The organism is Paraburkholderia lebeckiae, from assembly GCF_050436225.1.
Taxonomy (GTDB): Bacteria; Pseudomonadota; Gammaproteobacteria; order Burkholderiales; family Burkholderiaceae; genus Paraburkholderia; species Paraburkholderia tuberum.
On record NZ_JBNDLU010000002.1, the window covers coordinates 2,527,865 to 2,643,207 of the forward strand.

At 60.6% G+C, this 115,343-nt stretch carries 98 protein-coding genes, 3 tRNA genes, 3 rRNA genes and 2 pseudogenes (2 of these 106 running past the window's edge); 37 read left to right on the forward strand and 69 right to left on the reverse strand.

What is annotated here, in order from left to right; translation table 11 throughout:
- The 8 genes from tnpB to OKW45_RS26245 form a co-directional block, all read right to left on the reverse strand.
- Window positions 1-339: the 5' portion of an IS66 family insertion sequence element accessory protein TnpB gene (gene tnpB / locus OKW45_RS26210; protein WP_026225368.1), read on the reverse strand. Its footprint begins 6 nt before the window's first position; 339 of the gene's 345 nt are visible here — the first part of the coding sequence; its start codon is at window positions 337-339; its stop codon lies beyond the left edge, outside the window.
- Window positions 336-764, reverse strand: coding sequence for an IS66-like element accessory protein TnpA (gene tnpA / locus OKW45_RS26215; RefSeq protein ID WP_429471980.1), 429 nt, complete (start codon window positions 762-764; stop codon window positions 336-338). The genes tnpB and tnpA overlap by 4 nt, the downstream gene beginning before the upstream one ends.
- A gap of 158 nt (window positions 765-922) precedes the next feature.
- Window positions 923-1,036, reverse strand: a 5S ribosomal RNA gene (gene rrf, locus OKW45_RS26220).
- A gap of 225 nt (window positions 1,037-1,261) precedes the next feature.
- Window positions 1,262-4,143 (reverse strand): 23S ribosomal RNA (locus tag OKW45_RS26225).
- A 346-nt stretch (window positions 4,144-4,489) separates the two neighbouring features.
- Window positions 4,490-4,565 (reverse strand) — tRNA-Ala (locus OKW45_RS26230).
- Between the two features lie 53 nt (window positions 4,566-4,618).
- Window positions 4,619-4,695, reverse strand: a tRNA-Ile gene (locus OKW45_RS26235).
- A 79-nt stretch (window positions 4,696-4,774) separates the two neighbouring features.
- A 16S ribosomal RNA gene (locus OKW45_RS26240) occupies window positions 4,775-6,307 on the reverse strand.
- The 16S, 23S and 5S rRNA genes sit together here with 2 tRNA genes alongside, the layout of an rRNA operon.
- A 469-nt stretch (window positions 6,308-6,776) precedes the next feature.
- The gene (locus OKW45_RS26245) at window positions 6,777-7,892 is read right to left on the reverse strand and encodes an AI-2E family transporter (protein WP_018420047.1); all 1,116 of its coding nucleotides are present in this window, start codon (window positions 7,890-7,892) and stop codon (window positions 6,777-6,779) included.
- Between the two features lie 271 nt (window positions 7,893-8,163).
- On the opposite strand from OKW45_RS26245, the gene OKW45_RS26250 reads away from it, so the two are divergent.
- The 4 genes from OKW45_RS26250 to OKW45_RS26265 all read left to right on the forward strand — a co-directional run bounded on the left by OKW45_RS26250 (window position 8,164) and on the right by OKW45_RS26265 (window position 12,061).
- Complete coding sequence (locus tag OKW45_RS26250; RefSeq protein ID WP_018420046.1) at window positions 8,164-9,378, forward strand: DUF2863 family protein; 1,215 nt, start codon at window positions 8,164-8,166, stop codon at window positions 9,376-9,378.
- 214 nt (window positions 9,379-9,592) lie between these two features.
- Window positions 9,593-10,474, forward strand: coding sequence for a response regulator transcription factor (locus tag OKW45_RS26255; RefSeq protein WP_018420045.1), 882 nt, complete (start codon window positions 9,593-9,595; stop codon window positions 10,472-10,474).
- A gap of 120 nt (window positions 10,475-10,594) precedes the next feature.
- The gene (locus OKW45_RS26260) at window positions 10,595-11,269 is read left to right on the forward strand and encodes an energy-coupling factor ABC transporter permease (RefSeq protein WP_018420044.1); all 675 of its coding nucleotides are present in this window, start codon (window positions 10,595-10,597) and stop codon (window positions 11,267-11,269) included.
- 174 nt (window positions 11,270-11,443) lie between these two features.
- Window positions 11,444-12,061, forward strand: coding sequence for a BspC domain-containing protein (locus OKW45_RS26265; protein ID WP_018420043.1), 618 nt, complete (start codon window positions 11,444-11,446; stop codon window positions 12,059-12,061).
- 111 nt (window positions 12,062-12,172) lie between these two features.
- On the opposite strand, the gene OKW45_RS26270 is transcribed toward OKW45_RS26265, so the two are convergent.
- Both OKW45_RS26270 and yaaA read right to left on the reverse strand, forming a co-directional pair.
- Entirely contained in the window at window positions 12,173-13,339 is a 1,167-nt protein-coding gene (locus tag OKW45_RS26270) for a M14 family metallopeptidase (RefSeq protein WP_429471982.1), read from the reverse strand.
- A gap of 51 nt (window positions 13,340-13,390) precedes the next feature.
- Window positions 13,391-14,173, reverse strand: coding sequence for a peroxide stress protein YaaA (gene yaaA, locus OKW45_RS26275; RefSeq protein WP_429471984.1), 783 nt, complete (start codon window positions 14,171-14,173; stop codon window positions 13,391-13,393).
- A 57-nt stretch (window positions 14,174-14,230) separates the two neighbouring features.
- On the opposite strand from yaaA, the gene OKW45_RS26280 reads away from it, so the two are divergent.
- Together OKW45_RS26280 and OKW45_RS26285 are read left to right on the forward strand one after the other, a co-directional pair.
- Window positions 14,231-14,737, forward strand: coding sequence for a putative toxin-antitoxin system toxin component, PIN family (locus tag OKW45_RS26280; protein ID WP_026225706.1), 507 nt, complete (start codon window positions 14,231-14,233; stop codon window positions 14,735-14,737).
- A gap of 186 nt (window positions 14,738-14,923) precedes the next feature.
- A complete protein-coding gene (locus tag OKW45_RS26285) occupies window positions 14,924-16,096 on the forward strand; it encodes a pyridoxal phosphate-dependent aminotransferase (protein WP_018420039.1) in 1,173 nt (390 codons plus the stop codon).
- Between the two features lie 109 nt (window positions 16,097-16,205).
- On the opposite strand, the gene OKW45_RS26290 is transcribed toward OKW45_RS26285, so the two are convergent.
- Entirely contained in the window at window positions 16,206-16,853 is a 648-nt protein-coding gene (locus OKW45_RS26290) for a glutathione S-transferase family protein (protein WP_429471986.1), read from the reverse strand.
- Window positions 16,854-16,980: 127 nt separating this feature from the next.
- On the opposite strand from OKW45_RS26290, the pseudogene OKW45_RS26295 reads away from it, so the two are divergent.
- From OKW45_RS26295 to OKW45_RS26320, 6 genes and pseudogenes are all read left to right on the forward strand, one after another.
- Window positions 16,981-18,538 (forward strand): annotated as a pseudogene (locus OKW45_RS26295) (3-hydroxyacyl-CoA dehydrogenase).
- The gene (locus OKW45_RS26300; protein WP_429471989.1) at window positions 18,535-19,323 is read left to right on the forward strand and encodes an oxepin-CoA hydrolase, alternative type; all 789 of its coding nucleotides are present in this window, start codon (window positions 18,535-18,537) and stop codon (window positions 19,321-19,323) included. Before OKW45_RS26295 ends, OKW45_RS26300 begins: the two are co-directional and overlap by 4 nt.
- A gap of 21 nt (window positions 19,324-19,344) precedes the next feature.
- Window positions 19,345-20,061: a histidine phosphatase family protein gene (locus tag OKW45_RS26305; RefSeq protein WP_018420035.1), complete on the forward strand. Its 717-nt coding sequence runs from the start codon at window positions 19,345-19,347 to the stop codon at window positions 20,059-20,061.
- A 20-nt stretch (window positions 20,062-20,081) separates the two neighbouring features.
- A complete protein-coding gene (locus OKW45_RS26310; protein WP_429471991.1) occupies window positions 20,082-21,188 on the forward strand; it encodes a phosphotransferase in 1,107 nt (368 codons plus the stop codon).
- Window positions 21,189-21,245: 57 nt separating this feature from the next.
- Entirely contained in the window at window positions 21,246-22,505 is a 1,260-nt protein-coding gene (locus tag OKW45_RS26315) for an acyl-CoA dehydrogenase family protein (RefSeq protein ID WP_018420033.1), read from the forward strand.
- A 127-nt stretch (window positions 22,506-22,632) separates the two neighbouring features.
- A complete protein-coding gene (locus OKW45_RS26320) occupies window positions 22,633-23,334 on the forward strand; it encodes a glutathione binding-like protein (RefSeq protein ID WP_429471994.1) in 702 nt (233 codons plus the stop codon).
- A gap of 98 nt (window positions 23,335-23,432) precedes the next feature.
- Here the strand turns inward: OKW45_RS26320 and OKW45_RS26325 are convergent, their stop codons facing one another.
- The 30 genes from OKW45_RS26325 to OKW45_RS26470 all read right to left on the reverse strand — a co-directional run bounded on the left by OKW45_RS26325 (window position 23,433) and on the right by OKW45_RS26470 (window position 51,851).
- Entirely contained in the window at window positions 23,433-23,909 is a 477-nt protein-coding gene (locus OKW45_RS26325; protein ID WP_429471996.1) for a MaoC family dehydratase, read from the reverse strand.
- The gene (locus OKW45_RS26330) at window positions 23,906-24,364 is read right to left on the reverse strand and encodes a MaoC family dehydratase (RefSeq protein WP_018420030.1); all 459 of its coding nucleotides are present in this window, start codon (window positions 24,362-24,364) and stop codon (window positions 23,906-23,908) included. The genes OKW45_RS26325 and OKW45_RS26330 overlap by 4 nt, the downstream gene beginning before the upstream one ends.
- A 33-nt stretch (window positions 24,365-24,397) precedes the next feature.
- A complete protein-coding gene (locus tag OKW45_RS26335; protein WP_429471998.1) occupies window positions 24,398-25,525 on the reverse strand; it encodes an acyl-CoA dehydrogenase family protein in 1,128 nt (375 codons plus the stop codon).
- A gap of 10 nt (window positions 25,526-25,535) precedes the next feature.
- Entirely contained in the window at window positions 25,536-26,732 is a 1,197-nt protein-coding gene (locus OKW45_RS26340) for an acyl-CoA dehydrogenase family protein (RefSeq protein WP_090803787.1), read from the reverse strand.
- Window positions 26,733-26,780: 48 nt separating this feature from the next.
- A complete protein-coding gene (locus OKW45_RS26345; RefSeq protein ID WP_018420027.1) occupies window positions 26,781-27,206 on the reverse strand; it encodes a DUF1178 family protein in 426 nt (141 codons plus the stop codon).
- A gap of 216 nt (window positions 27,207-27,422) precedes the next feature.
- A complete protein-coding gene (locus OKW45_RS26350) occupies window positions 27,423-27,947 on the reverse strand; it encodes a helix-turn-helix transcriptional regulator (protein WP_429472000.1) in 525 nt (174 codons plus the stop codon).
- Window positions 27,948-28,021: 74 nt separating this feature from the next.
- On the reverse strand, window positions 28,022-28,267 hold the full coding sequence (locus tag OKW45_RS26355) for a hypothetical protein (protein ID WP_429473364.1): 246 nt from the start codon (window positions 28,265-28,267) through the stop codon (window positions 28,022-28,024).
- Window positions 28,268-28,572: 305 nt separating this feature from the next.
- Window positions 28,573-29,163: an NUDIX domain-containing protein gene (locus tag OKW45_RS26360; protein ID WP_026225704.1), complete on the reverse strand. Its 591-nt coding sequence runs from the start codon at window positions 29,161-29,163 to the stop codon at window positions 28,573-28,575.
- A gap of 45 nt (window positions 29,164-29,208) precedes the next feature.
- Window positions 29,209-29,505, reverse strand: a complete 297-nt coding sequence (locus OKW45_RS26365) for a DUF2818 family protein (protein ID WP_018420024.1) — start codon at window positions 29,503-29,505, stop codon at window positions 29,209-29,211.
- Window positions 29,505-30,977, reverse strand: a complete 1,473-nt coding sequence (gene nuoN / locus OKW45_RS26370) for an NADH-quinone oxidoreductase subunit NuoN (RefSeq protein WP_035470481.1) — start codon at window positions 30,975-30,977, stop codon at window positions 29,505-29,507. The genes OKW45_RS26365 and nuoN overlap by 1 nt, the downstream gene beginning before the upstream one ends.
- Before the next feature lie 24 nt (window positions 30,978-31,001).
- Window positions 31,002-32,492 (reverse strand): NADH-quinone oxidoreductase subunit M, encoded by a 1,491-nt coding sequence (locus OKW45_RS26375; RefSeq protein ID WP_018420022.1) that lies wholly within the window; start codon window positions 32,490-32,492, stop codon window positions 31,002-31,004.
- A 14-nt stretch (window positions 32,493-32,506) separates the two neighbouring features.
- Complete coding sequence (gene nuoL / locus OKW45_RS26380) at window positions 32,507-34,552, reverse strand: NADH-quinone oxidoreductase subunit L (protein WP_429472003.1); 2,046 nt, start codon at window positions 34,550-34,552, stop codon at window positions 32,507-32,509.
- A gap of 17 nt (window positions 34,553-34,569) precedes the next feature.
- The gene (gene nuoK / locus OKW45_RS26385; RefSeq protein ID WP_006052894.1) at window positions 34,570-34,875 is read right to left on the reverse strand and encodes an NADH-quinone oxidoreductase subunit NuoK; all 306 of its coding nucleotides are present in this window, start codon (window positions 34,873-34,875) and stop codon (window positions 34,570-34,572) included.
- 20 nt (window positions 34,876-34,895) lie between these two features.
- On the reverse strand, window positions 34,896-35,588 hold the full coding sequence (locus OKW45_RS26390) for an NADH-quinone oxidoreductase subunit J (protein ID WP_018420020.1): 693 nt from the start codon (window positions 35,586-35,588) through the stop codon (window positions 34,896-34,898).
- A 190-nt stretch (window positions 35,589-35,778) separates the two neighbouring features.
- Window positions 35,779-36,267, reverse strand: a complete 489-nt coding sequence (gene nuoI / locus OKW45_RS26395; RefSeq protein WP_018420019.1) for an NADH-quinone oxidoreductase subunit NuoI — start codon at window positions 36,265-36,267, stop codon at window positions 35,779-35,781.
- Between the two features lie 15 nt (window positions 36,268-36,282).
- Window positions 36,283-37,347, reverse strand: coding sequence for an NADH-quinone oxidoreductase subunit NuoH (gene nuoH, locus OKW45_RS26400; protein WP_018420018.1), 1,065 nt, complete (start codon window positions 37,345-37,347; stop codon window positions 36,283-36,285).
- Window positions 37,348-39,681: an NADH-quinone oxidoreductase subunit NuoG gene (gene nuoG, locus OKW45_RS26405; protein ID WP_018420017.1), complete on the reverse strand. Its 2,334-nt coding sequence runs from the start codon at window positions 39,679-39,681 to the stop codon at window positions 37,348-37,350. It abuts the gene before it with no gap.
- A gap of 142 nt (window positions 39,682-39,823) precedes the next feature.
- The gene (gene nuoF / locus OKW45_RS26410) at window positions 39,824-41,149 is read right to left on the reverse strand and encodes an NADH-quinone oxidoreductase subunit NuoF (protein WP_429472006.1); all 1,326 of its coding nucleotides are present in this window, start codon (window positions 41,147-41,149) and stop codon (window positions 39,824-39,826) included.
- The gene (nuoE, locus tag OKW45_RS26415) at window positions 41,146-41,631 is read right to left on the reverse strand and encodes an NADH-quinone oxidoreductase subunit NuoE (RefSeq protein WP_018420015.1); all 486 of its coding nucleotides are present in this window, start codon (window positions 41,629-41,631) and stop codon (window positions 41,146-41,148) included. The genes nuoF and nuoE overlap by 4 nt, the downstream gene beginning before the upstream one ends.
- A 133-nt stretch (window positions 41,632-41,764) precedes the next feature.
- A complete protein-coding gene (locus OKW45_RS26420) occupies window positions 41,765-43,018 on the reverse strand; it encodes an NADH-quinone oxidoreductase subunit D (protein WP_018420014.1) in 1,254 nt (417 codons plus the stop codon).
- Window positions 43,019-43,027: 9 nt separating this feature from the next.
- A complete protein-coding gene (locus OKW45_RS26425) occupies window positions 43,028-43,630 on the reverse strand; it encodes an NADH-quinone oxidoreductase subunit C (protein ID WP_018420013.1) in 603 nt (200 codons plus the stop codon).
- A 19-nt stretch (window positions 43,631-43,649) separates the two neighbouring features.
- Window positions 43,650-44,129, reverse strand: a complete 480-nt coding sequence (locus OKW45_RS26430) for a NuoB/complex I 20 kDa subunit family protein (protein ID WP_006052903.1) — start codon at window positions 44,127-44,129, stop codon at window positions 43,650-43,652.
- Between the two features lie 62 nt (window positions 44,130-44,191).
- Window positions 44,192-44,551 carry an NADH-quinone oxidoreductase subunit A gene (locus tag OKW45_RS26435; RefSeq protein ID WP_018420012.1) on the reverse strand — a complete coding sequence of 120 codons (360 nt, stop codon included), beginning with the start codon at window positions 44,549-44,551 and terminating at the stop codon, window positions 44,192-44,194.
- Window positions 44,552-44,709: 158 nt separating this feature from the next.
- Window positions 44,710-44,794: transfer RNA gene (locus tag OKW45_RS26440), tRNA-Leu, on the reverse strand.
- Window positions 44,795-44,906: 112 nt separating this feature from the next.
- Window positions 44,907-45,275 (reverse strand): preprotein translocase subunit SecG, encoded by a 369-nt coding sequence (secG, locus tag OKW45_RS26445; RefSeq protein WP_429473365.1) that lies wholly within the window; start codon window positions 45,273-45,275, stop codon window positions 44,907-44,909.
- 82 nt (window positions 45,276-45,357) lie between these two features.
- Window positions 45,358-46,134, reverse strand: a complete 777-nt coding sequence (tpiA, locus tag OKW45_RS26450) for a triose-phosphate isomerase (RefSeq protein ID WP_429472009.1) — start codon at window positions 46,132-46,134, stop codon at window positions 45,358-45,360.
- Window positions 46,135-46,301: 167 nt separating this feature from the next.
- Window positions 46,302-47,318 carry an NAD(P)H-quinone oxidoreductase gene (locus tag OKW45_RS26455; protein ID WP_429472011.1) on the reverse strand — a complete coding sequence of 339 codons (1,017 nt, stop codon included), beginning with the start codon at window positions 47,316-47,318 and terminating at the stop codon, window positions 46,302-46,304.
- A 150-nt stretch (window positions 47,319-47,468) separates the two neighbouring features.
- On the reverse strand, window positions 47,469-49,604 hold the full coding sequence (gene pnp, locus OKW45_RS26460; RefSeq protein WP_429472012.1) for a polyribonucleotide nucleotidyltransferase: 2,136 nt from the start codon (window positions 49,602-49,604) through the stop codon (window positions 47,469-47,471).
- Window positions 49,605-49,949: 345 nt separating this feature from the next.
- Window positions 49,950-50,222, reverse strand: coding sequence for a 30S ribosomal protein S15 (gene rpsO / locus OKW45_RS26465; RefSeq protein ID WP_008920609.1), 273 nt, complete (start codon window positions 50,220-50,222; stop codon window positions 49,950-49,952).
- Window positions 50,223-50,426: 204 nt separating this feature from the next.
- Window positions 50,427-51,851: a branched-chain amino acid ABC transporter substrate-binding protein gene (locus tag OKW45_RS26470; protein WP_429472015.1), complete on the reverse strand. Its 1,425-nt coding sequence runs from the start codon at window positions 51,849-51,851 to the stop codon at window positions 50,427-50,429.
- A gap of 188 nt (window positions 51,852-52,039) precedes the next feature.
- On the opposite strand from OKW45_RS26470, the gene OKW45_RS26475 reads away from it, so the two are divergent.
- From OKW45_RS26475 to OKW45_RS26485, 3 genes are all read left to right on the forward strand, one after another.
- A complete protein-coding gene (locus tag OKW45_RS26475; protein ID WP_429472017.1) occupies window positions 52,040-52,591 on the forward strand; it encodes a hypothetical protein in 552 nt (183 codons plus the stop codon).
- Window positions 52,592-52,817: 226 nt separating this feature from the next.
- Complete coding sequence (locus tag OKW45_RS26480) at window positions 52,818-53,453, forward strand: carbonic anhydrase (RefSeq protein ID WP_018420005.1); 636 nt, start codon at window positions 52,818-52,820, stop codon at window positions 53,451-53,453.
- A gap of 43 nt (window positions 53,454-53,496) precedes the next feature.
- Window positions 53,497-55,059 (forward strand): SulP family inorganic anion transporter, encoded by a 1,563-nt coding sequence (locus OKW45_RS26485; protein WP_429472020.1) that lies wholly within the window; start codon window positions 53,497-53,499, stop codon window positions 55,057-55,059.
- Between the two features lie 126 nt (window positions 55,060-55,185).
- On the opposite strand, the gene OKW45_RS26490 is transcribed toward OKW45_RS26485, so the two are convergent.
- From OKW45_RS26490 to OKW45_RS26515, 6 genes and pseudogenes are all read right to left on the reverse strand, one after another.
- Entirely contained in the window at window positions 55,186-56,733 is a 1,548-nt protein-coding gene (locus tag OKW45_RS26490) for a 2-isopropylmalate synthase (RefSeq protein WP_018420003.1), read from the reverse strand.
- Window positions 56,734-57,101: 368 nt separating this feature from the next.
- On the reverse strand, window positions 57,102-57,974 hold the full coding sequence (gene pssA, locus OKW45_RS26495; protein ID WP_018420002.1) for a CDP-diacylglycerol--serine O-phosphatidyltransferase: 873 nt from the start codon (window positions 57,972-57,974) through the stop codon (window positions 57,102-57,104).
- A gap of 24 nt (window positions 57,975-57,998) precedes the next feature.
- Window positions 57,999-58,637, reverse strand: coding sequence for a phosphatidylserine decarboxylase (locus OKW45_RS26500; RefSeq protein ID WP_018420001.1), 639 nt, complete (start codon window positions 58,635-58,637; stop codon window positions 57,999-58,001).
- 133 nt (window positions 58,638-58,770) lie between these two features.
- On the reverse strand, window positions 58,771-59,787 hold the full coding sequence (gene ilvC / locus OKW45_RS26505) for a ketol-acid reductoisomerase (protein WP_008920617.1): 1,017 nt from the start codon (window positions 59,785-59,787) through the stop codon (window positions 58,771-58,773).
- 105 nt (window positions 59,788-59,892) lie between these two features.
- Complete coding sequence (ilvN, locus tag OKW45_RS26510) at window positions 59,893-60,384, reverse strand: acetolactate synthase small subunit (protein WP_018420000.1); 492 nt, start codon at window positions 60,382-60,384, stop codon at window positions 59,893-59,895.
- A 123-nt stretch (window positions 60,385-60,507) separates the two neighbouring features.
- Window positions 60,508-62,272 (reverse strand): annotated as a pseudogene (locus tag OKW45_RS26515) (acetolactate synthase 3 catalytic subunit).
- Window positions 62,273-62,627: 355 nt separating this feature from the next.
- Here OKW45_RS26515 and OKW45_RS26520 point away from each other — a divergent pair.
- From OKW45_RS26520 to OKW45_RS26570, 11 genes are all read left to right on the forward strand, one after another.
- Window positions 62,628-63,191, forward strand: coding sequence for an RNA polymerase sigma factor (locus OKW45_RS26520; RefSeq protein ID WP_018419998.1), 564 nt, complete (start codon window positions 62,628-62,630; stop codon window positions 63,189-63,191).
- Window positions 63,188-63,619: a DUF3619 family protein gene (locus tag OKW45_RS26525; RefSeq protein ID WP_018419997.1), complete on the forward strand. Its 432-nt coding sequence runs from the start codon at window positions 63,188-63,190 to the stop codon at window positions 63,617-63,619. Before OKW45_RS26520 ends, OKW45_RS26525 begins: the two co-directional genes overlap by 4 nt.
- A 16-nt stretch (window positions 63,620-63,635) precedes the next feature.
- Window positions 63,636-64,403, forward strand: coding sequence for a DUF3106 domain-containing protein (locus OKW45_RS26530; protein ID WP_429472021.1), 768 nt, complete (start codon window positions 63,636-63,638; stop codon window positions 64,401-64,403).
- Between the two features lie 21 nt (window positions 64,404-64,424).
- The gene (locus OKW45_RS26535; protein ID WP_018419995.1) at window positions 64,425-64,949 is read left to right on the forward strand and encodes an RDD family protein; all 525 of its coding nucleotides are present in this window, start codon (window positions 64,425-64,427) and stop codon (window positions 64,947-64,949) included.
- 770 nt (window positions 64,950-65,719) lie between these two features.
- Entirely contained in the window at window positions 65,720-66,661 is a 942-nt protein-coding gene (locus OKW45_RS26540) for a UDP-2,3-diacylglucosamine diphosphatase (RefSeq protein ID WP_018419994.1), read from the forward strand.
- Window positions 66,662-66,709: 48 nt separating this feature from the next.
- Window positions 66,710-67,741, forward strand: a complete 1,032-nt coding sequence (locus OKW45_RS26545) for a glycosyltransferase family 4 protein (RefSeq protein WP_026225699.1) — start codon at window positions 66,710-66,712, stop codon at window positions 67,739-67,741.
- A gap of 20 nt (window positions 67,742-67,761) precedes the next feature.
- Window positions 67,762-68,445, forward strand: a complete 684-nt coding sequence (locus OKW45_RS26550; RefSeq protein ID WP_429472023.1) for a diacylglycerol kinase — start codon at window positions 67,762-67,764, stop codon at window positions 68,443-68,445.
- Between the two features lie 280 nt (window positions 68,446-68,725).
- Complete coding sequence (locus tag OKW45_RS26555; protein WP_018419991.1) at window positions 68,726-69,451, forward strand: TetR/AcrR family transcriptional regulator; 726 nt, start codon at window positions 68,726-68,728, stop codon at window positions 69,449-69,451.
- A gap of 2 nt (window positions 69,452-69,453) precedes the next feature.
- Window positions 69,454-70,041, forward strand: a complete 588-nt coding sequence (locus OKW45_RS26560) for an LOG family protein (RefSeq protein WP_026225698.1) — start codon at window positions 69,454-69,456, stop codon at window positions 70,039-70,041.
- Window positions 70,042-70,106: 65 nt separating this feature from the next.
- Complete coding sequence (locus OKW45_RS26565) at window positions 70,107-70,853, forward strand: SDR family oxidoreductase (protein WP_429472025.1); 747 nt, start codon at window positions 70,107-70,109, stop codon at window positions 70,851-70,853.
- 278 nt (window positions 70,854-71,131) lie between these two features.
- A complete protein-coding gene (locus tag OKW45_RS26570; RefSeq protein ID WP_429472026.1) occupies window positions 71,132-73,183 on the forward strand; it encodes an ArnT family glycosyltransferase in 2,052 nt (683 codons plus the stop codon).
- Window positions 73,184-73,237: 54 nt separating this feature from the next.
- Here the strand turns inward: OKW45_RS26570 and OKW45_RS26575 are convergent, their stop codons facing one another.
- Complete coding sequence (locus OKW45_RS26575) at window positions 73,238-73,882, reverse strand: DUF924 family protein (protein WP_429472028.1); 645 nt, start codon at window positions 73,880-73,882, stop codon at window positions 73,238-73,240.
- Between the two features lie 1,144 nt (window positions 73,883-75,026).
- Window positions 75,027-75,293 (reverse strand): YlcI/YnfO family protein, encoded by a 267-nt coding sequence (locus OKW45_RS26580; RefSeq protein ID WP_429472029.1) that lies wholly within the window; start codon window positions 75,291-75,293, stop codon window positions 75,027-75,029.
- 399 nt (window positions 75,294-75,692) lie between these two features.
- On the opposite strand from OKW45_RS26580, the gene istA reads away from it, so the two are divergent.
- Together istA and istB are read left to right on the forward strand one after the other, a co-directional pair.
- Entirely contained in the window at window positions 75,693-76,709 is a 1,017-nt protein-coding gene (gene istA, locus OKW45_RS26585) for an IS21 family transposase (RefSeq protein ID WP_429466504.1), read from the forward strand.
- Complete coding sequence (gene istB, locus OKW45_RS26590; protein ID WP_018420540.1) at window positions 76,706-77,494, forward strand: IS21-like element helper ATPase IstB; 789 nt, start codon at window positions 76,706-76,708, stop codon at window positions 77,492-77,494. The genes istA and istB overlap by 4 nt, the downstream gene beginning before the upstream one ends.
- A gap of 56 nt (window positions 77,495-77,550) precedes the next feature.
- On the opposite strand, the gene OKW45_RS26595 is transcribed toward istB, so the two are convergent.
- From OKW45_RS26595 to OKW45_RS26625, 7 genes are all read right to left on the reverse strand, one after another.
- On the reverse strand, window positions 77,551-77,976 hold the full coding sequence (locus tag OKW45_RS26595) for a hypothetical protein (RefSeq protein WP_429472031.1): 426 nt from the start codon (window positions 77,974-77,976) through the stop codon (window positions 77,551-77,553).
- A 138-nt stretch (window positions 77,977-78,114) separates the two neighbouring features.
- On the reverse strand, window positions 78,115-79,047 hold the full coding sequence (locus OKW45_RS26600; protein ID WP_429472032.1) for a hypothetical protein: 933 nt from the start codon (window positions 79,045-79,047) through the stop codon (window positions 78,115-78,117).
- Complete coding sequence (locus OKW45_RS26605) at window positions 79,044-81,563, reverse strand: hypothetical protein (RefSeq protein WP_429472033.1); 2,520 nt, start codon at window positions 81,561-81,563, stop codon at window positions 79,044-79,046. Before OKW45_RS26605 ends, OKW45_RS26600 begins: the two co-directional genes overlap by 4 nt.
- A 380-nt stretch (window positions 81,564-81,943) precedes the next feature.
- Entirely contained in the window at window positions 81,944-83,968 is a 2,025-nt protein-coding gene (locus OKW45_RS26610; RefSeq protein WP_429472035.1) for a DUF262 domain-containing protein, read from the reverse strand.
- Between the two features lie 136 nt (window positions 83,969-84,104).
- Window positions 84,105-87,218, reverse strand: a complete 3,114-nt coding sequence (locus tag OKW45_RS26615; protein WP_429472037.1) for a type I restriction endonuclease subunit R — start codon at window positions 87,216-87,218, stop codon at window positions 84,105-84,107.
- A 69-nt stretch (window positions 87,219-87,287) separates the two neighbouring features.
- Window positions 87,288-88,631, reverse strand: a complete 1,344-nt coding sequence (locus OKW45_RS26620) for a restriction endonuclease subunit S (protein ID WP_429472040.1) — start codon at window positions 88,629-88,631, stop codon at window positions 87,288-87,290.
- Window positions 88,628-90,466, reverse strand: a complete 1,839-nt coding sequence (locus tag OKW45_RS26625; protein WP_429472043.1) for a type I restriction-modification system subunit M — start codon at window positions 90,464-90,466, stop codon at window positions 88,628-88,630. Before OKW45_RS26625 ends, OKW45_RS26620 begins: the two co-directional genes overlap by 4 nt.
- Window positions 90,467-90,983: 517 nt before the next feature.
- Between OKW45_RS26625 and OKW45_RS26630 the strand changes: the two genes are divergently transcribed.
- Genes OKW45_RS26630 through OKW45_RS26640 form a run of 3 tightly spaced genes read left to right on the forward strand, consistent with a single transcriptional unit; the run spans window position 90,984 to window position 93,836 of the window.
- The gene (locus tag OKW45_RS26630) at window positions 90,984-92,291 is read left to right on the forward strand and encodes a hypothetical protein (RefSeq protein WP_429472044.1); all 1,308 of its coding nucleotides are present in this window, start codon (window positions 90,984-90,986) and stop codon (window positions 92,289-92,291) included.
- Between the two features lie 7 nt (window positions 92,292-92,298).
- Window positions 92,299-92,991 carry an OmpA/MotB family protein gene (locus tag OKW45_RS26635; protein ID WP_429472046.1) on the forward strand — a complete coding sequence of 231 codons (693 nt, stop codon included), beginning with the start codon at window positions 92,299-92,301 and terminating at the stop codon, window positions 92,989-92,991.
- The gene (locus OKW45_RS26640; RefSeq protein WP_429472047.1) at window positions 92,988-93,836 is read left to right on the forward strand and encodes an HNH endonuclease family protein; all 849 of its coding nucleotides are present in this window, start codon (window positions 92,988-92,990) and stop codon (window positions 93,834-93,836) included. The genes OKW45_RS26635 and OKW45_RS26640 overlap by 4 nt, the downstream gene beginning before the upstream one ends.
- Before the next feature lie 270 nt (window positions 93,837-94,106).
- Here OKW45_RS26640 and OKW45_RS26645 read toward each other — a convergent pair whose 3' ends face one another.
- Entirely contained in the window at window positions 94,107-95,069 is a 963-nt protein-coding gene (locus OKW45_RS26645) for an SOS response-associated peptidase family protein (RefSeq protein WP_429473366.1), read from the reverse strand.
- Window positions 95,070-95,211: 142 nt separating this feature from the next.
- Between OKW45_RS26645 and OKW45_RS26650 the strand changes: the two genes are divergently transcribed.
- A complete protein-coding gene (locus tag OKW45_RS26650) occupies window positions 95,212-95,712 on the forward strand; it encodes a response regulator (RefSeq protein ID WP_429472049.1) in 501 nt (166 codons plus the stop codon).
- On the opposite strand, the gene OKW45_RS26655 is transcribed toward OKW45_RS26650, so the two are convergent.
- The 3 genes from OKW45_RS26655 to imuA are packed head-to-tail and all read right to left on the reverse strand — an operon-like array spanning window position 95,687 to window position 100,949.
- Window positions 95,687-98,836, reverse strand: coding sequence for an error-prone DNA polymerase (locus OKW45_RS26655; RefSeq protein WP_429472051.1), 3,150 nt, complete (start codon window positions 98,834-98,836; stop codon window positions 95,687-95,689). The genes OKW45_RS26650 and OKW45_RS26655 overlap by 26 nt on opposite strands.
- 6 nt (window positions 98,837-98,842) lie before the next feature.
- Window positions 98,843-100,312: a Y-family DNA polymerase gene (locus OKW45_RS26660; RefSeq protein WP_429472052.1), complete on the reverse strand. Its 1,470-nt coding sequence runs from the start codon at window positions 100,310-100,312 to the stop codon at window positions 98,843-98,845.
- Window positions 100,242-100,949, reverse strand: a complete 708-nt coding sequence (gene imuA / locus OKW45_RS26665; RefSeq protein WP_429472054.1) for a translesion DNA synthesis-associated protein ImuA — start codon at window positions 100,947-100,949, stop codon at window positions 100,242-100,244. Before imuA ends, OKW45_RS26660 begins: the two co-directional genes overlap by 71 nt.
- A gap of 180 nt (window positions 100,950-101,129) precedes the next feature.
- Here imuA and OKW45_RS26670 point away from each other — a divergent pair, with 180 nt between their 5' ends.
- Window positions 101,130-101,339 (forward strand): hypothetical protein, encoded by a 210-nt coding sequence (locus OKW45_RS26670; RefSeq protein WP_134138565.1) that lies wholly within the window; start codon window positions 101,130-101,132, stop codon window positions 101,337-101,339.
- Window positions 101,340-101,411: 72 nt separating this feature from the next.
- Entirely contained in the window at window positions 101,412-101,630 is a 219-nt protein-coding gene (locus OKW45_RS26675) for a hypothetical protein (protein ID WP_120290231.1), read from the forward strand.
- 90 nt (window positions 101,631-101,720) lie between these two features.
- Here OKW45_RS26675 and OKW45_RS26680 read toward each other — a convergent pair whose 3' ends face one another.
- Both OKW45_RS26680 and OKW45_RS26685 read right to left on the reverse strand, forming a co-directional pair.
- Window positions 101,721-102,224 carry a hypothetical protein gene (locus OKW45_RS26680; protein ID WP_106305224.1) on the reverse strand — a complete coding sequence of 168 codons (504 nt, stop codon included), beginning with the start codon at window positions 102,222-102,224 and terminating at the stop codon, window positions 101,721-101,723.
- Between the two features lie 690 nt (window positions 102,225-102,914).
- Window positions 102,915-103,835, reverse strand: a complete 921-nt coding sequence (locus tag OKW45_RS26685) for a LysR family transcriptional regulator (RefSeq protein WP_429472056.1) — start codon at window positions 103,833-103,835, stop codon at window positions 102,915-102,917.
- Window positions 103,836-103,928: 93 nt separating this feature from the next.
- Here OKW45_RS26685 and OKW45_RS26690 point away from each other — a divergent pair, with 93 nt between their 5' ends.
- The 3 genes from OKW45_RS26690 (at window position 103,929) to OKW45_RS26700 (ending at window position 107,395) form a co-directional block, all read left to right on the forward strand.
- On the forward strand, window positions 103,929-104,921 hold the full coding sequence (locus OKW45_RS26690) for an LLM class oxidoreductase (protein ID WP_429472058.1): 993 nt from the start codon (window positions 103,929-103,931) through the stop codon (window positions 104,919-104,921).
- Window positions 104,922-104,981: 60 nt separating this feature from the next.
- The gene (locus tag OKW45_RS26695; RefSeq protein WP_429472059.1) at window positions 104,982-106,112 is read left to right on the forward strand and encodes an alkene reductase; all 1,131 of its coding nucleotides are present in this window, start codon (window positions 104,982-104,984) and stop codon (window positions 106,110-106,112) included.
- 269 nt (window positions 106,113-106,381) lie between these two features.
- Window positions 106,382-107,395 carry an EthD domain-containing protein gene (locus OKW45_RS26700; protein ID WP_429472061.1) on the forward strand — a complete coding sequence of 338 codons (1,014 nt, stop codon included), beginning with the start codon at window positions 106,382-106,384 and terminating at the stop codon, window positions 107,393-107,395.
- 209 nt (window positions 107,396-107,604) lie between these two features.
- Here OKW45_RS26700 and OKW45_RS26705 read toward each other — a convergent pair whose 3' ends face one another.
- The 7 genes from OKW45_RS26705 to OKW45_RS26735 form a co-directional block, all read right to left on the reverse strand.
- Window positions 107,605-109,473, reverse strand: a complete 1,869-nt coding sequence (locus OKW45_RS26705; protein WP_429472063.1) for a CocE/NonD family hydrolase — start codon at window positions 109,471-109,473, stop codon at window positions 107,605-107,607.
- 150 nt (window positions 109,474-109,623) lie between these two features.
- Window positions 109,624-110,313 carry an EthD domain-containing protein gene (locus tag OKW45_RS26710; RefSeq protein WP_429472065.1) on the reverse strand — a complete coding sequence of 230 codons (690 nt, stop codon included), beginning with the start codon at window positions 110,311-110,313 and terminating at the stop codon, window positions 109,624-109,626.
- A gap of 42 nt (window positions 110,314-110,355) precedes the next feature.
- Window positions 110,356-111,066: an ABC transporter ATP-binding protein gene (locus OKW45_RS26715; RefSeq protein WP_429448909.1), complete on the reverse strand. Its 711-nt coding sequence runs from the start codon at window positions 111,064-111,066 to the stop codon at window positions 110,356-110,358.
- Window positions 111,067-111,079: 13 nt separating this feature from the next.
- On the reverse strand, window positions 111,080-112,861 hold the full coding sequence (locus OKW45_RS26720; RefSeq protein ID WP_429472067.1) for a branched-chain amino acid ABC transporter ATP-binding protein/permease: 1,782 nt from the start codon (window positions 112,859-112,861) through the stop codon (window positions 111,080-111,082).
- Window positions 112,858-113,781 (reverse strand): branched-chain amino acid ABC transporter permease, encoded by a 924-nt coding sequence (locus tag OKW45_RS26725; RefSeq protein ID WP_429473367.1) that lies wholly within the window; start codon window positions 113,779-113,781, stop codon window positions 112,858-112,860. Before OKW45_RS26725 ends, OKW45_RS26720 begins: the two co-directional genes overlap by 4 nt.
- A gap of 53 nt (window positions 113,782-113,834) precedes the next feature.
- Window positions 113,835-115,031 (reverse strand): ABC transporter substrate-binding protein, encoded by a 1,197-nt coding sequence (locus OKW45_RS26730; protein WP_429472068.1) that lies wholly within the window; start codon window positions 115,029-115,031, stop codon window positions 113,835-113,837.
- Between the two features lie 63 nt (window positions 115,032-115,094).
- Window positions 115,095-115,343, reverse strand: partial view of a porin gene (locus OKW45_RS26735; protein WP_429472070.1) — the 3' end only. Its footprint extends 963 nt past the window's final position; the window shows 249 of its 1,212 coding nt (coding positions 964-1,212); its start codon lies beyond the right edge, outside the window; it ends in the stop codon at window positions 115,095-115,097.

A 115,343-nucleotide genomic window follows, 5' to 3' on the forward strand; every position in this document is an offset into this window, starting at 1 on the left:
CATCGACAGCGCAGCCGTACGACGCGGCTGCCGCCAATCGATGCCTTCGAGCAACATCGACAGTTGCGCCGCCGTCAGATGGACCTTGCCGCCATCGGCGTGTGGCCAGACGAAGCGACCACGCTCAAGCCGCTTCGCAAGAAGCCAGAGCCCGTCTTCGGTCGCCCACATGACCTTCACGAGATCGCCGCGCCGGCCCCGGAAGATGAACACGTTGCCACCCAGCGGATTGTCCTCGAGCGCCGTCTGCACCTTCGCCGCCAGCCCCTGGAACCCGCAGCGCATGTCGGTGACGCCTGCCACCAGCCAGACGCGTGTACCCGTGGGTAGAGAGATCACGATCGCACGCTCCCCAGTACGATCCGTAGCGTGTCGGCGTCGACGACGCCGTCGACCTTGACTACCACGTCACCGAACCGAATCTCGATCGTCCCGGCTCGTCCAGTCCGGTTGCAGACGTCCCTTGCATCCGGGGGCATCGCCAGGCGCTGCGGCGGCGTCTCATGAACCACCGCCACTGGAATCAGGCACGTCGTTTCCGCCTGCAATTGCTCGCGATAGCGACGCCGCCAGGCAAACAGCATGTTTGCATTGATGCCATTGTCCCGCGCCAGCTTCGCGACCGACGCACCAGGCTCACATGCCGCGGCCGCAAGCCGGCGTCGAAACTCGCGATCATAATTCGGGCGTCCCTTGCGGCTACCCGGCCTGGCTTCCGACTCTGTCACAGTGATGTCCATCAAATCGAAAATGATGGGCACCACTTTGATGTCGGTTCTCGCCGCCGTCTACGACGGTCGTCGTGAGGTGCTTGCTCACCGGGCGCTTACCTTACAATCATCTCTGTCGATGTTGCTGTTGATTTGGGCCGCGTAAACGCAAAAACCCCACCGCGGCGGGTGGGGTTTCTGACCTGGGGGGAGCCTGACGATTACCTACTTTCACACGGGCAATCCGCACTATCATCGGCGTGGAGTCGTTTCACGGTCCTGTTCGGGATGGGAAGGGGTGGGACCGACTCGCTATGGTCATCAGGCATGACGGGTTGCTGCGTCGCAGGGGTTGGAGTCAACCGGTTGCGCCACAGCCAATCGGGAAGAAGCGTAAAGGATTCGTGTGGGGGTTGTGTTGTTTCTGGCACAACACTGAATCCCAACCGTGCGTTTCTGTTAGCTCCCGCGGGAGTTCACACCAATCCCCTTCGGGGATCGGACCCGCGCAAGTGCTGAAGCACTAACGCGGGTCGAGACACACCTGTTATAGGATCAAGCCTTACGGGCAATTAGTATCAGTTAGCTCAGTACATTACTGTACGTGCACACCTGACCTATCAACGTCCTGGTCTTGAACGACCCTTCAAGGGGCTCGAAGCCCCGGGGATATCTCATCTTAAGGCGAGTTTCCCGCTTAGATGCTTTCAGCGGTTATCTCTTCCGAACATAGCTACCCGGCGATGCCACTGGCGTGACAACCGGTACACCAGAGGTTCGTCCACTCCGGTCCTCTCGTACTAGGAGCAGCCCCCTTCAAATATCCAGCGCCCACGGCAGATAGGGACCAAACTGTCTCACGACGTTTTAAACCCAGCTCACGTACCTCTTTAAATGGCGAACAGCCATACCCTTGGGACCGGCTACAGCCCCAGGATGAGATGAGCCGACATCGAGGTGCCAAACACCGCCGTCGATATGAACTCTTGGGCGGTATCAGCCTGTTATCCCCAGAGTACCTTTTATCCGTTGAGCGATGGCCCTTCCATACAGAACCACCGGATCACTATGACCTGCTTTCGCACCTGTTCGACTTGTCAGTCTCACAGTCAAGCACGCTTATGCCATTGCACTATCAGCACGATTTCCGACCGTACCTAGCGTACCTTCGTACTCCTCCGTTACACTTTGGGAGGAGACCGCCCCAGTCAAACTGCCTACCATGCACGGTCCCCGACCCGGATCACGGGCCAAGGTTAGAACCTCAAACAGATCAGGGTGGTATTTCAAGGACGGCTCCACGCAGACTGGCGTCCACGCTTCATAGCCTCCCACCTATCCTACACAGACCGGTTCAAAGTCCAATGCAAAGCTACAGTAAAGGTTCATGGGGTCTTTCCGTCTAGCCGCGGGGAGATTGCATCATCACAAACACTTCAACTTCGCTGAGTCTCGGGAGGAGACAGTGTGGCCATCGTTACGCCATTCGTGCAGGTCGGAACTTACCCGACAAGGAATTTCGCTACCTTAGGACCGTTATAGTTACGGCCGCCGTTTACCGGGACTTCAATCAGGAGCTTGCACCCCATCATTTAATCTTCCGGCACCGGGCAGGCGTCACACCCTATACGTCCACTTTCGTGTTTGCAGAGTGCTGTGTTTTTATTAAACAGTCGCAGCCACCAGTTTATTGCAACCCCTTCACCCTTCTGGCGCAGGCCAGTCAGGCTACCAGGGCGTACCTTATCCCGAAGTTACGGTACCAATTTGCCGAGTTCCTTCTCCCGAGTTCTCTCAAGCGCCTTAGAATACTCATCTCGCCCACCTGTGTCGGTTTGCGGTACGGTCACTGTGAAACTGAAGCTTAGAGGCTTTTCCTGGAACCCCTTCCAGTTGCTTCGCCACCGAAGTGGCTCGCCTCGCACCCTTGAATTACGCGCCCGGATTTGCCAAAGCGCCTTCTCCAATGCAAGGACCGGGACTTCCAACACCCGGACAACCTTCCGCGATCCGTCCCCCCATCGCATTTCACAATGGTGCAGAAATATTAATCTGCTTCCCATCAGCTACGCATTTCTGCCTCGCCTTAGGGGCCGACTCACCCTACGCCGATGAACGTTGCGTAGGAAACCTTGGGCTTACGGCGAGGGGGCCTTTCACCCCCTTTATCGCTACTCATGTCAGCATTCGCACTTCCGATACCTCCAGCACACTTTCCAGTGCACCTTCGCAGGCTTACGGAACGCTCTCCTACCATGCACATTACTGTGCATCCGCAGCTTCGGTATATGGCTTAGCCCCGTTACATCTTCCGCGCAGGACGACTCGATCAGTGAGCTATTACGCTTTCTTTAAAGGATGGCTGCTTCTAAGCCAACCTCCTGACTGTTTTAGCCTTCCCACTTCGTTTCCCACTTAGCCATATTTGGGGACCTTAGCTGGCGGTCTGGGTTGTTTCCCTCTTGACACCGGACGTTAGCACCCGATGTCTGTCTCCCGTGATTGCACTCTTCGGTATTCGGAGTTTGCTATGGCGTAGTAATCCGCAATGGACCCCACAACCATGACAGTGCTCTACCCCCGAAGGTGATACACGAGGCACTACCTAAATAGTTTTCGGAGAGAACCAGCTATTTCCAGGTTTGTTTAGCCTTTCACCCCTATCCACAGCTCATCCCCTAACTTTTCAACGTTAGTGGGTTCGGTCCTCCAGCACGTGTTACCGTGCCTTCAACCTGGCCATGGATAGATCACCTGGTTTCGGGTCTACACCCAGCGACTGGACGCCCTGTTCGGACTCGCTTTCGCTACGCCTGCCCTAATCGGTTAAGCTCGCCACTGAATGTAAGTCGCTGACCCATTATACAAAAGGTACGCCGTCACCCCTTCGCAGAGGCTCCGACTGTTTGTATGCATGCGGTTTCAGGATCTGTTTCACTCCCCTCCCGGGGTTCTTTTCGCCTTTCCCTCACGGTACTGGTTCACTATCGGTCGATCACGAGTATTTAGCCTTGGAGGATGGTCCCCCCATCTTCAGACAGGATTTCACGTGTCCCGCCCTACTTCTCGTACACCCAGTTCTTCCATGCTGTTTTCGTCTACAGGGCTATCACCTGCTATGGCCGCACTTTCCAGAGCGTTCGACTAACAATACAGATAACGTGTACCGGCTGATCCCATTTCGCTCGCCACTACTCTGGGAATCTCGGTTGATTTCTTTTCCTGCGGTTACTTAGATGTTTCAGTTCACCGCGTTCGCCTCACGCAGCCTATGGATTCAGCTGCGGATACTCCATTAGGAGTGGGTTTCCCCATTCGGACATCTCCGGATCAATGCTCGTTTGCCAGCTCCCCGGAGCTTTTCGCAGGCTACCGCGTCCTTCATCGCCTGTGATCGCCAAGGCATCCACCACATGCACTTGTTCGCTTGACCCTATAACGGGTGTGTCTCTGGGTCGACCCACGTGAGCGCTTTAGCGCTTACGTGGGTCCCATCCCCGGAGGGGACAGACGCACTCGCTACAGGTTGAGTATTCGTGTTGCGCCGTATTCCAAAGCGATCTCTCGATCACCTTTAAAATACATCGATACAATCACAACCCTGATTCACCTACTCACACACCCATCTCCAGGCATGCTTTCGTGAATCTCTTTACTACTTCTTCCTGATTGTTAAAGAACGACAGCCGGTATGAAGCCTCTGCCTCATACCGCCCTGACTGGCTCAATCGCCAATGCGCAACGCTCTGCCTGCAGGCAGAACACTGCGCATTGAGGATTGGTGGAGGATGACGGGATCGAACCGACGACCCCCTGCTTGCAAAGCAGGTGCTCTCCCAGCTGAGCTAATCCCCCAGTCCCACAGCCATTCCAGCGGCCCCAGCCCTTCAGCTCACCCGACACGACACTGGTGGGTCTGGATGGATTCGAACCATCGACCCCCGCCTTATCAAGACGGTGCTCTAACCGGCTGAGCTACAGACCCCTGCTGTCTGTCTGCGTTGCTGCCATTAACCACAGCCGATAAGCGTGAGCACTTGAGTGCAATGAATGCATAGCTCTGGAAAGGAGGTGATCCAGCCGCACCTTCCGATACGGCTACCTTGTTACGACTTCACCCCAGTCATGAATCCTACCGTGGTGACCGTCCTCCTTGCGGTTAGACTAGCCACTTCTGGTAAAACCCACTCCCATGGTGTGACGGGCGGTGTGTACAAGACCCGGGAACGTATTCACCGCGGCATGCTGATCCGCGATTACTAGCGATTCCAGCTTCACGCACCCGAGTTGCAGAGTGCGATCCGGACTACGATCGGTTTTCTGGGATTGGCTCCACCTCGCGGCTTGGCAACCCTCTGTTCCGACCATTGTATGACGTGTGAAGCCCTACCCATAAGGGCCATGAGGACTTGACGTCATCCCCACCTTCCTCCGGTTTGTCACCGGCAGTCTCCCTGGAGTGCTCTTGCGTAGCAACTAGGGACAAGGGTTGCGCTCGTTGCGGGACTTAACCCAACATCTCACGACACGAGCTGACGACAGCCATGCAGCACCTGTGTTATGGCTCCCTTTCGGGCACTCCCGCCTCTCGGCAGGATTCCATACATGTCAAGGGTAGGTAAGGTTTTTCGCGTTGCATCGAATTAATCCACATCATCCACCGCTTGTGCGGGTCCCCGTCAATTCCTTTGAGTTTTAATCTTGCGACCGTACTCCCCAGGCGGTCAACTTCACGCGTTAGCTACGTTACCAAGCCAATGAAGGCCCGACAACCAGTTGACATCGTTTAGGGCGTGGACTACCAGGGTATCTAATCCTGTTTGCTCCCCACGCTTTCGTGCATGAGCGTCAGTATTGGCCCAGGGGGCTGCCTTCGCCATCGGTGTTCCTCCACATCTCTACGCATTTCACTGCTACACGTGGAATTCCACCCCCCTCTGCCATACTCCAGCGCTGCAGTCACCAATGCAGTTCCCAGGTTAAGCCCGGGGATTTCACATCGGTCTTACAGCACCGCCTGCGCACGCTTTACGCCCAGTAATTCCGATTAACGCTCGCACCCTACGTATTACCGCGGCTGCTGGCACGTAGTTAGCCGGTGCTTATTCTTCCGGTACCGTCATCCCTCACGGATATTAGCCACGAGGTTTTCTTTCCGGACAAAAGTGCTTTACAACCCGAAGGCCTTCTTCACACACGCGGCATTGCTGGATCAGGCTTGCGCCCATTGTCCAAAATTCCCCACTGCTGCCTCCCGTAGGAGTCTGGGCCGTGTCTCAGTCCCAGTGTGGCTGGTCGTCCTCTCAGACCAGCTACAGATCGTCGGCTTGGTAGGCCTTTACCCCACCAACTACCTAATCTGCCATCGGCCGCCCCTTGAGCGCGAGGTCCCGAAAGATCCCCCGCTTTCCTCTCCCGAGCGTATGCGGTATTAATCCGGCTTTCGCCGGGCTATCCCCCACTCCAGGACACGTTCCGATGTATTACTCACCCGTTCGCCACTCGCCACCAGACCGGAGTCCGTGCTGCCGTTCGACTTGCATGTGTAAGGCATGCCGCCAGCGTTCAATCTGAGCCAGGATCAAACTCTTCAGTTCAAACCTGTTACTGTTTTCGGGCTCTCTCGAACCCGGTCGCTCACTCAACGTACTGACGATGATCAGTCCGCCTTCCGACAGACAAACCTTCCTCTAATACTGTGTGAGGCTGCTGATACTTCTGCCTGGCAGCAGACTCCGGAGAATCCGCCGCCGCATTCCGCATCAAGCGCCCACACTTATCGGCTGTTAGTTTTTAAAGATCGGTCCGCCAAAACCCGCCGCGCCTGAACCACTCCTGCCCGGCACTGCTTCGTTTGCGTCGCTGCGTCTGCAGCAGAGAAACGGGATTATGGAGAACTTCCGCCGGATCGTCAACAGGTTTTATCACCCGCTTAACCTGCCCACCCCGCTGAAACCCTCGCCATCAAAGGCTTCCCGCTTCTCCGCACCCCGGCGTCCGGAGCACGAAAGAGCAGAATTCTAGTCGCCGCAGCCAGAACTTGCAAGCGCAATCCTAGGGTTTTCCTTAGGGGGTCTTTTCCATACGGCCCGGATCGTCTATCGCTGGTGTTTTCACTTCGGGCGCCAGCGTCTGGGCGGCGGATGCGCCGATCGTCCAATCATGCAGCACGGTATAAGCGACCGCCAGCAACGTTGGGCCGATGAAAACACCAAGAAAACCAAACGCAAACGCGCCCCCGAGGATGCCGAGCATCACCAGAATCAACGGCATGTCACTGTTCTTGCCAATCAGGATCGGCTTGATGACGTTGTCGGCCATGCCGACTACCAGCAGGCCCCATATGACCACAAAAATCGCCCATCCAGTCGACCCGCCCTGATACAGCCAGATCGCTGCCGGCAACCAGACAATGACCGGACCGCCCGGCACCACCGACAGAAAAAACGTCACGAGCCCGAGCAGCGCCGGCGCCGGTACGCCCGCCATCCAGAAACCGAATCCCGCGAGAACCGCCTGTACGAGGGCCGTACCAAGAATCCCGTAGACCACCCCCTTCACCGTGCTGCCCGCCAGCGCCAGCAGATACTCGGCGCGCTCACCGGCTACCCGACGCATGCCGGCGTTCAGCCAGGCGGCCGCCCCCTCGCCACCGGTATAAAAGAAGAACGCGAGCACGATGCTCAACGCCAGCAGCCCCAGCCCATGCGTCACCGCAAGCGCCGCCGCCAGAATCCACTTCCCAGCCGGCGCGGCGAGCGTGCGCAATTGCGCGATCAACTCGGAATTGCTGCTGGTCAAGCGCTCCCAAAAGGCCTCGATGCTCGAACCAACCAGCGGGATCCGCTGCACCCACGGCGGCAGATCGGGCAACCCCGACTCGAAAAGTCTTTGCACCAGCGCAACGATGTCGTGAACATGCGCGCCGAACGCGAAACCTGCATAGACGAACGGCCCGAGCACCACGACCAGAATAATCAGCACGATCAAGGTCGCGGCCAGCTTGCGCCGCCCGCCGACCACGCCAGTGAGTCGCCGGTAGAGTCCCCAGGAACTGTAGCTGAGGATGGCGCCCCACAGCAGCGCGGTCGTAAAGGGCGCCAGTACCAGCAACGACCCACCCACGAGCACAATCAATGCGAATACCGCAGCAAGTCGCTCGATCAGTTGGTCAGATTTCACGATGGATCTCCTGTTGCGCCAGACCGTGGCAATGACATGACGCACGCCCGTCAGGCGCCCGCTGGACGCCGTCAGTATAGAAGCGAGTCGGGCGTCCGGGGTGTCTTATACCATCCGGCCAGGCTGTTGCGAGTCGCTTGCGACTGTGCCGGTGGCGACCGCATTTTTGAGATGAAAGGGCTCAAATTGCCCGGAGATTGCTGACCAATACATATAGCTGCCTGGAAAAGACTACAATATAAGGTTCCGTGCCCCCATTTTTTCTGGATTTATGCGCTCGCGAATCGCCAAACGTCTCCCTCCCGACGCCGACAAGCTCGTCGGTCTCTCGCTCGCGCTTTTCGCGTCGGGCAGCCGTACCGAAGATCGCTTCTGGGAAGCGAAGCTCGACGCGCTGCTGACCAAGGTCGTGCGCAACGCCAACCAGACTACGCTGGACGCCGCGCTCGACCATCTGCAGCAAAACCATCCGGATGCCTACGGCGCGCTGGCCGACATGGCGGAAACGCACAGCGAATCGTTCGTGATCGAACATGAAGGCGTGTCTTATGAAGCGCTGCTGATCGCCGCGCCCGTGCTCGCCTGGACCCGCTACGTGATTCCGTCCGGTCCGCTCAAGTCCGACGCCGCCGACGCCCTGCGCGCACACTTGCAAGCGCACGTGCTCGCCGCCAACACGCGCGTGGCAATGGCTCCGTTCCTGTACAGCATCGACCAGTTGCCGCGCCATCACGTCGAAACGTGGCGCATCGCCCAGCAACTTGCGCAAGCCGCGGTCAGCGGCGGCAACGCGAAGCTCAATTTCGGCGAATTGCCGGAGACCTCGCCGATTCTGGCGGACCCGCGCTTTCTGCTCGCCGTAGTCGCCGCGCCCGTCGGCGACGCGACGTTCCGCTGGCAGGAAGAAGAGCACGGCACTCGCATCGAGCGCGGCCAATGTCTCGAGCAATGGGCCAAGCAAGGCGGCGCGAATCTGTCGGTCGTGCTGCCGGGCTGCGAATTCGAATGTCTGCTGCCGGATGCGTACTACTCGGCGTGCCGCGACGCCGATGAAAGTGTGCGTCCGCACACCGTGCGTACCGCCGTGCGTTATCTTTTCGACACTATTGGCGCGGCGCCGCAGGATCTGCGCGCGGTGGTCGCCGGCTTCGGCGAACGGCGCATCGACGAGTACCGCGTCGGCTTCACGCGCAAGGGGAGCAACGATGTGATCTACGGTGTCGTGTGGCCACTCTACGGCCGCGAAAACGGCGAGGCGGGCATCGACGAGGAGCCGGAGGAAATCACCGGCTCGGACGAACCGCTCGAGGAAATCGTCGCGCTGCTCAAGGAAACTGGCATCACGGATGTGCGCCGCCACGCGGGCCGCTTCGAGCCGGAATATTGCGACGACTGCGGCGTGCCGCTGTATGCGGACCCGCTCGGCGAAATCGTCCACGCGGAAATGCCCGAAGACGCCGAGCCCGCGCAACCCCATTTCCATTGACACCGAAGTCGAAATCACGGCCTTATCGCAAAAAAAGCCCCGTATGTACGGGGCTTTTTTGTTGATTGTCCGCATTTCTTATGCCTTTTGGACAGCCGTCAAAACGGACGGAATTTGTCATCATAGGCACGGTGACGCATCGCCGTGATCGAGTCAGCTCCACGAGTCCCACAGATGCGTCGCGCCATTTCGCCCGATACATCTGGAGACATGCATGCGCTTCGCGATTCTCAATTCAAACGCAGAACGACGTGATGGACTCAAAGCCTTGCTGCGGCAGATCGACCGGCTGGCGCGCTTCACAGAAGCCGATGAATGGCGTCTGCTCGAACGTCCGTTCAAGCGTTATCGGCCTGATCTCGTCGTGATCGACTGGGAGGACTGGATGTCGGTTGCGCAGGTGCGCGCGTTGCTCAGCCACTTTCCGGACCTGCGCATCAGCGTGCTCACCGACGGGACTTTGCCCGCGCTCGTGCGCGCGCTGATGGACGAAGGTGTGCTCGGCGTTGTTCCACGCGACACCGATCCCTGCCTGATCGTGCGCGCATTGGAAATGGTGCTGCTCGGAGGTCACTACGTGCCGCCCGGCGCGCTGGCGATCGATCCGCCGCTGCCGACCGACACCGCGATCCGTACGTTCGACGAAGAAAGTCCGCCGCCCCGCCGCAACAAACTCTCGGGCGGGCTGTCACCGCGGCAGGAGCAGATCATGCGCTGCGTGCACATGGGCAGCACCAACAAGATGATCGCGCGCACGCTCGGCATTAGCGAAGGTACGGTCAAGATCCACCTGACGAGCATATTCCAGCAACTTGGTGCGCCCAATCGCGCCGCCGCGGTCGCGCTTTACAACGGATGGCTCACGAATCATTTGCAAGTGCTGCGCAACAACGGCGAGCACAGCGCTCGGCCGGTCATACGCGGGCAGCCTGGCCCGGTTCCGCTCCGGCGCCGCACACGTGCGCACTTCCAGTATTCGTTGCCGGGCAGCGACACCAGCAGCGCGCTACCGATGGCCGCGGAGCCCGCCACGTCGTACGGTGAGGCCCCAGACGGCCGGCCCGCGCCGAAGTCGGTCGGGCCGGGTTCCACATGACGCGAGGCGCGGGGCACGCCGCGCGCATGGGTTGGAACGTCCGCATCCGCGCAGCGTCGAGGGTGGGCTGGCATGGAATCCGCTCACACCTTTTGTCGTCCAACGAGTAATATGAGACACATGGGTTTCCTCTACACACCGCTTCCGTTTTGGGTCGCTGTCGGTGGCTGGATTGCCACTGCGATGGTGATCGCGCTCGCGCTGTGGAAAAAACCTTTCAAAAGACTTCAGGACGGCACGCTCCAGCATGTCTGGCTCGCGATAATCGTCGCGGTGTCGGTGCTGTGGGCGAGCAACGCTTGGCTCGACGACGGCACCGTGATGCACCTGCTCGGCGCCACGCTCGTTGTCACGCTGTTCGACTGGGGGCTCGCCCTGATCGCGATGGCCGTGGTCGCGGGGCTGGCCGCCGTCGTCTTCGATGCGCCGTGGCAGGGCATCGCGCTGACGTTCCTCGTATACGGAGCCCTGCCCGTCGCCATCTCGACCTTGCTCCAGCGCATCTGCACCGCGTGGCTACCGCGCAATCTTTTCATGTTCATCTTCGGCCAGGGCTTCGTTTCGCCCGCCATTGCCGTGTCGTTGACGGCCGCGGCAGCGCTCGGCATCCATGTCATGGTGTCTGGCGGTTCGATGGCCGTGGTGCCGATCGGCTACCCGCTCAGCGTGCTGCTGCTCGCCACCGGCGAAGCATGGTTCACTGGCATGGCGACCGCGCTGATCGCGGTCTACCGTCCCGCATGGGTGACCACCTACGACGTGCGGCGCTATCGTCTGGGCGGCCCGCGCATCTGAGGATGCGCGCTTTGACGTCGCGTGCGGCGCATCTGTGATAATCAGCGCCTCGTCACCGGAGACTTTCCGGGCGCCTCCATCAGGACAGGGCAGAATATTTGCAGCAACATTGAACTCAACCCTTGCGCGGGGCATCTTATTTGCCTCATCTCCCATTTGCGTCTAAAGAACTAGATGGATCGCACCAATGTACCGAGCCGGTTGCTGCGGGTGATCGGCCGGTTGGCAGCCTGCGCAGCGAGTCTCTCCCTCATCTGCGCGGCTCCCGCATTCGCTGATCAGCTCGAACAGCACAATGACCTCGTCAAAAGATTTATCACCGAAATGCACGCGGATCCGCTCGTCGCGGACTGCGCCGCGCATGGCGACTTCGTCGCGAGCACGTCGACCGCTTTCGACCACGTCGAATTCCCGTCCAGTTCGTTCGACAGTGCGCACTCGTCGGTCACGCCATGGAACGACTCGTTCGACGAAGGCAAGCAGCGCGTCAAGGTGGACAGCATCGTCACCGTCGAGGGCGTCGGCGTGCGCCAGGACAACTCGGGCGAGCCGGCCGATCTGAAATTTCGCTGTGGCTACGTCGGCTCGCAGATGCTCGCGTTCAGCTGGAACGATCCAGTACCGCCAAACCGCGCGCATAGCGCGGGATCGGGCAAGCACAAAGGCGGCAAAGGCAAGCACGCGGTCGGCGGCAAGACGTCGAAGAAGTCGTCGAAGACAGGCTCCGGCCAATCGTCGCGCACGACGTCGAGCAAATCGGCAAACAAGAGCTCGAAGAAGAAGAGCCAATGACATCTGGCGCCGATCGGGCCGCGCCACCGTCCGGTCAGTCGCCCCAATAAAAAACGAGGCGCGCACTTTTGCCGTGCGTGCCTCGTTTTTTGTGTCCATCCGCCCGCTTCTTCAGGCGAATGTCTCCAGGTGTCGCAGGATCGCTTGCAACATCGCGGCGCCAAGCGATGCGCTGCGCTCGCCGTTCCAGCCGACCCGCTCGTCGGGCAGATTTGCGTTGTCCTTGAATGGCATTTCCAACGTCAACGACAGACAGCCGAATTCATTGCCGATGTACTTCGACGCGAGCTTCAACGCATCCTCGCGATACTTGCTCGCCGCATAGCCATACTTGTCCTGAAAATCCGGACTCGCGTGCGTGAACGCCTCGATGAACGCCTTCTGCTCGCGCCCCTGCCGCTCGGTGAAGCCCGGCAACATTTCGGAGCCCGCGACGAACACATACGGCAATGCCTCGTCGCCATGAATATCGAAGAACAGGTCGCAGCCTATCGCATGAATCGCGTCGCGCACCACCAGCACCTCGGGACTGCGCGCGGCGTCCGGCTCCATCCATTCGCGATTCAGGTTCGCGCCGGCCGCGTTGGTGCGCAGATTGCCGCGCACGCTGCCGTCCGGATTCATGTTCGGCACGATGTGAAACACCGCATGATCGTACAGCTTGCGCGCGACCGGGTCGCCCGCCCAATCGCCCCAACCGACGAGGCGCTTCACGAACCCCTCGATGAACCATTCGGCCATCGTCTCGCCCGGATGCTGCCGGGCAATCAGCCAGATGTTCTTTTTGGGCGCGGCGTTGGCGGCATCGTTGGCTGGCGGGGTGCCGAGCGTGAGCAGCGAAATCGGTCGCCCTTCGACTGTCTTGCCGAGCTCGGTCAGCGACGCGTGCGGCATCTGCTGCACGGCGCCGAGAAACTCGGCATGACGCTCCTCGCTGTACGGTTCGAAGTACGCGTAGTAGATGCTGTCGAAATCGGGCGTATGGTCGATCGTCAGCACGCGGCCGTCGTACGACGTCGGCACGCGAAACCAGTTCACGCGGTCATAGCTCGCGACCGCCCGATAGTCGCGCCAGCCCTCCGCGAACGCGCACGCGGCGGCGTTCTCGAAGGTCATCACGCAGCGCTCGCCCGCCGCGCCCGACAGGCGGAAATAGAACCACTGCGCGAACTCGGCGTGGCTGTCGGGCCGTACGCGCAGGCGAATATTGCCGGCGTCCTCGCAGGACAACACATCAACTGCGCCTGCGTCGAAATTGCTCGTAATAGATAACGTCATCGGAGTCTTCCCTGCCTGAATTCACGCTGCCTTTTTAGCGCAGCGGCACGCTTATTCCGCAACGCGGCGGCGAAATACGAAAGTGGAGTCGTTCGAGGCTTCGGCACTGAACGCGTAGCCTTCGGTCTCGAAGTCCTTCAACTGCTCGGGACGATCGAGGCGATTTTCCACCGCGAAGCGCGCCATCAAGCCGCGCGCGCGTTTTGCATGGAAGCTGATGATCTTGTAGCGGCCGCCCTTCCAGTCCTCGAACACCGGCGTGACGACCGGCGCGTCGAGCAGCTTCGGCTTGACCGACTTGAAGTATTCGCCCGATGCGCAATTGACCAGCACGCGCGAGGTGGCCGCATTCTTCTTCAACTGCGCGTTCAACGCGTGCGTGATCCGCTCGCCCCAGAACGCGTACAGGTCCTTGCCGCGCGGGTTGGCGAAACGCGTGCCCATTTCGAGCCGGTACGGCTGCAGCAGATCGAGCGGACGCAGCAGGCCGTAGAGGCCCGACAGCACCCGCACGTGATTCTGCGCATAGTCCAGATCGGCCGACGACAACGTCTTCGCATCGAAACCTTCGTACACGTCGCCGTTGAAAGCGAGCACCGCCTGCTTGGCGTTGTGCGTGCCGAATTGCGGCGACCAATCCGCGTAACGCTGAAAATTGAGGTGCGCGAGCTGATCGGAAATGCTCATCAGCGAAGCGATCTGTTGCGGCGACAAACGGCGCAGGCCGCTGATCAGTTCGGCGGCGTCATCGACGAAATCGGGGATCGTGTGCTTTTTGACGTGCGGCGGGGTGTCGTAGTCGAGCGATTTCGCCGGCGACAGAACGATTATCATAGAGGCTTGCAGGCACGCCGTGCCTGGCGGTCAAAGACGAAAGCCCGATTGTAACGAATGCCCGGTTCCCTCGCCTCAAGCGGCGCGTTGCGCGTCGTACTCGATTCCAATGTCTGGATCGACATACTCGTATTCGACGACCCGCACACGCGGCCGATCGCCGCCGCGCTCGAAAGCGGCGCGCTCGCCGCGCTGATCGACGCGCGCTGCCTCGCCGAACTCACCTACGTGCTCGACTATCCGCAGTTCGCGCACCGCAATGTCGACAAAGCCGCTGCGCTCGCGGTCGTCGCGCGGCTGGCGCAACTGGTCGAGCCGTGTGAGCCGACCGAGTCCGCCGCCGACGCGCGGCCGCTGCCCCAATGCAAGGATCGCGACGATCAGAAGTTTCTCGAGCTTGCGCATGCGGCGCGGGCCGACTGGCTCGTATCGAAAGACCGTGCGGTGCTGAAGCTCGCGAAACGGATCGCGCGCGACTTCGGCTTCAGGATCGCGCAACCGGCACCGTTCGTCGCGGAAATCGGCATCGCGCAGAATGCTGGGGGCGAGCCCGTCAACGCGTGAATCCGACCGTCCGTGCGGCGCGTTGAGCCGAGCGCACGTTGACGGTTGATCGTCAGGCGGCTTCTGACGATCAACGTGAAACCCGCGGCGCGCACAGCGTGTCGCGATTCCCTACAATCAGGCTTCGCCCTTCGCAACGACAGTTCGAGAATCGGCCCACCTTATCGCCCTGCTACCCACGACGCCATGAACGCACCGCACGACACGCCCACGAGCCCCACGTTTCCGTCTCGCCTGCCGAACGTCGGCACGACGATTTTCACCGTGATGAGCGCGCTCGCCGCGGAAAAAGGCGCGGTGAATCTGGGTCAGGGCTTTCCCGACTTCGCCTGCGATCCGCGCATCGTCGACGCGGTCGCGAACGCGATGCGCGATGGCCACAACCAGTATCCGCCGATGGCCGGTGTGCTGCCGCTGCGTCAGGCGATTTCGGACAAGATCGCGAATCTGTACGGCCGCCACTACGACGCCAATAGCGAAATCACCGTGACCGCGGGGGCCACTCAGGCGTTGCTGACCGCGATTCTTTGCACCGTCCATCCCGGCGACGAAGTCATCGTGATCGAACCGACCTACGACAGCTATCTGCCGTCGATCGAACTCGCGGGCGGCAAGCCGGTCTTCGTCACGCTCGACGCACCCGACTACGCGATCCGGTTCGACAAGCTCGCCGCCGCGATCACGCCGAAGACGCGGCTCATCATGATCAACACGCCGCACAATCCGACCGGCACCGTGTGGCGCGAACAGGACATGCGCAAGCTCGAGGAGATCGTGCGCGGCACCAACGTGCTGATCCTGTCCGACGAGGTGTACGAGCACATGGTCTACGACGGCGCGCCGCATGAGAGCGTCGCGCGTTATCCGGAACTCGCGCAGCGCAGCTTCGTCGTGTCGAGCTTCGGCAAGACCTACCACGTGACGGGCTGGAAAGTCGGCTATGTGGCCGCGCCCGCCGCGCTGACCGCCGAGTTCCGCAAGGTGCACCAGTTCAACGTGTTCACCGTCAACACACCGATGCAGATCGGCCTCGCCGATTACATGAAGGACCCGGCGCCGTACGTGGAGCTACCGGCGTTCTATCAGCGCAAGCGCGATTTCTTCCACGCGGGCCTCGCGAATTCGCGCTTCAGGCTCCTGCCGTGCACGGGCACGTATTTTCAGTGCGTCGACTATTCGGCGATCAGCGACCTGCCCGAAGCCGAATTCGCGCAATGGCTGACCGGCGAAATCGGCGTCGCGGCGATTCCGGTCTCGGCGTTCTACCACGAGGCGCACGAGTCGGGCGTGGTGCGCTTCTGCTTCGCCAAGCAGGAAGGCACGCTCGCTACCGCGCTCGAACGGCTCGCGCGGCTCTAGGATGCCTTGCGCGATGCCACGAACGAACCCACGTTACTTGCCATCGCGCTGCGCGGCACGGGTGTGCGCTTCGCACCCATGCGCGCTTCATGGCACTGCGCTCATTCCCTCAGGACGCACGCGACGCCGCGACACAGGCCTTGCGATCCTCCGTCACGCGCCGCGCAGCCGGCCGCGGGTCGATCGTCTTCACGTAGCGCTTCCAGTCGATCCCCGCTTCGAGCAGAAAATCGCGGCCGTAAATGGTCTGTGTCGCCATACCGACGAGCGGCAGGTTCACGTAGCCGGCGGTATCCGCCACGCTGAATTGCTCGCCGCACAGATACGGCGAGAACTTCGCGATCCGTTTGAAACCGGCGACGTGATGCGTGAGCAGCTTCTCGACGCGCCCTTTCGTCGCGTCGCTGACGGTGCCGCCGAAAAACGCTTCCTTGTACAGATTGCGCACCGTCAGTTCGAGATGTACATCGACAAGGAAGATCATTTCGCGTTCCTTGGCGGCCTGCCACGGATCGGCGGAGAAGATCCGCTTGTCGGGAAAACGCGCAGCCAGATATTCGACGATGCACTGCGACTCGCAGAGGTCGCCGTGCTCGGTTTGCAGATATGGCACCTTGCCGAGCGGCGAATGCTCGAGCAGCGCTTCTTCCTGACTCGGCTTCACGAACTGCTCCTCGAACTCGATACCATGTTCGAGCAGCACGAACTTGACCTTGTTGTAGTAGTTGGACAGCGCAAAACCGCTCAGCTTGATCATCGGGTGTCTCCTTGTGTCATGGTGCGTGACACCGCGCGTCGAGGTTGAAGCAGCGGCTTTCCATCGAATCATCCAAGGAATTGCACGATCGTGCTATTCTAAAATAACCATGGAGTCGGGCATCACAATGAACTCTCGCAATTTCAGCATAGAGACCATCGGCATCGTCGGCACCGGTGCGATGGGCCGCGGTATCGCGCAGATCGCGGCGCTCGCTGGCCTGCGCGTGCGGCTCTACGACACCAACGCGGCCGCCGTCGGCGCCGCGCGCGACTATCTCGCGGAGACTTTCGCCAAATTGACGGCCAAAGGCAAGCTGGAGCAGTCGCGCTCGCTCGCCGCGCTCGCCAACGTGAGCGGCGTGCAGGCGATCAGCGAACTGGTCGGCTGCGATCTCGTCATCGAGGCGATCGTCGAAAAGCTCGAGGTGAAGCAGGCGCTGTTTCGCGAGCTCGAAACCGTGGTCAGCGGCCGCTGCATCCTCGCGTCGAATACGTCGTCGCTGTCGATCACCGCGATTGCCGCGGGCTGCACCGATCCGTCGCGCGTGGTCGGCTATCACTTCTTCAATCCAGTGCCACTGATGAAGGTCGTCGAAGTGATCGACGGCCTGCGAAGCGACCCCGAAGCCGGCGACGCGCTGATGGATCTCGCGCGCCGCATGGGCCACACGCCGGTGCGCGCGAAGGACATGCCGGGCTTCATCGTCAATCACGCGGGCCGCGGCATGAATACCGAGGGCTTGCGCGTGGCGGGCGAAGGCGTCGCGAGCTTTGCGGACATCGACCGCATCATGCGCGAGCAGGCCGGCTTTCGCCTCGGGCCGTTCGAGCTGCTGGACCTGACCGCGCTCGACGTGTCGCATCCGGTGATGGAGTCGATCTATCACCAGTTCTACGAAGAACCGCGTTACACGCCGTCGCCGATCACGGCCACGCGGCTATCGGGCGGACTGCTCGGCCGCAAGAGCGGTGAAGGTTTCTATCGCTACGTGGATGGCAAACAGCAGGTGCCCGCCGAAGCGCCCGCGCCGACCACGCTGCCGCAAAGCGTGTGGGTCAGCCAACGCTACCGCGACGCGTATGAGGCCGTCGTGCAACTGGTCGGCAAAGCCGGCGCGAAGCTCGACGAAGGCGCGACGCCCGCCACTGGTTCGCTGATCGTCGTCACACCGTTCGGCCACGACGCGAGTACGGCCGCGGTAGACGAAGCGCTCGACGCGAGTCGCGTCGTCGCGGTCGATGCCCTGTTCCCGCTCGTCGGCGCGCAACGCCGCACGCTGATGACCACGCCGGCCACGACACGCGCCGCGCGCGATAGCGCGCATGCGCTGTTCGCTGCCGACGGCATCCCCGTCACCGTGATCCGCGATTCGACCGGCTTCGTCGCGCAGCGGGTGGTCGCGACGATCGTCAACATCGGCTGCGACATCGCGCAGAAGCAGATCGCGACGCCCGAGGACATCGACCTCGCCGTCATGCTCGGCCTCGGCTATCCGCGCGGACGCGCTCGCGCTCGGCGACGCGCTCGGCGCAAACACCATTCTCACGATCCTGCGCAACATGCACAGCGTGCTCGGCGAGCCGCGCTACCGTCCGTCGCCGTGGCTCGCAAGACGCGCGCAACTCGGCCTGTCGCTCACGCAACGCGACGCCGCCGACATCCCAACGGAGACCCAATCATGAGCGCCGCCCTGCTCGCTTCACGCCCGGCCAGCAGCGAATCCACGTTTGTCCTCACGCTGTCGAACCCCGGTGCGCGCAACGCGCTGCATCCGGACATGTACGCCGCGGGCATCGAAGCATTCGATACCGTCGAGCGCGATCCGTCGATTCGCGCCGTCGTGATCACCGGTGCCGACAACTTCTTTTGCGCGGGCGGCAATCTGAACCGCCTGCTCGAAAATCGCGCGAAAGATCCCTCCGTGCAAGCCGATAGCATCGACATGCTCGCTCAATGGATTTCGGCACTGCGGCTATCGTCGAAGCCGGTCATTGCCGCGGTGGAAGGCGCGGCGGCCGGCGCCGGATTTTCGCTCGCGCTCGCCTGCGATCTGATCGTCGCCGCGGACAGCGCCAAATTCGCGATGTCGTACGCACGCGTCGGCCTGACGCCCGACGGCGGCGGCTCGTGGTTTCTCGCCGAGGCGCTGCCGCGCCAGCTGGCCACCGAGGTACTGATCGAAGCCAAGCCGATCGGCGCCGCGCGCCTGCACGAACTCGGCGTCGTCAACCGGCTCGCCAAGGCCGGCACCGCGCTCGATAGCGCGCTCGCGTGGGCCGACGAGCTCGGCGCGATTTCGCCCAATTCGGTCGCGCGCATCAAAGGGCTGATCGCCGCGGCCGGCACGCAGCCGCTCGCGGATCATCTGGTCGCCGAGCGCGATAACTTCGTCGCGTCGCTGCATCATCGCGACGGTCTCGAAGGCATCACCGCGTTCCTCGAAAAACGCGCACCCATCTACAAATAAACGACGAGAGAGCCGCCCGACATGCCCGACTACCAACTGCCGAAACGTCGCCGCATCTTCCTGATGCGTCACGGCGACGTCACCTACTTCGACGACTCCGGCCGCGCGATCGATCCTGATACCGTGCCGCTGAACGCGAACGGCCGCGAGCAGGCGAGCGCGGCGGGCCGCGTGTTCGCCGGGCAGCAGGTACGCTTTGACCGCGTGATCGTCAGCGGCTTGCCGCGCACGATAGAAACCGCGCGGTGCGTGCTTGCCGAAACGGGTCAGCAGATCGAGCCCGAAATCGAGCCCGCGTGGCAAGAAATTCGCGGCGGACGGCTCGGCGGCATTCCGCCGAGCGATATCGAGGCGGCGTTTCTCGGCGTGTTCGACGGCATCGTGCCGGAGAGCATGCGCTTTCTCGACGGCGAAACGATCGGCGAGCTGTTCGATCGCGTGCTGCCGGCCGTCACGGCGCTGCGCGAAGACACGTCGTGGGACACCGCGTTGCTGGTGCTGCACGGCGGCGTCAATCGCGCGATCCTGTCGCACGCGCTGACGGCCGGCGGACGCACATTCTTCGGTCATCTGTCGCAGGCGACCGGCTGCATCAACGCGCTCGATGTCGGCGCCGCGCCGCGCGACTGGGTGCTGCGCATGCTCAACTATTCACCGCCGTCGCCGTTGCATCGCGACGTTCGCAACACCACCATGGAAATGCTCTACGCACAATTCATCCGATACCAGCGTAGCTGACACCGAACTGGAGGAGACACATGGCGCAAGCCACGCAGACCGGCGAACCCGCACGCAGACAGGACTACTCGGCTTTCGAGGGCACCCGCCCGGTCAACGAGCGGCAACGCTTCGACAACGACGCGCTCGCCGCGTGGCTGGCCGGACATGTCGACGGATTCGAGGGGCCGCTCACGCTCGAGCAATTCGCGGGCGGACAATCCAATCCCACGTTCAAGCTGATCACGCCGTCGCGCGCGTACGTGATGCGCGCGAAGCCCGGGCCCGCGGCGAAGCTGCTGCCGTCCGCGCATGCGATCGAACGCGAATATCGCGTGATGCACGCGCTCGCCGACACCGACGTGCCGGTCGCACACATGCTCGCGCTGTGCGAGGACGAAAGCGTGATCGGTCGCGCGTTCTACGTGATGGAGTTCGTGGAAGGTCGCGTGCTGTGGGATCAATCGCTGCCCGGCATGACGTCCACCGAGCGTGCGGCGATCTACGACGAAATGAATCGCGTGATCGCGGCGTTGCACAGTGTCGACGTCGCCGCCGCCGGCCTCGCCGACTACGGTAAGCCGGGCAATTACTTCGCGCGCCAGATCGGCCGCTGGAGCAAGCAGTATCTGGCGTCCGAGACCGAGCCGATCGACGCGATGCACCGGCTGATCGAATGGCTGCCACAGCATATGCCCGCCAAAACGAACGAGCGCGTGTCGGTCGTGCACGGCGACTACCGGCTCGACAACCTGATTTTCGATCGCAACGAGCCGCGCGTGCTTGCGGTGCTCGACTGGGAACTGTCGACGCTCGGCGATCCGCTCGCCGACTTTGCTTACCACTGCATGGCGTGGCATGTCGACCCCGCGCAGTTCCGCGGCATCGCGGGACTCGATTGGGCCGCGCTCGGCATTCCCGATGAAGCGCGGTACGTCGAGCGCTATTGCCAACGCACCGGTTTCGAGATTCGTGGCGACTGGAATTTCTATCTGGCCTACAACATGTTCCGCATCGCAGCGATCCTGCAAGGGATCATGAAGCGCGTCGTCGACGGTACCGCATCGAGCGCGCAGGCGCTCGACGCCGGCCGGCGCGCGAAGCCGATGGCCGAACTCGCCTGGCACTATGCGCAGAAGGTTCTCTAGACACAAGGGCGCGCCCTGCTCCCCATCATTCGCAGTCCGTTACCCGCGAGGTCCAAGATGAATTTCGATTACACCCCGAAGGTCCAGGCGTTGCGCGAAAAACTGCTCGCCTTTTTCGACGAGCACATTTACCCGAACGAACAGGCGTTCTATGCGGAGATCGCGCGCAACCGCCAGAACGGCAACGCATGGGTGCCGACCGAACTGGTCGAGCAACTCAAGCAGAAGGCGCGCGACGCAGGTCTGTGGAATCTGTTCCTGCCGCAATCGGAGCGCGGCGCGGGCCTGACGAATCTCGAATACGCGCCGCTGTGCGAGATCATGGGCCGCGTGCCGTGGGCGCCGGAAGTGTTCAACTGCAACGCGCCGGACACCGGCAACATGGAGACGATCGAGCGCTACGGCAGCGAAGAGAACAAGCGCGAGTGGCTCGAACCGCTGCTGCAAGGGCAGATCCGTTCGGCGTTTCTGATGACGGAGCCGGAGGTCGCGTCGTCGGATGCGACGAACATCCAGACTAGCATCGTGCGCGATGGCGACCATTACGTGATCAACGGCCACAAGTGGTGGTCGTCGGGCGCGGGCGATCCGCGCTGCAAGGTCTATATCGTGATGGGCAAGACCGATCCCGACGCACCGCGCCATCAGCAGCAGTCGATGATCCTCGTGCCCGCCGACGCCACCGGCATCACCGTGCATCGCCCGCTCACGGTGTTCGGTTACGACGACGCGCCGCACGGTCACATGGAGATCACACTCGACAACGTGCGCGTGCCCGCCACCAACATGCTGCTCGGCGAAGGCCGCGGGTTCGAGATCGCGCAAGGCCGTCTCGGCCCGGGACGCATCCACCACTGCATGCGCCTGATCGGTCTCGCCGAACGCGCGCTCGAATTGATGGCCAAGCGCTCGCTGCAACGTGTCGCGTTCGGCAAGCCAGTTGCGTCGCACGGGGTCACGCAGGAGCGTCTTGCCGAGGCGCGCTGCATGATCGAGCAGGCGCGTCTGCTCACGCTGAAGACCGCGTACATGATGGACACCGTCGGCAACAAGGGCGCGCGCGGCGAGATCGCGATGATCAAGGTGGTCGCGCCGAACATGGCGTGTCAGGTGATCGATTGGGCGATTCAGGCGCATGGCGGCGGCGGCGTCAGCGACGATTTTCCGCTCGCGTATGCCTATGCCTCGGCGCGCACGCTGCGTTTCGCCGACGGCCCCGACGAAGTGCATCGCAACGCGATCGCCAAGCTCGAACTTGCGCGTCATATGGATGCGGGCGCGGCGGCTCGCGTTGAGACGCCGGTCACACGCGTTTGAGTGCTTCGGCTCGGTGTGAGCGTGGAGCCTGAGCCCGCGGCAAGCAGCGTCGCGCGATCTATGCTCTAATTTTCGGCAACGGCGGCGCCCTCTTTGCGGCGCCGCTTCGACGAACAAAGGAGCCAGGATGATCGACGTCTATAGCTGGGCGACCCCGAACGGCCATAAGATTCATATCATGCTCGAGGAAACGGGCCTACCCTACAACGTGCATGCCGTGAACATCGGTGCCGGCGATCAGTTCAAGCCGGAATTTCTCGCCATCAGTCCCAACAACAAGATTCCCGCGATCGTCGATTCCGAAGGTCCGAAAGGCGCCGACGGCCGGCCCTTCGCGCTATTCGAATCGGGCGCGATCCTGATTTATCTGACCGAGAAAACCGGCAAGTTTCTACCGAGCGATCCGGCCGCGCGCTACGCGGCACTGCAATGGCTGATGTTCCAGATGGGCGGCCTCGGTCCGATGCTGGGGCAAACGCATCACTTCCGCGTGTATGCACCCGAGCAGATCGAATACGCGGTCAATCGCTACACCAATGAGGCGCGACGTCTGTACGGCGTGATGGACACGCAACTCGGCAAGACGCGTTACCTGGCCGGCAACGACTATACGATCGCGGACATCGCCGCGTTTCCGTGGACACGTTCGTGGAAAAATCAGGGGATCGAGCTCGATACGTTGCCGAACGTGAAGCGCTGGCATGAAGAGATCGCTGCGCGGCCGGCGGTGGTGCGCGGCGTCGACGTGCTGGCGTCGGCGCGCGCGCCGCTGATGGACGACAAGGCGAAAGAGATCCTGTTTGGCGCGACGCAGTACGCGAAACACTAGTTTCGGTCGTCTCGCTGACGCGGCTCGACACAAACAGAAAGCGCGCGCGGCATGCCTGCCGGCTCGCGCTTTTTCATTTCGTCTGCGAAGGGAAAACGCTAGAAGTAATGCCGCGTGATGAACTCCGCGACGCACACCGGTCGTTCGCTGCCCTGACGCTCCAGCGTCACGTTCCACGCGAGTTGCACGCCGCTGTTGTCGAGGTCGGTCACCGCCTCGACGGCGAACTTCCCACGCAGCGACGACCCCACGAGTACCGGCGACATGAAACGCACGCGGTTCAAGCCATAGTTGACACCCATGCGCTGCTCGATCTTCACCGTTTTGCCGAGCAAAGCCGGAATCAGCGACAGCGTCAAAAACCCATGCGCGACCGGGCCGCCAAACGGCGATTCGCGTTTGGCCCGCTCGGGATCGATGTGAATCCACTGATGATCGCCGGTTGCCTCGGCGAAACGGTTCACCCTCTCCTGATCGACGCTCAGCCATTCGCTGACGAGCGGCTCGGCGCCGATGAGCGCGCGCAAAGCACCCGCGTTGTCGAAAGCGACTAGCGTCGCCGCGCTCGCCGTCATGCCGCCGCTCCCGGATTGCGCAGGCCGAACATGCCGTTCGAGCGCACCGTGATCACCGTTTCGCCGTGCTGATTGATGCCCTCCCAGCGTGTCGACACGATGCCGCGATCCGGCTTGCTCTGCGACACGCGCTTGTCGACGATGACGTTCATCATCGTGATCGTATCGCCGACTCGTACCGGCTTGAGCCAGCGGATCTCGTCGATCCCGGGCGAACCCATCGATGTCGAATCCGCCAGTACCTTGCGCACGAGCATGCCCATCATTACCGAGCAGGTGTGCCAACCACTCGCGACGAGGCCGCGGAACGGCGATTCGGCCGCGGCGGCTTCGTCGAGATGAAACGGCTGCGGATCGAACTTCTGCGCGAACTCGACAATTTCCTCGCGCGTGAACACGTGCTTGCCGATTTCGCGGCTCGAGCCCACTTCCATGTCTTCGAAACTGATTTTCATCGTGCACCTCCTTTGTCCGGTGGAACGGCCCGATCAGTCTTCGGCGACGGCAAATCCGGGCAGCGTGGCAAACCGCGCGAGATGATGATCGACGTCGCCGAGCGTGGTCTCGATGATCGCGAGGCGCTTGAACAGATGTGCGGCCGCCACTTCGTTCGTGACACCCATGCCGCCGTGCAACTGCACCGCCTGTTGACCGACGAAACGCGCGGCCTGGCCGATCCGAACTTTTGCCGCGGAGATCGCTTGACGGCGCTCGTTCGCGTCTTCACTCGCGTAGCGCATCGCGGCCAGATACGTGATCGAACGCGCCTGCTCCGCGTGGATCAGCATCTCGACCATGCGATGCTGCAACGCCTGGAAACGCGCGATCGGCTGGCCGAACTGCTGGCGTGTTTTGGTGTACTCGACGGTGGCGTGATTGAGCGCGTCGAGCGCGCCGATCGCTTCTGCGCACAGCAGCAGCGTGCCGTAGTCGGCGACCTGCTCGAGGGTTGCCGCCCCCGCGTGTTTGCCGGCGAGCCGGCGCGCGGGCGTGCCATTGAATTCGAGCGTCGCGGCGCGTTGACCGTCGATCGTGCGGTACTCGGTGAGCGTGACGCCGGCCGCGTCACGCGCGACGACAAAGAGTGCGATTTCGCCATCGAGGCGCGCCGGCACGATCCAGTGGTCCGCCTGCGCGCCGTGCAGCACGACCGATTTGGTGCCGCTCAGCGTGTGCTGCGCACCCTGCCCGCTCGCGGTCGTCGCGACTTCGAACAGGTCGTAGCGCGCATGCGGCTCGTGAAACGCCACGGCCAGCCTGGCTTCGCCCCGGGCCGCCCGTTCGAGCAACGCGGCATCTTCGCCGTCGCCGGTGCCGGCAAGGCGCAACGCTTCGATGCCGACCGCGGTCGCCCAAAACGGCTCGACGACGAGCGCGCGGCCGAGCTCCGCCATGACTAGAAGCATGTCGATCGGACCACCGTTGAAGCCGCCCTGAGTTTCGGGCACCGGCAACGCGGTCAGCCCCAGTTCGGTGAACGCGGCCCAGTGCACAGCCGATACGCCCGCCTCCGAGCGCACGATCTGCTGGCGCGCTTCGAAGCCGTAGCTCTTGTCGAGATAGCGGCGCAGCGCATCGGCAAATTGCTGTTGTTCGTCGTTGAAAGTGAAGTCCATGCGCCGCTCCTCAAAGTCCGAGAATCATCTGCGCGATGATGTTCTTTTGAATTTCGTTCGAGCCGCCGTAAATCGACGTCTTGCGGAAGTTGAAGTAGTACGCGGCAAGCGGCGCGGCATCGTCGTCGCCGGCAAGACTGTGCTCGCGTTCGCCTTCGAGGAACGGCACGTCGAACGGCGCGGCCAGCGGGCCGATTGCTTCGAACATCAGCTCGGTGAGCCCCTGTTGCACTTCCGTGCCCTTGATCTTCAGCATCGACGCTTCCGGGCCCGGGCCGCGACCGCCCGCCTCGTTGGCTACCACCCGTTGCACGGTGACTTCGAGCGCCATCAACTCGATTTCGAGACTCGCTACCTTCGCCGCGAACACCGGATCGTGCAGCAACGGCTTGCCGTTCTTTTTCTGATTCAGCGCGACACGCTTCAGAAACGCCAGCTCACGCTTCGACGCTCCGACTCGCGCAATGCCGGTACGCTCGTGGCCGAGCAGATATTTCGCATACGTCCAGCCGCGATTTTCTTCGCCGACGAGATTGTCGACCGGCACTTTGACGTCCTCGAAGAACACCTCGTTGACTTCGTGATCTTCGTCGAGCGTGATGATGGGCCGCACCGTGATGCCCGGGGTTTTCATATCGATCAGCAAGAACGAGATGCCCTCCTGCTTTTTGGCGCCGCTGTCGGTGCGCACGAGGCAGAACATCATGTCGGCGTGCTGGCCGAGCGTGGTCCAGGTCTTCTGGCCGTTGACCACGTAATGATCACCGACGCGCTCCGCGCGGGTGCGCAGCGACGCAAGGTCGGAACCCGATCCCGGTTCCGAGTAGCCCTGACACCACCAGTCCGTGCCGTCGAGAATACGCGGCAGATAGTGGCGCTTCTGCGCCTCGTTACCGTACTTCATCAGCACCGGCGCAACCATCGACACACCGAAAGGCAGCACGGAAGGTGCGCCGATACGCGCGCACTCTTCTTCCCAGATATGTCGTTGCGTCGCGTCCCAGCCGGGGCCGCCGTATTCGCGCGGCCACGCGACCGCCGACCAGCCTCGCGTGCCGAGCAGCCTGTGCCAGCTTGCGAAGTCTTCGCGGGAAAGCCGTTTGTGATTGAGAACCTTGTCGCTCAGCTCGCGAGGCAGATTCGCTTCGAGCCAGGCGCGGATGTCGGCGCGGAACGCGTCTTCAGCGGGGGAATAGTCCAGATTCATGCGTAGTGTCTCCTGGCCGCCACCACCCGGCCGCCTGGAGCCACCGCGCTATTGCAGTGGTTCCTTCAGCGCAGCTGGGACCGGTAGCGGCATCACTTCGATGCCTTCCTCGACCAAGGCACGCGCATCCTCCGGTGTCGTGACACCGCGAATACTGCGCACAGGCGCTTCGTTGTAGTGAATGCGCCGTGCTTCCTCGGCGAAGCGGTCGCCCACGTTCTCCGTCTTCTCCAGTACCTCGCGCAGCGCGCGCATCATGTGCGCCTGCATTTGGTCCACGCCCGCCGGCGCCTTGGAGTCGGTCGCGCCCGACAGGTTCAGACGCGGTGCCGAAGGCAAACGGCTCACCTCATTCGCACCGCAGATCGGACATTCGACGAGCTTGCGGGACTGCTGCGACTCGAAGTCATCAGCCGAAGCGAACCAGCCTTCAAACCGATGGCCATGCGGACACTGTAAATCGAGGACCTTCATGTGGAATCAGGGCTTGCATGCCAGTTTAGCGCAAAATGGAAATTTGTGAACGGTCGTTCGCAAAGATTTAGGGCCGACGCGCGACCGCCAGCAGCCGCAAGGGAATATGGCGCGGGTGGGCGATTTTACCGCTTTACGGCACGTGCTGCCGAAGGCGGCCCGGCTAATAAGCGGTGCCACATTTGCTCCGTTCTACGGCCCGCTTGCGGCGCACTGCTACGCCACGAGATTGCTCAGTTGACGGCTCACACGCGGTTCAATCTGACGGGCCTCCTTCGTCAGATTGATCTGCTTCGCCAGTCTTGCGACATCCGCCGCACCGATGTCAATCTCGTACCCGCCGCGCGCGGTCAGCCATTCGAGCACGTCCGCCAGATGCCACACCGACGCACTGCCTTCGTGGACCGGCAACGGGAAGTCGATTGCGTTGTTCAGCATCAGCTTGCGCATGTTTTGCCGCGACACGCCGGCCACCTCGGCCACGTCGGTCAGCCCTACGAAGTCAGGTCCCGCCTCGACCAGCTGGGCGGACGGCACCGCACCTTTCACGTCCTTGAGCGCGCTGGTGACAGCCGCGAGTGCGCTCGTGCCTTCACGGGTGAAAAGCAGCCCGAGGCGGCCGGGTTGCCCGACGCCAATCGTGGCGTCGTCGCACCCCGCTTCGCCCAACCGCTCGCCGATTGCGTCTGCATCGCAATCTTCCGCGGCGAGGCGGTATTTCAACGTGAACACATATTCCATACGTTACTCCTGTCTTCGTTAAGCCCAGGTTGTTGCGACTCCTGCTTGATACCTGTGTGATACCTACGAACCCACTAGCGCCGTGCCGCACAGTTGCCGACGATGCGCCGCAAGTGCCTGGCGTGATTGCCGGCATTCTTCGGCGTACTCCAGACGCTCGATATACAGAACTCCCCGCAACGACATTCGGCGTCTTTGTACGGGCAATGGATTTTTCCCCACGCATGACCTCTTCCGCCGTCCTGAACGCGCCAGCCGTGCTGCTCCGCGTATGCCAATGCGGCCTCGATCTCTTTTTTCATGTGCCTTGCTCGAACCATCGAGACCTCCAATTTAATCGCTCCAGCACAGGTTGTCAATTGACAACCTGTGCTGGAGCTGAAATGAGATCACTCCGACGTTTAACGTCAGTCATCCAAAACAAAATCGACGACGAATTCGGTGATCGAGAGGTTCATATTAGCCGGCCGCCGCGCCACGACGAGCCAGCCAGATGGCATAGGAAACGGCTGATTTTTTGAGCCGGAAAGAAACCGCGAAGCCAATGAAAAAGCCCCTGCCGGTCATCGACCAACAGGGGCTCCGTTCACCTGCAACGCGGATCAGCTATCGGGCAGACGCGAACTTATACCGTTTCGGGCGCCTCGGTCGGCCACGTGCCCGACAGCACTTTCTCGAGCCAGAAGGTACCGATGATCGTCTTCACATCGGTGATCTCGCCCGTGCGCACCCACTCGGATACCTGCTCCACGGTCGCGGTGAAAAGTTCAAGAAACTCGCCTTCGTCGAGCTTGCGCTCACCCGCGGTCAAGCCCCGCGCGAGATAGATATCAATGAACTCGGTCGAGTAAGAAATGATCGGGTGAATCCGGGTAAGGTACACGTACTCGCGCGCGGTATAGCCGGTTTCCTCGCGCAGTTCCCGAACCGCGCAGGCCAGCGCGCCCTCGTTCGGGTCGAGCTTGCCGGCCGGATATTCGACCATCACCTTGCCCATCGGATAGCGATACTGACTTTCGAGCAGCACGCGACCGTCGTCGAACAAGGGGATCACCATGACGGCGCCCGGATGCTGAACGTATTCGCGCGTCGCCCGTTTGCCGTCGGGCAGTCGGACCGTATCGTACTTGACCGTCATGAACGGTCCTTGATGGACCGTCTTGCTGTCGATACAAGTCTCGGTTAGCGCGGCGTCGTGATTGGGAAGTTCAGCCATGTGCGGACCTCGGAATAGCCAGGCGCGCGCGACGGCGGGACGCCGTCAGCGGCGTTTGACGAGATATTGGAAGGTAAAGCCGGGGAAAGCGAACACGACGAACAGCGCGAACGTGATCGCGTAGAACTGCCAGCCCTGCTCGAAGCGATTTCCCGCCCGCGCTTCGAGCAAAAAACCCAGCGCGCCGACCACGAAATACAGCACGATCAATTCGGCAATCCGGAGCCAGGCGCTTTTCTTCGCCGCTTTCAACGGCACCGCGGCGAAGAGGCGCTGATTCAGGAACGGCAGGTTGGCGCCGACCAGCGCCAACAGCACGATAAACCAGCCCGCAGCGGACATCAGAGCAGCAGCGTGTGCTGGATCGCCTGCAGGCAGGCGCGCAACAGCGGATCCGGCACGATACCGAGCACCAGCACGGCGACGCCGTTCAACGCGAGCAACGCGCGCGTGCTCGTGTCCGCCACGATCGGCGACTTGTCTTGCGGCTCGTCGAAGTACATCAGCTTGACGATACGCAGGTAGTAGAACGCGCCGAACAGCGACGTGATCACGGCGAGCACGGTGAGCCAGGTCAGGCCGGCGTTCATCGTCGCTTGCAGCACGGCGAGCTTCGCATAGAAGCCGACTGCCGGCGGAATACCCGCGAGCGAGAACATCATGATCATCATCACGAACGCGAATACCGCGCTGCGCTGATTGAGGCCCTTGAAGTCCTCCAGCGTATCCGCTTCGAAGTCGCGGCGCGCGAGCAGCATGATGACGCCGAAGGTGCCGAGCGTCGTGATCAGGTAGACGATGCTGTAGAACATCGCCGAGCCGTACGCGTTCGCGGCGCCCGTGGTCTTCTGGTCGACCACGCCGGCGAGCAGGCCGAGCAGCACGAAGCCCATGTTCGAGATCGCCGAATACGCGAGCATCCGCTTGACGTTGCGCTGCACGATCCCGGTGATGTTGCCGACGATCAGCGACAGCGCCGCCAGAATCACCAGCATCTGCTGCCATTCGACCGCCAGCGGCAGCAGGCCCATCACGAGGAAACGCAGACCCCACGCGAACGCCGCGACCTTCGGGCCGCCGCCGACGATGAGCGTCATCGCCGTCGGTGCGCCCTGGTACACGTCAGGCACCCACATATGGAACGGCACCGCACCCATCTTGAACGCCACGCCCGCCACGATGAAGATGACGCCGAACAGCAGCACGGTCGGATCGTAGTGGCTCGTGCTGATTGCCTTGAACACTTCGTTCAGGTCGAGCGAGCCGGTCGCGCCATACAGCATTGAAACACCGTACAGCAGGAAGCCGGAAGCCAGCGCGCCGAGCACGTAGTACTTCATCGCCGCTTCGTTCGACGACGCCACTTCGCGACGCAGCGCGATCACCGCGTACAGCGACAGCGACATCAGTTCCAGACCGAGATACAGCGTCAGGAAGTTATTGCCCGAGATCATCACGATCTGGCCGAGCAGCGAGAACATGCCGAGCAGGAAGAAGTCGCCGCGGAACAGGCTACGGTCTTCGAGGTAGCGACGAGAATAAACGATCGTCACCGCATAGCCGAGCGACACCACTGCCTTCATCACGTTGGCGAACGGATCGACCACGTACATGTGATCGAAGAAGTAATGCACTTGCGGGTCGAACGCATTGATCGCGAACCAGATCCCGGCGACGAGCGTCGAGAAGAACGCGATGAAATACGTGGTACGGCGACCCTCCTGGCCGACGAACGTGTCGTTGAGCCACGCGATGACAATGGCGAACATCACCAGTGCGTCGGGCAACAGAGCAGTCATAGGGGCGTTTTGCATGGTCTTAAATTCCTCCGCTCGTCGTTACTGAGGCAACGGCAGCTTCGATTGGGCAACGTGGGAGAGGAGGTTTTCCACGGATACGTGCATCACATCGGTAAAGGGCTTCGGGTACAGGCCCATGAACAGCGTTAGTGCGGCGAGCACTGCCAGCATGAAAAATTCGCGACGGTCGATGTCGAGCAGGTTCTTCACGTGGTCGTTCGCGACCGCGCCGAAGTACACGCGCTTGTACATCCACAGCGTGTAGGCCGCGCCGAGAATCAGCGTGACTGCCGCGCCACTCGCGATCCAGAAGTTGTACTGGACGGAGGCCAGAATCACCATGAATTCGCCGACGAAACCGGAAGTGCCCGGCAAGCCGCAATTCGCCATCGCGAACAGCATGACGAACGCCGCGAACTTCGGCATCACGTTGACGACGCCGCCGTAATCGGCGATCTGACGCGAGTGCATGCGGTCGTACAGTACGCCGATGCACAGGAACATCGCACCCGACACGAAACCGTGCGAGATCATCTGCACGATCGCGCCTTCCGCGCCGAGCTGATTGAAGATAAAGAAGCCGAGCGTGACAAAACCCATGTGCGCGATCGACGAATACGCGACCAGTTTCTTCATGTCGGCCTGCACCATCGCGACGAGACCGATGTAGATCACCGCGATCAGCGACAGCGTGATGACGACCGGTGCGAGGAAATGGCTCGCATCAGGCGTGATCGGCAGCGAGAAGCGCAGGAAACCGTACGCACCGAGCTTCAGCATGATCGCGGCCAGCACGACCGAGCCGCCGGTCGGCGCTTCCACGTGCGCGTCCGGCAACCACGTGTGCACCGGCCACATCGGCACCTTCACCGCGAAGGCCAGGAAAAACGCGATAAACAGTAGCACCTGCGGCGTCATCGCGATCTGCGCGTGCTGCCACGTGGCGATGTCGAACGTGCCGGTCTCGTTGTACAGATAGATCAGCGCAACCAGCATCAGCAGCGAGCCCGCCAGCGTGTACAGGAAGAACTTGAATGCCGCGTACACGCGGTTCGCCCCGCCCCACACGCCGATGATGATGTACATCGGGATCAGCGTCGCTTCGAAGAATACGTAAAACAACAGGCCGTCGGCCGCGCTGAACACGCCGACCATGATGCCCGACAGGATCAGGAAGGCCGCGAGGTACTGGCCGACGTTCTTCGTGATCACTTCCCACGCTGCGATCACGACGATCACCGTGATCAACGCGGTCAACGCAACGAACCACATCGAAATGCCGTCCACGCCGAGGTGATACGTGATGTGGAAGCGCTCGATCCAGTTCGCCTGCTCGACGAACTGCAGCTCGGCGGTGCTCGAATCGAAGCTGGTGATCAGTGGCAGCGTGACGAGGAAGCTCAGAACCGAGCCGATCAGCGAAATCCAGCGCGCGGGGGCGGGGTTCTCGTCGTTGCCGATCGCGAGGACCAGCAGACCGAAGAAGATCGGCAACCAGATCGCGATGCTCAGAATCGGATAAGCGTGCATGAGTGTCCCTCGCCTTATTTGCCGCCGAGCGTTACGAACAGGGTCAGGAGCCCCAGCATGCCGATGATCATGGCGAACGCGTAATGGTAGATGTAGCCGGATTGGAGGAAGCGGATCACGCTCGCGAACCAGCCGATAAAGCGTGCGCTGCCGTTGACGATGCCGTCGATCACGACCACGTCGCCTTCCTTCCACAGACCCCGGCCAATGGCCACCGCGCCCCGCGCAAACACGACTTCGTTGATCTTGTCCATGTAGTACTTGTTATCGAGCAACGTGTAGATCGGGCCGAATGCGCGCTTGATGACAGCAGGCAGATCCGGACGGACCAGATACAGGAACCATGCGACCACCACGCCTGCGAGCGCGAGCCACACAGGCAGGCCCGACACCGAGTGCAGACCCATCGATGCCCAGCCCTGGAATTCTTCGGTCATCTCATGCAGCGCCGGATGGTTCTCGCTGATGTAGATCACCTTGTCGAACGCGACGCCGTGCTGGAAGAAGTCGCCGAACAGCATCGGACCGACGCCGATCGCTCCGATCACGATCGACGGAATCGCCAGCAGCACGAGCGGCACCCACACGACCCACGGCGTTTCATGCGGCTCGTGAGCGTGGTCGTCGTGGCCGTGCGCGTCATGCCCATGCGACTGTGCTTCTGCGCCCATTGGCGATTCCGGGTGCTTCGGATTGCGGAAGCGCTCCTCACCGTGGAACACCATGAAATACATACGGAACGAATACAAGGCGGTCACGAACACGCTTGCGACCACCGCGAAGTACGCGAAACCCGAGCCCGGCAGATGCGACAGCTTCACCGCGTCGATGATCGAGTCTTTCGAGTAGAAGCCCGAGAAGAACGGCGTGCCGATCAGCGCGAGCGAACCGATCAGCGATGTGATCCACGTAATCGGCATGTACTTGCGCAGGCCGCCCATGTTGCGCATGTCCTGATCGTGATGCATGCCGATGATCACCGAACCCGCGCCGAGGAACAGCAGCGCCTTGAAGAACGCATGCGTCATCAGGTGAAACACGGCGACCGAATATGCCGACGCGCCGAGCGCGACCGTCATGTAACCGAGCTGCGACAGCGTGGAATAAGCGACCACACGCTTGATGTCGTTCTGGACGATCCCGAGGAAACCCATGAACAGCGCGGTAATCGCACCGATGACCATGACGAACGACAGCGCCGTATCCGACAGTTCGAAGAGCGGCGACATGCGTGTGACCATGAAGATACCGGCCGTCACCATGGTCGCCGCGTGAATCAGTGCGGAGATCGGCGTCGGGCCCTCCATCGAGTCCGGCAGCCACACATGCAGCGGGAACTGAGCCGACTTACCCATCGCGCCGATGAACAGGCAGATGCAAGCCACCGTCAGCAGGCCCCAGTCGGTACCGGGGAAGTTCAGCGCCGCGAGTTCGGTACGCTTCGCGAAGACTTCGCCGTAGTTCATCGAGCCGGCGAACGCGAACAGCAAACCGATGCCGAGCAGGAAACCGAAGTCGCCGACGCGGTTCACGATGAACGCCTTCATGTTCGCGTAGATCGCGCTCTCACGCTTGAAGTAGAAACCGATCAGCAAGTACGAAACGAGACCCACCGCTTCCCAGCCGAAGAACAGCTGCAGGAAGTTGTTGCTCATCACGAGCATCAGCATCGAGAACGTGAACAGCGAGATGTACGAAAAGAAGCGCTGATAGCCGTCGTCGTCGGCCATGTAGCCGATCGTGTAGATGTGCACCATCAGCGAGACGAAGTTCACCACACAGATCATCATCGCGGTCAGCGAGTCGACCAGGAAACCGACTTCGAGCTGCGTCTTGCCGATCGACATCCATTGATAAACGGTCGCGTTGAAGCTCGCGCCATCCATCACCTGCAAAAAGACGATGACCGACAGGATGAACGAAACCGCGACGCCGAGGATCGTGACCGAATGCGCACCCGCCCGCCCTATCGCCTTGCCGAACAGCCCCGCAATCAGGGAACCGGCAAGCGGTGCCAGCGGAATTGCCAACAGCAGGTTTTCATTGAGTATCGTGGACATAACCGCTTTTCCTGAAATTAACCTTTGAGCTGATCGAGATCCTCGACATTGATCGTGTCGAGACTACGGAACAGGGTCACCAGAATTGCGAGACCGATCGCCGCTTCGGCTGCCGCAACCGTCAGCACGAAGAAGACGAAAATCTGGCCATGCACGTCGCCCAGGTAGTGCGAGAACGCGACGAAATTGGTGTTCACCGCGAGCAGCATCAGTTCGATCGCCATCAGGATGATGATGACGTTGCGGCGGTTCAGGAAAATGCCGACGATGCTGATCGCAAACAGGATCGCGCCGAGGACAAGGTAATGGGCAAGGGTCAACATGATTTCAATCTCCTGTCCGCTCAGCTGTTCTTGGCCGGCGCCGAGTCGGCCGCTGCTGCAGCCGCCGCGGCAGCCGCTTGTTCCGCCGCGAGAGTCGCCGCGGTCTTCTCTGACGGCATCTTCACAACGCGCACGCGGTCCTGTGCGCGCACCTTGACCTGTGCGCTGACGTTCTGACGCTTGCTGTCCTTCTTGTGGCTCGTGGTCAGCGCGATCGCCGCGATGATGGCAACCAGCAGGATCAGGCCGGCAATTTCGAACGCGAAGATGTAGTCGGTATAGATGACCTTGCCGATCAGGCGCGTGTTCGACCAGTCGCCCATGCCAGCGGCGGCCGCGGCCGTGTCGTGCAGCGCCGTGGTGGTCGCGCCGTAGCCGTGCCACAGGATCAGCGCGGTTTCGACCACGATGATCGCGCCCACCGCCGAGGCCATCGGCACAAAGCGTTTGAAGTCCTTGCGCAGTACGTCGAGATTGACGTCCAGCATCATCACGACGAACAGGAACAGCACCATCACCGCGCCGACGTAGACCAGCACCAGCAGGATCGCGAGGAACTCGGCCTCCAGCAACATCCAGATCGCGGCTGCGTTGAAGAACGCCAGCACCAGAAACAGTGCGGACGATACCGGGTTGCGCGAGGTGATCACCTTCAGCCCTGAAACCACCAGGAGCAGCGCGAAGATGTAGAACAGTACGGTCGTGAATTCCATGATTACCGGTTCATCGTTAGGCCATCGTCAGGCATTGTTCTTTGGCACCCGTGGCTGGCAAAAGCGGACGAAACCGCCAGAACCGCCACACCGGTGCGCCGTGCCGCGGCGTTCAGGCCGCGGCGGTCGGCCCGACAGCAGGCCGTGTTACTGCTTTTACTGCCGCAATTGTTGCAAGCGGGAAAGCGCTTCAACGATACGGTGCGTCGGCTGCCTTGTTGGCGGCGATTTCTGCTTCGAAGCGGTCGCCAACGGCCAGCAGCATGTCCTTCGTGAAGTAAAGGTCGCCGCGCTTCTCGCCGTGATACTCGAGAATGTGCGTCTCGACGATCGAATCGACCGGGCAGCTTTCTTCGCAGAAACCGCAGAAGATGCACTTGGTCAGGTCGATGTCGTAGCGCGTCGTGCGGCGCGTGTTGTCCGCGCGCGTTTCCGATTCGATTGTGATCGCGAGCGCCGGACACACTGCTTCGCACAGCTTGCACGCGATGCAGCGCTCTTCGCCGTTTTCATAGCGGCGCAGCGCATGCAGACCGCGGAAACGCGGCGAGATCGGGGTCTTCTCTTCAGGGAACTGCACGGTGACCTTGCGCTGGAACGTGTAGCGTCCGGTCAGCGCGAGGCCTTTCAGCAGTTCCGTGAGGAAGAAAGTCTTGAAGAAGTTTTGGATTGCGGTCATAGGTTCGTCCGCCCTTTATTTCCAGATGTTCAACGGCGACATGATCCAGAAGCCGACCACCACGAGCCACACCACGCAGACCGGAATGAAAACCTTCCAGCCGAGACGCATGATCTGGTCATAGCGATAGCGCGGGAACGTAGCACGCGCCCAGATGAACACCGACAACAGGAAGAAAACCTTGGCGACGAGCCAGACGATGCCCGGGATGAACGACAGGAACCCGAACGGGGCGCTCCAGCCGCCGAGGAACAGTGTTGCAGCCAATGCCGAGATCACGATCATGTTGATGTACTCGGCGAGGAAGAACAGCGCGAACGCCATACCCGAGTAATCGATCATGTGGCCCGCGACGATTTCCGATTCGCCCTCCACCACGTCGAACGGGTGGCGGTTCGTTTCGGCGATGCCCGAGATGAAGTACACGACGAACATCGGCAGCAGTGGCAGCCAGTTCCAGGAGAGGAAGTTCAGGCCGTGCGAGGCGAAGAAGCCCTGCTCCTGCGAGCCGACGATGCCAGACAGGTTCAGCGTGCCGGCCGTCATCAGCACGACCACCAGCGCGAAGCCCATCGAGATTTCGTACGAGACCATCTGCGCGGCGGCGCGCATCGCGCCGAGGAACGCGTACTTCGAGTTCGACGCCCAGCCGGCCAGAATCACGCCATACACGCCGATCGACGAGATCGCCATCGCGTATAGCAGACCCGCGTTGATATCACCGAGCACCGCGCCCGCCTGGAAAGGAATCACCGCCCAGACCGCGAAGGCCGGCACCACCACCATGATCGGCGCGATCACGTAGATCCAGCGGCTTGCCTGGGCCGGCTGGATCACTTCCTTCAGCAACAGTTTCAGCACGTCGGCGATCGGCTGCAAGAGCCCGGCGGGACCGACGCGGTTCGGACCGAGACGCACATGCATCCAGCCGATCAGCTTGCGCTCCCACAGGATCAGGTAAGCGACGCACAGCAGGATCGCGACGGCCACCACCAGGATGCGCACGAGCGCCCACACCGTAGGCCATGCCACACCGAGAAGCTGGGCGCCGCCCGAGTTGATCGTATCGAACAAGCTCATTTACGCCTTCTCCACCACCAGTTCACCGAACAGGCTGCCCAGCGCTGCACCGGCAGGCGTAGCCGCCGATACGCGGACGACCGTCTCCGCAAGATTCGCGTCGCGCACGGCCGGCAACTGCACCGCTTGCTCGCCCTGACGAACGCGCACCGCGTCGCCCTCTTTCAAACCCAGTTTGTCGAACAACGCAGCCGGCAGGCCGACCGAATTCGCCGTACGGGCCGCCACGGTCAGATGCAGCGACTCCGCGCGACGCACGAGCGCATCGGCATGATAGATCGGCACGTTCGCGAGACGCTCGAACTTGCCTTCCGCCGCCTTCGCGGCCTGGCCGCGCGTCACCGCGACGCCGGTCCGGTTCGACAGACGCGAACTCAGTTCGCCGTCGCCGAGCGCGGCCGCGCGCACTTCTTCGACCGTGTCGTATTCGAAGCCCGACGCGCCGAGCAGGCTGCCCAGCACGCGCAACACCTTCCACGCGGGACGCGTGTCGCCGAGCGGACGCACGACGCCGTTAAACGCCTGCACCGTACCTTCAGCGTTGACGAACGCGCCGCCCGTTTCCGTGAACGGCGCGATCGGCAGCAGCACGTCGGCATAGTCGGCGCCGGCCTGGAACGGCGACATCACGACGACCATCTCGGCCTGCTTCAGCGCGGCGAGCGCCTGCGCCGGATTGGCCGTGTCGAATTCCGGCTCGAGATTCAACAGCAGATAGCCCTTGCGCGGCTGCTCGAACACTTCGCGCGCGTTCAGACCGCCTTCGCCCGGCAGCGCGTTCACAAGGTGCGCGCCGACCGTATTGGCCGCTTCGGTCAGGAAACCGAGCGTTGCACCGGTTGCCTCGGCAATCCATTGCGCCGCGGCGTGGATCGCCGCGAAGTCCGGATGACGAACCGCTTCGTTACCAAGCAGCACGACGCGGCGCTCGCCGGTAGTCAGCGATTTCGCTATCTGCTTGTGCGCGTCCGTCGGCTGCGTGCCCGCGAATGCTTCCGGCAGCGCAACGCCCTTCGCTTCGCCCACCGCGCCGGCGATGCCTGCCAACACCTCGAGCCATGCCGACGGCGCCGCGACCACGCGTTGCGCCTGAGGGATCATCGCGTCGTCGTTGGTGGCCTGGAGCAGCGTAAGTGCCGAACCGCCTCGTGCGACCTGGCGCAAACGCGCGGCGAACAGCGGATGGTCACGGCGCAGATCCGAGCCGATCACGAGCGCCGCATCGACGTTCGACAGATCGGCGATCGTGCCGCCGAGCCACGGCGCGCCACTAACGGGCGCCGAGAAATCCGACTGACGCAGACGGAAGTCGACGTTCGGCGTGCCGACCGCTTGCCCGATCTGCTTCAACAGGAACAGTTCTTCCACGGTGCTGTGCGCGCTCGACAGCGCGGCAAGGGCGTTCGCACCGTGGTCACTCTTGATGCCCTTCAGACCCTTGACCACGTATTCGAGCGCGGTCTGCCAGTCGGTTTCGACCCACTGGCCGCCTTGCTTGAGCATCGGTTTGGTAAGACGCTCGGGGCTGTTCACGCCTTCGTACGAGAAGCGGTCCTTGTCCGAGATCCAGCACTCGTTGATCGCTTCGTTTTCGAACGGCAAAACGCGCATCACGCGATTGTTTTTCACCTGCACGATGAGGTTCGCGCCGACGGAATCGTGCGGGCTCACCGACTTGCGACGCGACAGCTCCCATGTACGGGCGCTGTAGCGGAACGGCTTGCTCGTAAGCGCGCCGACCGGGCACAGATCGATCATATTGCCCGACAGCTCCGAGTCGACCGTCTTGCCGACGAACGACGTGATTTCCGCATGCTCGCCGCGGCCCAGCATGCCGAGTTCCATCACGCCGGCGATTTCCTGGCCGAAGCGAACGCAACGCGTGCAGTGAATGCAGCGCGACATCTCTTCCATCGAGATCAGCGGACCCACGTTCTTGTGGAACACCACGCGCTTTTCTTCGCTATAGCGCGACGACGACTTGCCGTAACCAACGGCCAGATCTTGCAACTGGCATTCGCCGCCCTGGTCGCAGATCGGGCAGTCGAGCGGATGGTTGATCAGCAGGAATTCCATCACGGCTTGCTGGCCCTTCACCGCCTTGTCCGACTTGGTGCGCACGATCATGCCGGCCGACACTGGGGTCGCGCACGCGGGCACGGCCTTCGGCATCTTCTCGACATCGACCAGACACATCCGGCAGTTGGCCGCAATCGACAGCTTCTTGTGATAGCAGAAGTGAGGAATGTAGGTGTCGACCTTATGCGCAGCCTGAATCACCATGCTGCCTTCAGGCACCTCGACTTTCTTGCCGTCTATTTCCAGTTCAACCATGATGGTCAATCTTCCTTAACCTGTTACCGCTCAATCGTTCGCGTGTTCATCGCCCGCTTCGGGCGATGAATCCTGCGGTTGAGGTGTTCGTCTGGTAGTTATCCGTCAGCCGAACCTGTCGGGCCGGCTCAGGCAGCCACCGTCACGCAGCCACTGTTTCGGGCGCCGCCGTGCTGGCATGACCGCCGACAAGGCAATGCTTGTGGGCGACGTGATATTCGAATTCGTCCCAGTAGTGCTTGAGCATGCCCCGAACCGGCATAGCGGCCGCATCGCCTAGCGCGCAGATCGTGCGGCCCATGATGTTTTCCGCGACGGAGTTCAGCAGATCCAGATCTTCCTGGCGACCGAGACCATGCTCGATACGATGCACGACGCGATACAGCCAGCCCGTGCCTTCACGGCAAGGCGTGCATTGACCGCACGACTCTTCGTAATAGAAGTAGGACAGGCGCAGCAGCGAGCGCACCATGCAGCGCGTCTCGTCCATCACGATCACCGCGCCCGAGCCGAGCATCGAGCCGGCCTTCGCGATCGAGTCGTAGTCCATGTCGGTCTGCATCATCATCTCGCCCGGAATCACCGGCGCCGACGAACCGCCAGGAATCACAGCCTTGATCTTCTTGCCGCCGCGCATGCCGCCGGCGAGTTCCATCAGCGTCGCGAACGGCGTGCCGAGCGGAATTTCGTAATTTCCCGGACGCTCGACGTCACCCGACACCGAGAAAATCTTCGTGCCGCCGTTGTTCGGCTTGCCGATTTCAAGGTAATTCTGCGGGCCGATGGCGAGCAGGAACGGCACCGCCGCGAACGTTTCGGTGTTGTTGATCGTGGTCGGCTTGCCGTACACGCCAAAGCTCGCTGGGAATGGCGGCTTGAAGCGCGGCTGACCCTTCTTGCCCTCGATCGATTCGAGCAGCGCGGTTTCTTCGCCACAGATGTACGCGCCGTAACCGTGATGCGCATGTAGCTGAAACGAGAAGCCAGAGCCCATGATGTTGTCGCCGAGGAAGTCGGCGCGGCGAGCTTCTTCCAACGCTTCTTCGAAGCGCTTATAGACTTCCCAGATTTCGCCGTGAATATAGTTGTAGCCGACCGTGATGCCCATCGCGTACGCGCCGATCACCATACCTTCGATCAGCGAATGCGGATTGAAGCGCAGAATGTCGCGGTCCTTGAACGTACCCGGCTCGCCCTCGTCCGAATTACAGACGAGGTACTTCTGGCCCGGGAACTGACGCGGCATGAAGCTCCACTTCAGACCAGTCGGGAAGCCCGCGCCGCCGCGGCCGCGCAGACCCGACGCCTTGACGTCGGCGATCACCTGCTCGGGCGCGATCTTTTCTTCCAGGATGCGGCGCAACTGGGCGTAACCGCCGCGAGCCACATAGTCTTCGAGATGCCAGTTGTCGCCGTTCAATCCGGCGAGAATCAGCGGTTTGATGTGACGATCGTGTAAAGACGTCATTTCGAAAGTTCCTCGAGCAGCTGGTCGATCTTCTCGCGGCTCATGAAGCTGCACATGCGTTGGTTGTTCACCAGCATCACCGGCGCGTCGCCGCACGAACCCATGCACTCACCCTCTTTCAGCGTGAATTTGCCATCGGGCGTGGTTTCGCCGAAGTCGATGCCGAGCTTCTGCTTCAGGTATTCAGCGGCGCTTTCGGAACCGCCGTCCGGGCCGAGCTGGCACGGCAGGTTCGTACAGAGCGTGATCTTGAACTTGCCGACTCGCGAGGTCTCATACATCGTGTAGAAGGTCGCTACCTCCTGCACGGCGATTGCCGGCATGCCGAGATAATCCGCGACGAACTGCATGAGTTCGGGCGACAGCCAGCCATGCTCCGTTTGAGCAGTGGCCAACGCCGACATCACGGCGGACTGTTTCTGATCCGCGGGGTACTTTGCGACCGCACGATCGATTTCTTTCAGGCCTTCAGCTGAGATCATTTTCAGACACGACTCTTTCAATTCCTACCGAACGAAAACCTGTCGCTCAAGTCATACTGCGACAGACCCGGCGTTCCTTTGCTTGACCCGCGTGGCGGTGCGACGACCGCAGACGCGCGTCGATGAATACATCCTAGCGATCCACTTCGCCGAACACGATGTCCTGCGTGCCGATGATCGTCACGGCGTCGGCGATCATGTGGCCGCGCGCCATTTCGTCGAGCGCGGACAGGTGCGCATAGCCCGGGGCGCGGATCTTCAAACGATACGGCTTGTTGGCGCCGTCCGAGATCAGATAGATGCCGAACTCGCCCTTCGGATGTTCGACTGCGGCGTACGCCTCGCCTTCGGGCACATGGAAGCCTTCGGTGAACAGCTTGAAGTGGTGGATCAGATCTTCCATGTTCGACTTCATGCCGACGCGCGACGGCGGCGCAACCTTGTGATTGTCCGTCATCACCGGGCCCCGATTTTTGCGCAGCCACTCAATGCACTGTTTCGCGATACGCGTGGACTGGCGCATTTCTTCGACGCGCACCAGATAGCGGTCATAGCAGTCGCCATTCACGCCGACCGGAATGTCGAAGTCGAGCTTGTCATAAACCTCATATGGCTGCTTCTTGCGCAGATCCCACTCGATGCCCGAGCCACGCAGCATCGCGCCGGTCATGCCGAGCTGCAGCGCGCGCTCCGGGCTGACCACGCCGATACCAACCAGACGCTGCTTCCAGATCCGGTTGTCGGTGAGCAGCGTTTCGTATTCGTCGACGCACTTCGGGAAGCGCGTAAAGAAGTCGTCGATGAAGTCGAGCAGCGAACCCTGACGGTTTTCGTTCATCTTCGACAACGCCTTCGCATTGCGAATCTTCGACGCCTTGTATTGCGGCATTGCGTCAGGCAGATCGCGATAGACGCCGCCCGGACGATAGTAGGCCGCGTGCATGCGCGCGCCCGACACCGCCTCGTACACGTCCATCAGGTCTTCGCGCTCGCGGAACGCATACAGGAACACCGCCATCGCACCGACGTCGAGCGCGTGCGAGCCAATCCACATCAGGTGATTCAACACGCGCGTGACTTCGTCGAACAGCACACGAATGTATTGCGCGCGCAGCGGCACGTCGATGCCGAGCAGCTTTTCAATGGCGAGCACGTAGCCGTGCTCGTTGGCCATCATCGACACGTAGTCGAGACGGTCCATGTACGGCACCGACTGGATGAACGTCTTGCTTTCGGCGAGCTTTTCAGTCGCGCGATGCAGCAGACCGATGTGCGGATCGGCGCGTTGGATCACTTCGCCGTCGAGTTCGAGCACGAGACGCAACACACCGTGCGCTGCCGGGTGCTGCGGACCAAAGTTGAGCGTGTAGTTTTTGATCTCTGCCATGACGTTCTCTTAGTGTTTCAGACCGCCATAGTGATCCTCGCGGATCACGCGCGGCGTGATTTCCCGCGGCTCGATCGTCACCGGCTGATAAACGACGCGCTTTTCTTCCGGGTCGTAACGCATCTCGACGTAGCCGGAGACCGGGAAATCCTTGCGGAACGGATGACCGATGAAACCGTAGTCGGTCAGAATGCGGCGCAGGTCCGGGTGACCTTCGAAGACGATGCCGTACAGGTCGAACGCTTCGCGCTCGTACCAGTTGACCGAATTCCAGATATCGACGACGGACGGCAGGATCGGCATGTCGTCGTCCGGCGCGAACACGCGCAGACGCAGACGCCAGTTGTTTTGTACCGACAGCAGATGCAGCACTGCCGCAAAACGCGGGCCGTCGTAAGCCCCTTCGGCATAGGTCTGATAATCGACGCCGCACAGGTCGACACACTGCTCGAAACCGAGCGAGCGATCGTCGCGCAGACGCTTTGCCACGTTGAGGTAGTCGCCGGCCTTGACGACGATCGTCAATTCACCGACCGACTCGGTCAGGCTCAACAGGAGGCCGCCAAAGGCCGCCTCGAGGTTCGCTTTCAGGGTCTCGAGTTTGCTTGCCATATTGTGGGAGGCGTTGGCCTTATTGACGGGCGATGGTGTTGGTGCGGCGAATCTTGGCTTGCAGCTGGATCACGCCATATACCAGCGCTTCCGCGGTGGGCGGACAACCCGGCACGTACACGTCGACCGGGACGATCCGGTCGCAGCCGCGCACCACCGAGTACGAGTAGTGATAATAGCCACCGCCGTTCGCGCATGAGCCCATCGAGATCACCCACCGCGGCTCCGCCATCTGGTCGTAAACCTTGCGCAGAGCGGGCGCCATCTTGTTGCACAGCGTGCCGGCGACGATCATCACGTCCGACTGACGCGGACTCGGACGAAACACCACTCCGAAACGGTCGAGATCATAACGGGCAGCGCCCGCATGCATCATCTCGACCGCGCAGCACGCAAGACCGAACGTCATCGGCCACAGCGAGCCGGTGCGCGTCCAGTTGATCAGTTTGTCCGCCGTAGTGGTGACAAACCCTTCTTTCAAGACCCCTTCGATACTCATTTGCTTTCCACTCCAGACGGGGCGGCAAGCCTGGCCACCCACGCAAACCGGCGATTAATCCATCATTCCCAGTCGAGGCCGCCCTTCTTCCAGATGTAGGCAAAGCCAAGCAGGAATTCGAGCAGGAAAATCATCATCGCCGTGAACCCAGCCCAGCCGATGTCACGCAACGCAACGCCCCACGGGAACAGGAACGCGGTCTCAAGGTCGAAAATGATGAAGAGAATGGCGACGAGGTAGTAGCGCACGTCGAATTTCATGCGCGCATCTTCGAATGCTTCGAAGCCGCACTCGTACGGTGCGTTTTTCTCGGTGTCGGGCTTGTTGGGACCGAGGAGCTTGCCAATACTGACCAGTGCTACGCCTAAACCGGTGCCCACAATAAGGAACAGCAATACGGGGAAATAGGCTGCGAGGTTCAAGACAATCCTCAATCGGTTGGTTCTGAGTGCCGTCAGGAGCATAGCACCCCTGACGCGAAATCACTTCCTCAACGCGCATGACGCAAGCCGTACGGCCATACGCCAGAAGCGAAAATGCCAGCCGAAGCGAAGCAAACGGCTGGCATTTAGATAACATTTGGTGCCGACGGCGAGACTCGAACTCGCACAGCTTTCGCCACTACCCCCTCAAGATAGCGTGTCTACCAATTTCACCACGTCGGCACTATATGCAATCCGGGAAAACAACTTGTAAAACCCGCGAATCGCTTCAAGCTTTGAATTGTAACTTGTTTAAGCGGATTGTTCAACGCACAAGACCACGTCCGCCGAAAATTTATTTCGGCACACCCGTCGCCGGAACCGACGCAGGCGCTGCCGCCGCCGGGGCCGAGCCCGCAGCCGGCGCAGAAGCCGCGACCGGCGCAGTAGCTGCCGCGCCCAGCACGCCTGCCGACGGCTTCACGTGATACGCACCAAGGTAAGTGAGTGCCAGTGTCGTGGCAAAGAACAGCGCTGCGAGCACTGCCGTGGTACGCGACAGAAAGTTCGCCGAACCTGTCGCACCGAACAAGCTACCCGACGCGCCGCTGCCGAAAGCCGCGCCCATATCGGCACCTTTGCCGTGCTGCAGCAACACAAGTCCGATGACCCCGAACGCCGACAACAACTGAACGACGATAATCAATGTTTTCAAATACAGCATCACACCCACCTGAGTCTTTATTTAACCGCGCCGCACACTGTGTGTTGCGCGAAATGGAGCCATCCTCGCCGCGACGCCCAGCCTAACCAGCCACGCTGGTCGCGGCGGCCGCCTTGCAGATCGCAAGGAAATCCTGATCTTTCAACGACGCGCCGCCGATCAGGCCGCCGTCGATATCGAGCTGACGGAACAGTTCTTCCGCGTTGTCCGGCTTAACGCTGCCACCGTATAGCAACGGCACATCCGCCGCACCCTTGGCCGTGAGACGTGCGCGCAGGAATCCATGCACGGCCTGCGCCTGTGCCGCCGATGCGCTCTTGCCGGTGCCAATTGCCCACACCGGCTCATACGCGACGACGAGGCGAGCCGCTTCCTGAGCCGACAGCTTCGCGAGCACCTCGTCGAGCTGACCGCCGACGACCTGCTCGGTCCAACCAGCTTCGCGTTCTTCGAGCGTTTCGCCGACGCACACGATCGGCGTCAAACCCGCCTCGAGCACACGCTGCGCTTTCACCGCGACCAGTTCGGCGCTTTCGCGGTGATACGCGCGGCGCTCCGAGTGCCCGACGATCGCAAACGTGGCGCCGAAGTCCGTCACCATCGGCGCAGCCACTTCGCCGGTATAGGCGCCATGCGTGAACGCGGACACGTCCTGCACGCCCCACACGACCGGGCTGCCTTCGAGCAGCGACTGAGTCTGCCCGAGATAGAGGCTCGGCACGCACACACCGACGCGCACGTCGGGCGGCAGTTCACTGGCGCCCTGTGCCACTGCCTGCAACAACGCGGCGTTCGCGGCGAGCCGCCCATGCATCTTCCAGTTACCGACTACCAGTTTGGCTCGTTGTTGATTCGACATCGTCTCGTATTGTCCTGTCTTGCCAGTCCGGCCTACTCTGCCGGCGGACTTCGCTCGCGCCTCGCTGCAGTTTGTTCCTGCGCTCGCGGCCCGCCCGTCGGATTGATCCGGCGCGCGCAAAACGCGCAATTTTACTGCGTGGGGTGGATCGGGTCAAACCGATGATGTCAAGCCTCCTGACCCCACGTCAACACGATCTTGCCGACGTGCGTGCCGCTTTCCATCAGCGCATGCGCGTCGGCAGCCTGGGCGGCCGGAAACACGCGATGCACGACCGGCTTGATGCGCCCAGCTTCGAGATGCGGCCACACGCGCTCCTTCAGTTGCGCGGCGATCTGCGCCTTGAACTCGATCGGCCGTGGTCGCAGCGTCGAACCGGTAACCGTCAGACGGCGGCGCAACACTTCGTTCAGGTTCAGCTCCGCCTTCGCGCCGCCGAGCAGCGCAATTAGTACGATACGGCCACCGTCGGCGAGAGCCGACAATTCGCGCGGCACGTAGCTGCCTGCCACCATGTCGAGGATCACGTCCACGCCGCGATCGTTGGTCAGCGACTTGATGACTTCGACGAAATCTTCAGTCCTGTAGTTGATCGCGCGTTCGGCGCCGAGCGCTTCGCACGCGCGGCACTTTTCGTCCGAGCCCGCGGTCGCGAACACACGGAAGCCGAGCGCATGCGCAATCTGGATCGCCGTCACGCCGATGCCGCTCGAACCACCCTGCACGAGCAGCGTTTCATTCGCACCGCCCTCGCCCTGGCCGAGCTGCGCGCGATTGAAGACGTTGCTCCACACCGTGAAAAAAGTCTCAGGCAGCGAAGCCGCTTCGATATCCGACAACCCCGCCGGCACGGGCAGGCATTGCAGCAGTGGCGCAGTCGCAAATTCCGCGTAGCCGCCGCCCGCGAGCAGCGCACACACGCGATCGCCGATCTTCAGACCGAACGGGTTGTTCTTCGCGTCGATCGTGCCACCGACGATCTCGCCCGCCACCTCCAGCCCCGGCAGATCCGACGCTCCCGGCGGCGGCGCATAGCCGCCCTTGCGCTGAAACACGTCCGGACGATTGATGCCGGATGCCGCCACCTTGATCAGCACCTCGCCAGTCTTGAGCTGCGGCGTCGGACGCTCCGCCAGCTTGAGGACTTCCGGCGCACCGAATTCAGTGATTTCGATCGCTTTCATCTGCGTCAACTCCAAGATTGGATTGCGTTACCTACCCGTTGCTGCCGTCTGCCGTAGCGCCGCGCTGCGATTCGAATGCGCAACGCAATCCATCCTGCATGAAAAACGGCCGGCGCGCATGACACGGCCGGCCGTTTGTCCGCTACCGCCTTACTGCGGCGTCGGCTCGCCTTGCTCCGCGTCGTTCAGCAATGCCTTCGCCGACAGACGCACACGACCCTTCTCGTCCGTCTGGATGACCTTGACCTTCACCTGCTGGCCATCCTTCAGATAGTCGTTGATGTCCTTGATGCGCTCGTTCGCGATCTCGGAGATATGCAGCAGACCATCCTTACCCGGCAGGATGTTCACGATCGCGCCGAAGTCGAGCAGCTTGAGCACGGTGCCTTCGTACACCTGGCCCACTTCGACTTCCATCGTGATCGCTTCGATACGACGCTTCGCTTCGGCCATGCCTTCGCTGTTCGTGCTCGCGATCGTGACGACGCCGTCGTCGGAAATGTCGATCGTCGTGCCGGTTTCTTCGGTGAGCGCGCGGATCACCGAGCCGCCCTTGCCGATCACGTCGCGAATTTTTTCCGGGTTGATCTTGATCGTGATCATGCGCGGTGCGAACTCCGACAGTTGGGTGTTCGCGCCAGCCACGGCCGAGGTCATCTTGCCGAGGATGTGCATGCGGCCTTCCTTCGCCTGCGCGAGCGCGACCTGCATGATTTCCTTCGTGATGCCCTGAATCTTGATGTCCATCTGCAGCGCGGTCACGCCTTGTTCCGTACCCGCGACCTTGAAGTCCATGTCGCCGAGATGATCTTCGTCGCCGAGAATGTCGGTCAAGACCGCGAAGCGATTACCTTCGAGGATCAGGCCCATCGCGATACCGGCGACGTGCGCCTTCATCGGCACGCCGGCGTCCATCAGCGCGAGGCAGCCGCCGCACACCGAAGCCATCGACGACGAACCGTTCGACTCGGTGATTTCCGACACGACGCGGATCGAGTAGCCGAATTCGTCGGCGCTCGGCAGGCACGCGACGAGCGCGCGCTTGGCGAGACGGCCGTGACCGATTTCACGGCGCTTCGGCGAACCGACGCGACCTGTTTCGCCGGTCGCGAACGGAGGCATGTTGTAGTGGAGCATGAAGCGTTCGCGATACTCGCCTTCGAGCGCGTCGATGTTTTGCTCGTCGCCCTTCGTGCCGAGCGTCGCGACCACCATCGCCTGCGTCTCGCCGCGCGTGAACAGCGCCGAGCCGTGGGTACGCGGCAGCACGCCGGTGCGGATTTCGATCGGACGCACGGTGCGCGTGTCGCGCCCGTCGATACGCGGCTCGCCGTTCAGGATCTGCGTACGGACGATCTTCGCTTCGATGTCGAACAGCACGTTGCCGACCGATGCCTTGTCGGCCGCCACGGTGCCCGCTGCCGCCGCTTCTTCCTCGAGCCTTGCCGAGGTCGCCGCGTAGACTTCCTTCAGCTTGGTCGAGCGAGCCTGCTTGTCGCGGATCTGGTACGCGGCGAGCAGTTCGGCTTGCGCAAATTCGGTCACGCGCGCGATCAGCGCTTCGTTCTTCGCGGCCGGCTGCCAGTCCCACTCGGGCTTGCCGCCTTCGCGGACCAGTTCGTGGATCGCGTCGATCGCGGTCTGCATCTGTTCATGACCGAACACGACGGCACCGAGCATCACTTCTTCGCTCAATTGCTGCGCTTCCGATTCGACCATCAGCACCGCGCGTTCCGTGCCGGCGACGACGAGGTCGAGCGCCGATTCCTTCATCTGCGGACGCGTCGGGTTCAGCACGTATTCGTTGTTGATGTAGGCCACGCGCGCCGCGCCGACCGGGCCGTTGAACGGCAGACCGGACACCGCGAGCGCCGCCGAGGCGCCGATCAGCGCAGGGATGTCGGCGGGGATTTCCGGATTCAGCGACAGCACGTGAATCACGACCTGCACTTCGTTGTAGAAGCCTTCCGGGAAGAGCGGACGCAGCGGACGGTCGATCAGGCGCGAGATCAGCGTCTCGCCTTCCGACGGACGGCCTTCGCGGCGGAAGAAGCCGCCCGGGATCTTGCCGGCGGCGTAGGTCTTTTCGATGTAATCGACGGTGAGCGGGAAGAAGTCCTGGCCCGGCTTCGCGGTCTTCGCGCCGACCACGGTGGCGAGCACCACGGTATCTTCGACGTCGACGATCACCGCGCCGCCCGCCTGGCGAGCGACTTCACCGGTTTCGAGGCGAACGTTGTGCTGCCCCCACTTAAACTCTTTGACGATCTTATTGAACATAGTCATTGCTTTTCCTCATCGTAATGCCGCGCGGACCGGAGCGGCGCGGCAACGCCAAGCCGGCGCCGCATGGGAAGAGTCGTGCTATGCCATTCCAGAGAGTCACGTGCTGCGACTGCGCGCGAACCGCTGGAATGACACAAAACTCCGCCCTGAAGCCCGGCCTTGTTTCCTGTTACTGCTTCTTCTACTGCTGTTCTGCTACTCCTACTGCGCTTCCCCGTAGACGCCGCGCGAACCGGCATACGCCGAGGATCACCGGCGGTGCGCGTTACACGAAGCGCGCCGCGCAAAAACAAAATGCCTGTATCAGCGAAACTGACACAGGCATCTTGCTGAACGAATGGCCGATTACTTACGCAGACCCAGCTTCTCGATCAGGCTGCGGTAACGATCCGCGTCCTTACCCTTCAGGTAGTCGAGCAACTTGCGACGGCGGCTCACCATGCGCAGCAGACCACGGCGGCTGTGGTGATCCTTCGTGTGCTCCTTGAAGTGGGAGGTCAGTTCGTTGATACGGGTCGTGAGCAGCGCGACCTGAACTTCGGGGGAGCCGGTGTCGTTGGCTGCGCGTGCGAATTGCGCGACGACTTCGGACTTCTTGCTTGCTTCAACTGCGGACATGTCAATTTCCTTGATAACTGGACAGGCGGTCACGGAAGAAAGGCCGTGCCGTGGGATACCCGTTTCACAATTTACTGAGTCCCGTTCGTGGCTGAATTAACTGAATCAGAACCCAGCCCAACAACGGGACGCGTATTGTAGCACAGCCGATTCCGGCCGCGAACCCCGTGCCAGCAAGGCGGATCGAGTGTCGCTCGCGGGCGCTCAGGGGCGCCGCATCCGGCAGACCGTCGGCAATAGTGTGCGCTCGGCTGGTAGCGCCAGCACCGTGCGAAAGCCATAGCCCGACCCTTCGTTATCGAAATGCACGCCGGGTGTGCCGGCTTTGTCCATCTGCATCACGTAGAGGGGTTGGATCAGCTGATGGTCATCGGCGCGCATCCACGATGCGTGAAGAGCGTTGTCGAAGCGGATGCCCTCGAGCGCTTTCGCGACCGCCGTCGGATCGGCGCTGCCGGCGCGGCTCATCGCGACGGCGAGCGTTTCGATCATCAGTGGCATGCGCAGCACCGGATAGTCGTCCTGGGCGGCCGGAAAGCGCGCGCGGAATGCCGCATACCACGCGTCGGAGGCCGCGCCACCGACATTCGGATGCCACTCGGCCACCGCGATCACGCGACCCACGCCTGCTTCGCCAAGCGCGGCCGGCGCGCCGAGGCTGTTGCCGTAGAACGTGTAGAACTTCGTGTCGAGGCCCTGCTCGCGCGCCGCCTTCACGAGCAGCGTCAGGTCGTTGCCCCAGTTGCCGGTGATCACGGCGTCCGCGCCGCTCGCGCGGATCTTCGCGATGTACGGCGCGAAATCCTTCACGCGGCCGATCGGGTGAAATTCGTCGCCGACCACCGCGATGTCGGGACGCTTCGCCGCGAGCGTCGAACGCGCGTGGCTGCTCACGTCGTGTCCGAAGCTGTAATCCTGGTTCAGCAGGTACACCTTTTTCACCGCCTTGTCGCGCTCGATCACCTCGGCGAGCGCGGCCATCCGCATGCCGGCGTGCGCGTCGAAGCGGAAGTGCCAGAAGCTGCAGTCCGCGTTGGTGAGCGCGGGGTCGTCGGCGGAGTAGTTGAGGAACAGTTCGCGGTTGTCCGGCTCGCGACTGTTCTGCTTCTCGATCGCGCCGATCAGCGCCGCGGCGACCGCCGAGCTATTGCCCTGCAGGATGTAGCCGATATGGCGATCCGCGGCCGCGCGCAATTGCGTCAGCGCTTCCTCCGTGCTGCCCTTGCTGTCGAGCACGACGAGTTCGAACGGATGCGCGCCGTCCGCGAGCTCCACGCCGCCGTGAGCGTTGACCTGCTCGATACCAAAACGCAGATTGCGCTCGACCGCCGCGCCCGCGTTCGCGAACGGGCCGGACATGCCTTCGATCAGCGCGAGCTGGATTGGCTTGCCGGTGAGTTTGCCGGCCGGCAGGCTCGCGGACTTGCTTGCGTGATTACCGGCCGGGCTTGTCGCCAGCGTGGCCGCGCGGCTCCCCGGCTTGCCGGTGGCCGGAACGGTCCCCTGCGCGGACGCCTGACTCGCGCCCGTCGACGCCGGATTCGCCGCCTCAGCCACGCCAACTCCCGCCGCCGCCATCGAAATCGCCGTCAGCGCAACCGCCGCCGCCCCTCGCCACATCGCCGTCATGGTCGTCCCGCCTGAATCTTCGAAGCGCGGATCATAGGATGACGCGCACGGAATAGGCAAGCCGGCGCATCCGTTACCGTTTGGTGGCGACGCATGTTCAGGCAACGCCGTTCTTTCGCCACAGCGCGTGTCAAAATAGTGCGTTTTCGATGATAAGAACCGCTATTCAAACGCCATCGGAGGAATACATGCCGAACCGCCACAACCCCACGGCGGCTGCTATCACAGCCCCGGCCGGCGCCAGTCTGCGCCGCGCCGCGCTCGTTTGCCTGAGCGTGCTCGCGCTCGCCGGCTGCGCCCAGCCGTGGCAGCAGTATCAACCGGGAGCGGACGCATCGACGGTTATCACGCGCCTCGGCCCGCCGCGCGAAACCTATGATCTGCCCGACGGCGGCAAGCGTCTGATGTGGCCGACCCAACCAATGGGCGAAACCACCACCGCCGCCGACATCGACGCGGCCGGCAAGATCATCAACATGCGCCAGGTGCTGCAGCCCAACGAGTTCTACCGCGCCGAGATCGGCAAATGGACGCGCGGCGACGTGCTGGTGAACTTCGGCCGCCCGGTCGAAACGTCGTACTTCCCGTTGATGAGGCGCGAGGTCTGGACCTATCGCTATCTCGAAGACAACGTCTGGTACATGTTGTACAACTTCTACTTCGATGACCAGGGCATCTTGCGCCTCACGCAGAAGACCCCCGACCCGCTGCACGACCCTGACCGCCGCAATCTGTTCTGAGCACTGAGCGCCCTCTTCGGAAGAAGCACCAAATCTCAAAAAAGCCGCCTTCCATAGGCGGCTTTTTTATTGCTTAAGCATAAAACAGAATTTTATCCTGCTTACGTCAATAATTTTGCGAAAGAAAGGTTATTGTAAACACCGTTCGGGCACCGGCTCGCAATCACGTGCAGACACGCTTTCGGTCCGGTGCCAGCTCAATTGCCTCTCATACGGAGTTGCTACGATGAACCGACCCAAACACCTGCTGGTCGCCAACGTCGCGTGGGCCCATGAAACCGCGACGCGTAATCCGGCATTTTTTCGCGACCTGATGCGCGGACAGAATCCGCACATTCTGTGGATCGGCTGCGCGGACAGCCGCGTGCCCGCCGAAACGATCACGCATTGCGAGCCCGGCGATCTGTTCGTCCATCGCAACATCGCCAACCTGTTTCATCCCGGCGACGACAACGTCGCGAGCGTCCTTGAATACGCAGTGCGGGTGCTCAAGGTCGGCCATGTGATCGTCTGCGGCCACTATGGCTGCGGCGGCGTGCGCGCCGCGCTGCTGCCGCCGGACCCCGCGCTTCCCCATGTGAACCGCCGTATCGCGCCGCTCTGCGCACTCGCCAAAACGCATCACTCGGAGCTGGACGGCGCGGCGACCGAGCCGGATCGCGTCAATCGCCTCGCCGAGCTGAACGTGCTCGAACAGGTGCGGCAGCTACGGGCGAGCCCGATCGTGCACGAGGCTGAGCCGGCGCCGCTCGTGCACGGCTGGATCTTTGCGCTCGACGACGGGCGCATCAAGGTTCTCACCTCCGGCTATACCGCCGACGACGCGATGACCTGCACGACCGCCGCGCACAGCGCGGCCTAGCGAAGCGCGTCGCCCATCGTCCCACCTCTCGCTCTTCGACACCATGGATAATCAAACCTCTTTTTCCGCGCTCCAGAGCGACGTGCTCGCCGGAACGGCCGTTTTTCTGGTGGCCTTGCCGCTATGCCTCGGCATTGCTCACGCATCGGGCGTCGACCCGTTTGCCGGACTGGTGTCCGGCATCATTGGCGGGCTCGTGGTTGCCGCGCTGAGCGGCTCGCGTCTGAGCGTGAGCGGGCCGGCCGCGGGCCTCGTCGTGATCGTCGTCGACGGCATCGCACGGCTTGGCGGCTTTTCCGCTTTCCTGCTGGCCGTACTGCTGTCGGGCGTCATCCAGTTCGCCTTCGGCATGCTCAAGGCCGGCCGGTTCGCCGCCTACGTGCCGTCGCCGGTAATCAAGGGGATGCTCGCCGCCATCGGCGTGCTGTTGATCCTCAAGCAGTTTCCCGTTGCGCTGGGGCTATCCGGCGCCGCCGACTCCGTCCAGTCGGCGGCGGCGGTCGCAACGCCGCTCGGCCCAATCTCACTGACCGCCGCGCTGATCACACTGCTGTCGCTCGCGATCCTCGCCGGCTGGGAAACACGCGCGCTGCGCCGCTTCGCTGTCGTGCGCATCATGCCCGCGCCGCTCGCGGTGGTGCTGCTCGGCATCGGCGCGACGCTCACCCTCAATCTCGTCGCGCCATCGTTGGCACCGCCCGCCGAAGGGCGGGTCGCGTTGCCGTCGCTGGAATCGTTCGCGGCACTGCAGGCCGTGCTCGGGTCGGCCGACTTCGGCCCACGGTTCGCTCAGCTCATCAATCCCGACATATGGCGCGTTGCGATCACGATCGCCATCCTCGCAAGTCTCGAAACGCTACTGAGCCTCGAAGCGGTCGAACAAATCGATCCGGAGCGCCGCCGCGCGCCTCCCGATCGCGAGCTGAAGGCGCAGGGCGTGGGCAATCTGATCGCGGGTGCGATCGGCGGCCTGCCGATCACCGCGGTGATCGTGCGTAGCTCCGCGAACGTCCATGCCGGCGCAAAAAGCCGACTCTCGGCGATCGTTCACGGCGTGTTGCTTCTCGTTAGCGTGTTCGCGCTCACGAGCGTGATCAACCTGATCCCGCTCGCCTGCCTTGCCGCGATCCTGATCTTCACCGGGTTCAAACTCGCCAAGCCGTCGTTGTTCGCCGGGCTCGCGCGGCAGGGATTCGCGCCGTTCGCACCATTTATCGTCACAGTCGTCGGTGTGCTCGTCACCGATCTGCTGATCGGTATCGTGCTCGGCATCCTGTGCAGCATGCTGTTCGCGCTGTACGCAAACCTGCGCGGCCCGATCGTGCTCGCGCAGCATGGCGATCACTACCTGCTGTCGTTTCGCAAGGACGTGTCGTTTCTCGGCAAGGTGCCGCTCAAGCACTATCTGCAGCAGATTCCGGATGGCGCCACCGTCATCGTCGATGCGACACGCGCCGATTTCGTCGATCACGACGTGCGCGAACTGCTGGACGCGTTCGTCGCCGATGCGCCTCGCCGTGGGATTACCGTCGACGTCAGATTTCAGGTCCGCGAGCAGGCCCGCGCAACGCGCGGCTGGTCGCTGCGGCGCACGACGGCGGAGTAGTTTCGTCATATCGCGCCGCCGCAACTGCGCGATGACGGCAGAAAAAAGACCCGTGTGCCGCGCACCACGGGGCTTCTCCTCCGATCCACACAAGCGATCGCGCGCTACCGGCGCGCCATGCTCGCGTTACTCCGAGCGCTGCGGATTCACCTTGTCCGCATTCGAATACAGCTTGTTGAGCGCCGAAAAATATGCCTTCGCGGATGCCGCGACGATATCCGGATCAGTGCCCGTGCCGTTGACGATGCGCCCGCTCTTCGACAACCGCACGGTCACTTCGCCCTGCGCCTGCGTGCCTGTCGTGATCGCGTTGACCGAGTACAGCAGCAGTTCGGAGCCGCTGCCCACTTCCGTTTCGATCGCGTTGAGGGTGGCGTCGACCGGTCCGTTGCCGCGCGCTTCGCCGGTGATCTCTTTACCCTCTACCGAGAACACGACCTTCGCGTGCGGCTGCTCGCCGGTTTCGGAATGCTGCGACATCGACAGAAACTTGTAGTGCTCCTTCTCGTGCGCTTCCGCCGATTCCTCGTTGACGATGGCGATGATGTCTTCGTCGAAGATCTCCGCCTTGCGATCGGCGAGTTCCTTGAAGCGCGCGAACGCGGTGTTCAGTTCGGCTTCGCTGTCGAGCGCGATGCCAAGCTCCTGCAGACGCTGTTTGAACGCATTGCGGCCCGACAGCTTGCCGAGCACGATCTTGTTCGCGGCCCAACCCACGTCTTCCGCGCGCATGATTTCGTAGGTATCGCGCGCCTTCAGGACGCCATCCTGATGGATGCCCGACGCGTGCGCGAAAGCGTTCGCGCCGACCACGGCCTTGTTCGGCTGCACGACGAAGCCAGTGATCTGCGACACGAGCTTCGAGGCCGGCACGATCTGAGTCGTGTCGAGGCCGACGTCGAGTCCGAAGTAATCCTTGCGGGTCTTCACTGCCATCACGATTTCTTCGAGCGACGTATTGCCCGCGCGCTCGCCGAGACCGTTGATCGTGCATTCGACCTGGCGCGCGCCGCCAATCTGCACGCCGGCGAGCGAATTCGCGACCGCCATGCCGAGGTCATTGTGGCAATGCACGGAGAACACCGCCTTGTGCGAGTTGGGAATGCGCTCGCGCAGCGTCTTCACGAGTTGGCCATAGAGTTCCGGCACGCCGTAGCCGACGGTGTCCGCGATGTTGATCGTGGTAGCGCCCTCGGCGATCACCGCTTCCAGCACGCGGCACAGGAAGTCCAAATCCGAGCGGCTGCCGTCTTCCGGCGAGAATTCGACGTCGTCGGTGAACTTGCGCGCAAAACGCACCGCAAGCCTGGCTTGCTCGAATACCTGTTCGGGCGTCATCCGCAGCTTCTTCTCCATGTGCAGTGGCGACGTCGCGATGAACGTGTGGATGCGGAAATGATCGGCCGGCTTCAGTGCGTCGGCGGCCTTCTGTATGTCCTTGTCGTTCGCACGCGCAAGCGAGCAGATCGTGCTGTCCTTCACGAGGCCGGCGATCGTATGGATCGCGTCGAAGTCGCCGTTCGAGCTGGCCGCGAAGCCCGCTTCGATCACGTCGACTTTCATCCGTTCGAGTTGCCTGGCGATGCGGATCTTCTCTTCCTTCGTCATCGACGCGCCGGGCGATTGCTCGCCGTCACGCAGCGTGGTGTCGAAAATGATCAGTTTGTCGGACATGTCGGGCCTCCTCGGGAGTCGTTCAGATGTGGGACTTGGTTTTGGAATGGGACGATGGGCGCCGCCGCTGGCAAGGTAGGGCGATCACGATGATCGCGGCCAGTGCGGACGGAACGCAAAATCGCATAAGGGCGTGAACGAAGCATGATGGCGCGGCGCAGCGAACGGCCTCGCCGACCCGGCAAAATCGGCCACGCCCACGCACTGATCCGACGACTATAGCGGCATTCCAGCCACCGCGCAATGCACGCCGGAGCGGCCTGCGGCGCTGTCCGAAGCGACCTCGTAACGGGACTAACCAACGAAAAACGGCAGCCTGTAGGCTGCCGTTTTTCGTACATCGCTGCGATGCAGCGCGCTTCAAATCCTCAGCGGTCGTGCGACATCGAACGCGCCGGATTGGCCCGGCCGCGCACCGCCTGATATGCCCAGAACACGTAGCCGGACAGACCGTACAGCACGAACAGACCGAACAGCATCAGCGGCGGATCGGACGACACGAGCACGAAGGCGACCACCACCAGCAGGATCACGCCGAACGGCACGCGATGCCGTACGTCGAGCGCCTTGCCGCTATAGAACGGCGCGTTCGACACCATCGTTACGCCCGCGTAGATGGTCAGCACGAAGGCGACCCACGGCAGCCAGACGAGCTTCAGCGGCACGCGGTTGTCGGTGGCGAGCCACACGAAACCGGCGATCAGTGCCGCCGCGGCCGGGCTCGGCATGCCCTGGAAGAAACGCTTGTCGACCACGCCGATATTCGTGTTGAAACGCGCGAGCCGTAGCGCCGCGCCGGAACAATAGACGAACGCCGCGAGCCAGCCCCAACGGCCGAGATCCTTCAGGATCCACTCGTACATCACGAGCGCGGGCGCAACACCGAACGACACCATGTCCGACAGGCTATCGAACTGCTCGCCGAACGCGCTTTGCGTATGCGTCATGCGCGCGACGCGGCCGTCCATGCCATCGAGCACCATCGCGACGAAGATCGCGATCGCTGCGATCTCGAAGCGCACGTTCATCGCCTGCACGACGGCGAAGAAGCCGCAGAACAGCGCGGCCGTGGTGAACGCGTTCGGCAGCAGGTAGATGCCGCGTTTTCTGAGGAACTGCTGACGCTGCGCGCGCCGGCTGTCGGCGACCGGCGACTCCGTGACCACCGGCGGCTTGTTGCGACGAAACGGCCGCGGCAGCGGTCCACTGCTGCGGGGTCGACGCGGTTTGAATGCGGCCATTCGGACAACCTCCTGTATGCCGCTTTACAGCTCGGCGAGGATCGTGGACGACGCCGACACCTTCTCGCCGATCGACACGCGCGGACGGCTGCCCACCGGCAAATACACGTCGACGCGCGAACCGAAGCGGATGAATCCGTAACGCTGGCCGCGGGTCAGCGGCTCGCCTGCACGGACGTAGCAAAGAATCCGCCGCGCGATCAGCCCGGCAATCTGCACCGACGTGACCGTCTGGCCGCCGGCCATTTCGATCACGACCGCGTTGCGCTCGTTTTCGAGCGAGGCTTTATCGACCGCCGCGTTCAGATACGCGCCTGGAAAGTATTCGACCTTCGAGATTGCGCCGTCGACCGGCGAGCGCTGCGAGTGCACGTTGAATACGTTCATGAACACGCTGATCTTCAGCGCTTCGCGATTCGCATAAGGATCATGCGCGGTTTCTACCGCGACGATACGGCCGTCGGCAGGACACAGCACCGCGTTGGCCTGCGTCGGAATCGGACGCGCCGGGTCGCGGAAAAACTGCACGATGAAGATCAGGATCAGCCAGAAGAGCCACGCAAAGCCGAACCCCGCGAAGGCGTGAACCAGTAATGCAACGACGGCCGCGATGGCGATGAACGGCCAGCCTTCTCGCGCGATGATCGGATGAGGATAATTCATGGATGGCTTCTGTGTTTTTGTAAAACCGTAGGATAGCAAAAGCCGCCCAGGGTTCAGCACCCTTGGACGGCTTTTTGACTGGTCCGGGCCACCGCGCCGAAGCGCCGCGCCGGGCCTCGTTACGTCGAAACGCCTAGTTCTTCGACTGGTCGACGAGCTTGTTCTTCGCGATCCAAGGCATCATCGCGCGCAGCTTCGAGCCAACCTGCTCGATCTGGTGCTCGGCCGTCAGACGGCGACGCGATTGCAGCGTCGGTGCGCCAGCCTTGTTCTCAATGATGAAGCTCTTCGCGTATTCGCCGGTCTGGATGTCGGTCAGCACGGCCTTCATCGCCTTCTTCGTTTCAGCGGTTACGATGCGCGGACCCGTCACGTACTCGCCGTACTCGGCGTTGTTCGAGATCGAGTAGTTCATGTTCGCGATGCCGCCTTCGTAGATCAGGTCGACGATCAGCTTCAGTTCATGCAGGCACTCGAAGTACGCCATTTCCGGCGCGTAACCCGCCTCGACCAGCGTTTCGAAGCCGGCCTTGATCAGGTCGACGGTACCGCCGCACAGCACAGCCTGCTCGCCGAACAGGTCGGTTTCGGTTTCTTCACGGAAGTTCGTTTCGATGATGCCGGCACGGCCGCCGCCGTTAGCCGCTGCGTACGACAGCGCGATGTCGCGCGCCGCACCCGACTTGTCCTGCGCAACCGCGATCAGATGCGGCACGCCGCCACCTTGCGAGTAGGTGCCGCGAACCGTGTGGCCCGGCGCCTTCGGCGCGATCATGATGACGTCGAGGTCGGCACGCGGGATCACCTGGCCGTAGTGAACGTTGAAGCCGTGCGCGAACGCGAGCGCTGCGCCCTGCTTGATGTTTGCGTGGACTTCCTTCGCGTACACGTCGGCGATCTGCTCGTCCGGCAGCAGCATCATGACGACGTCCGCGCCCTTCACCGCTTCCGCGACTTCCTTGACTTGCAGGCCGGCGTTTTCAGCCTTGCTCCACGATGCGCCGCCCTTGCGCAGACCGACCGTGATGTTCACGCCGCTTTCCTTCAGGTTCAGCGCGTGCGCATGGCCTTGCGAGCCATAGCCGATGATGGTGACCTGCTTGCCCTTGATGAGGGAAAGATCGGCGTCCTTGTCGTAGAAAACTTTCATGTCGGTTCCTTGGCTAGATTCGATGATTCAGAGAAATTCAGGTACTGCGAATGTTGGTGTTGGCAGCTGGGCGATACTGCGTTGCCCGGCCTTGCGATCGCGACGTCAGACCTTCAGAATGCGCTCGCCGCGACCGATGCCCGAACTGCCCGTGCGGACTGTTTCGAGAATCGCCGTGGAGTCGAGCCCCTCGATGAAGGCGTCGAGCTTGTCGCTCGCCCCCGTCAGTTCGATCGTGTAGGTCTTTTCAGTGACGTCGATGATGCGGCCGCGGAAAATGTCCGCCATCCGCTTCATCTCCTCACGTTCCTTGCCGACCGCCCTCACCTTGATCAGCATCAGCTCGCGTTCGATGTGGGCGCCCTCGGTAAGGTCGACCACTTTCACCACCTCGATCAGGCGGTTCAGATGCTTCGTGATCTGTTCGATCACGTCGTCCGAGCCAACGGAGACGATGGTCATGCGCGACAACGAACGGTCTTCGGTCGGAGCCACCGTCAAGGTTTCAATGTTGTAGCCGCGTGCTGAGAACAGCCCCACCACGCGCGACAGCGCGCCCGGTTCGTTTTCCAGCAGGACGGAAATGATGTGTCTCATGTTTCGCTTCTTCCAGATGTTGTGTCGATGTCTGCGAGCGGAGCGGCGCCGCTTCGTCTGCCCTCGCCTTTTGTGAAGGCGCGCATACGAAGCCGGCGCTGGATTTATCCAGACGCCCCGTCGTTAAAGATCTTCCGAACCCATGAGCATCTCGGTGATGCCCTTGCCGGCCTGAACCATCGGCCAGACGTTTTCGGTCGGATCGGTCTGGAAGTCGAGAAACACCGTGCGATCCTTCAGGCGCAGCGCTTCCTTCAGCGCCGGTTCCACATCGGCCGTGCGCTCGATGCGCATGCCCACGTGTCCGTACGCTTCGGCGAGCTTCACGAAGTCCGGCAGCGCATCCATGTACGAATGCGAATAGCGTTTGCTGTATTCGATCTGCTGCCACTGGCGCACCATGCCCAGATAGCGGTTATTCAGCGAAATAATCTTGATCGGCAGCTCGTACTGCTTGCAGGTCGACAGCTCCTGGATGCACATCTGGATTGAGCCTTCGCCCGTGATGCACAGCACGTCGTCGTCCGGATGTGCCATCTTCACGCCCATCGCCGCCGGTAAGCCGAAGCCCATCGTGCCGAGGCCACCGGAGTTGATCCAGCGACGCGGCTTGTTGAACTTGTAGAACTGCGCGGCCCACATCTGGTGCTGGCCAACGTCGGAGCACACGAACGCGTTGCCGTCGGTCAGCTCCCACGCCTTTTCGACCACGTACTGCGGCTTGATGATGTCGCTCTTGCGGTCGAACTTCAGGCAATCTTTCGCGCGCCAGCCTTCGATGTCCTTCCACCAGTCGGCGAGCGCCGCGGCGTCGGGGCCATGCTCGGCCGTCTGCAACTGCTCGATCAGTTCCTTCAGCACTTCCTTCACGTCGCCGACGATCGGAATGTCGACCTTGACGCGCTTGGAAATGGAAGAGGGATCGATGTCGATGTGGATGATCTTGCGCGGCCGCGACGCGAAGTGATTCGGATCGCCGATCACGCGGTCGTCGAAGCGCGCGCCGATCGCGATCAGCACGTCGCAGTGCTGCATCGCCATATTGGCTTCGTACGTGCCGTGCATGCCGAGCATGCCGAGGAATTTCTTGTCGCTCGAGCGGTAGCCGCCCAGACCCATTAGCGTATTGGTGACCGGATAGCCGAGCAGATCGGCGAACTGGTTCAATTCACGCGACGCATCCGCGAGCACGATGCCGCCGCCGGTGTAGATATACGGACGCTTCGCCGACAGCAGCAGCGACACCGCCTTGCGGATCTGACCGGAGTGGCCCTTCGTTACCGGGTTGTATGAGCGCAGCGAAACGCTCTTGATCGGCTCGTATTGGCACGGGGTCTTCGACACGTCCTTCGGAATGTCGATCAGCACCGGGCCGGGACGGCCGGTACGGGCGATGTAGAAAGCTTTCTTGACCGTGGCGGCGAGATCGCGCACGTCCTTCACGAGGAAGTTGTGTTTCACGCAGGGACGGGTGATTGCCGACCGTGTCGCATTCCTGGAATGCATCCTGACCGATCGCGGCAGTCGGCACCTGGCCGCTGATCACGACCAACGGGATCGAATCCATATAGGCGGTCGCGATGCCGGTCACCGCGTTGGTGACGCCGGGGCCGGAGGTCACGAGACACACGCCGACCTTGCCGGTGGAGCGCGCGTAGGCGTCCGCGGCATGCACGGCGGCCTGCTCGTGGCGCACGAGCACATGCTGGAACTTGTCCTGTTTGTACAGCTCGTCGTAAATGTAGAGTACCGAGCCGCCGGGATAGCCCCAGATGAACTCGACGTCTTCGTCGGCCAGTGCCTTCATGAGCACGGTGGCGCCGATAGAGTCTGCTTCGTGATGGGGGGTCGTATCCGACGTGGAGAATTCCGCGCTGGGCATATTCATTGATTCACCTTTCGAATTTTCGGCAAAAAATTGATCGGGTGCTCTCTGCCGGGCTTGTGGCTCGGGTTCAAGCGGCGCGTCCAGTTGACAGGCAGGCTTCTTGGGCCACACCTCAATTGAGACAACTCACTTATGTTGCGAACCAGCGACGATAGCTTCAGACGCGTTCGCGGTCAAGAAAATATTGCCATTGGCTCGCGCATAGGAGCGCGCGATCGGACGGAATGTCAGCTGTCATGCAAATGCAAGCTTGAGCAGGTTTCACCCCTATCGGAGCGAAAGTTTGTTAGCATCCGCGAGTTTTACGACATTTTTCGACGATTACGCGCACGCTTGCTGCGCCGACCCCAACCGGATGGCATCAGACAAGGAACTCGCCGATTTTCTGGCGGGCGTCGAAAGGCGCGCATTCAAGCAGACGGTCTACGCCGTGCGGGACGACGATGCGTCCCTCGACATCGTGCAAGACGCGATGATCAAGCTCGCCGAGAAATACGGCGACCGCCCGGCGGCCGAGCTACCACTGCTGTTTCAGCGTATTCTGCAGAATGCGACTCACGACTATTTCCGCCGTGCCAAAGTACGCAACACCTGGGTTAGTCTATTCTCGTCGCTCGGCAATGCCGACGACGACGAGTTCGATCCGCTGGAAACCCTGGAGGCCGAGGCGGGTTCGGCTGGCGCCGAGAGCAACGAACAGAAGCTCGAACGAGAGCAGGTCCTTCAGTCGATCGACGACGAGATCCAGAAATTACCGGCACGTCAACGGGAGGCGTTTCTCATGCGTTATTGGGAGGATATGGATGTCGCCGAGACTGCCGCCGCAATGGGCTGCTCCGAAGGCAGCGTGAAAACGCACTGCTCCCGGGCCACTCACACGCTGGCGCAAGCGCTCAAGGCGAAAGGAATCACGCTATGAGCTCCCTTGAAAACACAGAACTCGAGTTTGCGCGTCAACTGCGCCGCGCTCTCGACGAAAACACCGCCAGCCTCCCTCCCGCCACCGTCGACCGGCTCGCTGCCGCGCGTCGTGCCGCGTTGGCGCGCAAAAAGCCCGAAGCCGTCAGCGCGCCGGTGTTCGTGCCTGCGTTCGCCGGCATGCCGGCCGGGATGGCGGAGCTACCGCAGGGAGGCTTCGAGCCGCGCCGCCGCTGGCCGCTGCGCCGCTTCGCGCTCGCGTGGCCGCTGGCCGCGCTGGTCGTGAGCCTGATCGGCATCGCGTACTGGGAAGATCAGCAGCGCACCGCCGAACTTGCCGATATCGATGCCGCCATGCTAAGCGACGACCTGCCGCTCAATGCCTATCTCGACCACGGCTTCAACGCGTATCTTTCACGCGCCCACTGAGCGGGAGATTCCTCGGGTGAGTTACAAGCGCGGCCTGGCCGTTGTTTTCGGATGCACGATCGCCGCCCTGGTGTCGTTTGTCGCGACCTATCCGCGCTTTCACCCGAGCCCATCGTCGGCGGGCAATCCGTCGCCCGGCGTCAACGTCGCCGCGCCCGCGCCCGCCCCCGCACTTTCCGTCGAATTGCCCGGCCTGCCGGGCAGCAACAGCCCCCTCGCGTGGTCACGCCTGAGCGCCGCCGACCACGCCGCGCTGGCCCCATTCGCATCGCAGTGGGATTCGTTTAGCGACGAACGCAAGCGAAAGTGGATCAAGATTGCGTCGCGATACGCAAAGATGTCGCCGGATGCCCAAAAGCGTCTGCATGAGCGCATGAGTGAATGGGTGCGCATGACGCCCGATCAGCGCCGCGTCGCGCGCGAAAACTACCAGGTTTCGAAGGAGTTGCCGCGTGAAGCGCGCCAGAACGCGTGGAAAGCGTACCAACAACTGCCCGAAGAAACGAAGGAGCGGCTCGCCGCGAGCGAACGCAAGCGTCGCCCCAGCGTCGTCAGCGCGCCGCCATCGGCTCGCAACGAGATCAAGGGCATCGACCGGTTCGTGAATGCGCGCGAGCACGGCGCCAGCGCTGCCGCGGCGGCGAGCGCCGCGCCGGCTGCCTCCGCGCCGGCTGCGGCCTGGCTGCCGGCGCAGCCTGCGATTCCGGCAGCGGGCAGCTTCGTACCGGCGACGCCGGTGCCCGTGTCGCCTGCCGAAGCGCCGGCAATCTTCCACGGCTCCTGATTCCGATCCCCCACCCATTACGTGTCCCAGCCGCTCGCCACCCCCACCCTGCCTGCCGCCGCACCCGCCGGCACGGCGCCCACCGTCCGGCGACGGCTCGCGGCACTGCTCTACGAAACGGTCATTCTGTTCGGCGTCGTGTTTCTCGCCGGCTATCTGTTCAGCACGCTGACGCAGCAGCGTAACGGGCTCGCGCATCACAACCTGCTCGCCGGCTGGATCGGCCTCGTGGTTGGCGTGTACTTCGTCTGGTTCTGGACGCACGGCGGCCAGACGCTGCCGATGAAAACCTGGCGATTACGGGTTGTTGGCGCTGATGGCGCGCCGGTTTCGGTTGGGCGGGCGATTGCGCGGTATGTGCTCGCCTGGTTGTGGTTTTTGCCGCCGCTGGCGTTGCATCCACTTCTTGGGTTGCGGGTGCCGCAGACGCTTGTTATTGCGGGCGTCTGGTTCGTGGTGTGGGCCGCGAGTGGGCGTTTTGATCCGCAGCGGCAGTTTTTGCATGATCGGCTCGCGGGGACGCGGGTCGTAGCGGTTGGGCGCTAGCGCGCTTGGGCGATTAGCAGAATGCGTTGTTCCCCTTGGGCGGGGTGAGGCCTTTTTTTGTCTTTTTTCTTTGCGGTGTTGGCCTTTCCTTGCTTTGTTGTCGGTCTATTGGCGTTGCCCCTGTGCGGGGCGGCACCTACTTTCTTTGCTGCTGCAAAGAAAGTAGGCAAAGAAGACAGCTCAAACCGCCAACTCTTAAGCGGGTCCCTCGGTCAGCAGAAAGTAGTGGTGCATCTGGAATCCGTGCCCTCGCACATTCCGCGCCAGTGACAAGGCAGTCATTCTTCCGGCGGCGCTACGCGCGCCGAAACCCCGTTCAAAATCCACCGGTTGTTTCGGCGCATCGCCGAGGCGCAGCCGATGGTCCCCGCTGCGCGGGGCAAAATCATTGGTTTCCCAGGCAGACCCGTCCGCGACGCACGTAGTGCGGAGTGGGAGGGATGACGGCTTTGTCACGAGCGGGGAATGTGCGGGGGCCCGGATTCCAGATGCACCACTACCGCTTCCAAGCTAGGGGACCCGCTTATGAGTTGGCGGTTTGAGCTGTCTTCTTTGCCTACTTTCTTTGCAGCAGCAAAGAAAGTAGGTGCCGCCCCGCACAGGGGCAACGCTAATAGACCGACAAGACAACAAGGAAAGGCCAACAAAGCCAGAACAACGAAAAAACAGGCCCCGACAAGGCCCCTCCGTAATAAGAACTTCTCATGACTGTCACGCCAAAGTCACGCGAACCCGGCCCAATACGGGCACCGCCACTCGACGCGTGAGCCATGGACCCAAATCCGTCCGCGACTTCCCTGTTTCGTCAAACCGGACCGAGCGTCGACCCCGTCGCGTTCCGGCCCGATCCGGGTTCTACTCAACACGGCCTGCCGCTGCCCCCGACGCCATCACTCGATGCCCGCGCCGATCATCCCGATGACGGCCACGACGATCCGCATCGCTATCGCACGATCTGGCTCTCGGATATCCATCTCGGCTCGAGCGGCTGCCAGGCGGGATATCTGCTCGACTTCCTGCGCCACAACGAATCGGAGTACCTGTACCTCGTCGGCGACATCATCGACGGCTGGCAGTTGAAGAAAGGCTGGTACTGGCCACAGGCGCACAACGACGTCGTGCAGAAAGTGCTGCGCAAAGCGCGCAAAGGCACTCAGGTCATCTACGTGCCCGGCAATCACGACGAAGCCGCGCGCCAGTTCTGCGACCTCGCGTTCGGCGACATCCACGTACGCGGCGAAGCGTTCCACACGACGCTCGCCGGCAAGCGGCTTTGGATCGTGCACGGCGATCTGTTCGACGGCGTGATCCAGCACGCGAAATGGCTCGCCTATCTCGGCGACACGCTGTACACGATGATCCTCGTACTCAACCGCTGGTTCAACCGGATTCGCAGCAAGCTCGGATTTCCGTACTGGTCGCTGTCGCAATACCTGAAGCATCAGGTCAAGAACGCGGTCAACTTCATCTCGTCGTTCGAACGCGTAATGACAGACGAAGCGCGTCGCCGCGGCTGCGACGGCGTCGTCTGCGGGCACATCCACAAGGCCGAGATGCGCGAGATCGATGGCGTGCTCTATTGCAACGATGGCGATTGGGTCGAGAGTCTGTCGGCGCTCGTCGAGACTTATGAAGGCGAGCTCAAGGTGATCTTCTGGACTGCGCTGCGCGCGCCCCAGGCGGGCACGCAAAAAGCCCGCGCCACTGCCTGAGCACTTCCACTCTCCACTTCCACAGGGCCCGCAGCGATGAACAACGCGATGAAGATCATGATCGTCACCGACGCATGGGAGCCGCAGGTCAACGGTGTCGTACGCACGCTGAAGAACACCCAGCGCGAACTCACCGCGCTCGGCCATCAGGTCGACCTGCTGACGCCGCTCGAATTCCGCACCATCCCGTGCCCGACTTACCCGGAGATACGCCTGTCGTTGCTGCCGCGCCGCCGGCTGCGCGAGCGCATCGACCGTTTCGCGCCCGACGCGTTGCACATCGCGACCGAAGGTCCGCTGGGAATGGCCGCGCGCGCGTATGCGCTCGAACACAAGCTGCCGTTCACGACCGCGTATCACACGCGCTTTCCCGAGTACGTGCAGGCGCGCTTTCGCATTCCGCTCGCGGCGACCTACAGGTTTCTGCACTGGTTCCACAAGCCGTCGCTCGCGGTAATGGCGCCGACCCCCGTCGTCAAGCAGGACCTCGAGAAGTTCGGCTTCACGAACGTCGTGCTGTGGACGCGCGGCGTCGATCTCGAAATCTTCCATCCGATGGACTCGAAGGTGCTCAACACCGCACGGCCGATCTTCCTGTACGTGGGACGCGTGGCGGTCGAGAAGAACGTCGAGGCATTCCTGCAGCTCGATCTGCCCGGCTCGAAGTGGGTCGCGGGCGAAGGTCCGGCGCTCGCAGAGCTGAAGTCGCGCTATCCGCAGGTCAACTATCTGGGCGTGCTGTCGCAGGCTGAACTCGCGAAGGTCTACGCGGCCGCCGACGTCTTCGTGTTTCCGAGCCGCACCGACACGTTCGGACTCGTGCTGCTCGAAGCGCTCGCATGCGGCACGCCGGTGGCCGCATATCCGGTCACCGGGCCGATCGACGTGCTCGGCGACGGCGGCGCCGGTGCAATGCACGAGGATCTGCGCGAAGCCTGTCTGCAGGCACTGAAGATCGATCGGTCGCATGCGCGCGCATGGGCCGAGCGCTTCTCGTGGGCAGCGGCGTCCGCACAATTCGCCGCGCATCTGAAGCCGCTGCGCGGCACGGCGTATCGTGAGGAAAGCGCCGCTGCGTGATGCGGCGCGCGGAGCCATTCATGCGAAGCAGTCGATCCAGCGCCGAAGGCGCGTCGAACGGCGCACTGCGCGCCGTCGAGTCCACCCGCGACACCACCAGCATCGAACCGTTCGACGACGTACGCGAGCCGGGTGTGACCGGGCATGCGGATACCGTGCAACGGGTGAACGGCGGGAGGACCACGACCGGCGGCGCCAGCGTCGCGGGTGGCGTGCAACCTGACGCCACCCACGGCACGACTCGCGACTCGAGCCACGACGCCCCCAACGAACCGCTCAGCCCCGACGACCCGCTCGCCCCGCTGCCTTTCAACCCCTACAAAGGCAACCGCGGCCTCACGCGCGCATGGCACGCGATGAAAAACTCGCTGGCCGGTTTTCGCGTTGCAATTCGCGAGGAAAGCGCGTTTCGTCAGGAACTCACGTTGGCCGCGATCCTGATTCCGTGCGGCCTCGTGGTGCCCGTCGATCCCGTGTCGCGCGTGTTGCTGCTCGGCTCGGTGCTGCTGGTGCTGATCGTCGAGCTGCTCAATTCGAGCGTCGAAGCGGCAATCGACCGGATCTCGCTCGAACGTCACGAATTGTCGCGCCGCGCGAAGGATCTCGGCAGTGCGGCCGTGATGGTGGCGCTCGGCATGTGTGTGATGACGTGGGGAGTCATCGTCGGGCCGCTGGTCGTCGGCTGGGTTCGCGCGTGGCTTTGAGGTTCGATGCGGGTTGAAGCGCACGCTTCGCCACGCCCCCCAGGATGAAAATCCGCGCAGGCGGTTGGGTATTAGAACGCTCGGTTTATAATCGTTTGACGGTCTCACAGGAAAGCGCTCGCGCAAACGTATTCGCGCCTCGCCTCATCCTGCCCTTTCGGGGGGCCCGCCGCGTGTCGGCGGGTTCGGGAGAGCTCAATATACCAACCGCATCCGGGTGGAATACGCAGCAGCGGCACGCCGCCACGCGCCCAGCCCGGCATAACCAGGGCCGGACGACATGGAAGCCAAACCTCCCCGCCGCACGCGCGAACGGATTCTCGAACTGTCGTTGAAGCTGTTCAACGAAATCGGCGAGCCGAACGTCACGACGACGACGATCGCCGAGGAAATGGAAATCAGCCCAGGCAACCTGTACTACCACTTCCGCAACAAAGACGACATCATCAACAGCATCTTCAGCCAGTTCGAGCAGGAGATCGAGAAGCGTCTGCGTTTCCCCGACGACCATCGCGCGACCATCGACGAGATGTGGTCGTATCTGCAGTACATGGTCGATTTCACGTGGCGCTACCGCTTCCTGTACCGCGACCTGAACGACCTGCTCGCGCGCAACCGCACGCTCGAGACGCACTTCAAGCAGATCATCAGCCATAAGGTGCGCTTCGCGAGCCAGTTCTGCGAACAGCTCGTCGCCGACGGCGAAATGGTCGCGACGCCGCAGGAAATGCAGGTGATCGCCACCAACGTCGGCGTGATCGGCACGTACTGGCTGTCATATCAGTTCGTGATGAATCCGCGCAAATACAACGAGCAGGAAGCGATCCGCGAAGAGCTGCATCAGGTCAGCGTGCAGATCGTCTCGCTGATGGCGCCCTACCTGCGCGGCCGTTCGCGGCAGCTATTCGACGACCTCGTTTCGGGCACGCTGCCCAAGCGCGAGTTCTACGACTACCTGCCGCCGCGTGAAGGCGCCGCGCCTCGCAACGAATCGAAGGACAGTTGAGCATGAAGTCGGTGTGTGTCTATTGCGGCTCCTCGATGGGAGCCAAACCGTTGTATGCGCAGGCGGCGCGCGCCTTCGGCCGTGCGCTGGTCGAGGCCGATCTCGCACTCGTCTATGGCGGCGGCAAGGTGGGGCTGATGGGCGTAATCGCCGATACCGTGATGGCCGAAGGCGGCCGCGCGATCGGCGTGATTCCCGAGCTGCTCGTCAGCAAGGAAGTGGGGCATAACGGCCTGACCGAACTGCACGTGGTGCCCGACATGCATCATCGCAAGAAGATGATGGCCGAGCTGTCCGATGCGTTCGTCGCGATGCCCGGCGGCGCGGGCACGCTCGAGGAGCTGTTCGAGGTATTCACGTGGGCGCAGCTCGGCTACCACGGCAAACCGGTTGCACTCCTGAACACCGACGGCTTCTACGCGCCGCTGATCGACCTGCTTCAGCACACGGTCGACGAAGGCTTCATGCGCAAGACCTATCTCGACATGCTGCAGATCGACGCCGATCCGCTCGCGTTGATCGGCAAGCTGCAACGCTACGCGCCGCCCGCGCGCGACAAATGGGCGGCAGTCCAAAGCGACGCGATCTGAATCCCGGGTCCACCGAACCCGAGCGAAGCTCGCCGCGCACACTCCACCCCAACGACGAGGTTGCGATGACGAAAGCTGTTCTGATCACCGGCGGCAGTCGCGGCATTGGCCGCGCCACCGCGCGTCTGCTTGGCGCGCGCGGCTGGTGCATCGGCGTGAACTACGTGCGTGACCTCGCCGCCGCGCAGCAGACAGTCGCAGAGGTCGAACACGCGGGCGGCCGCGCGGTGCCGATTGCCGGCGATGTCGCGAACGAAGCCGACGTGAGCGGCATGTTCGATACGCTGCAGCAATCCTTCGGCCGCATCGATGCGCTCGTCAACAACGCCGGCATCGTCGCGCCGTCGAGCCAGCTCGCCGATATGGACTTCGCGCGTCTGAAACGCATGTTCGACGTCAACGTGCTCGGCGCCTATCTGTGCGCACGGGAAGCGGCACGGCGCATGTCGACCCAGCGCGGCGGCGCGGGCGGCGCGATTGTCAATGTTTCGTCGGCGGCGGCGCGGCTCGGTTCGCCGAACGAATACGTCGACTATGCGGGGTCGAAAGGCGCAATCGACACGATGACGCTCGGCCTCGCGAAAGAACTCGGCCCGCAGGGCGTGCTCGTGAACGCGGTGCGTCCGGGCCTGATCGACACCGAGATCCATGCGAGCGGCGGCAAGCCCGAGCGCGCCGCGCAACTGGGCGCGACCACGCCGCTCGGCCGCCCCGGCCGCGCCGACGAAGTCGCCGAGGCCATCGTGTGGCTGCTCAGCGACGCGTCGTCGTACGTGACGGGCGCACTGTTTGACGTCGCCGGCGGCCGCTGAGCGAACGCCTCACGCAACGGGGCGCAAGCCTTAAACACTTGGCGCGGCCCACTACGGCCGCGCCGTTCCAGCCCGCTCCCCTCTCCTCTTTCTCCGCGAACCCCCGTCGATTTCTCGTGAAACCGGCACAGCCGCGCATCGAATGCGCGCGTCCGTTCGTCTGTAATCTTCAGTAATAATGCGGCGCTACAATCGACAGATCGTATGCATTCGCAGGCGACGTAAGGAAAACATAAGTACGAAGCCAACGCCGCCGCGTACGCTGACCAGAGACTTCCATGCAAGACAAGCAGTCCACGCGCTGGCGCGCGCACAGTGCCAACGCGACGACCCCGACCTCGGCCGCTCCAGCAGGTGGCGCGCACGAGGCCCCGCTTTCCGCCAGCACCGCGCACCCGTTTGCCGGCGCACAGACCCACCCGGCGGCCGGGGACCCCGCGGCTTCGGCCGCAGCGGTATACAGCGCCGACACCGCCCATGCATCGGGCTCCGCCGTTTCTGCCGACCGCGCAACGCGCGGCCTGCAGCGTTGGCGCGCGCTCGCGGCGATCCGCCCGCTGCTGTGGATCGTCGCGCTGGCGATCCTGTGCGCGTGGCTCGCCCCCGGCATTCTCGGCCACGAACCGTGGAAGCAGGACGAAACCTACACGTTCGGCATCGTCCAGCACATGCTCGATACCGGCGACCTCGTCGTGCCGACCAATGCCGGCCAGCCCTTCGTCGAAAAGCCGCCGATCTACGATTGGGTCGCCACGGGCCTCGCGTGGATGTTCGGCCGCTATCTGCCGCTGCACGATGCGGCACGGCTCGCGAGTGCGCTTTTCGCGGGCCTGACGGTGTATTACACCGCACGGGTCGCGCGTCGCGCGGTCGCTGCGTCGAGCTGGTTCGACCTGCGCGTGATCGGCACGCTCGCGCTGTTCGGCGGCACGCTCGTCGTCGTCAAGCACGTGCACGACATGATGACCGACGTCGCGCTGATGGCCGGCGCCGCGCTCGGTTTTTGCGGACTGTTCGAACTCGTACTCGTGCATCTGCGTGACGACCCGCGCGCCGCGTCGTATTTGCCGATGCACGCGCAAGCCGCCCGGCAGACCAAACCGCCCGATGCCCGCGAGCGGCGTCACGCGATCATCAGCGGCGCGACGATGTTCGGCGCGGGCGTCGGCGTGTCGCTGCTCGCCAAGGGGCTGTTCGTACCGCTCGTGTTCGGCGCCACCACCTGCGCGGCGCTGCTGTTCTATCCCGCATGCCGCAGCCGCGGCTTCGCCGGCGCGCTCGGCCTCGCCGCGCTCGTCTGCGCGCCGTTCGCGCTGATCTGGCCGATCTGCTTCTACCTGCGGTCAGAGGCGCTCTTCAAGGTATGGCTGTGGGATAACAACGTCGGGCGTTTCTTCGGTTTTTCGGTCGCCGGGCTCGGCTCCGAAAACGAGAGCCACCTGTTCGTGCTGCGCACCGTGCTGAGCGTCGGCTTTCCGGTCGTACCGCTCGCGCTGGCCGCGCTCGCCGGTGGCGCATGGCGGCGCTGGCGCGATCCGCGCGTCGCGTTGCCGGTGCTGTTCGCGGGTATCGGTTTCGCGGTGCTGCAAAGCTCGGCGACGGTTCGCGAGCTGTACATCCTGCCGTTCATCGCGCCGCTCGCGCTGGTCGCGATGCAGGGCGTCGAACGTTTGCCGGCGCGCCTGCATACCGGCTGGGATATGACTAGCCGAGTGCTGTTCGGCAGCGCGGCCACGCTCGTGTGGATCGTCTGGTCGACCATGACGACCCCCGCGAGCACGCATGCGTCGCTGCATCTGCTCGGCCGCTGGCTGCCGCTCGACTGGGTGCTGCCGATTTCGCCCGCGCTGATCGTCGGCGCGCTGCTGCTGACGATCGGCTGGCTGTGGCTGCTGCCGTCGTTCAAGTACGCGGGCAAGTGGCGCGGCGCGCTCAGCTGGTGCGCGGGCGCGATGCTCGTCTGGGGGCTCGTCAGCACGCTGTTGCTGCCGTGGCTCGACTATGCGAAAAGCTACCGTTCGGTGTTCCGGGACCTCGGCGCGAAGATGGATATCGAATGGAACGACGGCGACTGCATGGCAAGCGCCGGACTCGGCGAATCCGAAGCGCCGATGCTCTTCTACTACACGGGCATCGTGCATCAGCCGAGCGAAGATCCGCGCACGACCGCCTGCACCTGGCTGATCGAGGAAACCCACCGCGACAACGCGCGGCCGCCGGCCGGCGAATGGCGGCTGTTCTGGTCCGGTGCGCGACCGGGCGATTCGGATGAGCTGTTGCGCGTCTTCGTGCGCACGCCGATGGCGGGCAAGCCGCACGGCGACGAGTAGAGCCGCGCAACGCGTCGCGCCGGCCGAGTGTCTCGCGCGCGCGTCCGCGTCGATTCAGAACGACGAACCGGGCGCGCGCAGGAACGCGATCTCCTCGTCGCTCGATTCACGTCCGAGCAACCCGTTGCGATGCGGAAAGCGGCCGAATCGTTCGATCACTTTCGCGTGGCGCAGCGCGTACTGATAATAGCCGTCACCGCCCGGCTCCGCGGCAAGCTGTTTGAAGAGACGCAGCGACTCCTGCTGGCTCGCGAGCGTTTCATCGTGCTCGAACGGCAGATACGCGAACGCGCGATGCTGCACGTCCGGCAACAGCCGATCGGCGCCGCTCGCGATGATCCGTTGCGCGGTTTGCAGCGCCTTGGCGTCGGTCGCGAAGGCGCGCGGCGTATTGCGATGGCAGTTGCGGGAAAACTGATCCAGCACGATGACGAGCGCCAACGCACCCAATGGCGTGCTCTGCCATGCGTCGAGTTCACCCGCGTTCGCCGCATCGATCAGGTTATCGAAACGTTCGCGCAGCATCGTATCGACGGCGTCATCGCGCTTGAACCAGAACTTGCGCTCCGTGCCGCGCTCCGGCGTGCCCGGCGCACCGAACCAGCAGTCGAGAACCTCGCGCGCCCGCGGCGCGAGCGCCGCATAGTCGGCTTCGACCAAGTACGGTGCCGAGGTGGCGTGCGGCGGCGTGTCAGCCATTGCGGTTGCGCATCCACTCGGTCTGAATACTACTAACTGTTAGCAAGGTGTAGTCCATTGATTTCCACAGATATTTTTCACATTTACACCAAGAATGGCATAAGTCCTTGCGTGTTATTCCGCTGTACGCGCTCCGGACACGAACCAACGAAAGCGAATTGTCCGAATTAGCAGCGCCCTATCAACACCGGGTTGCAATTAAATCGGCAAATCTGCCAAACGGGCCGCAGCAGTGAACAATGAGTCTGCGGGGTTGTGCCTGGACCAACCTTGAAACAAGTCTAAAGCCTTCGACCGCGAACCGTGAAGCGCGCAGCCACGGTGTTAAGCAATCGGCTTGGAAATTAGAACGCTGTGGTGAATGGCCCAACTGTCCGTTAAGTGAACTCGCGGTGACAAGTGTTGCTTTTGTCAGGCCTCCACTGCGACGAATTCTTCGCCGCAGTAAACCGGCGCCGTACCTCCAAAAGGAAGTCAGCCGCAACGCTGCGCGTGCATGCCCCGCTCGCGCTGCCATAACGCACCGGCGGCTGCCCATTCTCGTTCACATCGTTAACTGAGATTTGAGCCAATTCGTATGGCCTGCCTTGTCAAACGCCGATTCCGAATGTCTCACATCGTAGACACTATTTCTGGTCCGTGACCTGCGGTCCACTCGGCCATCTCGATAACTTTCATGGTTCTCCCCTGTGAAGGAATCAAATAGTCCACGAGACGACTGGTTAAGTCTTCGTGGTGGCTAGGCTGCAACAGTTGGCAGGCGACGGGCTGCCTGCTCGTGCCGCGCGGTGACTAGTTCGAAGCTGCTTTCGTCCTGACCGCACTTGGCCCCCCGGTCTGCTTGAACATCTCGTCCGAACCACACCGTCGGCATTCGGAAACTGATGTAACACGGAATTCTTCCAGTGCCCGGATGCAATGAGACCGCCGCTTGACGCCTTATAGAAGCAAATGTCCATTGCGCGCAGGTACATGACGATGTCCCAGTACCAACTGTCGGTGTAGGTGCCGCACGACCGGCGCATCTGCTCGCACGGCTGCCTGAGTTCAGACGCTAGTGCGCCGATTGGTCGGCATGTAAGGTCTTCTCGCGTCGTAGCGAAAGCGAGGAGGCGCGAGCGAAGAAGCTCCTTTCGTCAGGCCGCTATAACGAAGAATCTCTTGCAGCAGTCAGCCGGCGTTCGAGCTCCGAAAGAACGTCGCTCGCACTGAAATATTCGTTGTCGCGACCTGCCTGCTTCTCTGAAGCGAGGCCTCTCGAGATAAATCCATTTTGGACACAGCGGCGCGCAATGCCCTCGCGCAGCGCCGATTCCATGAATTCAGGGAGCGATTCGTTTTTGCGGAGCACACCTTCGGCTGCCATCCGAAGTTCCGGGTCGACACGAAGCGTCAGGATGGTAGTCGTCATGGGTCGCCGCCTCACAAATTACGTCGAAGACATTTCGGCCGCAACACTAAGCACTTGCAACGCTCCCGCTCCCGCGGGGCGGGCTCCGCCACTTCGAACCAGATGCTGGCAATCACGTGTGTCTCGGCGTTGTTAGCCGGGGCTCCGCTGGCCGTCTGTCCGCTTCACAGATGAGTTCGCGGCCCGGGGAAAGCGCGAAAATTTGGCATCAACGTCGTCATGGAACGGTTCTCGACCGTGCGTCCTCCAATTGGGTTTATCGCAAAAAAAGCCACTCCACCGCCCCCGTCCGGATAATCCTCCGGCCACTCTCTGTTAGCGCCGATGTAAAAATGACCCACCTCGCCGAAGTAAACCTGACCCACCTCGGGGGAGCAAGATGGCGGCTTTTTGCCGTCGATGCTAAGTCAGGAGCAAACAGTGGAAATCAAGGTGTTGGCAAGACGGGGAATGGGCGTGCGAGAGATAGCCAGGCAGATGGGCATCTCGCGCAATACGGCGCGTCGCTATCTGCGCGACGAACAGGCCGGGCACTATAAGCCGCGCGAGCCACGTGCGACGAAGCTCGAGCCGTTTAAGAGCTATGTGCTCGAACGCGTGGCGGCAGCGCGGCCGCACTGGATTCCAGCGACGGTGTTGCTTCGCGAGTTGCGCGAGGCCGGCTATGAAGGTGGCATCAGTCAGCTGAAGGCATTTCTCGCGCCGCACAAGCGAGCCGAAGCCGAGCCGGTGGTTCGCTTCGAGACGGCGCCTGGCAAGCAGATGCAAGCGGACTTCACGGTCATTCGCCGGGGCCGCGCACCGCTGTTGGCGTTGGTGGCCACGCTCGGCTACAGCCGTGCGAGCTTCGTGCGCTTCACTGCTGGCGAGGATGCGACGACGCTGTGCGAGTGCCTGCGCGAAGCGTTCTTCCACTTCGGTGGCACGCCTGAGCAAGTGCTGTTCGATAACGCAAAGTCGGTGATTATCGAGCGCGATGCTTTCGGCGAAGGCCAGCATCGATGGAATACGCAGTTGCTCGCGCTGGCGGACACGTACGGCTTTACGCCGAAGGTATGTCGCCCCTATCGAGCCAAGACCAAGGGCAAGGTCGAACGTTTTAACCGCTATTTGAAGGAGAGTTTCGTGGTACCGCTGGCCGCTACCCTCAAGCAATCGGGCCTTACGTTGGATGTCGACGCCGCGAATGCGCACATCGGACGTTGGCTTACGGAAGTCGCCAACGTGCGCGTTCATGCGACGACACGCGAGCGTCCGGCAGCGAGGCTGATGGTTGAACAAGCGGCGTTGCTGCCGCTACCGGCCACAAAGACGGCCCCCTTCCCGGCGACGCCTCGGCCGCGTCGCGTATTACCGCGCGAGAGCTTGCAACATCCGCTGGCGGTCTACGACGCGTTGCTGGAGGTCGCCGCATGAATCTGCAATACGAACGCATTGCCGGCCTATGCACGCAGCTCAAGCTCGACTGTGTTGGCCGCGACTGGGGCTCGCTCGCGCAGCACGCTGCAACGCGCGATGCGAGCCTGGCCGACTTCCTCGAGCAACTGCTGACGGCGGAGTTCGACGCGCGCGAAGAACGTAAGCGGCAGACGCTCACGAAGCTCGCGTCGCTGCCGAGCGTTAAGACGTTGGAGCAATACGACTTCGGCTTCGCCAGCGGCGCACCGCGCGCGCAAATTCAGGAGTTGGCGAGCTTGGCGTTCATCGAGCGCGCCGAGAACGTCGTACTGCTGGGGCCGTCCGGCGTCGGCAAGACGCACATCGCGAGTGCGCTGGCCTATCGTGCGACCCAGGCGGGCATCAAGACGCGGTTCATCACGGCCGCTGACTTGATGATGCAACTGGCAACGGCGCGGCAGCAGAACCGGCTGAAGGAGTTCTTCAATCGAGCGGTTGTCGGGCCCAGACTGCTCGTGATTGATGAAATTGGCTATTTGCCCTTCGGGCGCGAGGAAGCGGACCTGTTCTTCAACGTTGTCGCCAAGCGCTACGAGCGCGGCGCCATCGTGTTGACGAGCAATTTGCCGTTCACGCAATGGGCCTCGGCGTTCGCCGACGACCAGACGCTGACGGCCGCAATGCTCGACAGGCTGCTGCATCACGCGCACATCGTGCAAATCAGCGGCGAGAGCTACCGCTTGAAGGACAAGCGGAAAGCGGGACAAACGAGCACGCGGGCGAGCGCGAAGGCAGCCGCGTGATAGGGGCCCGGGTGGGTCAGTTTTACTTCGGCGATTCGTCGAAAAGTGGGTCAAATTTAAATCGGCGTTGACAACTCTCTTGCCAGCAACTCCATCGCATCCCGCATGACCGCTTCCCGAATCTGCAATTGCCTCGGCATCACCGTCTCGCCGTCGTACGCCTCCTCGGTCTCCACCCTCATTGATTCCAGCACCGATTGCGCGCAAGCAACCCAGTCCATCGCCCGGCGCAGGCGCACGAAGCTGGCATCAGAAATCCCCGCGTCTCGTGCCGCAACCTCCTTTCGGTCATCGTCATCAATCGGCCAGCCATTCCATTTCGCTGTTTCGCCGGTTGCCCCGGGACGCGCGGTCTTGTCGAAATACGAGACGGTAAGTGGCTGCCCAGTCGTTTCGGGATGAAGCGCCCGCGCGAGGAGTTCTGGGACGTCCGCGGTTGCGACGTACCCTGTGCCCGAAGGCAGGACTATCTCATTTGCCATTTGCGCCCTTCATGCGTACACCTTCATTGGGGCAGCCCCTGCCAAGCCGGAGAAGCACCATCTTCAGAATCACCGATTCTGAGGGATATAGGCGTCGCAGAGGATGATGTTCGTAGTTGCATCGTCGGGCCGCGTGACTTAGCTATCGTATCTGGTGTCCAGAAAATCTTTGAAGCTTAGTTCGCCGGTAATTAGCTCGTCCTTCATCTGCTGCGCGTCCTCCGCAGAAGGAAGGCCCTCTACCGAGATGGTGCAATCTATCTCCAAGCGCGCGAGCAGCGTATTTATCTGCAAGATGATGTGACTTCGAAAGACGCGTTTAGCTTTTTCTGCAGCTGCGCTCCGATACAAATCGTAGAACTCCGTCGTTCGCTCGGTTGACCAGTCACGGCAATTCCATCCCCATGCGTGCGCGGCTTTGTAGCGGAAGATATTGTTGGACCGCGCATATTCCTTGATATCAAAGTTGCGCGGATTTTTTCCGTTCCGGACATCGAACGACAAGAAAGGCGGTCCCAAGTTGCCAAATTTTCTCAGATTTGATAGCAAGCGTCGGTAGCCGCGTCTGCCGCCCAAGTCGGGGGGGACATCGATGTGCCACAACGCCGAAAGCGGAACCCAGCGCAACGCGGCGCTTTGCCAAAATTTCCGGTCCTCTGTAGCGAGATATTGGACTGCGAAACCAACTAGCCGGAAGAGCCTCTTTGTCGTAACCGCGTGAAAGAATGTTGTCTCGTCATCTCGCGGGATGAGTTCGAACTGTGCGCGCCCCTCCCATGCGATTTTCTTGGCGAGGGTATCTACGGCATTACCCAGCTTTTCTTCAGGAGAGTAGCCTGCATGGTCGGAGAGGTCATCCAGCACCTGCAGCGCTTTTCGCTGTTCTGTCTCCGTTCCATTTAGTTGGACCGAAAAGCCCTTTCTTCGACCAAGTCGGAACGGCATCGGGTGTGAAATATCCTCCACGAACATGAAGACGTTCTGAATGATGGCTTCTTCAGACTGACGCAAACTTGGAAGGAATCTGGCGAGGCGCGGAGTCCATTTGGGTTGTGGTTTTCCTGATGTCATTTCTCTTCGCCCTCGTGTGAAGGAATATCAGAATTGTACTGTTCGTCGTCAAGCTTATCTGAGAGTCCACTTCGTTTCCAATGCTCCCGCAAGTTCTCCGAACCCGCTTTGCCGCCCAAATAAAGTGCGACAAAGATGTCGATTCCGTCATAGTCGAGCGAATTAATACGTGATGCCATGGCTTGGACCAAGCGGCTCGGATGTACCACCTCCGTCTCGTTTGCCAGGTACCACGCATCACCGGCCACCGGCTTGTGGGGGAGTTGCGCGAGTTTCTTTTCGACGCGTCGCTGCCACCCCGTCCTCAAGATGTCACGAGGTTTGGCGCCAAGACTGGATTCAACGAAGTTCACCAGCGCTACGATAGCCGCAGTCTTCCCGCTGTCGGCGAGATATCTGTCCCATGCTGAGCGCACGATGGTCCATAAGGTCTTGTTCTCGTAAAGTTCTGACAGCAGCAGTGCATAACCGCTAACGTCCATCAGGTCCAATACTGCTGCGGACGCGATTCTTAGATTCTGTGTTACCAGCCAGCCTGGCCCATCGTTTGATTGCATTTTGGCGAACTGCGTGAGGCACCCCACAAAATAGCGCGTAAAGATGTCCTGCAGCAGGTCGGCGTCTTCACCAATCAATGCTTCGAGCACAGCCTCGCCAGAGAAATGCAAAAATTGCCCGGCATAATCTGGATAGGTCGGCGGCCGCTCCAGTGCACTGAGCCGCGTCTGTAGACCCGACATAGCCTTGAGGAGCGTAATCTTCATTGGGCCCAGCGCAGTCCGCGTCGACTCAGCATCGAACTTCGCCCAAGGGAGTTCCTTCATCTTGCGGTCATCGCTCATCTCTGACCATGCGCTTTCCCAAACAGTGACCTGCTCGCTGAGCTTGTGCCAGTACTCCCACTGCCGACTGAGCGTTGCCGCTGTCATCCAGCGTAGCTCTGCCGCCGAGAACGTCTCTCTCAGCTTCGCGTATGCGTGAGGAAGTTTGTCGGTCAGGACAGCAATGTTTTCGACAAACTGTTTGGCCTCGGGTTGCGTTGCGAGTTCGGCCAGATACCAAGTGGGCGAAACTTCTTTCCCCTCTACGGCCCGCTCGAACGCTAGCCTTGGTGCCAGATATTCAATTTGGCTCAACACATAGTCTTCGAAGCCCGCTCGATAGTAGGTGCTCGGATTTGACCAGTCGATGGTGCCTATGCGAGCAACGATGTCTGCGCGTCGGAACGACGCATATCGCTGCCGCAATGCAATACTTAAGGCGATGGGTATCGCGGCCAAGCTTTCGGCGACCGCGACCTTTTGAACCGTTTCGGCTTGCGCCAGCTCTGAAGATTGCTTGATTGCAGCGGTAGTCCGAGAGCAGGCTTGGTCGAAGAGAGCGAATGCGGAGTCAGCTCGTCCGTGCGCCGCTAAGGTCGTAGCGTAGCTTTCGATGTATTGGAGCGCAGCGAGGGCGTTTTCCCATTGCGCGTTACGAACGTTGACGGCAAGGCAGTCGAGCAGAACGGACACTAAGCGCTCTTCAATCCAGTCACGATTGACCTCGGTCTGCGGCTCAATGGTCGTGCCAGTCTCGGTGGCGATGGAGAGCCTCATATCATCGGTTCGATACCATTCCGCGTGGCGATAGATTTGTGGATACCACCGGCTTCCGGTCGGGACGAGTGCCTTTTTTGTCCTATAAAGAATGAGAAACCGCGTGGTGCGCTTCGATACTTCGAGCAGTGGTGTTCCTGTGAGGTGCTGTTCCTGGAGCAACAGGTCTCGCAGGGTCTCCAAAACCGTTACCGCCTTTTCAGCTTGCTTGTACGCGTGATGCTGAAATGACTCGTCTCGCCACCTGAGCTTCGCCACAGTCACTGCAGCCATCCGACGCTCCAGCTGCTCGAAGATGTGCGAGGAGAACTCCGTCGGGTCAAAGAGATGGAAGACACGTTGACCAAGTTTCACGAATGCGAAGACGCCGACCCCGGCAGCGAGGGTAATGAGAGGAGGCGCAATGTAAATGCGGTCAAGATGCGACAGCCTCAAACAGATGAGAACGAGGCACAGGTAGGTCAAGAAAGACAGGAAGCGCATGTAGACGATGCCGAATCTGTCTTGGGCTAGCAGGTCACGTAGGTTGCTCGGCACCTTCGCATACATGGCGCTTCCGACTGTCGCAATCGCCGCATAGTAAAGACCGATGAACACGCCGCCAATACTGCTGATTGCAGCGAGGAACGTCACATAGTCGGAATCGTCGGGCACCGACAACCCATGCTTCCCGAAGAACCGGCAGAGGCACGGATTGCTCAGCTGGAGAACTGCCGCAACGACGATGGCCAAAAACCACGGCTTGGCAGTCACTCGGACGATGCCGACGAGAAAGAGGCCGAATTTTCCAGCGTCTTTGAGCGATTGGTTCGCTCGGTAGAGCCGGGACGTAAGCAGAAATCCGACCTTTCCAATAGTCCGACGAGCGTTCCAGAATGCCCGGTATTGGGCGAACCGAAGAAATAGATAAGACGTCATGGCCCCTTCTATGCTGAATCCGCCCCAAGCGGACCGTCGTAGTTCTTGTACGTATCGTGCTAATTGTGGTGCACGGGGCGGACGTGTCAAACGCCGCCATCCATCAGTGCCCCGCGTTTGGCTCCGAACGCGCCTGACCTGTAAGACTTAGCGTACGACTACACTGTGCATATCAAATCGCCAACGCAAGCGTGCGAGGCTTTCACAGCGTGCTGTGCGTTTTATGTAGACACTATCATGCCAAGCAGCGACCAAACTTCGGGAAGCTTCACGCTCCCCGGCAGCAGGCGAGGACCTTTGGCAGAGCGTTCGTGAGAACGCCGAAGACTCGCTCAGCCCCGATGACTGAGCCGACGCGCAAGCGCGTCGGCCCCTTCTCGTCAGGGGGTGACTTCAGCGGGTTCGTCCGCGCGAACGGAAGCCGCGGGCCAAAGCGTCAGGGCAATTTCAAAAAGCGTGGTCCCTCGTGCGCGGATTTCTACGTCTCCCCAAGCGGTTCCATTGAAGACCTGGAAATAGTGGTTCAGGACGTACAAGCTTTTGCAGATTTCCAAACGCTTCACTTCAAACGGGTCGTTGCTGGCTGCCGAATTAAGAGGACCTGTCAGCAAGGTAAGGTTGCCGAATGAGTGCAGATACATCTGGCGCAAAGCCATAGCTTCGGGCGTGGCTTCGGGCAGTGGGTAGTAACCGTGCTGTTCCCAGCTCTGCGGGAGTACGTGCTCCAATGTCAGTGCTTCGGCTGCGGGAACCGGTACCGCTTCATGCTTGGCAGTGCGCATGGCCAGTTCAAGCCGCCGGAAAACGGCACTCACCTTCGCCTGCTTCAGTTCCTTGTACACCGGCCGATTGAGCCAACGCTCCTTGAACGTTTCATCGGTCGGCGCAGCCTGGCTCGTGCCACTGAGCGCGCCAAGATACGGTCCGATGGCAAGTGCCGGGTCTTCAGCGACAGCAAGGTGTTCGAGCAGTTTCAAGAACACCCTGTTGTACCCCTTGGTCGTTGCACCGCAAATGGCACGTCGAACGATGTATGACTCGAGGTCTTTCAATGCGTGGCCGAGTAGCGGGTCATCGGTTTCGTACCTTTCACGCAGGAAAAGATAGACGGGAGTCACTGTGCTCACATCGAGAGCGTGCGCCATCCGGGAGAAGTCCGCGATGGCGGAGTCACCTGCGGGCGAAATGAACTCACGGAAATGTTGTGCCGACCGCGTTATGCTGGACAACTCGGTTTCCAATTGCGGCTTGTTGCGGCTCCACCATTCCTTGTAGCCTTGAAAGACATTCGCGACCTTGATTTCAGCCGCTCGTCGTAGCACCACATAGTGGAAGAAGAAGAGGTCAATACGTGGGTACGTCAAACGACCTTGTGTGAACTCAACCCGCCACCAGTTGTTCGACGTTGGTTGACCTTTCAGGTCGAGCTCAGCATCAAACCCCTTCCAGTACTTGGCGTAAAGAGGCTGCACTAATGGTTTCTCTTTCGTCTCCTCCCGATGGGCCTGCAAAAAGATGAAATTGCGAACGAGGTCGGAAGCGAGCAGCGGCGCTCCTCGAGCGTTGAGAGTCTCGAAGATGACTTGGGGGTCGTCATCGTCATCGAGCTTCAATGTCATCAGTTGCAGGTAACCGTCAAGCGCCTTATGAATTGCATACAACCTTGTGGCGTCAAGTTCCAGGGACGAGCTCAACTCCTCGATGCACTCATCTTCCTCGATTCGCTCAATCAACTTATCCGACAGCGTCGCGTCGGGGTCTTCCACGAGTGAGTCTGTCAGGTCAAGGCCTCGCATATATGCAAGGGTCGCGTGGTAGAGATACAGATAACTTTGGACCATCAGCGGTCGTTCGCGCTTCGGCGAACGCTTCGGCGCATCTTTTTCCCTCAATGGGTACCTTCTGCAAACTTCTTCGGCGCTGCCTGCCTCGGTCAGTGCACGGATGTCCTCGCGCCCGGCTTCGGTCGGCCATACCTTGAAGCAATCGTTCGGGTCGCTGTAGGCACCCTCGTTTCGGGTCGCCATTGCGAGCATGGATGCGAAGCCCTTCTCCGGCAGACGAGCCGCAACGTCGCGCAACGCCAACATCAAGAGGTAGAGCGTCGTCGTACGCTGCTGACCATCAATCACTTCCCACGTATTGACGCGCCCGAAGTTCATGTCGTCGTCGCGACGCTCCAAAACAACAGAGCCCAGAAAATGGCTCTGCATTTTTTCGAGCCGGAGCCCGCTCGCTTGAGCTTTTTTATGCGCAATCAGGGCATCGACCCGGTCCGTTATGTCTGTCCAAAGCGGCGCTACCTGCGTCTTAAGCGTCCAGACGTATCCGCGCTGGAACACGGGAATCATGTACTGAACGGGTTGGCTGAAGAGTCCCGCAGCCGAAGTCTTGTAAGGGAGCATCCGTTAGTTTCCTGTTTATTGGTCCACGCCAAGTGTGAGGCACGGGGGATGGTTTTCAAATTCGCTTGGTCATCGTGATGGGCCGCAGCATCTGACACGGGATGCCGCGGTGCCGACATGCTGACGACTGCCCGCATCACCGAGCGACCGACGGTGCCCCACCCGAGCGTGCTCGCAAAGCTTCATACAACTGCGCAGGCCCCAATAGGATGTCCTTAAGGCCGTCACGCACACGTTCGGAGCCGAGCGCCTGGGTGCTCATCGTGCTGTGCGCCTCAAACGCATCCATGATTGCATGAAGAAGCGCATCCTTGAGGTCAGGCGAATTAGCGAACTGTTCTTTGCTGTTGCTCATCGCCTGCTGCATCAGCGTGTCGTTTTCGAGCAGCTTGCCCTTGATTACACCGTTCACATAAACCAGTTGGTCATCGTCGGTGAGTTCGCCCTCGAATAGACCATTTACCTTCGCGATGATTTCATCGAGGAAGGCCTGCTGCTTCTCCTGCACCGAGCCACTTCCGACGGCATCCATCGGGGGCAGCTTGGGCGCCTCACCGTGCGCCAGAATCAACGGCTGCCGCCCGGTGTTTTTCAGATTATGGTGTGTCAGCACGACCTTGGAGAGGTCTACCGTGTCGCGCTCGCGGCCGAACTCAAGCAGCGGTACCAGCCGCTTGAAGAACAGGAAGCGCTTTTCGATGTCCGTGTTGCCGTAATCGAAAATCTGTGACAGGAACGCGTACAGGCGGATGAAAGCGCCCATATCATTTTTGAAAAGCACGAGCGCGTCAAGCGCATCTTTTGCGGCCTGAGCGGCCTTGTCGTCGTGCTGCTCCTCCGCGTGTGTTCGCCCCTGCCGCAAGGCATTGTAGCGTTTGAGAAGCCGGTCAGCGACAGGGGCAATTGCCGCGTCCAACTGGGCCTGCGTGCCCTTCGGGTCCAGGTCCACCTTCGCCACCCGCTCGACCTCGAAGTCATCATAGTGGCCGCTCGCATCGAGCTTGGCGCGCAGGTCATAGACCTTGTGGGGGTCCGTCGTCGCCGCCAGTTCAGCCGTCTCGTAATAGGTCTTAAAAGCCTTGAGAATCTCGCCGGCATCGTTCACGAAATCAAGAATGTACGTCGTGTCCTTGCCGAAATGCGCCCGGTTCAGCCGAGAGAGCGTTTGTACTGCTTGAATGCCGCCCAGCATCTTGTCGACATACATGCCGCACAGCAACGGCTGGTCGAAGCCCGTCTGGAACTTGTTGGCCACCAGCAACAGGTGATATTCCGGCTCGCCAAACGCATCACGGATGTCACGGCCTTTGAGGCCCGGATTCAACTTCTTGCTAGTCTCGCTCACCGGCGATGGAAAGCTCTCTGGGTCGTCGATTTCACCAGAGAATGCGACCAGCACGCCCAACGGATAATTCTGTTTCTCGATATAGGCGCGAATCGCCTTCTGCCAGCGCACCGCTTCTTTTCGACTGGCAACGACGACCATCGCTTTCGCGCGGCCGTCGAGCAGCGGCAGCACGTTCTCGCGGTAGTGCTCGACGACAACCTGCACTTTTTGAGTGATGTTGTACGGGTGCAGCCGGACCCACTGCATGATGCCCTTCATCGCCGTGCTGCGCTCGACTTGTTTCTCGTCAAGCTCGTGACCGTTGTGCGCGAGTTTGAATGCGAGCTTGTAGCTCGTGTAGTTTTTGAGGATATCGAGGATGAACCCTTCCTCGATTGCCTGGCGCATCGAATACACGTGGAACGGCTGCGGCAGGCCGTCCGGGCCGGGGCGACCGAAAAGTTCGAGGGTCTTCTGTTTCGGTGTGGCGGTGAAAGCGACGTAGGTCAGGCCTTTTGCGCCGGTGCGCGCTTCCATCTGCGCGGCCAGCAGCGCTTCCGTGTCTATTTCGCCGCCGTCCTGCAGCGCATTCCACTCCTCGGCGGACAGCAGTTGCTTGAGCTTCGAGGCCGCTTCGCCCGTCTGCGAGCTGTGCGCCTCGTCGGCGATGACGGCAAAACGCTTGCCTTCCGTCGCGGCCAGCTCCTGCACGGCCTGCAGCGCGAACGGGAAGGTCTGGATGGTGCAGACAATGATTTTCTTGCCGTCTTTCAACGCCTCGCTGAGCTGGGCGCTCTTGCTGCCGTGCTCGTTCGTGATGGTGGCGACCACGCCAGTGGTGCGCTCGAAATCGAAAATGGCTTCCTGCAACTGCGCATCGAGCACCGTACGGTCGGACACGACCAGCACGCTGTCGAACATCTTCTTATGCTCTGCGTCGTGCTGGTCGGCGAGGAAATGCGCCGTCCACGCAATCGAGTTGGTTTTGCCGGAGCCAGCGGAATGCTGGATGAGGTAACGCTCGCCCGGACCCTTGGCCAGCGTATCGGCAACAAGCTTGCGGGTCGCATCCAGCTGGTGATAGCGCGGGAAGATGACGCTCTTGGGCTGCTTCTTGTCGTCGCGCTTGCCAATCAGATAGCGGCCGAGGATTTCGAGCCAGCTCTCGCGGGCCCACACGTCTTCCCAAAGGTACGCCGTAGTGAAGCCGTTCGGGTTCGGGACATTTCCGGCCCCACCGTCGTTGCCTCGATTGAAAGGTAGAAAGACTGACGACTTGCCCTCGAGCCGCGCACACATCATGACTTCGCTCTGGCTCACCGCGAAATGCACCATCGCGCCCCCAGGAAATCTCAGCAGCGGCTCAGACACGCCGCCTTTCGGATGCGGATGCCGGTCGTAGCGATACTGGTCCACGGCGTCCTGCACGCTCTGGGTAAAATTCGACTTCAGTTCGACCGTAGCAACCGGAATACCATTGACGAACAGAACGAGGTCCAGTTCTTCGAGCGGGTTATTCAGCGAATGTCGCACCTGACGCACCACGCGCAGCCGGTTCGCGGCGTAACGTTGCAGGATGGCCGGGTTGATGGCGAGCGCCGGCTTGAATTGCACCAGTGACAACGGCTCTTTCAGGCCAAGCATCTCGACACCGCGCCTCAGCATGTCGAGTGTCCCGCGTTCATTCATACCCTTGCGTACACGTTCAGCCAGCCGCTCGCTCAAGGCTGGACCGTGCGTCTTGGTCAGGCGCTGCCAGCTGTCAGGCTGCGTCTCTTCAATCCAAGCCAGCAGGTCGGGAAGATAGAGGGCATTCGCGCGGTCATAGTGGGCAGCATCGCCTTCGGCATACAGCCAGCCGTTGGCGCCCAGGTGCTGGCAAATTTCCGCTTCGAAGTGGTGTTCCTGGTGCAGGTTGCTCATTGTTGGCCCGTATGCATTCGCTGTTGTTTTTCGATGGGAGCAGGCTGGCGCTGCCGCTCATGCGGCCATCTACTCTGGGGCTGTCTCGGGCACATCGATTTTCCCGGTGACGGCGGCAGCAATTAGTGCCATGCGGCGTTCCGTAAGAAGTTCGATTGCACGCTGAGCTTCAGCCCTGAGGTCGTCCAGCTTAGAGGTTTCACTATCGAGATACGCAACAATCGCTTCCTGTTCTACCGGAGGAGCAATCGCCACCATCAATTGCCCGTATCGCGTCGGGTTGAGATTGCATTGCCCGATGGCTTCAAATGCTCGAGAGCGCACATCACCCAATAGCCCGGGCGTGTTGAGAAGATACGCAAAAAATCTAGAAAAATGTCCAGCGATAAGGCGGATGCGAACAAGATAGGACGCGAAGGAAACGGCAGCATCGCCCTTTCCGGTAAACAGACCGACTTTTCCGACTAAAGCAATGCTATTTGTTCGATTAAATAGAATGTCGCCAGCTCTTAGCAAGAGACTTGTATCGACATTATCGACGTACTTCAAATCGTCAAGATGTACCTTGCCATCCGATATGTTGCCCATGCGCAGCACTGCAACATCGCCTTCAGCACTCAGCGAATCCGAAATTCCGTAATCGACCGACGCAAATACCCTTTTAAGCTGACAGACTTTCCAATGCATCGGCACCTCACCAAGCCACTCCACACTCGAGTCCTTCATCGGCGCGCCGGGATTGAGGCCACGGGTGACCGCGTGCGAGATGGTGGCCCGGCGCTTTTCTGCCAGCAGGGTGACGAGCTTTTCCTGCTCGGCAATCAGCTCATCAATCTTCCCAGTCTCTTGGTCAAGAAAGGCGGCGATGGCGGACTGTTCTGCGAGTGGCGGCAAGGGCAGAGTAAAACTGCGAAACTCATCCTGTGACAGGTTTTGCATACTTGAACTGGTACCGGCGCATGCTCTCTCAACCTGCGCCCGGTATGACGGCGTGTGACTCCAGAAATGAACAAATCTCGGGCATGCATCCTTGAAATGCACTTGCCACAACCGGTCAGGTAGATAGAGGTTTGCGCGGCTCTGACGGACAACGCCAGCCGCGCCCACAAGGTCAGGGGTATTCATTCTGCTGACAATCAGCGTCCCCTCCCTGACCGGGCAGGCCAATCGGTCCAGTTCTTCCGGTACAACCGATTTGTTTTCTGAGGGGACGAATTCTCCGCCATAAACGCAGCTCGTTTTGAGAACTCCGGACTCATCTTCTCCGGCAGGCGCGTCAATTGCGTTGACGCTCACTCCCGACTCGATGCACGCAATCACCTGCTTGAGGCGCGACACCTGCCAATGCGTCGGCATCTTCCCCAACCATTCCACCCCACTGTCCTTATATTTCGGATATTTCGGCAAGCTCATTCAGCCAGCTCCTCGAGCATCTTCATGATATTCGCCGACACCGCTTTCAGCTCCTCGTCAATCGTGTGCAGGTCGCGTGGCGGCTCGAATACGTAGAAGTGGCGATTGAACGGAATCTCGTAGCCGACTTTGCTTTTCTCTTCGTCAATCCAGGCGTCAGGCGCGTGTGGCAACACTTCCCGCTTGAAGTAAGCATGGATGTCGTCGGAAAGCGGCACGTTCTCGGTATCGCGTAGCGCACTATCCACTTGCGGCTTGCCTTTCTGCTTGCCCTTCAGGCCGAGCACTAACTCATCGTTCTCGTCGAGAAGCGGCCGTTCGACAGTAATGGTGGTGTAGCCGAAATCTTCGTTCCTGAATATGCGCGAAATCGGTACCGACTTCACGTTGCCGCCAGTGGGCACTTCCGGCGCACGCACGCCAGCAGGTAAAACCCAGCGGGAAAGCTCTTTGCCGTCACCGTCCAACACCGTAGCCAGCTCAGCTTCGATGAAATCTCCGAAGAGCCGAGTCACAGTCGCGATTTGCTCGTCCGACATCTCCTTGCGCTTGCTTCCAAGGCTCTTGCGCATCTTCAGCCAGAAACTGGACGCGTCGATAAGCTGCACGTGACCTCTGCGGTGCTGCGGTTTTTTGTTTGAGAGAATCCACACGTACGTCGTGATGCCGGTGTTATAGAACATGTCCGTCGGCAGGCCGATGATGGCCTCCACGAGGTCATTCTCCAGCACGCAGCGGCGGATTTCCGATTCGCCCGAGCCGGCACCGCCGGTGAAAAGCGGCGAGCCGTTGAGCACAATACCAAAGCGGCTGCCGCCTTCTTGCGCCGGGCGCATTTTGGAAAGCAGGTGCAACAGGAACAGCATGGAGCCGTCAGAGACCCGTGGCAGACCCGGTCCAAAGCGGCCATCGAAACCCTTCTGCTCATGCTCCTGGCGAACCGCCTTCTCGACCTTCTTCCACTCCACGCCGAACGGCGGATTGGAGAGCATGTAATCAAACTTGCGGCCACCGTGGCCATCGTCGGAAAGCGTATTGCCGACCACGACATTGCCCACATCCTGGCCCTTGATGAGCATGTCGGCCTTGCAGATGGCGTAGGACTCGTCGTTCAGCTCCTGCCCGAACATGGTCAGGCGTGCATCCGGGTTGTGCTCCAGCAGGTATTCGCCTGCCACAGAAAGCATGCCACCAGTCCCTGCGGTCGGGTCGTAGATAGTACGAACCACCGCATTGCCAGGAGTCAGAACATCGTCGTCCTCGATGAACAGCAGGTTCACCATCAGGCGGATGACCTCGCGGGGCGTGAAGTGCTCCCCGGCCGTCTCGTTCGAGATTTCCGCGAACTTCCGGATGAGCTCCTCGAACACCAGTCCCATCTGCGCGTTATCGACGGCGGACGGATGCAAGTCGATGTTTGCGAATTTCTCGGTGACCAGGTAAAGAAGGTTCGCCTTCGCCAGACGTTCCACCTGCGTGTAAAAATCGAAGCGCTCGAAGATATCTCGGGCGGCAGGGGAGAACGCCTGGATGTACGCGTAGAGGTTCTGCCGGATATGGTCTTGGTCTCCCAACAGTTTCACGAGGTCGAGCGGTGAGGTGTTGTAGAACGACTGTCCCGCCTTGCGGGTGACGAACGGGTCCGGATTCAGCCCCGCCTTGGTCTTGGCTTCAAATTCAGCAAGCACGGCCGCCTTGGTCGGCTCTAGTACGCAATCGAGACGGCGCAGGACGGTGAAAGGGAGGATGACTCGGCCGTACTCAGATTGCTTATAGTCGCCGCGTAACAAGTCGGCAACGGACCAGATAAAGGAAGACAGGGCCTGATGGTTCATTTGCGATACCTATATACCCGTTACTGCTTGTTCGTATGTCGGCCGCACGAGGCGGACGGTGATTTGGCGTTGTCGTAGTTAACGGCGCGCAATTTCGGGGATTTTACATCCCGGCCCCGCAAATCGGAGGCAGAAATCAGACTGGCAGATGCGGGTAGGGCTCGGCCAGTCGCGGCAAATCGGAGACGCGGCGACCCTTATTGGTTCAAGCGGCCGGGCAGTGAGGGCTGCCGGAAGCCCAGTTCAGAGCATCGTTCCGGTGGCATCGTTGATGCACGGCCCGTGTGCGGAGACTAACGGTTCGATGTCCATGGCAGGCGCACACTCTCCAGTCCTGAGGCGCAGACTCAAGTTCTGCGGAAGCCGGCCGTTATATAACGAAGAGCCGAATAGCCTGTTTATCGCGGCGGGGAGCATAATCGCCCGGGGGCGTGCCGAACCACGAAACAAAAGCGATTGGCGTTTGATTTTATTCAAACAGCACGACCTCGTGCTTGACACAGAGACCAGTCAATACATGAAAACCAGAATTTTTTTTCTCTTAGCGGGAATAGCCTGGGCACCGTTCGCCTTCGCGGAAGGTTCCATCGGCACCGTTCTAGCCGACAAGCAGACCGTGCTGTTCATACTGGTGAATGTGGGACTGACGATATTCTTCGCCTTCGTCAGATTCGACAGATTCTCGGTTGTCCATGGCCCGGAGGTTTTGACGACGGTTGGCATTCTTGGCTGCTTTTCCGGAATTGCCATGGCGTTGCTGCATTTTGATGCCACGAATGTGTCAGAAAGCGTGCCCCACCTGCTCGAGGGGGTGAAAACGGCTTTTCTGGCGTCGGTCAGCGGAGTGTTCGGCTCCTTAGTTATCCGAGCGCGGCACTATTTTCGGAAAACTCCTATCCCTCAGACCGTCGGCGCACCAAAGTCTGCCACTCTCGACGACGTGGTAGCTGCGACGCAGGCCCTCCAACTCAGCTTGTCCGGAAACGAACAAGGCAGCCTTCTCTCCCAACTGAAATTGATGCGCCAGGAACAGGGTGACGAGCTTCGTCTACTCCGAACGTCCTTCGACACGTTCGCACAGAAGATGACGGAAGACGGTTCTAAGGCTCTCATCGAGGCCTTGAAGGAGGTCATCCGGGACTTCAACGCTCAAATCAATGAGCAGTTCGGCGAGAACTTCAAGCATTTGAACTCGGCCGTAGAAAAACTCGTCATTTGGCAGCAGCAGTACAAGGAAGAACTCGACAAGCTGCAAGCGCTTCAAAAAGCTTCTGCTGACGACCTCCGGGGCGCTTCCGCTGGCCTGGCGTCATTTATTGACCGGGCTTCTGCTTTTGCTCAAATGGCAGCGGCGCTCGAGGAAACGCTCAAGGGCCTTGCGCAACAACACCAGCTTATCGACAAATCGCAACGTTCGATGGCCGATGTTCTCTCCCAGATGAAGGATGTCACGCCGCAGTTCTCGCGCAAGGTCGACGAAATGACCGAATCGATGAAACAAGGCGTGGCTAAGGTGCAAGCGGACGTCGGCGATGTGGTTAAAAACTTTGGAGTTCAGGTGCAAACTTCATCGTCAGAGATGAAGCAGCTCCTAACCGACACACTTCGCAAGTCACAGTCCGAAGTTAATGATGGCCTTGTCCGTTCAATGGACGCAATCCGCCAAAGCGTTGTCACGTTGGACAAGGGATTGCAAGAAGAGCTCACAAAAAGCCTCCAAACGCTCGGCCGTCAGCTCGCGTCGCTTTCAGAAAAGTTTGTCTCAGACTACACACCGCTCACGGACCGCCTGAGAGAAGTCGTTCGAATCGCCGGCACCGCCTGAGGTCGAAATGGATTTTGAACACAGCAACCAATCCTACTGGATACCAATGGCGGACCTTATGACGGGTCTGATGATGGTTTTCATGTTGCTTACCGCCGCTTTCATGCTGCGGGTCGAACAGACAACAACGCTTGTCGTCAAAGAGTATGAAACGACCAAACGCGACATGCAGCTCGCGCTACAGAAGGAGTTTGCGAAGGACCTGAAGCAATGGAACGCGGAGATTCTCGGCGATATGACCATTCGTTTCAATGACCCGACTGTCCTTTTCGCCACCGGCTCCTCAGAGCTGAGGCCGCGCTTCAAGCAAGTGCTTGGTCAATTCTTCCCACGCTATGTGGCATTGCTGACATCCGGCCAGTACAAGGGCGCCGTTAAGGAAATCCGCATCGAAGGACACACGAGCGCATTGTGGACCGGCACCACTGATGAGAAAACCGCGTACTTTAGGAACATGGAGCTATCTCAAGCGCGTACACGGAGCGCTCTCGAGTATCTACTGTCGCTGCCGTCGGCGCAGGGTAACGAAAAATGGCTTGTGCAGCATGTGACGGCAAACGGGCTATCGTCATCACGTCCCGTGTCCCAAGACGCGCAGTCTGAAACGTCGCAGGTTGCGAATCAACGCGTCGAGTTTCGCATCGTTACTAACGCGAGCGAAAAGATGGACCTCATCGCAGATAAGCTGGCGAAGAAATGAGCTTCGAGCTGCCTAATTTCCTGGACTGGAGCTCCTTGAACGCGTTGCGGCAGAAGATGGGCGCGCCGCTTTCGGTGAGCTTTGTTCCCGACCTCAGATTCAAAGAAATCGACCTCCCTGTACTCGAGCGTCTCCAAAAGACGGGGGTCGATGTCAAGTTTGACGAGGTCGAGGTGCTCAGCGACGGTACGCTGGCCTACAAGGGCTATCGGGTCTTGCTATATATCAGGGACATCTCGTCAATCGGGCACCAGGAAGACATGCCACGATACCATCTTGCCTATTGCCGGACACTCGATAAGATGCGCCGGAATTCCCGATTTGACCGCTACGTTGTGGCGAACGGAGAAAGCGGAAAATTCCAGGTCAACGTTATCGAGAACGGCATCAGGACCCAGCACGTCAGACTGAACGTCTGCCAAAACTGTCTGGACCAAATCCATTGGGACGGCTTCGCGATGAAGATGCCGCGTGAGGGACGTCTCGCGCTTGTATCGAGATTTGCCCTTCCGGATTTCTTCAAGAAGTACTCGCGCGACCTGATGGCTGTCAGGCCGAAGCACACTTCCGACACCGCGCCGCTAAATGACTATTCGCAGGATTGGAGTGAGGTATCAGAGCGTACCAAGCGACAACGCGGGTACCGATGCGGCAAGTGCAGCACAATGCTCCGACAAACCGATTCAAAATTCCTACATGTCCATCATCGCAACGGACAGAAACACGACAACCGGGACTCAAACCTTGACGTGCTCTGCATAGGATGTCATGCGGAAGAGCCGATGCACGGGCATATGAAAAATCTGCCTGACTACAGGACTTACATGGACCGGTATCGTCGCTAGATGTGGGACTTTTCCGAGTCCGGCTTCGAAATAAACTCATCGACATCACGATAATTGCCTGCGCAGAAGTCCTCTTGCCCCATTGTCCGAATCTTCAGTAGCGCAACCGTCTGCTGCATGTCTTCATCGGATTCGCATCGTGCACAACCAGCTTTGCTTCCCGCTGTGGGGGTGAGCGGGGATTCCATTGGCTTGACGTGGCTTCATATCCGCTCCGCAGGGCCGAGTCAAAATCGCGTTTTCGTTTCGCGGGACACGACGAAGGCTGCATTATGCTGCCAGCCGATGTTCATAGTATGGCCGGTCGCGGTCGTCAAGAATCGCATATTGTTTTGCGAGGTCAGACGCGTTCGGACTCAACCATGCGTCAATGTATTCTGCCTTGATTGGAATAATGCACCGGTCATGACCGGCGGCAGCGACCTCAGGCGGAGGCTCGTCAATTATCGCAGCAAATGACAGCAAGTCCGGCTCGCCCTTGCTAGTCCATCGGGACCATAAGCAGGCGACCAACATATCGTGGGGCGGATTCGGGTCAAACTGGAGGACTACATTCTCATCCTTCTCACCTGGCCCAAGCTCGCGCCCTTCCATCTTGGCACGGCTAACGTTCTCGTAAAATTCGCTGACCACAAGAATGCCGTGCGAGTAGCCAAATAGCGGCTTCCAGAAACCCTCGAGATTGTCGCGACGAGCGTTATACGTGCCCGGGAATTTCACATCATAGTTCGCAGGCTTGCCAGCAATACGGCACTGATATCGCATCGGCTTGATAACGCGCTGGCCGTCCTCGATGACGAGCACCGGAGCGTAGTGGCCCGGGAATATGCGCGAGTCACGTGGCTTAGGTTCGGTGCGCCGAATGTCGTCGAGCCAACCGAGAGCCTGTTCAATCTTGTTCGTTGCGATGCGCTTGCTCTCGGTCGCTGCTTTTGTGACCTTGGTCTCGAGTGAACGCTCTGCGTCAGCCAGTCGCTTGCGCTGTGCAAAGAGGTCTTGTTGGAGTTTTGATGTCTGTTCCACTTCGAACCTGTCGATAAAGGCCTTGATGGCGCCTTCGGCGTCAGTTTGCGGCTCAGCGAACGCGTCCTCCATCGCCTTGGGTATCTTCGCCCTGCTGATGCCTTCGGCGCGCTCGAAAAACAGCCGCGCAAATTCGCTTATGTCCATGATGGCGCCGAAGGTGCGCACGAATTTTCGGTAGTCAGCCAGAATCTGAGCCGAGTAGCACATCGATGCCTCCGTTTCATGCTCCCATGATACGCATTCTCTCGAACGCGCGAGCGCGACGAATATGCGGCGTCGATGAATGGCCCCGTGAACTTTGGCCGGCATCAAGCTGCCAAAGAACATGGGGCCACTCGGACATTTGCGTATGGCAAGCGTACTGCTGGTAGACGATGATGCGGAGGCTTTGGCCGCGTGGGGCGCCTGTTGCGCCGCTGACGGATTTGAAGTAAGAACCGCGGGCGACGGCCAGACGGCATTGAAGATGTTCATCGAATCCCCAGTCGACATAGTGGTCGCCGACTGGCGCATGCCGGTGATGTCGGGCAGCGAACTCTGTCATCGTTTGCGCACGCTGCCTGGACTAGCTGACGTCACATTCATTCTGGTTTCGGGGGGAGCCCAGCCCACCAGCCTTCGTAAGCTACGACGGCTTTCTCCGCAAGCCTGTAGATGGGCAAATTTTACTGACCGCAATGCGTCGCTTGCTGGCGGACCACGTAACCCATCGGGAGCAACAGCGCGGCAAGCCAACCTAGTCGAAAAGCCGCCTCTTGTGCTGACGAGGCAAATCGAAATATGGCTGTTGAAAGGAAATGCAGCTTCCAGAGGCAAATGGCAAGTCAGCAAAAATTTCTGCTCGCAGTAATCAGGCCGCCGAGCAGATGAGACATATCGAAAAGGCGCTGTGCGACCAGATGTCGAACCTCGCCCTGGCATTGCCACGTTCCGTACACGGCAAGTAGCGATGCGCCGAGCGCTTCCTTTCTCTGCTTCTCAAGCAAGCCGGGCCACACGATGACATTCACGTTGCCGGTCTCGTCTTCAAGCGTCACAAACATGACCCCCTTCGCAGTGCCAGGCCGTTGCCGTACGGTAACAAGACCACAGCCTCGTGCAAGCCGTCCGTCGCGATAGGTGCGCAGCGTCGACGCTGGCATCAGGCGATTTGCGAGCAGTTGCGGCCGCAGCAGCTCAAGCGGATGTCGACCTAGTGTGAGACCGACCGACCGATAGTCCGCGACGATGTCGTGCGCCTCCGTCGGCGCGCCCAGTTCAGGAGTCTCGTCCTCAATGGCCGCTATCGCAAGCATGTCTTTGTCCGGCACAGCGGCGACAGATTGCCAAAGCGCTTCGCGACGATTGCCGGCAAGGGAGGCCAAGGCATTGGCATCGGCAAGGACATGCAGGTCTTTGCGGTCAAGCTGTGCTCTGCGAGCAAGGTCGCTAACGCTCTCGAACGGCCGAACCGCTCGAGCGTTCTCAATCCTTTCTGCCGCGCCGTCCTTCATGCCGCGAAGCAGCGACAGACCGAGACGGACAGCTGGTCGCGTCGAGCCGGCGCTGTGCTCAAGCACTGAGTCCCATCCGCTTATGGCCACATCGACCGGCAACACCTTGACGCCATGACGCTGCGCATCCTGTACAAGCTGCGAAGGCGAGTAAAAACCCATGGGCTGCGAATTCAGCATCGCAGCCAGGAACGCTTCCGGTTCGTGGCATTTCAGCCAACTGCTGGCATATACGAGCAGGGCAAAGCTGGCGGCATGACTCTCCGGGAACCCGTACTCGCCGAAGCCCTTGATTTGCTCAAAAATGGACTCGGCGAAGGCGAGGTCGTAGCCGCGCTCCAGCATCCCGTTGACGATTCGGTCATAGTATTTTTCAAGACCGCCTTTGCGCTTCCATGCGGCCATGGCTCTCCGGAGCGCATCGGCTTCGCCTGGCGTAAAACCAGCCGCCAGGATAGCCACTTGCATGACCTGTTCTTGAAAAATCGGCACGCCGAGCGTGCGACCAAGCGCTGTCTTGAGCGCATCGCTTGGATAGGTGACCGGCTCGAATCCCTGGCGGCGCTGAAGGTAGGGATGGACGGCGCCGCCCTGAATTGGACCCGGGCGCACAATGGCAACCTCGATGACCAGGTCATAAAACGTGCGAGGCTGCATGCGTGGAAGCATCGACATTTGGGCGCGCGATTCAATCTGAAACACACCGACGGTGTCCGCAGCCGAAATCATCTCGTACGTCTTCGGGTCCTCGGCGGGGATGTCCTGCATTTCAAAGCGTTCGCCGCGCTGTTCTGAAACGAGGTCGAGCGCTCGCCTTATAGCTGACAATATGCCGAGTGCAAGGACATCTATCTTGAGCAACCCCAATGACTCGAGGTCGTCTTTATCCCACTCGATGACAGAGCGGTCTTTCATGGCAGCGTTCTCAACCGGGACAAGGCGCGTCAGCTTGCCCCGGCTGATAACAAATCCACCGGAGTGCTGGGAAAGGTGACGCGGAAAGCCAAGCAGTTGAGATGCAAGCTTCGCCCACGCCTGTATGAGAGGCTTCTCCGGGTCAAGGCCGGACTCCGCGAATCGCTTCAGGAGGTCTTGACTGCTATCGAACCAATGATGCGACTTCGCCACCAGGTCTACAATCTGCGGGTCAACGCCGAGTGCCTTTCCAGTCTCGCGGAGTGCACCGCGTGGTCGATACGTCGACACCGCGGCCGCAATAGCGGCCCGGTCGCGACCGTATTTTCGGTAAATGTATTGAATGACTTCTTCTCGCCGCTGATGCTCGAAGTCCACATCAATGTCTGGCGGCTCGCCACGCTCCTTGCTGATGAATCTCTCGAACAACATATTGCCGCGTGCGGGGTCGACCTCTGTCACACCCAGGCAGTAACAGACAGCCGAGTTGGCAGCCGACCCGCGCCCCTGACAGAGGATGTGCTGGCTCCGCGCGAAACGGACGATGTCGTACACGGTCAGAAAATACGGCTCGTATTGGAGGTCTCCAATCAGGTCCAGCTCATGTTCAATCTGCTCCTGCACTTTGTGCGGAATGCCCGACGGAAAGCGTCGCTGTGCGCCGATGTACGTTTCCTGCCGAAGATACGCGGCTGGGGTGATGCCTGCGGGCACCAGTTCGTCGGGATATTCGTAGCGCAACTCATCGAGAGAAAACGTGCAGCGACTCGCAATGTCCACGGTCGCAGCGAGCGCATCGTCCGGATACAAATTGGCCAGCCGCAACCGCGAGCGCAGATGCTGTTCTGCATTGGGCGCGAGGTCATAGCCGCATTCATGAACAGGCTTGCCGACGCGGATGGCAGTCATTGTGTCCTGCAGGGGCTTCCTGGAGCGCACATGCATGACAACGTCGCCGAGCGCAACTACGGGCACATCAAAGTTGCGAGCAACAAATTCAATTGCGCCTCGGTGGATGTCGTCCATCGCCCGCTGATGGAGGACAAGTCCAACCCAGGCGCGGCCAATGAACGTATCATCGAGCCACTCGACCTGCGCTTCCAGAACGTCCTCTTTCGCGGGGAAATCCGGGATGAGAATCGCTAGGCAGTCTGGCACTCCCAGCAGATGACGATATTCCTTATCTGGTCGCGACAGGTCCTGAGGCGTGAGTCGATATTCGCCCTTCGGTGCACGTGTCCGGGCGAGAGTGATGAGTTCGGACAGGTTGCCGTATCCCTCTCGATTCTTCGCCAGCAGGATAATTCCGAACGCCGGCGACCCGTCGGCGTTGACCAGCTTGAAGTAGGCGCCGACGATAAAAGGAAGCTTCGCTGCCTTCGCGGCCACGTGAGCGCGGACTACGCCAGCAAGTGAGCACTCATCCGTTACGGCGAGCGCTGAGTAACCCAACTGGGCCGCGCGTTCGGCAAGCTCCTCTGCGTGCGAGGCGCCGCGCAGGAACGAGAAATTTGACCGGCAAAAAAGCTCGGCGTATGCCGGAAGGATATTGAAGGTCGTGTCCACAGCACCTCACCCAAATAGGCCATGGAGGAACCAGCGCTGCTCTTCTTCGGCGTCGCGGCTGCTGACGCGTTCCCGGTAAATCCAATAACAGCTCGTGTCTTCTCCCTGCGCGACGAAGTAATCGCGCGTGACGAGTTCGCCGTCGAACCAACCAGCTTCAATGCGTTCACCGGGCGATACCATGCGCAACGGCGAACCATAAAAAGGGCGGTGCTGACGCATCAGTAATCGCACCGGCGTATCGAGCATCCAGGTAGGTCTCGGCAGACCGTCCGGGAGCGTGTCTGGTTTTTTCTTTTGCGATACCGGAACCCAACGGTTCGCAATTTCCGGGCGATGGTCAGCTGTCGGCGCCGGCCGCAGGACGTTTTCCTCGCCGAGCCGTGCGACAAGTAGCTCAAGCAGCTTCTGATGGTCCTCTTTCGAGCCACCGGGTTCGGGGAAAAGCGTGTCGGACGCTGGCGCTGCGGTCTCCACGTTCGTCGCATCAAGCCGCAAAGCAATCATCGGCGCGGCCAGTTCAATACGATGCAACCGCTCCTTCAGCAGTCTGACCAGATGTTCTTCGCGCCATGTCGGTTCTCCCAGTGCTATGTCGACAATGGTTGGCTCCGTGGCATCGCGTCCGCGCTCATGTTCGAGTGAGAGACGAACGCCTGTGACTGCGAGTTGTTTGGCGCAAAGCCATCCACATAGCTGCACAATCAGCCGATGTGCAGCAAACACCGCTCCCTCTGCGTGCTCAAGTCGGTCTGGCATCTCGATGCGCGCAGAGAAGGTCGGCGGCAGCTCGAGCCAGTCAAACAGTTCGGGTGCCGTGCCGAAGGCGCGGTCAAGGGAGTCCAGCAAGTGTTCGCCGCATCGGCGTTGAAGTCCTGCGCGAGGTAGGCGCCGTATGTCCGCGATGGACTCGCAGCCCAAGCCATTGAACCAGTCGAAAAACCGACGGACCTCGGGGACAGCGACCATCGGCAGCGCGGAGAGGCGATGCTCAAGCGACGCCAGTTTCAATACTCGCCGGTTGCCATGCTTTGCGAGCAACCAGGCGCCCTGCCCGGTCGGCGCTGCGCTGATGCGTGCGGTGAAGCCGAGCGCACCGAGGACGGCTTTCGCCTCGCGACACAGTGCAAGCAGGCCGCCGAATAGGCGCAAACTCGCGCCGACCTCGACGACGACCGTCGCTTCATCGAGCAGTGCGACTTCGGGCGAGAACCGCATCAGCGCAATGCCAACCTCGCGCTGCGCCGCGCCTTCGCGACCCATGTCGCGCTCATGCATTTCCGTCTCGGGCGACAGTGTCAGCACACCGCCGCGCTTCATCCCAAGACGAACTCCTGCTGTGCGGGCAGTGGCATCCGCAATGACAACCTTGTCTTTCTCGAGCACGGCGCTGCCGTGAGTAGGCTCAGGTGACCACTTCGGTCTGAAGACCTCGAGCGGCAACTTCGGCAGATGAACGGCGAGAAAGACGCGCATGTCGGGAAAGCAGAACGGGGGTTGGTTGAAGGGGAATCGACAAGGGCTCTGCGCGAGAGGGTCCTCGTCGTTTCACAATGTCCACAGTCAGGCCGTCGGCTGATGGTCTGAGTGCGAGACGCAACAGCGCTGGCGACGCATCCTGTGCAGAGGCCAGCGGCCGCACCATGATGAAAAGCGTCTCCGATGACTGGGCAGCAAGGTGCAGACGTCGAAGCGATGAAGCCTGCGCGTACTGCGTCCAGAAAATCAGCGCGCCGCAGCTGCCGGCACGAAGAATCTGCTCCGCCGACCACAATGCATCCGCGGTTTTCGGCGTCTTTACGCGAAGCACCTGGTCCAGAGAAAGCCCGATGTAACTCAACCCCAGTCCGTCAGGGGTATGAGGCGGCTGCACGAACGCGACCGGTCGATGTCCAGCCGCGCTGAGCGCCGGACGCAGCAGCCGGAGTTCGCCTACGCCGGCCTGCTGGACGAGCAGGTCGACTAGCGCGCCAACTGGCCATCCACCACCCGGCAGTTCCGCTGACAGCGCCGGATACCCAGTCTCGACGACCCTGCCGCGACTACGGGCGAGCTGCGACGCCCGCCATAGCGATGGGTGTATTTCCTCAGCAAGCACGGTAGCGGTAGACATTGGCAGCACAAAAACCTGTATATTTATACAGTATCGTACACGCAAATCCATGCGAGTGAACTGACACTTTTTTTGCGGGTTGAACGATGGACGTGCCCAGAAACAGTCCGTCAATGCAGCAGATGCGTTCGCTCGGAGGCGGATGTTGGCCGCGTGCTTTATCCAGAGGGAGACTTCAACATGAGAGCGGACGAATGGGTTCGGGAAGCCGAACGGGAATCAAAGCTTGTGGACGCCCTGTTCAAAGCGCGTCATCTGATTTCGATGCATAACGGCATGACCGTACGATGCGACGGTGAGGAATGGCCGCTTGATTTCGGCCAAGAGCTGAAGGTGATTGACGCTACGTTGAAGATGGCAGGAATCGACACTGCACGGCTCAAGCAGTAGATACTTGTCGAGCCGCTCGAGTTTAGGCAATCATTGATGAGAAGCGGACGGAGGACCGACAAGGGTCGACAGATGCAGACTGACAAATACCGTGGATACACCCTGTGGGGCCATGCCATCCTTCAGCAGGACGACATCTTGCGACCGGAGCGCTTCGCCAGCAGCGGCACAATTATGCGCGACTCGAAGGTCGTGGCGGCGTCTGGGGTGCTCGACGCATTCGATACTGATGAAGAGGCAGAATCAGCAGGTCTTGCGTGGTGTCGCGCGTGGGTCGATAGCCACGGGTAGTGAGGGGAAGGCGCTTCGCCGTCGATTGCGTCAGCTAACGTAGGGCGACACATAGAGCGGGCCCGACGCCGCATTGCCGTGTCGCATTTGTCACCGGGTTTGCTGAGCGAATGGGTTGATGGGGTACACCTTCTCGGGTTCCTTGACCCGTTCGAGCATCTGGACCTTAGACCAGTCCGCCACCTTTGCCTCCAGGCCCCGCACCACATTGGTTTCCAGCGGCTGTATTCCAGCGTCACCGTTGAAGTTGGCACTGAACGCTGAGTGAAACCGATACTGAAAGTATCCTGAGACTTCGGCTATTCGCTCAGGCGTTTTTGAGTCCGTGTAGATGACGGACTCGGGCGAGAACGGGTCGTAGTAAATCACGTTCGGGTAGTCAGTGTTGACTGCAACGCGCGGCTCATCGCAGACCATCAGCGACCCAACTAGCTGAATTGAACCTTTCATGCCCTTCGGCGTCTTGAATACCCAGATTCGCTCGGGTAATCGTCCCGCGAGTTCCGAGAGCTTTGGGTTGTTGGAACCAAAGTACCCGACCTCACGGTTCTTGAGGTTGGTTTCGAGCTTTTGCCAGTAGTAGAAGATGTCCATTCAACGACGCTTGATTGTTCGGTTGGTTGATAGATAGATACATGGTGATTTTACCAACTCGGTGCATGCGGCCCGTCTGGCGCTCGTCAAGAGTAGGCGTATCGTTGGGTGTCAGCTGCAGACTCAAAATTTTTTTGCAGGCAAATCTCCCACGCACGCGGCCAGATTTCTGCTCGCAGCGTGTCCCATGCAAAATCATCACCCCTGTTGCGCGGTATACATACTGCTGTCCGTTCCGCGGTGCAGCCGCGCGACTGGTCGGACATCAACGGCAGCGGTCGCGGGACAACCGGTACTGTGGGATAGCCTTGAGACACCGGACAGGGTGGCGAAGTTAGCGCCCTGAGGCGAACGGCTGACGGGCGACGCTGGCTCCGAGGGGCATCTCATGATGCTTTGGAACGTGTCTGAAGGTCTCGCTCAGGATAAGGCGGGGCTCAACTTCACCAAGGGGCATTCACAGAAACAAGAGATGTACGCCAGAGAACATGCTCAAACGTAGGAAGGTGGAACGAGAGCGTTACTGGGTTACGCCGCGAGACGACGCTTGCGGCTCGGCCGGCGGCGGTCGTGCCGGATGGCGAAGAGCGACGCTGGGTCCTTCGGGTCGAGACGCACCCAGCCTTCGCCGTATCTTGCGACAGCACGGGTCTGGTACCGAGTACCGCGAGACCATCTGACGCCTGATATTCAAGGCTTGAACCCGGAGCTAACGTCGTTCGACAACCGGATGAGCTCGTCAATCACCACGCGGACTCGTGGCTGGACATATTTTGTTCTCGGCCAGATGACATGAACCGGCATCTCCCCACCAGACCATTCCTTGAGGATTTCAATCAGGTCCCCGTTGCGAAGATGCGCACCCACAAGCCAAGTTGGAAGCTGAGCCATGCCGCAACCGGCTACCGCAGCATTTAGCATCGCCTCACCGTCTCCCCACTCATGCCGCGCTCTCACCGGCGTGAGTTCAAATTCGCCAGCGTCATTCCGAAGCAGCCACGCGGGCCGGCGACTTCGCTGTAACCCCGCAATGCAGTCGTGATTCAGAATCAGGTCTGCCTTGTCTTTAGGCTTCCCGTGTTCTTTAAAGTATTGAGGCGAGGCGCAAATCACCAGACGCTGTTCCCCAAGTCGTCGCGCGGCAATGTCAGCGTCATCCTTCAATTGGCCGATTCGAACGGCAACATCGACGCCTTCGGCGATAAGGTCGACCAGCCGTTCGCTGAAATTCGCCGAGATGTCCAGCCGAGGATAGCGGCGCGAAAGTTCGAGCAGCGACGGAAGCACGTGTCGCCGGCCAAAGGTGGCCGGCAACTCAATTCTGACCCGGCCCACCGGTTCCTGGTGTCCTGTGGCCAAAAAGCTCTCCGTCTCGTCCAAATCCTCAAGCACGCGCAGACAGCTGGCCAAGTAAGCCTCTCCTTCGTTCGTTAGGGTGAGCCGCCGCGTGGTTCGATGAACCAGCTTGGCCCCGATACGTCCCTCTAACCGCGTGACGGCTTTGCCGACCGCACTGCTGGTCAAACCAAGCCGAGCGCCGGCCGCCGTGAAGCTTCCCTCCTGGGCTGACAGGACGAACTCGTTGAGTCCATCGAATCTATCTTTCGACATGATTTGAGAATCGAGGGATTAAGTAAATGGAATTCTAGGCGGTTAATGGCCTTCTCGGACGAAATTAAAATGGAGCCAACATGGAGAACCCGTATGAACGCCAACGTTGAACAGGGCTTCAGCCGCGCCCAGCTTTCTGAACAGCGTGCTTATGCGCGGCTCTTTTTGCGAGAGAAGCTGACCGTCGGCCTAATTCTGCCGCTTGAAACCCACCCGAACAGGCCGGCGCCGACGATGCGAGACCACGTTACGATGGCTCAGAAAGCCGATAGTCTCGGCTTTGCTGCCCTCTGGATGCGCGACGTCCCGTTCTATGACCCAGACTACGGCGATGTCGGTCAGGTTTTCGACCCCATTCCGTATATCGCCTATCTCGCTGCCTTTACACGGAAAATAGCGCTCGGAACGGCAGGAATCGTCTTGCCGATGCGTGAGCCGTTGATTCTTGCCAAGCAGATAGCTTCGCTTGACCAACTATCGGGCGGGCGCATGGTCTTGGGCCTCTCATCTGGCGACCGCCCGGCCGAGTACCCTCTCTTCGGCATCGACTTTGAGACAAGAGGCGAGCGCTTCCGTGATGCTTTCGGTGTCTTCACCAGAGTGCTGCACGACGATTTTCCCCGGTTCTCTTCGCCCAGATTCGGAAGCTCGAGTGGAACGCACGACCTTGTACCGAAGCCGCCATTCGGTGGGACGCCGACCGTTGCAATCGGGCGAGCACAACAAAGCTTCTCCTGGATTGCTGAGAACATGGACGGGTTCATTGGCTCCTCCCCGGTGCCCGAACAGCTGCCATCGTTCGCGAAACAATGGCACGCTCAGGTTGAACAGAACTGCGGTCCTGAAGAATTCAAGCCTCTTGGTATTGGTGGATTTCTCGACTTGGTAGAGGACCAGAATGAGCCGCTTATCCGCACGCGCGGCGGATTTCGAGCCGGGAGCAAAGGCCTTGCGAACTTTCTGCACGACGCTCAAACGGCGGGCGTGAATCACATCGCGCTGAATCCCAAGGTTAGTCGACGCCCGTACGCTGACCTGATGGAAGAGCTCGCTTCCGAAGTCCTCCCGCACTTTCCTTCACACTGACGATGTGCACCCGAGTCCGAATGCACGCTGGCTCCCTGACGTGGTCATGCAAATCCATCTATGAAAATTATTTTCGAACCATTCAATCTCTCTGGCACCGCACTAAAGAATCGCATCGTCATGGCTCCGCTCACGCGAGCACGCGCGTCGCGCGAAGTCGCTGATGAACGCATCGCCCTCTATTACACGCAGCGCGCTACTGCTGGCCTGATTGTCAGCGAAGGCACTTCGATTTCGCGAGAAGGAACAGGGTATCTCTTCAACGCAGGCATCTACACGCCGGAGCAAATCGACGGTTGGCGTCTGACAACTGATTCCGTTCACGCCGTCGGCGGAAAGATTTTCGCGCAACTTTGGCACGTCGGCCGCGTTTCCCATCATTCAATCCAGGAAGGCGGGAAGGCCCCCGTCAGCGCCAGTTCCAAACAGGCAGTGAACGCGAAGGCCTTTGCTTACGACGATAGCGGGAAGCCCAACCCCGTAGACACGCCCACGCCTCGCCAGCTCGAAACGCAGGAAGTTCGGCGTATCGTCCAGGATTTTGCTCAGGCTGCCGAGAATGCTATGAGGGCAGGTTTTGACGGGGTCGAAATTCATGGCGCGAACGGCTATCTGTTCGAGCAGTTCATGAACCCGCTCGTCAATGACCGGAGCGATTGCTACTCAGCCGACAACATTGCGAATCGGTTGCGCTTCACTCTCGAAGTCATCGATGCCGTTGCTGGGCGTATCGGTGTTGCGCGGGTCGGCATTCGAATTTCGCCTTACGGCAAGCTATTCGACATGCCCTTCTATCCGACCATTGATGCGACATACACTGAGCTCTGCCGCGAAATCGGGAAGCGAAAGCTCGCGTATGTTCACGTCATGAATCAGTCGGGATACTCGCGCCTGGACAACGCTCTCGAACCTGAAGCCGAGTCGGGATTCATGGCCCTCCTGCGTCTCCTGAAGGGCTTTCTGCCACATACTGCGCTCATTCTTGCAGGTGGTATGTCGCGAGAACTTGCGGAGGAAATGATTGACGCTGACGTCATCGACCTCGTCGCATTCGGCGCAGCATTCATCAGCAACCCTGACCTCGTTGCCCGCCTTCAGAATGATTGGCCATTGAGCCCGGCGAATCCGGCGACCTTCTATGGTGGCAGCGCAGAGGGTTACGTGGATTACGCTCCCTACGCTCCGTCTTGAGGGCAATCGTGGTGCCAGATGCTAGGGTTATCGACCTTGGCAGATTTCGAGACTCTATCTTCCAGACCGAGACCCACGTCGCGGACAGCGAGTCACAATGAACTCAAAATAGACCTTCGTCAGTGTGTCGGTCTCGAGTGTCCACCGGGTTAGCCTTCATGCCGTTTACGCGTATCGAAGGAAGCGCGCTGGGCGATGAGATGTCAGCGTGGTTGCGGGAGACGTCTCGATTCCCATTTCTCTCTTTCAAATCGTTCGAAGGTCAACCCATGTCTAATTTCGTTGCCGAAAAGCTGTTTCGACCGCCCCACGTCCAAACGCGACCAGGTGGAAGCGGGCCGCTGACAGTTCTCTTTTCGTTGCTTTCCCGTGCGGATACGACGCCACTCGACGTACGTCGATTGGGTGATGGTTACACGCTCGACAAGTCTGGCCAACCACTACGAGACCCGGCGAAAGATTCCTCGGCCATTGGTTTCGAGAGTAATCCCAACGTCAGCTTCGAGCACTGGGGCGAGTATTGGCGAAAGGTGCATGGCGTACGTTTCACACACATCGAAGAGGACGACGACCGCAGCTTAGAGCGACTGTTGCGTTATGACCAACTGCATCGATTCGCTCCAGGGCCAACAAGCTTTAACGCGCCCCCATACCGTGCTCCAGCCGACGAAAGCGGAATGCTCTGGCCGACAATTCTCGGACACATTGAACCATATCAACGGCCGCGCTGGGACGGCGTCGCGTATCTCAACTTTGAGAGCATCGACGACATCGCTGCTGTGTTCGCTAACGAGCGAGTGCGCACCAAAATTCTTCCCGAGGACCTGACGATGTTTCGTGACATCGCGCCGGTACTTGCTCGGCAGCACATCATCATTCCCAGCGAATCGGGAAATGAAGCAGTCACATTGGTCAAGCTTCATGTGCGTAGAAAAAGCGAGGCGCGCGAATCATTCCAGCAGTGGTGGCTCGAGGACCATGGCACCTATGTCGGCAGTCACTGCCAAGGCGGTCAGATGGTGAAACGTTATGCCCAGCTTCACAACATCGGTGGTCAGGAACCCGGCCAGCCGTTTTTTCACCCTGACGCCGCGACGCTTGATGGAATAAGCCTTATGAGCTTTTCAAGCCTCGCAGACCTTGAAGATTTTCTGGCGAGCCCGATGAACGCAAGTATCGTCGACCACGAGTCCATGAAGATTGAGCAAGCAGCGTCAGAATATTGGACCACCATCGGCATAGTGATTGTGAATCGAATCCGCCCTGAGGTTCGCACCCGGTAACGACTGCCGCCGCGGTGTTGGGGCGAGCAGCCGACACCCAGACATCTGAATAGGCGCCGTGTAGTCGATTCGCTCGCCATGCCATATGGACCGAACGCACCAAGGGAGTTGACCGCTTTGCGACGACCGGTTAAATCGAAGATTTCCGACCCCCGCGAAACGCCCCGTCCCTTAGGACGGGGCGAACTACTTACCGCATCGAACCCCGCTCAGTCGTCGTCTGCCTCCTGACACACGGGACCTTCCTTCTTCGCCAAATCAGAGTCCCAGTATGGGAGGCTCGTGTTGCCTTCAGACTTGAAGCAGCCTGCTTTGAGCAAAGGCAAATTCAAGGACGACGGGAGGCTTGCGCCAACATACAGTGAGACGGTACTTCCCGTCAGAGAGACCACCTGAGGATGCGTCGGAAAGCACGCATCCGTGCCGAGTACGGGCGAGCATTGCGAGTTTGCCGGAGGCGGCGTCCCGATGCCGTTCGACTGCTGCGTCGGAGTCTGAGTGCTGACAATGAGTCGGACCTTGCTTCCCGCCGGAATTGAGGCAAACTTCGGCGAAGTGACGAAGTCGTAACGACGAATATTACCGGCGGGTACGTAGTGGTCTGCGAAGTATTCGCCGTAAGGCTTCACAGGCACGCCGTTCTTATCGAGCCACGAGCGATTCGGGTCGTTCCTCGAGAGACTGCCGAGAACAGTACCACTGGAAAGCGGAGCAACAGTCCCATCCGGACCCACCAGTTGCACCGTCGCGATGAGTTCCAGATTCGGCGTTGTTGACGAGGCGTAGAATGACGCGCTCATCGGGCCGGCAAGCGTCGCTCCCTTTTTCAGAACCGGCCCATCAAATTGGGCCGTGCTACCGGCGCCTGGCTGCGCCCAAAGTAGATTAACTTCCGCGGATTGATTCGAAGGCTTCTTCGATAGAACTCCCCGTGGCGTCAGGAAGTATTGCTTGTACACAGGCGCAACAGGGTAAGCCGAGGTGCTAATCCAGTTGTTGGAAATCAATTCGTGGACGTGGACCGGCTGCTTCGTGTCGGCCATCTTCGTCTTTTTACCTTTAAGCCAGGTGTCGAACCATTCCAGCGTGATGTTGTTTGCAATGTTCTGCCCGGTCGTCTGCTCGTCAAATTGACAGTGACCGCCCTGGCTGATAATCACCTGATAGCGGCCGGTGACATCCTGATTCGGACGCATAGGGCCGTAGACGTATTGGCTGCTTCTTGCGTTCTGCAGATATGCGTACATGGACATAGAACTCTCCGCGTAAATGTCCTGGTGCGTGCTCCAAATCAGAGTCGGAATGTCGAGGTCTGCGAGTTGCCGGGCGAACGTACCGGGAGAGCGCACCTTCCAAAAGTCTCTGTCATAAGCCCTGGGACCACCCGCGTTGATTTCGTCGACCATAGACTGGCCATAGGCGGTCGCGCCATGATTGTTACCAACCGCCGCACCGAAACCCAATGGGAATTGGCCCGTTTGAGTCGGGATGCCGCCCGCGAAATACGTCTCACGGTAAAACTCCGCCCCTGCACAAAACGGCGCCAGAGCTTTGATTGGTGAATTTTTTCCGGCTGCCAGCGCCGTCGTATATTGGTTCAGTCCTGACCAAGAACCGCCTTGCAGAGCAATCGTGCCGTTAGAGTTCTGCAGCTTCGTGGCAGCCCATTGGACTATCTCGGCACCATCCTTCCCGTCGCTCCCGAAGAAGGAAAATTCGCCGCCTGAATTCCGTGTCCCTCTGACCGACGCTGTCACATAGATGTAGCCTCGCTGAACGAAGTAATCACCAGCCGTGGACGGATTCGTGAGGTATGGCGTTTGAGTGAGAATGACAGGGAACGGACCCTTCGCCCGAGCACCGGTATGCAAGTCGGTGGGGTAGGACACATCGACCATGAGCACTGTTCCATCGCTCATCGTGACCGGGACGCTTTTGTCTAATGCAGTCCCGTAAGTCGGATTGCCCGGGCTCCATACTCCACCCGGAAAGGGCGTGGACGCAAGCGCGGGAGCTGCCGCACCGGATAACAGAATTGCCACGGCTGCAAGCAGCCCTGCACGACTTGAACGCTTCATGACGACCTCCATCGGTGTTTCGCCAATTGCTTGATGAACTTGATTCTGCATTCCTAACTTATTTTACAAAACGTAATCCACTTACGCCAGCACCACAACCGCAGCCCGCGCCATCGCCGGGACGCGGGTACCCACTCAATTCCAGCGACGTCAGATGATTCGGTGCTCCGCGACCAGGAACGCAGTGATGCCGGCGAGGAATGTCTTCGCATGTTCCATCGTCTTCAAGCCGACCTCTGATTCGAACGCCTTTTGCAGCGACTCAGTGCTTTCGAACCAGAACTCAACGACCCCATCAATGGGTAGGTCGTCGTAACTGCAAGGCGTGCCTTTCTGAAGCTCTCGCTGCACTACCGCGTTCTGCCGATAGCCTTTGACGCCAGGCATCGTGCGAACGAAATCCGCATGTACTTTCCACTCGTTCAGAAAGTCCTGCTCCGAAAGCTCGGGGCGACGGCGGATGAGAGAAATCCGCTTCTTGAGCTTTGCACGAGACGCGTCTTCCGGCACTTCTACTACCGTCGTCTGCCTGACGGTCAGGATATGAAGGCGGCCGAGGAAATGGTTCTCGTCTTCGATGATTCTTTGCGGCAGCTCCCCCTCTCCGAACGGCTTGTTCGGGTCCGAAATCCACAGTTGCGAGAAACCGTCGAACTCCCACGGCTCCCGCTCGAAGTCGATTCCGCGCTGAACACGGTCGACAATGTGGTTCTGCCAATACTGACTAAGTCCAGGTGCGTTTTTCACCAACGGGCCGTGATGGCCGAGCCAATGCTTGTAAAACTCATCGTTCGACCATTCGGGCTTCTTTGAAATAAGCCCCATGCGTACCGTGCTCATCAATGCTCCAATGTCGTGACTTAGGTCGAAAGCTCGGCGCGGTCAATGCGCGCCCAAATATGCCGCCTTGACTTTTGGGTCGTTCAGCAAGTCGCGCCCAGACCCCTCCAGCGTAATGTTGCCAACCTCAAGTACATATGCCCTGTCAGCGACGCCCAAGGCCTGCTTCGCCATCTGCTCGACCAGCAGAATGGTGAGGCCCTCCTCGCGCAGACTACGGATGGCATCGAAAATGTCGCGGATGACCAGCGGAGCCAGGCCCAACGAAGGCTCATCGAGAAGAAGCATGCGCGGCTGACTCATCAATGCGCGCGAAATGGCGAGCATTTGCTGCTCGCCCCCGGAAAGCGTTCCCGAGAGCTGGTTCTGGCGTTCGCGAAGACGTGGAAACCGGTCGAACTCACGCTCCATCGCCGCTTCGGTCGCGGACATCGGCTGCTTGCGGGAATAGGCTCCGAGAAGAAGATTCTCACGCACGGTCTGGTCGGGAAACACGCCGCGACCTTCAGGCGACAGGGCAATCCCGAGGCCAAGGCGCATGTGTGCAGGCAACTGGGTGCAGTCGCGACCGCCAACCGTGATGCGGCCAGAGGAGACCGCCTGCAGCCCCGCGATGCTCTTTAGAAGGCTACTTTTCCCGGCACCGTTCGCGCCGATGATGGTGACGACTTCGCCTTCCCTCACCTCGAGGCTCACACCCTTCACGGCCTGAATAGCGCCGTAAGAGACCTTTACTGAATCGATTTTGAGCATCGTTGCTCCTCTCTCACGCGGCTTCAGCTTCGTCGACGCCGAGATATGCTTCGACGACGCGGGGGTTGGCCTGGACGTCTGCAGGCTTGCCTTCGGCAATCTTGATGCCGTAGTCAAGCACGATGACGTGGTCGGAAATCGACATGACGAGGTCCATGTGGTGCTCGACCATCAGGATGCTCACGCCATATTTGCTGATACGAAGGAGCAGCTGTCCCAGCTCCGCCGTTTCCTGTGGGTTCAAACCCGCAGCCGGCTCATCCAGCAGTAACAGCTGCGGTTCGGTGGCGAGTGCACGGGCGAGCTCGGCCCGGCGTTGCAGGCCATACGGCAGACTCCCTGCGGGACGGCTCGCCAGGTGACCGAGGTCAACCAACTCAAGGAGCTCGCGCGCACGTTGCCTCGTGATTTCCTCCTCATGACGCGCCTTCGAGGTCGCGAACAAGGAAGCAAACAAGCCGTTCTTCATCCGGCTGTGCCGACCAAGCATTACGTTGTCGAGAACCGACAAATCGGCGAAGAGTCTCAGGTTTTGGAAGGTACGACCCATCCCCATGCAACAGATGGAATGAACCGCGCTTCCGCCAATCTCCTTCCCGTTGAAGCGAATCGACCCGCTGTCCGGACGGACGACCCCCGTTACCATGTTAATCATCGTGCTCTTCCCGGCACCATTCGGGCCGATGAGCGCGTGGATATGACCCCGCTTCAGGGCGAACGAAATGTCTTGAGCCGGTTTCACGCCACCGTATGCTTTCGAGAGCTTCGTGACTGTCAGCAGTTCTGCGCTGTTCGCCCGGCCGCCGCGCAAGAGCGTCGTAACCTGCCCGCCCGGGGCAGCGTATTCTTCCTTCGAGTCTCGACTCTTGCGTCCGACCAGCTTCGACAGCGCGCCGACAACTCCCCCGGGCATCACATAGAGCGCAAACAGGAGAAGCAGCCCATACAGCGTGTGTTGAACTGAAGGCCAACGTGCAAGAAGTGCGTCTAGCAGGGTCAGGACGATTGCGCCAACCACGGGTCCAAGCTTCGTTCCCGCTCCGCCAAAAAGGACGAGCAACAGGATGAAGATGGAGAGCTGAAACGAAATAAAATCGGAATTGATGTACTGGTTTTGCTGAGCGACCATTGCGCCAGCAAGTCCACACGTGACCGCCGCAATCACGAAGGCAATCACTTTGCCTCGATAGACACGAACGCCCACCGACGACGATGCAATCTCGTCAGCCTGAAGCGAAAGGAATGCACGACCAAACCTTCCATTCAGCAGGTTGCGAAGCAACAGGTGAGTAACCGCACAGAAAACGAGCCCGACGCACACCCATTGACCGAGCGACATCGGCTGCCCATCCATTTCCGGGCTACGAATCCCGTAGATGCCTTGGGCTCCGCCAAACACATCTGTCCAGTCGCTGACCAGCCGTTCCACAACGATACCGAACGCGAGTGTGACCATGGCCAGATACGGCCCTTTGACGCGAAGCGACGGCAGCGCGATGAGCACCCCGCAGACGCCCGAGATGGCCGTTGCGATGGCCATGGCTGCCCACGGATTGATTTCCGTCTGCGATGTGAGAAGTGCGACTGCGTAAGCTCCCGCTCCGAAGAGCCCAGCTTGACCGAGCGATTTCTGCCCTGCGAAGCCGACAAGGACGTTCATGCCGGCGGCGCACAGGTAGTAGACGCACATCATGAACGCGATGTGCAGGTAATAGTCATTCCCGATGGACAGCGCGGCAGCGCCAAGCACGACCGCGATGGCGCATACGCCTGCCAAATGGCTGTACTTTTTCATACTTTCTCCACGAGGCGGCTGCCAAAGAGGCCCGTCGGCTTGAAAGCAAGGACGAGAATCACCACAGCGAACACCGCAATCTCACGCCACTGCGCCTGCCACAAATTGACCGTTGACTCGAACACTCCGAGAGCAAAGCCCCCGATAACGCAACCGCGGGGATTGTTGAGACCACCTACCATCGCGCCAGAAAAGCCCTTCAGCCCAATGGCCAGGCCCATGAAGAGAGACGCCTGCGTGATGGGTGCAATGAGAAAGCCAGACAGCCCAGCCAACGCCGAGCTGACCACGAAGGAACCAATCATCACTGCATTAGTGTTGATGCCCATCAGGCTCGCGACGTTACCGTTGGCAGCGACAGCGCGCATCATCTTTCCAACCATTGTCTTTCGCATGACGATGTCAAAGGCAAGCATCACGAGGATGGCCACCGCCAGGAGAAGCAGCTCTTGCGGACGCACGCCGATTCCGAAAAGTTGAATGACGGAGTCACCCACAGGCGACGGCACCACAACCGGTTTGGGGCCCCAGATGGCCAGCCCGATGCTGTCCAGGACCACACCGAACCCGAGAGTGCTCATGACCCATGCCATTCCGGGCTGTTTTGCGAAAGGACGCACGCCGATGGCATACAACAACCAACCGAGCGCGCCCATCACGACGAGTGCGGCAACCAGCGCCAACAATTGCGCACTCACGCCAGGAACTACCCCGCCGAAAGTTGTCGAGGTGATTGGCTTGCCCAAGAGGAGCAGCATCGCGCTCATTCCAATGAAAGCGCCGCTCGATACGAACTCGCCGTGCGAGAAGTTGAGCGTTTTCGTCGTAGTGAACGTAATGCTGAAGCCGAGCGCCACAAGCGCATATGCGCCGCCGACCGCCAATCCACTAATTAACGCCTGAAAGATAGCTTCCATGATGAGTGTTCTCCGCTGTGGCAGCACCTGCGGTGCCGCCATCATCAATGGGACCGTTACTGCTTGTAGTCGGCCGGGGTCAGGGACGCAACGAGCGCATCGCTGTACGGCACGAGTCGGCCATCTTTCCAGTGCACCCAAACAAAGTCCTTTGCTACCAGTGCTTCGTGATTTGTCTTGCTGAAAGGCTTGTTGTAGGTTTTAAGCAGACCTTGCACCGGTGCATTGAGGTTCTCGAGCGCCACACGGATTGCCGAGCCATCTGTACTGTTCGCCTGCTTGATTGCCTGAACTAGAATCATCACGGAGTCGTAGCCGTGCAGCGCAAACGAGAACGAACTCGGTGCCTTCAGCTGAGACCCAACGCGGGTGAACAGCTTGTCTTGGGTTGGGGTCCGATTTTCACTGACGGTACGCAGAAAAAGTGGCTTCTCTGCCAACGTCTTTCCGGCTGCATCATAGAAAGTGATGTTGTCCGCCGCCCAGGAACTGAGCGTACGCGGGTAGTAGGTGATTTTCTCCATGCTCCGCATGACTTGAGCGATAGGAGTACCCTGCGCCCAGATGATGACTGTGTCGACACCTGCTTCCTTGAGCTTGTTCAACTGGGAAGTCATGTCTGTGTCGCTGACGCCGAATTGTTCGATGGCAGCGGGAGTGATTCCCTGCATCTCGGCGATGGACTTCATGTCTTTGAGAGCACCTTGACCATAGCCTGTCGTCTCGGTCATGAAGCCAACCTTCTTTGCATTACCCGTCTTCTTCACATACGCCATCAGCGCCGCGACTTGCTCACGGTCGACCATCGAGACGCGGAACATGTAGTTGTCCGCACCGGGGCTCATCGGCTTGGTGATGTCCGTTCCCGACGAGACATTGTCAATCACCGGCATCTTCTTCTGATTGACGATGTGCTTCCATGCCATTGCGTTTCCAGAGTTCGTCGGACCGAAGACGGCTACGACCTTTTCGTTGTCGATGAGGTCCGTCATGTTCTGGATGGACTTGGGCGGCTGTGATATGTCGTCGCGCACGACGAGCGTCAGTTTTTTGCCGAGCAGTCCACCCGCCGCATTTACATCAGCTATTGCAGCTTGCATGCCAAGGACAGCGGCTTGTCCGCTCTGTGCCGAGGGCGACGCAGAAAGGTCGCCGTTAAAGCCAATCTTTATTTCCTGCGCCGACGCGGCGGGGACCGCCGCAGCAAAACTGAGCGAGGCTACGATTCCTGCGATGACACGAATTGCTTTCATGATGTCTCCAACCTGTTGCTTCAGCATTCGATGGGCGTTTCATCCCATCGTCGTTTCAATCAATCAGAACTTGCTCACGACACCCAGACTGACCGCCACCAAGGAGCGGCTCGCCCCCGGGGTAGTCTGGAAGCTGTCACCGATGGCCGGTGTGGCATTAATAATTGCGCCAGTTCCCGGGTTACCCAGCGTCTGGCCCGACGCACGCTGGTATCCTTCGAGCGCGTATAAACCTGTACGCTTCGAAAGCGCGTAATACTGGGAGAGAACGACCTGGTGATACTTGGCTGCGTCCGAGATGTTGTTCGCCTT

Bases quoted from the DNA above. Each gene is read 5' to 3' on its own strand.
- OKW45_RS26730 (WP_429472068.1), bottom strand. From the start codon at position 115,031: ATGAAAGCAATTCGTGTCATCGCAGGAATCGTAGCCTCGCTCAGTTTT.
- OKW45_RS26720 (WP_429472067.1), bottom strand. From the start codon at position 112,861: ATGAAAAAGTACAGCCATTTGGCAGGCGTATGCGCCATCGCGGTCGTG.
- OKW45_RS26710 (WP_429472065.1), bottom strand. From the start codon at position 110,313: ATGAGCACGGTACGCATGGGGCTTATTTCAAAGAAGCCCGAATGGTCG.
- OKW45_RS26685 (WP_429472056.1), bottom strand. From the start codon at position 103,835: ATGTCGAAAGATAGATTCGATGGACTCAACGAGTTCGTCCTGTCAGCC.
- OKW45_RS26605 (WP_429472033.1), bottom strand. From the start codon at position 81,563: ATGACGTCTTATCTATTTCTTCGGTTCGCCCAATACCGGGCATTCTGG.
- OKW45_RS26255 (WP_018420045.1), top strand. From the start codon at position 9,593: ATGCGCTTCGCGATTCTCAATTCAAACGCAGAACGACGTGATGGACTC.
- OKW45_RS26620 (WP_429472040.1), bottom strand. From the start codon at position 88,631: ATGAGCTTGCCGAAATATCCGAAATATAAGGACAGTGGGGTGGAATGG.
- nuoI (WP_018420019.1), bottom strand. From the start codon at position 36,267: ATGACCGCAATCCAAAACTTCTTCAAGACTTTCTTCCTCACGGAACTG.
- OKW45_RS26565 (WP_429472025.1), top strand. From the start codon at position 70,107: ATGACGAAAGCTGTTCTGATCACCGGCGGCAGTCGCGGCATTGGCCGC.
- OKW45_RS26575 (WP_429472028.1), bottom strand. From the start codon at position 73,882: ATGGCTGACACGCCGCCGCACGCCACCTCGGCACCGTACTTGGTCGAA.
- OKW45_RS26570 (WP_429472026.1), top strand. From the start codon at position 71,132: ATGCAAGACAAGCAGTCCACGCGCTGGCGCGCGCACAGTGCCAACGCG.
- rpsO (WP_008920609.1), bottom strand. From the start codon at position 50,222: ATGTCCGCAGTTGAAGCAAGCAAGAAGTCCGAAGTCGTCGCGCAATTC.
- OKW45_RS26270 (WP_429471982.1), bottom strand. From the start codon at position 13,339: ATGACGTTATCTATTACGAGCAATTTCGACGCAGGCGCAGTTGATGTG.
- OKW45_RS26330 (WP_018420030.1), bottom strand. From the start codon at position 24,364: ATGAAAATCAGTTTCGAAGACATGGAAGTGGGCTCGAGCCGCGAAATC.
- OKW45_RS26690 (WP_429472058.1), top strand. From the start codon at position 103,929: ATGAACGCCAACGTTGAACAGGGCTTCAGCCGCGCCCAGCTTTCTGAA.
- OKW45_RS26265 (WP_018420043.1), top strand. From the start codon at position 11,444: ATGGATCGCACCAATGTACCGAGCCGGTTGCTGCGGGTGATCGGCCGG.
- OKW45_RS26560 (WP_026225698.1), top strand. From the start codon at position 69,454: ATGAAGTCGGTGTGTGTCTATTGCGGCTCCTCGATGGGAGCCAAACCG.
- OKW45_RS26390 (WP_018420020.1), bottom strand. From the start codon at position 35,588: ATGGAATTCACGACCGTACTGTTCTACATCTTCGCGCTGCTCCTGGTG.
- OKW45_RS26365 (WP_018420024.1), bottom strand. From the start codon at position 29,505: ATGTCCGCTGCGGGCTGGTTTATCGTGCTGTTGGCGCTGGTCGGCGCC.
- yaaA (WP_429471984.1), bottom strand. From the start codon at position 14,173: ATGATAATCGTTCTGTCGCCGGCGAAATCGCTCGACTACGACACCCCG.
- OKW45_RS26615 (WP_429472037.1), bottom strand. From the start codon at position 87,218: ATGAGCAACCTGCACCAGGAACACCACTTCGAAGCGGAAATTTGCCAG.
- OKW45_RS26600 (WP_429472032.1), bottom strand. From the start codon at position 79,047: ATGACATCAGGAAAACCACAACCCAAATGGACTCCGCGCCTCGCCAGA.
- istA (WP_429466504.1), top strand. From the start codon at position 75,693: ATGCTAAGTCAGGAGCAAACAGTGGAAATCAAGGTGTTGGCAAGACGG.
- OKW45_RS26640 (WP_429472047.1), top strand. From the start codon at position 92,988: ATGAGCTTCGAGCTGCCTAATTTCCTGGACTGGAGCTCCTTGAACGCG.
- OKW45_RS26580 (WP_429472029.1), bottom strand. From the start codon at position 75,293: ATGACGACTACCATCCTGACGCTTCGTGTCGACCCGGAACTTCGGATG.
- OKW45_RS26280 (WP_026225706.1), top strand. From the start codon at position 14,231: ATGCCCGGTTCCCTCGCCTCAAGCGGCGCGTTGCGCGTCGTACTCGAT.
- nuoE (WP_018420015.1), bottom strand. From the start codon at position 41,631: ATGATCTCAGCTGAAGGCCTGAAAGAAATCGATCGTGCGGTCGCAAAG.
- nuoG (WP_018420017.1), bottom strand. From the start codon at position 39,681: ATGGTTGAACTGGAAATAGACGGCAAGAAAGTCGAGGTGCCTGAAGGC.
- OKW45_RS26420 (WP_018420014.1), bottom strand. From the start codon at position 43,018: ATGGCAGAGATCAAAAACTACACGCTCAACTTTGGTCCGCAGCACCCG.
- nuoN (WP_035470481.1), bottom strand. From the start codon at position 30,977: ATGCAAAACGCCCCTATGACTGCTCTGTTGCCCGACGCACTGGTGATG.
- pnp (WP_429472012.1), bottom strand. From the start codon at position 49,604: ATGACTATGTTCAATAAGATCGTCAAAGAGTTTAAGTGGGGGCAGCAC.
- OKW45_RS26520 (WP_018419998.1), top strand. From the start codon at position 62,628: ATGGCATCAGACAAGGAACTCGCCGATTTTCTGGCGGGCGTCGAAAGG.
- OKW45_RS26645 (WP_429473366.1), bottom strand. From the start codon at position 95,069: ATGTGCTACTCGGCTCAGATTCTGGCTGACTACCGAAAATTCGTGCGC.
- OKW45_RS26480 (WP_018420005.1), top strand. From the start codon at position 52,818: ATGAACCGACCCAAACACCTGCTGGTCGCCAACGTCGCGTGGGCCCAT.
- OKW45_RS26670 (WP_134138565.1), top strand. From the start codon at position 101,130: ATGAGAGCGGACGAATGGGTTCGGGAAGCCGAACGGGAATCAAAGCTT.
- OKW45_RS26550 (WP_429472023.1), top strand. From the start codon at position 67,762: ATGCGAAGCAGTCGATCCAGCGCCGAAGGCGCGTCGAACGGCGCACTG.
- OKW45_RS26455 (WP_429472011.1), bottom strand. From the start codon at position 47,318: ATGAAAGCGATCGAAATCACTGAATTCGGTGCGCCGGAAGTCCTCAAG.
- OKW45_RS26360 (WP_026225704.1), bottom strand. From the start codon at position 29,163: ATGGCTGAACTTCCCAATCACGACGCCGCGCTAACCGAGACTTGTATC.
- OKW45_RS26375 (WP_018420022.1), bottom strand. From the start codon at position 32,492: ATGCACGCTTATCCGATTCTGAGCATCGCGATCTGGTTGCCGATCTTC.
- OKW45_RS26485 (WP_429472020.1), top strand. From the start codon at position 53,497: ATGGATAATCAAACCTCTTTTTCCGCGCTCCAGAGCGACGTGCTCGCC.
- OKW45_RS26430 (WP_006052903.1), bottom strand. From the start codon at position 44,129: ATGAGTATCGAAGGGGTCTTGAAAGAAGGGTTTGTCACCACTACGGCG.
- OKW45_RS26260 (WP_018420044.1), top strand. From the start codon at position 10,595: ATGGGTTTCCTCTACACACCGCTTCCGTTTTGGGTCGCTGTCGGTGGC.
- OKW45_RS26345 (WP_018420027.1), bottom strand. From the start codon at position 27,206: ATGAAGGTCCTCGATTTACAGTGTCCGCATGGCCATCGGTTTGAAGGC.
- OKW45_RS26700 (WP_429472061.1), top strand. From the start codon at position 106,382: ATGTCTAATTTCGTTGCCGAAAAGCTGTTTCGACCGCCCCACGTCCAA.
- ilvN (WP_018420000.1), bottom strand. From the start codon at position 60,384: ATGAGACACATCATTTCCGTCCTGCTGGAAAACGAACCGGGCGCGCTG.
- OKW45_RS26250 (WP_018420046.1), top strand. From the start codon at position 8,164: ATGCGCTCGCGAATCGCCAAACGTCTCCCTCCCGACGCCGACAAGCTC.
- OKW45_RS26300 (WP_429471989.1), top strand. From the start codon at position 18,535: ATGAGCGCCGCCCTGCTCGCTTCACGCCCGGCCAGCAGCGAATCCACG.
- OKW45_RS26545 (WP_026225699.1), top strand. From the start codon at position 66,710: ATGAAGATCATGATCGTCACCGACGCATGGGAGCCGCAGGTCAACGGT.
- secG (WP_429473365.1), bottom strand. From the start codon at position 45,275: ATGCTGTATTTGAAAACATTGATTATCGTCGTTCAGTTGTTGTCGGCG.
- OKW45_RS26525 (WP_018419997.1), top strand. From the start codon at position 63,188: ATGAGCTCCCTTGAAAACACAGAACTCGAGTTTGCGCGTCAACTGCGC.
- OKW45_RS26320 (WP_429471994.1), top strand. From the start codon at position 22,633: ATGATCGACGTCTATAGCTGGGCGACCCCGAACGGCCATAAGATTCAT.
- OKW45_RS26285 (WP_018420039.1), top strand. From the start codon at position 14,924: ATGAACGCACCGCACGACACGCCCACGAGCCCCACGTTTCCGTCTCGC.
- OKW45_RS26705 (WP_429472063.1), bottom strand. From the start codon at position 109,473: ATGAAGCGTTCAAGTCGTGCAGGGCTGCTTGCAGCCGTGGCAATTCTG.
- OKW45_RS26715 (WP_429448909.1), bottom strand. From the start codon at position 111,066: ATGCTCAAAATCGATTCAGTAAAGGTCTCTTACGGCGCTATTCAGGCC.
- OKW45_RS26500 (WP_018420001.1), bottom strand. From the start codon at position 58,637: ATGAATTATCCTCATCCGATCATCGCGCGAGAAGGCTGGCCGTTCATC.
- OKW45_RS26475 (WP_429472017.1), top strand. From the start codon at position 52,040: ATGCCGAACCGCCACAACCCCACGGCGGCTGCTATCACAGCCCCGGCC.
- OKW45_RS26650 (WP_429472049.1), top strand. From the start codon at position 95,212: ATGGCAAGCGTACTGCTGGTAGACGATGATGCGGAGGCTTTGGCCGCG.
- nuoH (WP_018420018.1), bottom strand. From the start codon at position 37,347: ATGAGCTTGTTCGATACGATCAACTCGGGCGGCGCCCAGCTTCTCGGT.
- OKW45_RS26315 (WP_018420033.1), top strand. From the start codon at position 21,246: ATGAATTTCGATTACACCCCGAAGGTCCAGGCGTTGCGCGAAAAACTG.
- OKW45_RS26555 (WP_018419991.1), top strand. From the start codon at position 68,726: ATGGAAGCCAAACCTCCCCGCCGCACGCGCGAACGGATTCTCGAACTG.
- OKW45_RS26340 (WP_090803787.1), bottom strand. From the start codon at position 26,732: ATGAATCTGGACTATTCCCCCGCTGAAGACGCGTTCCGCGCCGACATC.
- nuoL (WP_429472003.1), bottom strand. From the start codon at position 34,552: ATGTCCACGATACTCAATGAAAACCTGCTGTTGGCAATTCCGCTGGCA.
- OKW45_RS26625 (WP_429472043.1), bottom strand. From the start codon at position 90,466: ATGAACCATCAGGCCCTGTCTTCCTTTATCTGGTCCGTTGCCGACTTG.
- OKW45_RS26630 (WP_429472044.1), top strand. From the start codon at position 90,984: ATGAAAACCAGAATTTTTTTTCTCTTAGCGGGAATAGCCTGGGCACCG.
- tpiA (WP_429472009.1), bottom strand. From the start codon at position 46,134: ATGTCGAATCAACAACGAGCCAAACTGGTAGTCGGTAACTGGAAGATG.
- OKW45_RS26290 (WP_429471986.1), bottom strand. From the start codon at position 16,853: ATGATCAAGCTGAGCGGTTTTGCGCTGTCCAACTACTACAACAAGGTC.
- OKW45_RS26325 (WP_429471996.1), bottom strand. From the start codon at position 23,909: ATGACGGCGAGCGCGGCGACGCTAGTCGCTTTCGACAACGCGGGTGCT.
- imuA (WP_429472054.1), bottom strand. From the start codon at position 100,949: ATGTCTACCGCTACCGTGCTTGCTGAGGAAATACACCCATCGCTATGG.
- istB (WP_018420540.1), top strand. From the start codon at position 76,706: ATGAATCTGCAATACGAACGCATTGCCGGCCTATGCACGCAGCTCAAG.
- OKW45_RS26595 (WP_429472031.1), bottom strand. From the start codon at position 77,976: ATGGCAAATGAGATAGTCCTGCCTTCGGGCACAGGGTACGTCGCAACC.
- OKW45_RS26540 (WP_018419994.1), top strand. From the start codon at position 65,720: ATGGACCCAAATCCGTCCGCGACTTCCCTGTTTCGTCAAACCGGACCG.
- OKW45_RS26335 (WP_429471998.1), bottom strand. From the start codon at position 25,525: ATGGACTTCACTTTCAACGACGAACAACAGCAATTTGCCGATGCGCTG.
- OKW45_RS26660 (WP_429472052.1), bottom strand. From the start codon at position 100,312: ATGCGCGTCTTTCTCGCCGTTCATCTGCCGAAGTTGCCGCTCGAGGTC.
- OKW45_RS26355 (WP_429473364.1), bottom strand. From the start codon at position 28,267: ATGGTTCGAGCAAGGCACATGAAAAAAGAGATCGAGGCCGCATTGGCA.
- OKW45_RS26635 (WP_429472046.1), top strand. From the start codon at position 92,299: ATGGATTTTGAACACAGCAACCAATCCTACTGGATACCAATGGCGGAC.
- nuoF (WP_429472006.1), bottom strand. From the start codon at position 41,149: ATGACGTCTTTACACGATCGTCACATCAAACCGCTGATTCTCGCCGGA.
- OKW45_RS26310 (WP_429471991.1), top strand. From the start codon at position 20,082: ATGGCGCAAGCCACGCAGACCGGCGAACCCGCACGCAGACAGGACTAC.
- OKW45_RS26490 (WP_018420003.1), bottom strand. From the start codon at position 56,733: ATGTCCGACAAACTGATCATTTTCGACACCACGCTGCGTGACGGCGAG.
- OKW45_RS26470 (WP_429472015.1), bottom strand. From the start codon at position 51,851: ATGACGGCGATGTGGCGAGGGGCGGCGGCGGTTGCGCTGACGGCGATT.
- OKW45_RS26425 (WP_018420013.1), bottom strand. From the start codon at position 43,630: ATGGCAAGCAAACTCGAGACCCTGAAAGCGAACCTCGAGGCGGCCTTT.
- OKW45_RS26680 (WP_106305224.1), bottom strand. From the start codon at position 102,224: ATGGACATCTTCTACTACTGGCAAAAGCTCGAAACCAACCTCAAGAAC.
- OKW45_RS26675 (WP_120290231.1), top strand. From the start codon at position 101,412: ATGCAGACTGACAAATACCGTGGATACACCCTGTGGGGCCATGCCATC.
- OKW45_RS26305 (WP_018420035.1), top strand. From the start codon at position 19,345: ATGCCCGACTACCAACTGCCGAAACGTCGCCGCATCTTCCTGATGCGT.
- OKW45_RS26610 (WP_429472035.1), bottom strand. From the start codon at position 83,968: ATGCTCCCTTACAAGACTTCGGCTGCGGGACTCTTCAGCCAACCCGTT.
- pssA (WP_018420002.1), bottom strand. From the start codon at position 57,974: ATGGCCGCATTCAAACCGCGTCGACCCCGCAGCAGTGGACCGCTGCCG.
- OKW45_RS26695 (WP_429472059.1), top strand. From the start codon at position 104,982: ATGAAAATTATTTTCGAACCATTCAATCTCTCTGGCACCGCACTAAAG.
- nuoK (WP_006052894.1), bottom strand. From the start codon at position 34,875: ATGTTGACCCTTGCCCATTACCTTGTCCTCGGCGCGATCCTGTTTGCG.
- OKW45_RS26350 (WP_429472000.1), bottom strand. From the start codon at position 27,947: ATGGAATATGTGTTCACGTTGAAATACCGCCTCGCCGCGGAAGATTGC.
- ilvC (WP_008920617.1), bottom strand. From the start codon at position 59,787: ATGAAAGTTTTCTACGACAAGGACGCCGATCTTTCCCTCATCAAGGGC.